We start from the raw sequence: 81,932 nt of genomic DNA, 5'->3' as shown, positions 1-81,932 counted from the left end.
GCATTACTCACTTGCAAGAGGAGGCGATACACCATGTCTTGCCCATTAAACGAGAAGAGCGGATATATCCGAGAGCAATAAAACCAAAGGCAAAGAAATACCCCAATAAAAAGAAAGCCAGTCAGCTTAACTGACTGGCATTAGCCACTAGGGCTGGTTTTTTAAATCTTAAATAGATGACGCTAAGGTCAATCTAAAATTAAGCAGCTACAACGTTAGCAGCTTGTGGGCCTTTTTGACCTTGTTCAACTTCGAAAGATACGTGTTGACCTTCTTTCAGAGTTTTGAAACCTTCAGAAGCGATTGCACGGAAGTGTACGAATACGTCAGCGCCGCCGTTTTCAGGAGTGATGAAACCGAAGCCTTTCTCTTCGTTGAACCATTTAACGATACCAGTAGTTTTGTTAGACATAATCTGTCCCTTATATAAATTGAATTAATCTTCGTTTATGCGCTGAAAATTTGAACTATTTAATGTAACAATGAAGCTAAGGGAAACACAGAGGATAACGCCGGTAACGCAGGAATTCTAAGGATTTACTTTTGACTTGCAGTTTCACTAATAACTCTGAATTGCAGAGCGAATAAATCTTACCTTATTCCACACGGTTGTAAAGAGATATTTTGCTAAAGTTGGTTATTTTTTGCTCACATTGACATTAAAGCCCTCATTGAGGGCTTTAATTGAGTAGAACGACAACCTAAGAAAAATCTTTTTATCACGGAGAGTTAACTTAGATCTTCTTAAAGATGATCGAAGTGTTGATGCCACCAAAGGCGAAGTTGTTACTCATCAGATATTCGACCTCTAACTCTCGACCATTGCCAGTGATGTAATCAAGGTTGCCACACTGCTCGTCAAGAGAGTCTAAGTTCAATGTTGGGCTGAACCAACCAGTGTGCATCATCTCTAGGCTTAACCACGCCTCAATCGCACCACAGGCCCCAAGAGTATGACCAAAATAACTCTTTAGAGAACTGATGGGTACCTTGCCTAGTGCGTTGGCTGTTGCGTTACTCTCTGCGATATCACCACGATCAGTGGCGGTTCCGTGTGCCGAGACATAGTCGATCTGCTCCGCTTTGATGCCTGCATTTTCTAATGCCATCTCCATACAGATTTGCATGGTTTCCATCTGTGGTTGGGTGACATGGGCTGCATCACAGTTGCTGGCAAAGCCAATGATTTCAGCGTAGATTTTAGCACCGCGAGCCTTAGCATGTTCATACTCTTCCAGAATTAAAGTACCAGCACCTTCACCAATCACTAAGCCATCGCGATGAGTGTCATAAGGTCTAGGTGTGCTTTTAGGTGCGTCGTTTTTCAAACTGGTGGCAAAAAGAGTATCAAACACCGCGGATTCAGTCGGGCACAGTTCTTCGCCTCCACCCGCAACCATGACGGTTTGATAACCATGCTTGATTGCTTCATAGGCGTAACCAATGGCTTGACTGCCTGAAGTACACGCACTGCTCGTTGGGATCACTCGTCCTTTCAGGCCGAAGAACAGTCCGACGTTGACCGCGGTTGTATGAGGCATCATTTGTACATAGGTAGTCGCGGTAATTGCCTTGGTCGTTTTGTCATTGAGCATTACGCCAAAGGCACCGATCGCATCGGTACTGCCCGTTGATGAACCGTAGGCAATGCCAGTTTGTCCATTCGTCAGTACTTCTGCACCGATTAGCCCCGCTTGTTGCAGAGCATTTTCAGTCGCAACGGTCGCCAGTTTAGACACACGACCCATTCCGCGAACTTGTTTGCGTTTGTAGTGTTTTGGCAATTCAAAATCGTCTACAGGCGCGGCAAGCTTAGTATTGAGACCTTCGTACTGCTCATAGCTTGGCATGTACTGAGTGGCGTTTTGACAGGCTCTGAGTTTTGGTTCTACGGATTGCCAGTCGTTACCAAAAGCAGTAACACCAGACATGCCCGTTACGACAACGCGACGACTCATACCAGACCTCCGTTAACTGAAATGACTTGGCGAGTAACGTAGCCTGCAATATCAGACATTAGATAACTCACCAGACCGGCAACCTCTTGCGGCTCACCCATTCGACGAAGTGGAATTTGCGGCATAGCGTGCTCTTTTACATGCTCATCAACCATACCGGTATCAATTAGACCCGGAGCGACACAGTTCACGGTGATTTTTCGCTTCGCCAGTCCAAGTGCGAGGGATTTTGTTGCGCCGATAACGCCCGCTTTTGCTGCACTGTAGTTAGTTTGGCCACGATTACCCATCAATCCAGAGACAGAAGCAAGTGTAACAATGCGGCCACCTTGGCGTTTTTGAACCATTGGCATTACGCATGGGTGAAGCACGTTATAAAAACTGTCGAGGTTGGTATGGATAACACCGTCCCACTCTTCTTCTGTCATCGCTGGGAATGCTGTATCGCGCGTAATGCCTGCGTTGTTCACCACGCCATAGTAAGCGCCATGCTCTGCGATATCGCTTTCTAGTTTATAACGGCACTCTTCGCGATTACTGATATCAAACTGGATCAGACGACCATTGCCACCATTTTCGATAATAGTGTCTAAGGTTTGCTGAGCACCTTGTTGGTCACCCATGTAATGAACGGCGATGGTGAATCCATCTTTTGCCAACTGAATTGCGATTGCTTGGCCTATGCCCTTACTTGCGCCTGTAACTAAAACTTGACGGGTCATTGGTGACTCCTGATTTTCATTTCTTGTAATTTTTGTTCTGAAGGTACGTATACATTTAACTGGCAACTCGCGACGGTCTGTTGTGCAAACTCGATACGCGCAGAGAAGACCGCCATACCATTATCTTCCATCATTTTCTCGGCATAGATGTCGAGCTGTTGACCATTTTGGAACGCATCACAATGAGAAATGTATCGACGGCTCCCAAGCAAGAAGCCGATAGGGGGTTCTGCGCCTTGTTGAATGGCGTGGTAGCCTGACCAAGCCGCGACGGATTGAGCCATAAACTCAATTCCTACATATGCAGGAAGAGTGCTGGTGTCAGTATTATAAAATGGATTCTTTGCGCCTATATCCACCTGACAGTGGATGGTGCCTTGTTGAATGTCTAGCGCACGATCGATAAGGATCATCGGCTCATCATGCGGCAGTAATTGTGCGATAGGAGGATAGCTAGTCATGGATGTAACCAAAGATGAGACTGATATTGTTGCCACCAAATGCAAACGAGTTGCTTAAAATGGCTTTACCCTGCAATTTGGTCGTCGTTTCAACCAGTGAAACTTCGATATCCGCGGCTTTGTCACGGCAATGCTGACTGGGTAGCTCTAAGTCGTAATTCAAAATATGCCACGCAATGGCGGCTTCGGTAGCGCTTGCAGCGCCAAGGGTGTGACCGGTTAGAGGTTTGGTTGAGCTGACCACTACCCGATCGCCAAATAAGCGATGAATCGCTTTGCTTTCCATGCTGTCATTAAGTGGGGTTGCCGTTCCGTGGGCATTGATATAGCCGATGTCATCGACCACTAGTCCTGCGTCATCGAGCGCTTTTTGCATCGCTTGCTCTGCACCATTTCCCTCAGGGTGAGGTGCCGAAATGTGGTGGGCATCAGAACTGTCGCCCGCGCCCAACAGAGCGACCTTAGATGGTTGATAACTCAACAACATCAAGGCGGCTGATTCTCCAATATTGATACCGTCTCTTGCTTGGCTAAATGGCTGGCAAAGTGTATTTGAAAGTGCTTCCAGACCATTAAAACCGTTTAGAGTTAAGCGGCAAAGCGTATCTACGCCGCCGACGATGACTACATCGACGAGTCCGCTACGCAGTAATCGTTGCGCTGTGATAAATACGCGACCACTGGATGAACATGCGGTAGAGATTGCGTAACATGGCCCTGTGATTCCGAAGTAGGCAGCAACAAAGTCACTGGTGTTGCCTAGCTCCTGCTTACGATAGTGGTAGTGTTCAGGGAAGGCTCCGCTCTCAAGTCTCTGTCGATATGCGATCTCGCCATCGGCAATACCAGACGTGCTGGTTCCTATGATAACGGCGACTCTTGAGGGGCCAAACTCATTGATCGCTAAGCGAACCTTATGCTCAATTTGCTTTATTGCCGAGAGAGCCAATTGATTGTTGCGTGTATCAAACTCCGCGAGATGAGAAGGGAGCTCTGGAAGTGGGTCATCAATACGACCTACTACGGTGGAAGTACCCGTATTGAGGATATGGTCATCGACCACCATATTTGAGGCTTGTTGGCCGGACAGGCACAAGTGTATCTGGGATACGTCTGATCCCATCGCGGAATGAAAGCCACAATCTTGAATAAAAATCGGTTTAGAAACGTGTGTCAGCATGATGGCTATCTAGTTGGGGCTGTACTAAATTGCAGCGTTTTTATTTTTACAGTGTAGTTGTCGATTAAGTGATTAAAGGTAATTTCACCCACTAGCCTGTCCTTGTTGCTGTAATGGATGTCAATGACCTTTTCACCGGCGCTATCGAATATAGCTCTGGAATTGTTTTCGTCAATCATTCGCCACCTTACCTTATTTAGAGGGGCTTCCCAAGCAGAACTCGGCCAGAGCGTGATCATCAGATTAAATAGCACTTGTTCTGGTTGTGGCAAGACGCCTCCAAGACCGCTCATCACATCTGTTGAAATGCTATCGTTTTGATAGGTAAGAGACAGAATCCGTGTTCCCCAAGAAGAAAAACCTGCCAGAACGAGCTTATCTTGCGAGACTTGCAATTGTACCGGCAATTGTTCGCTACGAGTTTGCGCTCCGTTTTGCCACTGCGCTTCAATTAATTGGCTAGCCGTCAGTGAATAACCTAGCGACGCAGGGATTGGTAGGTTTACTTGGGTCTGCTTGGCGACCACTACGGTTGGAGTTGTACTTTGCGGAGTGGAACTGCAAGCGCTAAGAACGACCCCAAGCACTATTGAGCACAGTGTTTTCGCCAAAGTAGTGCGCTTCATTGTTTCTCCTCATTAATCGCGAGTGGAGACAGCAGCCAAGCGACAAAAATTCCGCTAAGAACTGTAATTCCAAAGCTATGAATGGCGTGTGTCTGGCTCAGTGACAGTAACCCGAAAGAGAGTAACGTTGTCAGAGCGGATAAAGTGATCGCCAGTAATGTACTTGGACTACGCGCTTTTTCAGCAAAAAATAGTGTGTAGTCGATGCCAATCCCAATTATGAGAATAAGTGCGAGTAAATTGAACAAATTTAGGGTTGAACCGAGCATCGCCGCTGTCGCGATTCCCACAAGACAAGCAATAAGGGAAGGGATGAGTATTAGCACTGCGTGTTTGAGACCATAACGTTTGACCAGTAAACCACTAATCACCACGAGGGCGATGACCAATAGTTCAAGGACTTTGACGCGGTACTCGCCAAACAAAGTAGAGATCTCTTCTGCCTTATTGAGGTAGCTTATATCGGGATGAGCGTGTGCAAACTGCTTGACGATTTCGGCATTGTTGAGCTTAGTGAGTACAACGATCGCGGCCACTTGTTGCTCAATCTGCCCTACATATAAGAAGCGCACAGGCTCAGAGACAATCTGCTGTAAATACTCCTGTAGATTTACTGGCTTAAACGCTTCTGCTAGTAAGGGCACAGACGTGAGCTTAAGTGTATCGCTCAATTTGTCGCCCTGTGATGCGTACAGATTCTCGATTAACTGGTAATCACTCTGTTGGCGTGTGATAGAACCAAGATATTGAGTCAGACTTTGATAACCTTCAATCGAGCCCTCTTGTTTCCATTGGTCTAGGGTCGGATGGAGCGACTCAAGGCGCTGCATTAGCAATTCATCATCATTGGCGGTCACGACTAACATCTGTTGAGAAGATTGCAGCCCACTGATTTCGTTGATCTGCTGCTCCTGCAATTTGAGGCTATCTGGCATAGCCTGAAGTTGACGGATATCGTCATCATAGTGCAGCGCGGTCAGAGGAAGTAAGGTGGCAGCCAAACAGATTGCGGGCATGGTGAGTTTAAAGCTCGGTTTTTCCCATTGCCCCAACCAGCGTTGCCATAGCCAGTTGCCCGGTAAAGGTCGAGACTCGGTGGGGTGTTTGGCTAGAATCGGATACCAAGCGACAACGGTAGCATAGGCTGCAATTAAACCAATCGACGAGAACAGGGCAAGTTGCTGTAGACCTGGGAAAGGAGCGATCAGCATACCCAGATATCCAATCAAACTGGTGACCAGTCCCATCGAAATGGCTGCAAGAATATGTTTCAGCCCTTTGCGGCTATCCCAACTGTGTCCAGCAGCAAGGCGTTCCGTTAGGTAATGGAATGCGTAGTCGATGGAGACACCAATCAGACTGGCACCAAACACCAGACTAAACAGATGTACTCGCCCAAACAGCTCTGTGGTAACAGCAAGGGCCGCGACTAAACCGATGCTGATCGATAGCAGCGCTAGCATCAGTGGCGCGCCACTTCTGAATACGCCTATCACCAAAACGATGACACCGAATAGCGAAAAAAGACCAATGGTGCTGATTTCTGATTTCGCACTCTTAGTTCCAAACTCGGCGTAGAAGAGCACACCCGTGTGGAGCGTCTGAGCCTTATACTGCGTGGTCAGTTGCTGCTCTATATCGATAATTTTGGATACGCCCTCTTGGGCATTGAGGCTGTAAGGAGAATCTTTTAGTGTTGCCGTGATCAGCACATACTTCTGATTTTGGTGCCGAGTGGTCAGGTATCCGTTGTCGATGCTAAAGGCGGAACTTTGTTGAGTTAACTGGCCAAGATAGTCACGAAACAACAAAAATGGGTCGCTGGCGAGTTCATTGCCAGTGACGCCAGAAAATGGGTTATAGATCGATTGGACGACGTACTGAACTTGAGCCTCCGGTGTTGCCGTGAGACGTTGGCGTTGCTCCGATGTGAGCTGTTGAAAACGGTGCTGAAAATAGTAACTCGCCCACTGCTGCTGTTGCTCGGCCGACACTTTTCCAGTGACTTCCGTAAATAGTCCAGTATCGGACAGAGCCTGCTCAAGAGCATTTGCCGCGGCAAAAAGCTGGTCGTCTTTTTGAGTACGCAGAACGAAGACCACTTTATCGCTGAAGTTGTTCGAAACGGTTTCAAACGCTTGCTCAGCAATGGGGTTTTGCTGGTTTTCTGGCAGCAACTTTAAGATGTTGGTCTCAATGGGAGATTGAGCTGACCAAATCCACTGTTTAGCCAGCAGGGCAAGAAAAAGCAATACTAGACCAAGCCAAGCTATTGCTATGTTCTTGCCACCCAAGCTTTGGCGAGTTGCATCGTCAGAAACTGAATTGCTCTTGTTCCGCATCACTTAGGCTCTCTGGCTGATGAGTCTGGTTGGTAAAAAGAATTTCGGTCTTGTCACCACGAATTTCCTGCAATATCAGACCATCGATATCCTGCTTTCCTGTCAGAGTGATAGACTCGAACACTGAGTTTAGGGGGGATTGTTTAGGTGTTAGCCTAAGCGTCCATTGCCCTTCGTTGATGGCTAAATTCAGATCAAACTGCTCTTGTAGTGCTTCGGTATCGCCATGGAAAACCGCTAGGAATACATGGCTAAAATAGAACGCCATTGGGTTCTCTTTTGCCGTGATAATCTGAGGCGCTTGTCCAGCAAATGTTTGGCGTAGCTTATCTTGTGTCAGCACCAACTGAACTGGGAATGGTGTAGTTTGCTGCCACAATAACCCTTGTGCTTTGTTTAGCGTGAACTTTCCTTGCGAACTTAACGGTTGCTCAAACATTTCAAGATGACGAAGTTGAGTAAAGTCGCCGCGAACGGTCGCGCTCTTGGCTAACTCTGTTTGCAGCGAGGAAAGATCCGTGACTTGCGCCCAGCTAAAGGGAGAGAGTGCTAATAAAGCGAGCATTAACCACTTTTTCATTGAGCGACTCTCCCGTGTTGGTGCCAATGCTCAATTTTATCGATAAAGATCTTCGGTGAAGCAAAGCACATTTCCTGTTCTTTGATACTGACTGCTACTTGTGTGGTGTGCGCTTTACACATCCTCGCACCTGTTTCAGCATCGGAGATTAGGTAATCAACACGCAGTCGATTCTCCCACTCAGTCAGTTTGGCAGTTACGCGGATCTGGTGATTGAAAGGAATCGCTTTCACGTACTTAACGCGCGTATCTATGATTGGCCACATGTAGCCAGATTCATTCATCGCGAGATAACCGTAGTCGATCTTCTCCATCATGACGCGGCGGGCTTCTTCAAAAAAGCGAAAGTAGTTGCCGTGGTAAATCACACCCATAGGATCTGCGTCTTGAAACGAGGTGACCAGTGTCACCTCAGATTCGAGTGGAAATTGGATTGCTTGCTCCATTAAGCCTCCGGATAGAGTGACCAGTGGCGTTGCTGAATTCGAGAAATAAAGTGGCGAAGGTCGTGTTCAAGTGGACGATCTTCTACGACAAATTCAAATTCATTTAATACCGCATCACGAATCATCTTGAGGTTGTCACTCATATGGTGCTCATCAAGTTCATTATGGCGACGACGAATCTCTACGGCCTGAATACTTGCAAGCAATGACGCCGCAGCGACTTGTTCGGTTAATTGGAGTACACGCAAACAGTCACGAGCTGCAATCGTACCCATACTGACCTTGTCCTGGTTGTGACATTCAGTTGAGCGAGAGAAAACGCTGGCTGGCATGGTGTGCTTCAACGCTTCTGCTGTCCAAGCTGAAATACCTATCTGCACTGCTTTGAAGCCGTGGTTGATCGGTTTACGTTCACCCTCTGCTCCCGTTAGGTTAAAGGGCAAGCCATTGTTGAACTTATAGTCCATTAGTTGTGCCATTTGACGATCGAGCAGATCCGCTAGGTTAGCGATACCCGTCTTGAGGGTATCCATCGCCATAGCAATATGACCGCCATAGAAGTGGCCGCCGTGCAGCACGCGTTCGTTTTCACCGTCAATGATTGGGTTATCGTTAGCGCTGTTCAGTTCATTTTCGATCATTGAACGCAGCCACGGCAGTGAGTCCTGAACAACACCAATCACATGCGGTGCACAACGGAGTGAATAACGATCTTGTAGACGGTCACTGTTGCGTGGAGGACGTTCGGCGTTGAGATCGGCACGCAGCCATGCAGCAACTTGCTGTTGACCAGGGTGAGGTTTCACCGCAAATAGTGCTTCATCAAAGTGAAAGTCATTGCCATGCATGCCGACAGAAACCATCGCGGTGATCTTGGTACATAGTTGAGCAAGATATTCTGCGCGTTTGTATGCCAGACAAGCGAGAGCGGTCATGACCGATGTGCCATTCATCAGGGCGAGGCCCTCTTTAGGTTTAAGATGAATAGGGTCAATGCCTAACTCGGCGTAGACTTCAGCGGTAGGGCGGACTTCGCCTTTATAGATGACCTCTCTTTCACCAATCAGAGCGGCAGCAAGATAAGAGAGTGGCGTTAAATCACCGCTTGCACCTACTGAGCCTTCTTGTGGGATACGAGGAGAAATGTCTTGGTTGATAAGAGTAACGATCTGGTTGAGCAAATCGTGTGTTACTCCTGAAACCCCTTGGGCTAATGAACATAATCGAGTGGCGAGCACGGCTCGCGCCTGTTGGTGCGATAGCACTTCTCCTAGACCACAGCCATGGAAGCGGGTGAGGTGAAGCGGAAGTTCATCGACTAGGTTCGGTGGAATCGCAACCGTGCAAGAGTCACCATAACCTGTGGTTACGCCATAAATGACGCCTTCCTCTTTCAACAAACGTTCAAGAAACTGAACACCTTTGTCTATTTTAGTGGTGAATTGTGGTGAATTATTGAGGCTAGCATTGGCACCTTCGGCAATGGTAACTACATCTTCTATGCTCAGCGCCTGTGCGCCAAACGTAATGGTGTTATCGTTTTGCATCGTCATCTTGCTGATTACTTAATGTCCAAAAGTTGAAAAAATTATACCACTGCAGTGGCGCTTGCAGGGTGTAGTGTTGCAGACGTTGGGCATAGTCTTGCACAACCTGTTGTAATGCTGCTTGTCGCTCTTTGCGTGGCAGCACGATTTGTTCTCTAAACGGCTCAAAGTAGACGTTAAAGTGTGGCTTATCGCTACTGTCATCGCGAAGTCCAAAGAGTAGATAAACGGGGGCTTTCAAAATAGCCGCCAGCATAAACGGCCCTTGCGGGAAAGGCGCTGGTTTACCGAGAAAATCGGCCCACACCGAACGGCTCTCTTTGCTGGTCGATGTGCGATCACCAACGATCACGATCCATTCACCCTGCTCAATTTTTTGCTGTAAGAGAATCGCCGTATCGGGCCCCATAGAGCTGACCTGAATCAGATTGAGCTCAGAGCTAGGATTAACGGCTTTCATCACGCTGTTAAAGCGTTCCGCATGCTCAGTAAACACCAAGGCATTGATCTTGATATGAGAATGTCGACGCCCAAGCGCACGACACAATTCGATATTACCCAGATGAGAGCCGAGAATAACAACCCCTTGTTTGTTATCCACCATACGTTGAAAGTTTTCCTGACCACTAATGGTTAGGTTCTCGACACTGAAGTCACCCTTCCAAGCAGCCAATTTATCAAGAATGGTATGACCAAACGACAGCAGGTGATGATAGCTGTCGAGTTTTTCTGGTAACTCGAAAGAGTGCTGCTGTGCGTACGACTTGAGTTGCGAGAGATAGATTTCTGATGCTTGCTTTGCATCCTTACCAACGAGGTGATAATAGCCGATGACCACTTTCAGGATAAGATTAAAGACTTTGCGACCCAGCAAACTGTAGATCGCCAGCAACAGCTTGATACCGAAGATCGTGCCTTGCTCTTGTCGTTTCGACCAGTGTGGCTGATCATCACTGTTGTTTTTTCTGCGCTTACGGGCGATTAGCTGGGGGGCTCGCGGCAGCATACCGAAAAACAGTCGAGTATGCATCCAACTGATTTTGACGTTATCCCAAAGTGCATCAAAATGGGATATTCCCCCTTCAGGATAGATGACGCGAGTTTCAACAAACTCAATATCAACGCCTTCCCAATACATACGCACAAGGATTTCGATGTCGAAGTCCATCCGTGTGCCAATGTCATATTTGTCTAGCACTGCGATGGTCTTGTTAACGGGATAGGCACGAAAGCCGCACATGCTGTCTTTGATGGTCAGAGATAGTGTTTCGATCCAGACCCAAACATGGGTGGCATAGCGACCATATAGACGAGCCTTTGGAACGCTATCATCATAAATGGGTTGGCCAGAAACCAAACAATCAGGATTGTGTTGTGAGCATGAAATCAGTGCAGGTAAGGCGTCAATGTCATGCTGGCCATCAGCGTCAATCTGAATCGCATGGCTGAAGTTCAGTTGATGCGCGTGGCGGATCCCTGCCATCACAGCACCGCCTTTGCCTTGGTTTTGCGCCAGTGTTACTAAGGTAACATTGTCTTGCTCAGCGAAGTCGATAAGAGCCTGTTTGGTGTTCGCATTGCTACCGTCATCAACAATAATAAAAGGTAAATCAAAAGGTTTCAGTGATGACACCACAGCAGCAATAGTGCTTCCATGGTTATAGCAAGGGATAACAAAACAGGGCTGGTAATTGTCCACCTTAGCCCCCTAATTTCATTTTTCCAGATGAGTGGATAACCAGTTGCTCGTTGTGAATTGAGCTGTATTTAAAGGTCAGCTTTTGTTTTTCATCGTCCCAGATCAGCTCTAAGGTAATCTGGGCATCTGGAAGGATAGGCTCTTGAAACTTAATCACTTCCATGCCTTTAAATGTCAGTGGAGTATTGAGATACTCAATCGCATAAAAGAGTGCCCAGTCAATCTGACTGACTCCCGGTAAAAGCGGGAAATGGCTAAAGTGACCACGAAAATCCAAGATATCCGCATCAACCTTAGCGCTAAGGGTGGCTTGGTTACCTTGAATGACTACATTTGTGATCGTTGGTTTTCTTTTATCCATGGTGCTACTTATTGTTTATGATTGGAACAATTTTTCAATGTCAGCGACTTGGCGCTTGCCCTGACTATTTAGCGGCACTTCATCGACAACACGGTACTTACGTGGAATCGCGATTGGCTCTAGCCAGTTGCGTAACGCTTGACGAAGAGCAATCCAGAATTTGCCTTTTCCGAGTTGTGCTATCTCCTGTTCACCAGCCGGAGTTAAGACGATAACCGCGCACAGTGCGATGCGATTTCCTTCGCTTTGCGGTATAACCGCACTTTCCTCTACCCAGTCGAGCTGTTCAAGACGTTTCTCGACTTCGACCAGAGAAATCCTTTTTTCTTCTACTTTGACAATACGATCGGTACGCCCTTTCAGCTCAAAACAGACTGTATCATGGAAGTGGCATTCGTCGGCAGTTTGGTACCAGTTATCGCCGTCAATGTGGGGGGCTCTTAATCGCAGACAACGCTCACTATTAAGTTGCGCTTCGACACTTGGAAACAGTCTCCATGGTGTGGTTGGCACAGCTTGTTTTCGGTGAGCGATTCCCCCAGTCTCTGTGCTGCCAAACACTTCGATTGGAAGTGAACCGAATAGTTCTTGGCTATGCAGGGCAGCACTGTGCGTCAGCGGTCCTCCAGAAGAGAAGATGGCGCGCAGCGGAGCGCTATCGTGTTCTTCACTCAGGCGCTTTAATAACGCAGGACTGCTGATAAGCACGGTGTCATGATTCGCGTGGTGAACGAGCTGCTCAGGAAACTCAAGGTTGTGCACCGCGAACGGACGCCCTGAACATAATGGCCATAACAGGCGAAATAGCAGGCCATAAATATGTTGGTGAGACACAGTGCTCTCAATTCGAGAACCCGTTAGCTGATTGCCCCATAGTGACTCGAGAATGGCGATCTCGTTATCTAGCTGGCGCAGGGTTTTAACTATCGCCTTTGCTTTGCCACTTGAACCCGAGGTAAATAAGGTCAGGGTCACTGAGTCGACATCAAGAGGTGACGATAAATATGGCGTTGGCTCCGACAACGGTTCTGTTGAACGGCTGAGTAACAACGAAGGAACAGACTCAACAACGGGAACCAAGTCATCGTGGAGCAGTAGATCGAAGTGAGAGCTTAATTCACGTACCGCTTCAGGTTGATAATTGCCAGGTAACACCAAACGTTTGTTGGCGTAGCAGACGGCAAAAAAACCAACCGCAAACAGATAGCTGTTTGCGCAACACAACGCGATTTTCTCAGAGCTGTGTTGGTTCAAAAGAGTTTGAAAGCGCTCAATATCGGCTTGGAACTGCATCCAGCTAAAGGTGTTTTGTTCTGCAAATGCGACAGGATAAAGACTTGGGCGCTGGGCACACAGCAGATCAGTGAGCGAGCAAAAGTCAGCTTGGTCAAGGTACATGATGTCTATCGGTCCTTTCGGATAAACTGGCGAACAATCCACTCAACAGCAAACAAGGAACCCGCGAGTAAGTAACTGATCAGACCGTTATATAAGGTCCAAAGTTCCATGGAGTGAAAGCAGGTGTAAAGTGCGAATAGTCCATTTAAGGTAAAGAAACCGCACCAAACCGCAGTCACTTTACGTGTGTATTGTACGCCACTCGGAGGTAACTCAGGTTCTTGCAGCCGTGCCAATCGTTCGATGATGGTTTGTGGCTGCTTAAAACTGCTGGCGAATACCACTAACATGCACAGGTTGACCACCACAGGATAAAACGTCAGCCAACCATGCTGCTTAAACAACATGCCAATGGCTACCAACGAGATACCGGTTACCGCACTGACTTGAGCAACGTACTTGAGTTCTTTCAATTGGCTGCGTTGGACACTGAGCAGTCGAATTCCCAAGGCGGCGATAAGCAGTATCCCCACCAAGGAAAAGCCATATTTTTCAATGCCGAAGTAGACAGCGAATGGGTAGGCGAGCAGGACAACTGCAGACAGAATCGTCAGCAATTGACGCATTAGGCTTCCTTCAGAAGCTCTGTGACCGCATTGACCACGTCATCAACTGTACGCACGGTACTGAATTCCGCAGGTTTGATTTTCTTGCCAGTTACGTTTTGCAGATGAACCACGAGATCGACAGCATCGATGCTATCAAGGTCGAGATCTTGATACAGATGTGCTTCAGGAACGATATCTGATGCATCGATTTCAAAAAGTTCTTCAAGTGCGTCTTTAACTTGCTCAAATACTTGCTGTTTATTTACGTCAGTCATGAAATTACCTACTCATTACTCACTGATTTGCGAAGAGATATAGTTTGCCAGATTGCTTACAGATGCAAAATGTTCACGAGTATTGGAATCATCTGCGTCAATGACAATGTTGTACTTTTTCTTAATCGCTAGACCGAGTTCGAGGGCATCGATTGAGTCTAAGCCTAGACCATCGCCGAATAGTGGAGCGTCCGTTTCAATCTCTTCGACAGTTAGGTCTTCTAGATTAAGCGCATCAATTATAAGTTGTTTGATTTCGTTATGTAGTTTTTCCACGTGGACCTACTTGTGACTTGGGTTTTCTGGAAAGAGTGTCTCTGATAAATGCTGCTGCAAGCGTCTGGCAGCAAGTGTCGGAGACGTAGTTTGCTCTATAAAGGGCTTAACCTCAACTTTATCCTTAACCTCTACTAGGAAAAAAGGTTTAGTTGGGGGGACTTGATACCACTTTTTCTCTTTTGTGAGAAAGCTCGGAGAAACGGTGATGTGAATGATGCGCAAATCTCGACCTGTGCGGACGGCAATTTGCGCAGCACCACGTTGAAGTTTGGATTCAACGCCAGGTGTTGTTCGCGTGCCTTCAGGAAAAACTAATAAAACATTTCCTTGTTTAAAGCGTTGTTCGCATATTGCCAATAAATCGTCTGGCGTTTCATTTGGAATATAACCCGCCGCTTTGACAATATGCTTCATAAACGGGTTGGCCCATATCGCTGATTTGACGAGGCAATCGCAGCGTTCTAGCTGAGAGGCGATCAAAACGTAATCAATGAGACTTGGATGATTAGCAACAATTAAGCAATTTTTATCATTGTGCAAAATGTCAGCGCCTAGGATTTTATAATCAATGGCGCCGGTCAACTTCATCAGCTTGCAGAAAAAGTTAAATGATCGCTGTATCGTATTCTGAACTTTATATTCTCTGGCCCTTTTATCACGGTACAATATGCGAATAGTAGGAATAACAATAAAGCTGAGCGCTAATCCACCTAAGCCAAAAACTGAAAAACAGAATCCAGTTGCGAACACACGCCAATATTGACCTAACTTAATCATTTTCGTTGCCAATTCCAGATTTGATTGTTGGCACAAATAGCCCATTCATTTCGCTCAGAAACGAACTGACGAATAAACTCTAACCCTTGAGGTAGAGAATGGGGCTGGCCGCTATCGTTACTCTGTTTGGAGATTTGGTACTGCTTTCCAACCGACAACACCAAGCCCAGTCCATAACCTTGATACTGCTGATGTTCATATTGTTGATAGGCTTCTGGAACTGGTTCATCAAAATCGACAACCAGTACTTTATGATCTGGATGATCATTGAGATAAAGCCAAGCCTCAAGCAAGGCACTTTGAAACGTATTTTCAGCGGCTGCAATTGAGGTTAGAGGAATGGTTTTTTTGGTTGCGATGGTGACAAGTCCGGCTGCGGTATTGTGCACAGATTGGGAAAAAGCCATTGGAGAGGCTTCTTCGCCACGTAAGATATCACCCACTAAAGCAATACTGCGGTGCAGTTCTCCGTGGCGGCTGGCAAAAACCAGATAATCAATCTCGTGTTCATTTAACAGTTCAATGCTCGTTTGAACCGCTAGTTTGCTTAAATGACTCATTCTACGGCGCATCATCGGCGGTATGGCTGAGCAAATCAGGGTACCGTCTTGCGGCCATTCCAAGTTATTTGCCCAGCTTTCCCAATTTTGAGACGTGGAAAGTCCGTTAGAATGCGCGAGCCATGCATCGATGTTAAATGAGATATTGATTTCTGAATTTGACATAAAAATTTGAATTGTTGTTTTTACAGCGAAATACTATTGCAGACTTACACTTAATTAAGGAAATAATAATATGTCATCATTTAAGTTACTCGGCTCACTTTTGTTAGCGTTATTACTTGTTGGTTGTGGGTGAGTTCAGCCTGTAATGAATGTTGAGGATACTCCAGTTGGATATAATCTTCAAAGCAAACAAGTTAAGATGGCGATAATGCAAGCTGCGACGAATCGCGGTTGGATTGTCGAAGAAGTGAGTCCAACAGAATTGAACGCAAAAATTCATGTTCGTGACCACTACGCTGAGATAAAAATCCCATTTAGCGACAAATTTTACTCAATAATTTATCTCAACTCAGAAAACCTAAAAGAGAAGGGTGGCAAAATTCATCGTAACTACAACCGTTGGATAAACAATCTAAACGTAGATATTAAACGTCAGTTAGCGTTAACGGCTTCTGGTCAGTAATTAATTAGCAACTAATAGTTAGGTTTTTCGTGGTAAACAAAATTAAAGATCCATTCAACGCACTAGAGGCGAAGACAGAAGCTCAAAAGCTTTCATTTGCACCGATTGTATTTCACACGGCGCGTACTTTGCGTGACTTAGGTATTTTAACTGTACTTGACGATGCAGGCAGTGAAGGCTTAGATGCTGCCGCGATTGCACAAAAAACCGACGTTTCAGAGTATGGCGTAAAAGTGCTACTCGATATGGCCATAAGTGCAAACATTGTTTTATGGCAAAAACCTAACTATTCATTAGCCAATCTAGGCTTTTTTATTCTCCACGATGGCATGACCAACGCCAACATGGATTTCACCGCAGACGTTTGTTATGCGGCGATGATGCACTTAACTGAATCGATAGTGGAAGGTAAGCCCGCAGGACTGAAAGAGTTGGGTGAATGGGAGACGATTTATCAAGGCCTCTCACAATTGCCAGAAAGAGCGAAGCAAAGCTGGTTTAAATTTGATCACTTCTACTCCGATCGTTCTTTCCCTGTTTTACTTCAAGAAGTCTTTAAATCACAGCCAAAGCAGATCGTTGATATCGGTGGTAACACGGGTAAATGGGCGATGCAGTGCTGTGGATATGACAGTGAGGTTCAGGTCACCATTGTCGACCTACCTCAGCAATTGGAAATGGCTATGGCCAATGCAGTGCAGCACGGTTTTGAACAGCGTGTTACGCCTTTCCCAGCCAATATGCTCGACAAACAGCAAACTCTGCCCCCTCAAGCAGATATCTGGTGGATGAGCCAGTTCCTAGACTGTTTCTCTCCGATGGAGATCTTGAGTATCTTGAAACGTGTGAAGCAACAACTTCGTCCTGGCGATGCCGTCTATATTCTAGAGCTGTTTTGGGATGCACAGAAATATGATGCCGCATCGTATAGTCTAAACGCGACCTCGCTATACTTCACCTGTTTAGCCAATGGCAATAGCCGCTTTTATCGTAGCGACGATTTTCTGGAGATTGTCGAAGAGGCGGGCTTAGCGGTGATTGAGAGAACGGATGATATCGGACTCGGTCACACCTTATTAAAGTTGACGTCAAAATAGTCACTTTATCTGAACATGAGCAATATAAAAAATAATGATGAATAAAGAATTTACTCAAGTTGTTGTTGTCGGTGCCGGGCCCTCTGGTTCTACCGTTTCTGCGCTGCTTAATGCGCAAAATATCAAAGTCATTGTGATTGAAAAGGCCGAGTTCCCTCGCTTTTCGATTGGAGAAAGTTTGTTGCCAGCGTGTATGGAAGTGGTTGAGCAGGCTGGAATGCTAGAGGCCGTAAACGCATACGGCTTCCAATATAAAGATGGCGCCGCATTTAGACGCAATGGTGTCTATACCCAATTCAACTTTACTGAAAAGTTTAGCAGTGGACCGGGAACCACATACCAAGTTCAGCGTGGTAACTTTGACAAAGTACTTGCCGACAGTGCTGCACAACAAGGTGTCGAAATTCGTTACAAACATGAACTGACGGCACTCGAGTTCATTGACCAGCGCTCGCTGCTTACGGTCACGGATCATCAAGGTAATCCCTATCAGATAGAAGCCGACTATGTGCTCGATGCCAGTGGCTTTGGACGAGTTCTACCAAGAATGCTCGATCTTGAAGAGCCATCGTGTCTTCCACCACGTAAAGCGATTTTCACTCATATCGTTGACAACATCGACGTTGAAGATATGGAGTATGACCGCAATAAGATTCTGATCTCTGTCCATCCTGATAATCATGATGTTTGGTACTGGCTAATTCCTTTTTCCAATGGCGTGTGCTCATTTGGTATTGTTGGTGAGCCTGAGTTCTTCGACAAGTACCCACAAGACAAGATAGAGGCAATTGAACAACTGGCTAGTGAAGAGCCGGGTTTGGCTCGCTTGTTGGCGAATTCTGAGTATCCTAACCCTGCTGGTGAACTCGGTGGTTATTCAGCCAACGTTAAACATCTTGCGACATCGCACTACGCTTTGCTTGGTAACGCGGGCGAATTTCTTGACCCAGTGTTCTCTTCTGGCGTGACTATTGCCATGAAATCGGCACACTTTGCGGCAGATTGTATTGTTCGTCAGCTCAGTGGACAGGCCGTGGATTGGCAAAAAGAGTATGCGGAGCCTTTGATGGTTGGCGTTAACACCTTCAGAACCTACGTAGAAGGTTGGTATAACGGCACCCTACAAGATGTGATCTTCTATCAGCGCCCAAACCCGCGTATTAAAGAGATGATTAGCTCAATCTTGGCTGGATATGCTTGGGATACTGATAACCCATATGTCAAAAATAGCCAGCAACGATTAGCGACCTTGGCGGAATTGGTTAGAGAAGACAAAAACGTATAGATTTTGATACGGCTCAAGGTTCGGATTGGCTAAATAGGCCATTTCTGCTCATACTTTCAGTGTGAAATAAAGGAGGTTGGGGATGAAAAACGAACTTGATCCGAGCAAAATTCTTATGGCATATGAAACCGTTATGGCGAATGGAACGCCAACTGAGCACGGTAAAATATATGAAGGGGTGGAGGCATTCTCCGACTATGATGGCTATAACGTCTATATGCGGGGGAATGGCGTCGAGTTAAAAGTTGGTTTTCACAACACCTACCACCTCGACTATGACCAAGAACATCTGCGTGACAGCTTTCTTAAGAAAGTGGCGATGCTCGCTAAATAGACAAAGCCCTGAACGTATTGCGCTCAGGGCTTTTAATTTGGTGCTTAATCTTCTTCTACTAAGCTTGCGTCTTCTGAGTAATCATCAGCGCCTGCATCAGGTTTATTGCGACCATTTAGAGTATGGAAACGCTTTCGGCCACGAGCTAACTGAACATATTTAAGCCATACACGCTCAAGTTTTGATTTCGCTTTGCCTGGATGGACTAATACTTTGACAAAATGTTTCTCTTCGGCGTTTTCAGGCGTTAAATCACCAGACTCTAAGCCAAGCATAGTGTCGCCATAAAGCGTTAGAATTTCTTCCTCAGCAAGCGTAAAATCGCCAGACTTAGCGAATCCTCGTGGGAACTTAGTATTGTCGTAAAAACGTTTTTTGCCATGACGAAATTCGGTGTCAGACATTTTGTTAGCCTCTAATTGATCCTAAATGGGTGACCTAGAGCGAAAGTTAGGCGTAAAATTAACAAAAGAAAAACAAAACCTTTTTATCATTACTATTGAATAGTTTTATTAAATTTAGATAACACTTTAGTGACCTGAAGATTATAAGAATTCATCGAACTTGCTAACATTGCAAGATTGTCGGTAGAGGAAAACCAATGGACGTAAAAGTCTTTAGAACGTTTTTAGAACTGGCTCAAGTCAGACATTTTGGCAAAGCGGCAGAGAATCTGTACATCACCCAAGCGGCTGTTAGTGCCCGCATTAAACAACTTGAAAGCTACTTTGACACTCAGCTATTTATTCGAGACCGAAACAACATCAAGTTGACCTCTTCTGGTGAACGACTCATCGGTTATGCCGAAGTCATGGTGAGTACCTTACAACAGGCTAAACTGGAACTTTCGTTGGAAAGTGGCAAAGCCCTGCAATTAACTTTAGGTGGTACTGCCAATGTGTGGGATGCCTATCTTCAGAACTGTCTCAGCCTAGTGACCGATGAATTTGAAGGTTATGGCTTTATGGCTGAGATCTTGGGCCGCGAAGCATTAACTCGTCAATTGCAAGAACGCACCCTCGATATGGCTTTCGCCTTTGATCAAATTAAAGCAGATGAACTTCACTGTAAAAAAGTCGCCGATGTCGTGCTTGTGCTGGTCTCGACTAAGCAAGATGCGTTAGATACGGTATTTGAAGATAAGTATGTCTATGTTGACTGGGGGACGAAGTTTGCCTCTGAGCACGCGGAGCGTCACGCTAGAATCGCAGCGCCTTACTTACGTACATCTACAGCCAGAATTGCTTTGGAATTCATCCTTGAAAAAGGTGGAAGTGCTTACTTACCAATCTCCCTCGTCGAGCCCTTCTTAGCGAGTGGACAGCTGTTCAAAGTTCAGGGAGTTGAGGATTGGTATCGTCCTATCTACCTCAGCTATCGTAAAGCGAGCAGTTCGGTAGATGCGATTAAGCAAGTGGAAGAGTTGGTGAAAACGATTGACCCAGTCACTGCATATAGCTTGCAGCAGATGGCAGATTTTTCCGTCGCTGAATAACTCGCTTTAAATCAAAGCCTCGCTAATGCGAGGCTTTATTGTATCCATGTTAGACAAGATAGCTGCTAACGCTACCTTGCGACTACTGATCTTAAAGGCTCATTAAGCTCTCAATTGACTCCTCAATCGTTAATTCATGATAGCGATGTATCGACTGACCATCGAAGGCATCAATTAAAATTTTGTCGATATTGGTGGGGCCGTGTTGGTCAATAATGCCTAAGATTTGTTCAACATTATCGCATGTCATAGTGAGATCGCTTTTAAGCACAACAGTGCAAGAGTGTAGATGCATAGCCAACTTCCTTATTATTTTTTAAGGTTGCATCTATAACTTTAGATGAGGAAAATGGCTTCGCAATCTCATTGAGTGCCGAAAATGGCTAGTATTTATTGTTATCCGATTTAGAATTTAAATAACAGTTTGAAGCGTATCGGAAAAATGATGGCTCAGGGAATGACATTTTTGACAAAAAAAGATTGCCATAACGCGAGAATGGCAAGAGACAGCCGTTTTGATGGGTGTTTTTACGTGGCAGTGAAAACCACAGGAATCTTTTGTCGACCGATTTGCCCAGCAAATCTACCCAAGGAAGAAAACGTCGAGTACTTTTTTGATAAGGCCCTCGCATTGCAAGCGGGTTATCGACCTTGTTTACGCTGCCGCCCAGATAGTGCGCCAAGTTCTTGGGCATGGAAAGGCGTCGAGGCGACATTTCAGCGTGCGGTTAAGTTAATTGAACAAGGCGCTTTGCAACACGCTTCTCTAGTCGAACTCTCTGAGCGACTCGGGATCTCAGACCGCTATCTACGTAAGTTGTTCAGCCACTATATTGGTATGTCCCCCAAGCAATACGCGCTGTGTTATCAATTGATGTTCGCGAAGCAGTTGCTGCATACCAGCCGTCTCTCCGTGACAGAGGTTGCTTTGGCGAGTGGATTCAATAGTCTTCGTCGTTTTAATGATGCGTTCAAGCAGCAGCTGAAATTGACACCGTCCCAGATAAAGAAGGATTTGGTGGCTTGTGCAGAGACGAATCATATCGATCTCGCTTACCGAGGCCCCTTTGATTGGCAGCACATGCTCGATTTCTATCGTTTGAGAGCGATCAACGGATTGGAACTGGTGGGGGCAGACGACTATCAACGTTGCTTCGAGTTGGAAGGGCAAGCCGGTTGGTTTTCTGTATCAAACCCCAAAACGGGCATTGTAAGATTGCAGTTTAAACTCGATGATATTTCGTGCCTGAGGTCGTTGGTCAATCAGGTTCGGCGAATGTTCGATCTCGACAGTGACTTGTTACTGATCGAGAAACATTTACATGACATCGAGCCAAAGCTAATCAAGCAATCGGGTATTCGTATCCCTGGGGTTTGGAGTCCTTGGGAAGCGGGGGTCAGGGCAATTCTTGGTCAACAGGTCTCTATCAAAGCTGCCATTGGGCAATTGAACTTGCTGGCAACCACTTTGCAGCCAGATGGCGTCACGCATTTCCCCACTCCGAGTGAAGTGAACGGTGCAGATTTATCATTCTTGCGGATGCCTCAAAGCCGCAAGGATACGCTGGCAAGATTTGCTGCCTACATGACCTGTCACCCTGATGCACCACCGGAGTCCTGGCTTGAAATAAAGGGAATCGGACCATGGACGATGAACTATGCGCGTTTACGAGGCGCTTCAGAACCTAACTGTTTTTTGGAGAGTGACCTAGTGGTGAAAAAAGCACTCAAGGCTTTCCCCAACCTCACTACGAATACAGTTTCTCCTTGGGGAAGCTACGCAACCTTTCATTGTTGGAGTCACGCATGACAAACTACTACACCACATTTCAATCACCATTAGGTGTCATGACGCTGCAAGCGAACCAAGAGGGGCTAGTTGGTGCTTGGTTTGAAACTCAAACGACTCAGCCAGACAGTTTGGGGATCTACACGGAAGACAACCCCATTCTTTGCCAAGCGGTTGTCCAATTGACTGAGTATTTCTCTGGCTCTCGCACCAATTTTGATCTTCCTGTTGTAGCCAAAGGCACCGTATTTCAGACTCAAGTTTGGAAGGCGCTAGCCACTATTCCATATGGAGAAACCTGTAGCTATCAGGATCTTGCTAATGCGATAGGTAACCCCAAGGCCGTTAGAGCCGTAGGGTTAGCGAATGGCAAAAATCCTGTTTCTGTGATTGTACCGTGTCACAGGGTGATTGGAAAAAGTGGTAAGCTAACAGGGTACGCAGGAGGCGTAGAACGCAAAGCGCAGCTATTGCAGTTAGAGCAATCGGAGTGATGGAATGGTAACACGGGTAAAAAGCACTGCGTTGTTGGTGTGTGGTTTATTACCAGTCGCCCTAATGGGGTGTTCAGAAGAGAAGACAGAACGCATTCTCAACAAGCAAACGTATTCATTTGAAGGGGTCTTCGAAAACCAGTACAACGGTGATCTGCTGGAATTTAAGGACGCTCAAGTGACTTTTATCAAGGAGAACCATCTGGATGTGACAAAAACGTTTGAAGTGAAAGATAACTACCTGACCATCCAGATGCGCAATAGCTCGAAGGAGAAGCGTGAAGACATCGTAATGCGAATTCACGGCAATAACGAGTTACTGACGTGCAACGTGTGTGCGAAATACCAGTTGGCCAGTACGTGGCAAAAGAGAGATTTCTCTCCTTTGCCCGCTGAAGTGATTAACTAAAGAGAGAACCATTTAGCAATAAATGTGCAGCAATACTAGCCACGTAGCCCATCGCGATGACTGGCAGCCATTTCAAGTGACCAAAGAAGGTGTATTTTCCATGCGCCGCTCCCATCAATGCTACACCTGCTGCTGAGCCTATCGACAATAAGCTTCCTCCCACACCAGCAGTAAGAGTGACCAATAACCAGTTGCCCATACTCATGACTGGCTCCATGGTCAATACCGCAAACATCACTGGGATATTATCCACAATGGCAGAAAGTATTCCGACCATCACGTTCGCTAGCACCGGATCCCATTGGGTATACATGACTTCAGAGATCGTACCTAAATAGCCTAGAAGGTTCAGGCCGCCAACGCACATCACGACGCCATAGAAAAATAACAACGTGTCCCATTCTGCATGAGAGACGCGTCGGAACACGTCAAAAGGCACCACTGAGCCTAAACGTTTTAACGCATGATCATCTCGATTTTCTATTGCTCGCGCTGCTTTTTTATGTAGAGAAGCTTTAAGGGTTTTGCGCAAGAAGAATCCGAAAAATTGCAGATAGGCGAGCCCCATCATCATACCGACCACGGGTGGAAAGTGCAGGACAGCATGAAAAGCAACCGCTGTTGCTATGGTAAGAACAAACAAAAAGACGATGCGCTTAGCTCCTCGTTTTAGCTCGACATGTTGGTGGACGACATCTGGGCGAGTCTTAGGAATGAAGAACGACATAATCAACGCTGGCACAAGGTAGTTGATGACGGAGGGTACAAACAAGGGCATGAACTCTCCAAACGAGACGTGCCCTGCCTGCCAAACCATTAGAGTGGTGATATCACCAAATGGACTGAAGGCACCTCCGGCATTGGCCGCGATAACGATGTTGATACAGGCTAGATTAATGAATTTGGTATTATCGCCTGCAACTTTCATCACGACTGCGCACATTAGCAGTGCGGTGGTCAGGTTATCGGCGATCGGTGAAATAAAGAAGGCGAGAATACCGGTTAGCCAAAAGAGTGATTTAAAGTTAAATCCTTTGCCGACCATCCAAGCCTGAAGTGCATCGAACAGCCGCCTCTCTTCCATTGCGCTGATGTAGGTCATCGCGACTAACAAAAACAGCAATAACTCCGCATACTCAAGCAGGTTATGTTCCAACGCAGCCTTTGCAACTTCAACCTGATCGTATTGGGAATAGACGTAACCAATCATTGCCCAGATTAAGCCTGCGGCAAGTAATACAGGTTTTGATTTCCTTAGCTGCAGGTACTCCTCTAGCATCACCAAGGTATAGGCGATAGCGAAGATGATGAGCGATGCATAACCAATGGTGGATTGGGTTAATGGTAAAACTTGTGTGTTCGAGGAAGCAGCAAATGTTGAAAAAGGTAGCAAAAAGAGGGTGACAAAAAGGGACCACTGCAATTTCATACTTTCACTCCTTGGAAAGCCGATTGTTGTTATCGTAAAACTATTCTAGAGAGGATTTAGCTGTGGTTATGTGAGATAAGTTGGATCCGATTGTATTCATTAAACATTTGTGACCTAAATGTTTGTTTTTTGGGTGGCGATAACAAGTAGAGTCATTGCTTATAGAGGAAAAGATCCCCCCTGACATTAGAGTCGGGGGGATCTTTTTGTCTGTAGTGTAACTTATATGGCGAAATATTAGTTAAAGAGGTTGGTAAAAGAAGTCATCGTCCTTACACTGACTTGTGAGTCGTCATAGTTATATAAACCGAGATTACCTGTGGTTTTATCGTGTCCAAGCTTTTGGTCAAAAAAGACATTGTTCAGGTTGTCACTGTTTTCTAACCACTCCCAGCGCTGGCTTAATTTCATCGCACAGGGCTGCAATCTACCCAGTGACTCTCCGTCGAGACATTTCTTGTTCGTTGTGCTCACGTAGCGACCAAACTGATCATAGATAAATGATTGTTGAGCACTATTAGAAAGACAATTGCGCGTGCTTAGCGTACCGTTGCTACTCGTTTGAATACATCGGTTATTAAAACTCGCAAGTTGTAGATTGACAGGTCGACCTCCCGTAAATACAGGGTGTGTCCAGTCGACGGTGAAGCTGGTGTTAACACCAACTCTTCGGCGTGGAGTGTCTTCAAAACTATGGTAGGAAAAGTGATTGCCAAAGAAGTAATAGTGGTAATAACGCCCGTGATAGAATGGACGCATGTTGACCGAAGACTCAATTGTAAAGCGTGTGGTTCCTGTCTCGTTTGCATTGGCTTTATAGATAACATCCATTTTTGGGACAAAACCTGAGTACGAAATCGGGCTTATACGTTTGAGATCAACAGGATATCTATTCCATACAAACACTGTATCGGTTCGTTTGTTCATCAAAGAGGCTGCGGTCCGAAATTGCTCTCGGTTCCACTTGAAAGTTATGTTTCTTGGCCCATTGGTGTTACGTTCAACACGATAATCGGACGTGTTAAAGGTTAGCCAACGGCTCTGATTATAACTCGCTTTAGCTTCTAGTTTTCTCTTAGCGTTTTCTAAGTTGCCGGATATCCCCAGTTCGAAACCAGATACTTCTCTTACTTCATATTGTGAGTTGATGTTGGATCTGGGGAATGTTTTTAATACCTGCGCTTTGCTATTCGAAGCATTAAATGTGAATCGATAATCTTCAGCGATAGCGTCAGTTACCCATTCTGTGTCGTAAGCATTTGACGTAGCTGACGTCCGATTATATGTCCTATGAGTATCGAGTTTATTGTTCAGGTTAATTCCAGCGCCGGACGATTCGTCATCTAAGCTAATACGAACGATTTTTGCGTCGGGAGTTGCTGAACCTGTTGTACCATATTGCAATGAACGTGCGAGACTAACTCGATAAATTAAAGATATATTAGGATAACTGCAAAGGTACTTTTTAGTGTTGGGTGAACCAAAAAGTCGGGATTTTTGAAATCGACATTCATCGAATGTTATCCGTCGATTGACGTTTAAATAAAATGCTACGTGTGGAAGAGCCGCAGTGTTTTCCGACCGAGCGAATGAAGACGTATCGGTCTCAGTACTCAGTTCCAAATTACTCACGTTAGGATCATCTTCATTATCGACAGGAGAGAACATTAACTTCCCTTTGTATCTACTGACTATGAGAAAGTCACTGTCAAAAGTTAAGCCAATTTGTTGCCTCAACATTGATTTCGCTTGTTGTTTTTGCTCCTCGTCTTCAATCATGCTGAAATCGACAAGATAACGACGATTTTGATTTAAAATATCATCATTAGCTGTCTTCATTGATGGGATATTAGTCTCCTCGGTAAACCAATAATCTGCATTAAAATACCTTACCTGACTGCTATCTTGAAGGCTACTAAGCATCTGGACTGCTCTGCCTTGCGGTTCGTTAATATCCGCTTGCGCAGTGTTAATAAAAGCTAAGCTTGCAAGGATAGCTATAGCATGGAGTGTTTTATTTCTCGGCATCACAAAAACACCTCTATGTAATCATTGTGCTAATTAAATCTGCTTTTTCCTACAATAGTGTTTTCTATCTCTATTAATAAAACAAATGATAGTGCTCAGTGATAAGGAAATTAAACAGAAGGCTATTAAGTCGTTATTAGATAACCACTTAGGCAGTATTGATACATGGCAAGCTAATATTGATAACCTAATTATTAATTATGTTGGCTCAGTATCTAAGTTAAATATTTGTTAAATTTCAGTCGTTTCATTGCTAATCCCTTCTTGGGATGATGAATGTATACAGTTAAATGTGGTGATATTTGAACGAGTGTTGTGAAAAAACCTTCATTTAATTTAAATAAAGACAATTACTAAGTTAGTGAAGCATAAATTAGTTAAGCCTCTATTTTTATGGGTCGGTTCCATTATTATTGTCAGGATATTCCTTGTGTAAGAAATCTTTACCCGCTAATGAAGTAGGACTTGAGTTTATTACGTAGCCATTGGTTGGCTGGATTGAATTTCATTCGATTGTGGGCCATTAAGCGATATTTGACAGGGATACTGGTGAAAGGTGCGTCCATAACTTGTAAATCGAGTCTATCTGCAAACTGGTTGGCAAGGCTTTTAACCACAGCGGCGAGGCAGTCACTGTTGGAAATCATGGTCATCTGCGACACTAGCGAGTCGCATTCCGCAGCAACTCGTCTCTCACCAATTGACTCTTCGGTGAAATAGTCGGCGAGGTAAGCCTGTTCCCTTCTCATCTTTAGTGTAACGTGCTTCTCTTCGTAAAATTGTCGGAGATCGACTGACTTATTAATCCTTGGATGTCCCCGGCGGGCAATGATGCAGATTTGATCGTCAAACAAGAACTCAGAAAAGAATGAAGGGGCAGAGTAGTTGGCAAAATCAATCGCGAGATCGGCTTGTTGTCGATTGAGGTTGTTGATCAGTTTCTCTTCACTCGACAAGGTTGGATGCAGTTCGATTTCAACGTTCCCCAGTTCCTTATCCGCATCGATTTTCGGCAGTAAGGTAAGCATGATGGGCTCTGTTGTGTAGACCACAAAACGACGTGAATGCTCGGTAGAAAATGCTTCAATACCTTGTATCGCGTTATGAATCTGACTCAGCGCAGGTTCAATTTGGCGTGCTAACTCTTGTGCCTGATGGGTAGGCGCAATTCCGCGACCAGCTCGAACAAACAGTTGAACGCCGAGTTGTTTCTGCAAACGTTTCAAGACACCACTAACACCTGGCTGGGTTAATCCCAATACCTCAGCGGCAAGAGTAATCGAACGCTGTTGATAAACGGTAATGAATATTTTCAGCAAATTGAGGTCAATGTTGTCATTGCTCATTCTGGTTCCTTCAATACATAACAAATTGCGATGTTTCAAATAAAGTTACATGCATGTATTTAGATGTGTCAATTGAATAAAGTACATTTTGTACCCAATAACGAGACACTATGAGGCTCCCTATGACTCGACGTTTTTTACCCTCAGCGATTTCATTGGCACTTATCGTTTCACACTCTGCTCTGGCTGACTATGCCAGTTTAGAAACGTACCAAGGCAACCCTGCGACTGAGCATACTAAGAGTGCAAACCAAGAACTTGCTAAACAACTGCCTTGGCAAGATGTATCAGCATTTGAGCGCACCAAGAAAGGTCTTATTGCGGAATTTGGTAGTCATCAGGCTGGCAAGTTAAAAAAGCGCTTTGATTACATGGCGGAGATGAATCTTGAACAACTGCCAGCAACGGTAAACCCGTCTATTTGGCGTCAGGGGATGCTCAACTATGCGGCTGGTGGTCTGTATCAAGTGACGGATGGTGTCTACCAAGTCCGAGGCGCGGATCTGTCCAACATGACTATCTACCGCACTGATAATGGCTATGTTATTCATGATCCTTTGTTATCCAAGCAAGCCGCCGCTGCCTCATGGGAATTTGCCAAAATGCATCTGCCAAAGGTCAATGGTGAACACAAGATTACCGGTATGATCTATTCGCATATGCACGCTGACCATTTCGGCGGCTCTCGAGGCATCATTGAGTCTGGTGATTTCATTGAAGGTGCGCCGATCTATGCACCAAACGACTTTATTAAGGAGCTGGCTGATGAAAATGTTATCGCTGGTACCGCGATGAGTCGCCGTGCTAACTACCAATACGGTACCACTTTAGATAACAACCCTCAGGGTATTGTTGATAATGCTCTTGGCTTGGGTACTTCGCGCGGAGAAGTGACTTTGGTTGCACCAACCCAAGAAATCTCAGAACGTGAGAAAGTCATTACTATTGATGGCCTTGAACTTCACGCGATCAATATGCCCGGTGCGGAAGCACCTGCTGAAATTGTGCTTTACGTTCCCAAATATCGCTCCCTAAACACAGCAGAACTCACTTATGATGGTATGCACAATATCTACACATTCCGAGGGGCTAAAGTTCGTGATGCCTTAGTATGGACTAAATATCTTACTGAGCTAAAACTGCGTTATGTTGATAGCGGACTGGTCGATAATATTCATGCGGCACACTCAGCGCCAGTGTGGAATGAAGCGAATACGGAGAACAATGAGATCTCGGACTACATGACGCTTCAGCGTGACAATTATGGCTTTATCCATAATCAGGCGATGCGTTTGGCAAACCATGGTGTGACGATTCATGACGTAGGGCGTGAAATAGAAAAGATCATTCCAGAGTCCCAGTTACAAACTTGGCACACCAATGGTTACCACGGTTCATACAGTCACAACGCTCGTGCTGTGGTGAATTTGTATCTTGGCTATCACGACATGAACCCAGTGAACACCAATCCGTTGCAAACTAAGGACAAGTCTTGTGTTTATGTAGCCGCCGCAGGCGCTGACACGTTGTACAAAGCAGGTCAGACACACTACAGCAAAGGTGAATACCAGCAAGCGTCACAATTGTTTAATGACTTGGTGCAGTGTCAGCCGGATAACATTAATTACCGTTTTTCGCTTGCAGATAGCTTTGAACAACAAGGCTATCAATCAGAGACAATGGCATGGCGCAACTCGTATCTGCAAGGTGCTGTAGAGTTAAAAACCGGTAAAGTACAACCTTCGATTAAACTGGCCTCAGCAGATGTGATTGCCAATACACCAACCGGTATGTTCCTAGACTTTTTAGCGGTGCGACTGAATGCAGAAAAAGCAGAGCAGGCAGGGTTGGACTTTAGCTTTGGTATCCACCACCCAGACATCAACGAGCGTTATTTTGGCGAAGTATCGAACTCAAATATGGCGAACATCGCCGTTGAGACGATGCCAAACACGGATGTAGAGTTAGTGATCAATAAGACTGACATGACAGAAATGGTGTTGGGGAAAGCATCTCTCGATCAATTGTTGAAGTCTGGCAAAGTGAAAATCAATGGTAATGCGGAGCTGGTTAAGCACTTAACGGATTCGTTAGATGATTTTGATGGCATGTTTGAAATCCTGCCGATGCCAACCAAATAATCAGGATGTATAAATCAAAAAACGCCTCGATATGGCTATCGAGGCGTTTTTTATCGTTAGAGCTATTTGGCGACCTTGCTGAAATTGGCTTTTAAGCCAACTGCTATGATCAAATTAAGCTTCTGAACGTTTGAGATGAACTTCTTCTTCTTCGGCTCCAGCCATTGGGTCGTTGAAGCGAGATTCGTCCAGTGCACCTTCAGACTTAGCAACAATAATAGTCACGGCACTGTCACCAGTGATGTTAACAGCAGTACGAATCATATCGAGTAGACGGTCAACACCCATGATCAGTGCGATACCTTCCAGCGGTAGACCTACTTGGTTTAGTACCATTGCTAGCATAACTAGACCAACGCCTGGAACACCTGCCGTGCCGATAGAGGCTAGGGTTGCTGTGAGGATAACCATCAGGTAATCACCCATCGTCAGGTCAATGTTGAACGCCTGTGCGATAAATGCAGTCGCAACACCTTGCATGATTGCAGTACCGTCCATGTTCACCGTTGCACCTAATGGTACGGTAAACGATGACACACGGTTCTCTACACCCATGCGGTTCTTAGCCGTTTCCATTGTCACTGGAATCGTTGCATTTGAAGACGCCGTCGAGAAAGCGAACATAATTGCGTCTTCCATCTTCTTAAGGAAGGTGATTGGGCTTAGACCAGTAAAGCCTTTTAGCATCAAGCTGTAGGTGACCAAACCATGCAAAAGTAGCGTGCCAGCCAGTACGAGGAAGTACTCTGCCAAGTTAACAATTGCACTCAGACCAAGACCTGTGAACAGTTTCGCCATCAAGAAGAACACGCCGTATGGTGCAAGGTTCATCAGGATCGCGACCAGTTTCATGATTACGTCATTCAGATCCGAGAAAAACGATGCAATACGTTCACCTGGTTTGCCTGCTGCGCTAATCGCTACACCGAAAAGTACGGCAAATACGATGACCTGAAGGGTTTTGCCCCCTGCCATCGCGCTAATAGGGTTGGTTGGGAACATATCAATGATCACCTGACCAAGCGATGGAGCTTCAGAAGACTTGAACGAGCTTGCCGCTGTAAGATCAGCGCCAGCACCCGGTTGGAATAGGTTACCCATGGTTAGGGCTAGAGTGATAGCCACTGCCGTGGTTGCGATATAGAAAGCAAGGGTTTTGCCTCCCATACGACCCAAAGTAGAAAGGTCTTTTAATGAGCTAGTACCGCAAACCAGTGAAACAAACACCAGTGGTACAACAAGCATTTTTAAGCTGGCGACAAAGATCTGTCCACCGACTTCAAATAATCCATTAACAATATATGCATCGACAAATCCGTTGTCGGCAAATAGGCTGCGAATTGCAAATCCTGTCAAGATACCCGCTACCATACCGAGAATAACACGGCTGGTTAACGACATTGGCTTCTTGGTATTCATAGAGAACACTCCTTATAGTTATGCACCCTGAGTTCATTTCAAGGCGAGCAGGAGGTTAGCAGGCGAATGAAAAAATAAGAAAGCAAAATAGTGGAGGGGATGTGTAGATGTGACCGCTGTCACTGCTTTTTTGTGGCATTTAACGGCGTGTTAACTAAATTTCGCAAAGTTATTATCTATAAAATCGCAAAATTAACACTGAAAATCCTAGCTGTTAAAATAGAAGCCTTTCTCATTACGTGAGAATCCAAGTGTATATAGTCATAGGGTTGGTCGAAAAGTGCATATATAGTCAAAAGTTATTCAGTTAAAGTCGCAATTTTCGATACGTCGCTTCTCGTATTGATTAGGGACATTCTGTGCCTCTATTGCTTATGTCGGTGTATGGTGTTTGGCTGTGCATTGCATTATGTTAGATCGCATTACTACTACTCACGATCTAGGTTCTATGAATACTGCTTTGCTGGGAATGTTTATTCCGACTTTTTTCTTTGTCTCCATTACTCCGGGGATGTGCATGACGCTTGCTCTAACATTAGGCATGAGTATCGGTTACCGACGAGCCTTGTGGATGATGGCGGGTGAACTGGTGGGCGTTGGATTAGTGGCGATAGCGGCGGTGGTCGGTATTGCTGCGGTTATGCTCAACTATCCTTGGTTGTTCGTTGCACTGAAATTTATTGGTGGTGGGTATCTACTTTATCTTGGCATCCAGATGTGGCGTTCAAGAGGCAAACTCGCGATCAATCTGGAACAGCAGGCTGCGGTACCACAAAGTGATTGGGACTTGGTGATTCAAGGATTTGTCACTGCTATTGCGAATCCCAAAGGTTGGGCTTTTATGATCTCTCTTCTACCACCATTTATCGATCAAAAAGCCGATCTCATGCCACAACTTGTGGTACTCGTCTCGATTATCTTAGTGTTTGAATTTATCTGCATGACGCTATATGCCACGGGTGGAAAAGGATTGAAACGCTTACTGGGTCACTCTCAAAATGTCCGTTTAATGAACAGAATTGCCGGAACATTGATGATGGGAGTTGGCGTGTGGTTGTTTGTCAGTTAACGATGCGTCTTTTACCACTTAGGTGAATGCGAGTGAACCTATTACCAGCCCCTGAGTAGCTCTCTCTCAGGGGCTTTTTACATTGAGCGTATTGGCGTGTTTGTGGGTCAACTCGCGCGAAACGCAATGGGGTTGTTTGCCTGTCGGGCTTTCTAGTCAAAAAGATTTGCAGGGAGTAAGGTTAGTTTCGATACTGGAACTGCTGTACGCTTTAAATAACGCTATTATGCTTCAACAAATTGCGGTCTAATGATTGCGTTAATTTAGAGAAGATTAAGGAATCGAGTTTGATGAAGATTTGGGTAGATGCAGATGCGTGTCCGGTCGTGGTTCGTGATGTTTTATTTCGAGCCTCTCAGAGGACTGGTGTCGAGGTGACTTTAGTTGCTAACCAATTTATCCGCACCCCAGCGTCGCCGAAAGTGACTATGTTGCAAGTACAACCTGGTTTTGATGTCGCAGACAACGAAATTGTTAAGCGCTGCCAAGTCGGTGACTTAGTGATCACCAGCGATATTCCTCTCGCAGACGAGATTATTACCAAAGGTGGTCATGCATTGAGTTCTCGCGGTGAAATGTTTACCAAAGAGAACATAAAGTCACGCCTTAATATTCGCGACTTCATGGAAACCATGCGTAGCAGTGGTATTCAGACGGGAGGCCCTGCGCCGCTTAGTCAGGCTGATCGCCAGCAGTTCGCTAACCATTTGGACAAGTGGTTAGTGCAATGGCAACGTTCGCAAAAGTAAGGCGCTGAGATGGCACTGGTTAATCAACTCTCTCTGTTTATTGATGTCGTGCAGCAGGGCTCGTTTGCTAAGGCTGCGGCGTTGAATGATATGGATAACTCATCACTATCCAAACAAATCAAGAAACTAGAGACAGAACTGGGTGTGCAGTTGCTCAATCGTTCGACACGCTCTTTCTCACTGACTCCTGCGGGTGAAGAGATCTTAGAGCAAGCACGGAATTTGGTTGGCACGTTGCATCACGTACAGTCGATAGCGGATTCTTACCATGCACAACCAAAGGGACGCATTCGCGTAACGGCTCCTCTCCATATTGGACAGAACCATCTTCAACCTGTGATTACCCAGTTTCTTAAAAATTATCCTGATGTTGAGATTGAGCTGCTGCTTGATGATAAGCGTTCCGACATTATTTCTGACCACTTTGATGTCGCATTTCGTTTAGGAAGATTGGATGACTCGAGCCTGATTGCGAGGAAAATTGCTGATATCAGAGCGGTTATCTTAGCATCAGATACGTTTATTGAACGTTATGGGGAGCCGAAAACTCCGGATGAATTGGTTAAGCTACCCTCTGTTGTTTACAGTAATCGTTCATTGATCGTTGATACGATGAGACTCAGTGAACAGCCGGGTGGGGAAACATTTCTCAACTACAAGATGAAGGGAAACTGTAAGGTAAATGACGTGGCAACTCTCATAGCGGCGGTACAGGATGGATTAGGGTATGCGACCATATCGTCTTCCAACCTCAATCGGTCGATTGTCGAGATGAAGCTACGCCCTCTCCTCACACAGTATACGCTGTGCAATGGAGATCTCGCTTTGTATGCCCTCTATCCTCACCGTAAACAAACGGCATTGGTCAAAGCATTTATCTCGGCAGTTGAAGCCCATATAGGAAAACCGCCAATATGGGAGCAGTATATTCCTAACTTTGCTCACTTTTATCAAAAGCAATGAGGTTAGTAGGGGGCGGCATTGAGCCAGACCATTTTTCCTGCTACTCAGTGCGGGAGATCGCATAAATCAATTCCATTAACTGCTATGGTTAAAAAATAACCAGTTGTTTTATTCTCGAAAAAGGAGGTGTTATCTATGCTCGGTGAAGATCACTCACTACTTAAGGAATTTCCACAACATAAGCAAACAATACAAGCATTAGCAAAAGAGAGTCTGGAGTTCGCAGAATTGATGAGAGAATACAATGCTCTCGACAAAGATATTCGAAAGCTGGAGATGCGTGACTCGCCCATTAGTGATGAAGAGATGCATCTCATGAAGCACAACCGAGCTGAGATGAAAGATCGCCTTCATCAATACCTAATAAATCAGTGACATAATGAATGCTTATAACAAAGGCCCTTATCGGGCCTTTGTGGTTATTGAGTTCTGTTATGTTTCAATGGAGTCGCCTTGACGAATTATTCATTGTGCATGCAATTCATCTATGTTTCGTATATTAAGTGAATATTATGGTTATCGTGAAAATATCGGTTGAGTCGCTCGTTTTAGCCATGCCTGTTCATCATCGGAGAGATCAACCGACAACTGCCGCCAACACTGCTGGTGGTAGTGGTTTAGCCATTCGATTTCGCTGGCATCCAACATGGACTTGTTAATGGCGTTAGTTGCAATTGGCGCAAGCGTAATGGTTTCAAAACCGTAGAAAGTGCCGAACTCGTTACTTTCTACTTCAACCACCTTCATGATGTTTTCAATCCTCACACCATGGATTCCTTCACGATAGATTCCTGGTTCATTGGTGATCACCATGCCGGGTTTAAGTGCGACTTCCGCAGGATTTTGTGAGAAGTTTTGTGGACCTTCATGGACATTAAGGCACATGCCGACACCATGCCCAGTGCCACATTTATAGTCGATACTATGCTGCCACAGCACACCGCGAGCCATAATATCGAGGTTGGAACCTGTTGAACCTCGCATAAAGCGAGTTTGGCTTAGTCGAATCACCGCTTTTAGCACCAAGGTGTAATCAAATTTCTCACGTTCGTTTGGCGTACCGAAGTGAAAGGTACGCGTAATATCTGTGGTTCCACCTAGGTACTGACCACCAGAATCCACCAATAAGAAGTGACGTTCATCAACGTTATAGCAACTTGTCTCATCGGCGGCATAGTGCATTTTCGCCCCATGCTCTGCAAATCCAGCGATGGTTCTGAAACTCTCACCTAAATAGCCATCAATTTGTTTGCGGTAGCCCATTAGTGCCTGCTCCGCGTTGAGTTCCGTCACTAAGCCGCTAGGTACTTGCTCATCAAGCCACTTCATAAACTTGACGACTGCAACTCCGTCTCGGCGCAATGTCTCTTCCATATTCGCCAGTTCAGTGGTGTTTTTCTGTGATTTCATGTCGGTGACAGGACAGGCGCGATTGATCAGATCAAGCTCTGGCTTGAGCTGGCTAATCAGTAAACTGTCGGTGTTTTTGGCTGTATAGATCAACTGAGTCCGGTTTGAGAGTAGATTTAATGCGGTACTAAGATGTTGATACTCATGAATATGAACCTGATGTTCGTTTAGTGTACTCACTACCTCTGGCGTCAGTTTGTCGTTATCGATAAACAGACGGCAGTTCTGCTTATCAATCAACAGATACCCTTCTGAAATAGGGCAATATACGGTATCTGCGCCACGAATGTTAAGTGTCCACATGACATCATCAAGGGTAGAAATGAGCAATGCGTCGGCGTTTTCCTTGGTCAGATATTGGCGAAGCTGAGCTATTTTCTCGCTTGCGGTTAACCCTGCGACACTGACCGGATGATTAAACAGACATGCCTTTGGTCGAGTGGGTCTATCTTCCCAGATGGGTGAGAGTAGATCGTTTTCGAGCACCAACTGGATTGATTTGTCGGCGAACGCTTTCTTCAATTCGTCATAGAATTGTTTACTGATACTGCGGCCATCTACGCCAACAATGGCATTCTGTGGCAGGGTTTGCGCTAACCATTGGGGAATGGTTGGTGTTTCTGGCAGACGTGCTTTAAACAGTTCCAGTCCAGAGCCTTGCAGTTGCTCGGTACCTTGTATGTAGTAACGTCCATCAGTCCAAAGACCACCGCCATCTCGGGTAACGACCACATCACCAGCTGAACCAGTAAAACCGGAGATCCACTGCCTTGCCAACCAATAGTCAGCGGAGTATTCACTGGCATGTGGATCATTATTGGTCACAATATAGGCATCGTAATGATGCTCGACCATGCCTTGACGAAGGGCGGAGAGTCGCTGAGGAACAGTGTGTAAAGTCATAATTCAACTTCCTAACAGAGTATGGGTACAGAAAATATGGTGTTCAGGCTGACCGCTTCGTGTTGGCATTTGTTGCCCACAAAGGTCGGTTGCACTTGGACAACGGGTACGGAAAACGCAGCCACTCGGTGGATTGATAGGTGACGGTAGATCGCCTGGCAACAATTGGATATCACGATGACGCGCCAGTGTAGGGTTAGCGATTGGTACAGCGGATAAGAGCGCTTTAGTGTAAGGGTGCTGGGCATCGTCGAAGACTTTGTCATAACGTCCGACTTCCATCGGCTTGCCGAGATACATCACCATAACGCGGTCGCTGATGTGGCGTACTACGCTGAGGTCATGGGCAATCATGACGAGAGTGAGCCCCATCTCTTGTTTAAGATCATCAAGCAGGTTGATTACCTGAGCTTGAATTGAGACGTCAAGTGCACTGACGGGTTCATCACACACCACCAGATCAGGTTTTAGGATCAGAGCACGTGCGATGCCGACGCGTTGACATTGTCCGCCCGAAAACTCATGTGGATAGCGGTTACGCTGGCTGGCAAGCAGACCCACTTTGTCCATCATTGCAATCACACGACTTTCAACCTCTTTGCGACTCAATTGTGGTTCGTGAGTCAATAGCGGTTCGGCAATACACTCGGATATTGTCAGGCGAGGATTGAGACAGGCGGAGGGATCTTGAAATACCATCTGGAATTCACGGCGTCGTTTAGAGAGCTGGTGTTTGCCAAAATGGCGCATGTTTTCGCCTTTCCAATAAAGCTCGCCGCTTGTCGGCTCGATCAATCGTAACAGAGCACGTGCCAGTGTCGACTTTCCACACCCTGATTCGCCAACGATACCTAAGGTTTCTCCGCGGTAAACATCGAGATCGATGCCATCGACGGCTTTTACCACTTTACGCTTACTTGGCAAGATGTGTTTGTTGATCGCGAAGTGTACTTTCAGCTCTCGCGCTGAGAGCAGTATGTCAGGTTTGTTCATCATTCCTCCTAAGCTGAACGCGCGATCGATGTGATGCTGCTGGGTGCGTGAACATGGCATGCCAGACCTTGACTGCGGGTCAGTGAACGAAATGCTGGCACAGAGGCACTGCATTCTGGTCGGTAATCTGCACACCGCTCTTTAAATGGACATCCTTTTGCATTGAGCAGTGCGCTGGGTGGATTGCCAGGAATGGTCGGCAAGCGAGCCATATCCTCAGTGATGGATGGAATCGCTTTGAGCAAGCCTTGAGTGTATGGGTGGCTAGGTGAATGGAATAGAGAGCCCGTATCTGCCTGTTCCATTTTTCTTCCCCCGTACATGACCAATACGCGGTCGCACATCTCGGCGACGACCCCCATATCATGAGTAATAAGCAAAATAGCCGTATTAAATTCGACCTGTAGTTCACGCAGTATAGTGAGAATTTGCGCTTGAACCGTGACGTCTAGCGCGGTTGTCGGTTCGTCAGCAATCAGTAGTTCGGGTTTACACAGCAGTGCCATGGCAATCATCACTCGCTGGCGCATGCCTCCGGACATCTCATGGGGAAACTGAGACATACGAGTCGCGGCAGAAGGAATACGCACTGCATCTAGCATGGCAATGGCTTCTTGGTCTGCGTCTTTGCGCGACATTCCTTTATGAATCATCAGCACTTCAGCAAGCTGTTTACCAACTTTCATGAACGGATTGAGCGACGTCATTGGGTCTTGAAAGATCATACCAATCTTTTCAGCGCGAATATGATTAAGCTGCTTTTTCGACATGGTCAGTAAGTTTTCGCCATGGAAGTTGGCTTCTCCGCTGACCACACCGTTGTCGGCAGTGAGCCCCATCAAAGCAAAGACGGACTGGCTCTTGCCTGACCCCGATTCACCAACGATGCCAAGGGTTTCCCCTCTATTGACGGAATAGGAGAGATCACTGACCGCTTGCACCAAGCCATCAGGCGTGCTGAAGCGAACATTCATATTTTTGATCGATAGAATAGTCATTACCGCTCCTTAGCGATCTTTGGGGTCGAGGGCATCACGAAGCCCGTCACCAATAAAGTTAAAGCAGAACAGAGTTGCGACGAGGAATATTGAGGGAAATACCAATTGCCACAGTGCGACATCAATGGTCTTAGCCCCTTCGGCAATCAGAATGCCCCAACTGGTATCAGGTGGCTGAACGCCGAGCCCCAAGAAGCTCAGGAACGACTCAAACATGATAAAGCCCGGTACCATCAAGGATGAATAGACCATCACAATGCCGAGTACGTTTGGTAGGATATGGCGACGGACTATCGTCAATCTCGATACGCCGATGGAGTGTGCCGCTTCGATAAACTCGCGTTTTTTGATGCTGAAGGTGACGCCTCTGACGACTCGGGCGATACCGAGCCAAGAAACCATACCGATGACAATAAAAATCAGATAGATATTGTTGCCAAACAGAGTAACAAACAGAATAACCAGGAACATAAATGGCACCGAATCGAGCACCTCGATAATGCGCATCATGGTGCTATCGACCATGCCGCCAAGGTAGCCAGATATCGCGCCCCACGCCGTACCAATCACAACGGCGACTAATGCACCCATAAATCCAACCATGATTGAGAGTCTGCCGCCTTGCATCGTGCGAGCGAAAATATCCTGACCAAGATCATCTGTGCCAAAGTAGTGACCAGATTCGATCGATGGCTTACCGAGTTCGTAGGGATCGGCCACCACATTCCAGTCAATTTCATCGTGACCAAAAGCGGCCAACTTGGGGCCAAAGGCGATGCACAAGACGATAAAAAAGAGCACATAGATGGAGGTCATCGCCGCGCGGTTCTTTCGAAATCGTGTCCAAGCATCTTGCCAAAGGCTACGGCCTTCGACGGCTTCAACGTGAGAGCTCATTTGGTCTGCCAGCTCCTTGGCATCAATGCGTTTGGTTAACATTCGTTACCTCCTAGACACGAATGCGGGGGTCGATAATGGTGTATAGAACATCGACCACCAAGTTAAAGAAGATGGTGAGCGATGCGACAATCAGTGTAATCCCCATCACTAATCCATAGTCTCGGTTGAGTGCACCAGAGACGAAATGCTGACCCATTCCCCCAGTACTGAAGAAGATGTCGATAATCACTGATCCAGTCACTACCGCGACAAAGCTAGGACCAAGCATAGCGATGATCGGGATCAGAGAAGGGCGCATCGCGTGATGAATCAGGATATAACGGGTTGATAATCCTTTGGCTTTAGCGGTGCGGATATAGGGTTGATTTAGTGTTTCAATCATTGCGCCACGCATTACCCTCGCAATACTGGCAACGGAGCCAATCGCTAAGCTCAACACGGGCAATACAAGGAATGAGAGTTGCCCCCCTTCCCATCCACCAGCCGGGAGCCAGCCAAGATGAACGGAAAATAGCGTCACCAATATAGGCGCGAGGACAAAAGCAGGAATGACCACCCCCGTCATTGAAAGTGACATCAAAAGATAGTCGAGCTTGCCGTTTCTGTTTAGCGCGGCAATGGTGCCGAGCAGCATACCGAGTGGAACGGAAATGGAAAAAGAGATCATGCCGAGTACGGCCGAAACCGGCCATGATTGAGCCACAAGTTCGGTGACCGTGAAGTCTTGGTAAACGAAACTAGGGCCTAAATCACCCTGAATAAAATTGCCGATATAAATGAAAAACTGAATGATAAATGGTTCATTGAGGTGGAACTTAGCCTCGATATTGGCGCGAACGATTTCTGGCATTGGTCGTTCCATATCGAATGGGCCACCGGGCGCAATATGCATCAACCAAAACGAGACCAGTGCGATGAACAACAGGGTTGGCACTGCGATAAGCAAGCGACGAAGAATATACAACAACATGACACATCCTTTCGTTAGAAAAAAGCCCGCCACCTACGAGGACATCGCTAGGTGCGGGCAAACCGTCCCGATTAGTGGGCTCTTACGTAAACATTCTTGCGATAGTATGAAGATTCAGGGTTAGTACGTTCGTAGCCGCCGACATACTCTTTGATGAGGTATTGGTCATTACCATTGCGGTACATTGGGATAATGGCCATATCCTCGATAAGCAATTTCTCAGCAGCAATGTACTCTTGAGAAGGATCGCTGAGGCTCTTAGATTCCGCCATTAAACGGTCATACTCAGGGTTATTGTATTTTGAATCATTATATTCACCGCTAGAGACAAAGATATCTAACCAAGTTGACGCTTCGTTGTAGTCTGCCGTCCAGCCACCGCGACTGACATTGCCAGGATCTTTCAGTGCATAGAAGACTTTTGGCTCGAGTTGCTTGATTTCGACTTGAGCGCCGAGTTTGCTTTTCCACATCCCAACCATCGCGGTTGCCATCTTTACGTCATTGGAGAAGGTAGGGATGGTAAAGGTCAGTTTGAGAGGATTGCTGCTGTCGTAACCTGCTTCTTTAAGCAAGGCCTTCGCTTTTGCATCACGTTGCGATTGATTCCACGTTGCGTATTCTGGAGTGTGGGTTTTGAAACCATCGGTCTGCGGTGGAACCAGAGTAAACATCGGAATGCCACCGTTTTTTACTATCGCTTTAGTGATGATGTTGCGATCAATAGCGTAAGATAGCGCCTGACGGACACGAAGATCTTTGGTTGGCCCACTCTCAGTATTTAGGTAGTAGAAGGTGGAACCCAATGATGCGCTGGTGTCTGCCACTTGCTCAGGGAACTGTTTAAGCAGCTTGTTCTTTTGTGCCGCGGGAATTGATAGAGCTTGATCGATTTCCCCTGCCAGATAGCGATTTAGTGCGACGTTGGCATCGCCAATCGGTAGCCAGGTGATCTGTTTTAAAACGACATTGTCTGCGTCCCAGTACTTATCGTTTTTCACCATCACCATTTTCTCGTTTACCTTCCAGTTAGACACAGTGAAGGCTCCGTTGGTGACGATGTTTTGTGGTTGTGTCCAAGCGCTGCCATATTTCTCGACTGTGGCTTGGTGCACAGGTGCAAGTACAGGATGGCTGAGCAGCTTGATGAAGAACGGTACAGGTTTTTCGAGCGTGACTTCGAAGGTGTAATCATCTACAGCACGTACGCCAAGAGTGTCAGAAGAGGCTTCACCCTTCATAATTTTGTTCGAGTTTTTGATACCAGGGATGGCGGCAAACCAAGCGTATGGAGAGGCAGTTTCTGGATCGATAAGACGCTTCCAGCTGTAAACAAAATCGTGCGCGGTGAGTGGATCGCCATTCGACCACTGAGACTGACGTAGGTTGAAGGTGTAAACCGTGTTGTTTTCATTGACCTGCCAGCTCATTGCAATTCCTGGAATCGTTTTGCCCTGTTTATCTTGGATTGTTAGACCTTCAAACAGATCGCGACCTAGGTTGAATGCTGGCTCAGCAGCTTGCTTGGCTGGGTCAATGGAGGTGACTTCAGCTCCGTTGTTCAAAACGATCTCTTGCTTGTCTGCCAGTTGAGTGCCTGCAGGGTAGGGCTTGGCTATAGAGTGACCGGCAAATAATGCCGCAGCGATGGTACTCAGTGCGATTAGTTTTTTTGCTTTCATAGCGTCCTCATTATGTCCTTATCGGAGTGACCAGTTGGTGTCAGAGAGTTAGCCCGCAAACGGCATGGGGACAACCCCGCATTACCAAAGGGATATGAGGAATGTATATTGTATAAAATTATCCAACAAACATTAATTAACATGCTTGTAACAAGGTGGCAGATTCAGAGACTGATGGTCTTAAAATTTGAGACTGTACAAAATCTAACCACTAAGTTTGGTGGGAATTGGTGATAGATCACAGCATCAAATTGTAGGCTGTGATGCTGGCTAGCGGCGGAAACGGGCTGAAACCTCCTTCAGCAGCTCTCCACTGATTTCGGGTAAGCCATCAGAAAAGAAAATCTGCTCCCCTGGAGTATTTCGCATCAGTACGTTGGTTAACTCACCCGTGCCTGTGGCGCAGTTTGCGGCGTGCATTTCACCTATCTTTTGATCGACGTCCTGTTCAAGCTGTAAACGCTGTTCCACGGTTAAACGAACACGAGCCTGACACACCTGAGATAGGGTCTTATGTGCCATAGACACCCGTTCAAAACGTCGTTTAAACAGAGTGTCGAGAGCCGTTCCTTCTTCCATGATAAAGCGGCGACCTGATCGATAAAAAATCTTCTCACCAAGGTTTTCGATATAACCGAGAACTTCAGCAATGCTGAGATAGAACCGCACACTCGAATCGGACAACTGATAGTCCTCGGCTATCTCCTGCGGTGTCTTATTGCATGAGGTGATCAGGTAGATAAAATCTAGCAGATAGGGATATTCGACAAAGAGCGCGTTCTGTTCGTCAGATAAAAACTGCTCATTGTCACGTTGAATCTGAATCGCTATTGCAGACAGTTCTTGCAGGTCCGTATTGAGATGGGTGGTATAGAGCAATATTTTATCAAGGCCGAGAGACGGGTTATGCAGGTGTCGCTTTATGGTCGATAGCGGGATGCCGGTTTTGTCCGACAACGCGCTATAGCATAAACCTTCATCTTTTATTTTTTGCCGAATAGCGGCAAGCAGAAACTCTGGCCCTAGATGCATTGCGTTTGTTTACCTTATTGAGAGCTATTACGTTCTAAAAGCAGATCTCGGATAGCCGCTCCTGCTTCAAGAATGTGCTTTTTCAGCATGTATTTAGCGCCATCAATATCTCGGTTTTGGCACATCTCAACCAACGCTTTGTGTTCGTTATCAGCTTTGGCTGTCCCCTCTGTAAACAATAGCTGCATGCGAATATAGCGGTCGCACTTAGTGTTGAGGTTGTAAATGACATCCATGGTTTCTGGCATATTTGCCGGCGCATAGAGTGCCTTGTGCAACTCATAGTTGTAGTTGCTCCATTCTTCAACCTGATCGCCACGGGTAACCATCTCATCAAAGCGTTCGCGAATCTCATTCGCGCGAGCGAGATCTTCATCGGTCATGTTTTGAATAGCGCGTTCTAAAATATGGCACTCGACTACCGCACGAAGCTCAAAAAGTTCATCAATTTTATCTGGTGATAGCTCTGTAACGGTTGCCCCTTTGTGCGCTTCAAAGCTGACTAACCCCTGAGCTTCTAGCTGCATTAGTGCTTCGCGTACAGGAATTCGACTGACATTAAATTCTTTAGCCAGCGCATCTTGGCGCAATGGCTGACCAGTTTTCAATTCGCCTTTAAGGATTTTAGTGCGGATAGCTTCTTCCACTAACTGGGTTCGCGTTTTAAAAACAGGTTTTTGCGACATCCGAGTCTCCAATCTTTCACTTTCAATATTTTATTCAATATACCATTTGCGTGAGGCAAAGCGACTTTCGACGCGCATAACGGCGCTTTTTTGGGGGATGGGTCAACAGTTGGCGGATCCTGCTGTGAGCTTTGTTAACAGAATAAGCAAGTCATTGGGGGATATACTCTTAATTGATAAGGCGATTGCAGTCGTCAAAGCGTCAGGTGTGCCTTTTCAAGTGACTGCAATGGAAACCACCATGAAAGGTGAGCTCAATAGGTTGCTAGACCGCCAAGGCAAAACTCGTTCGTCATCAATCGGCGGCTTAGACGGTCAATCTAGTCGCTAATCAAGGTAATCGGGCGTACTAAGATAGGTACCGCACACCTTACATTTGTAGTCGCCCGTAGCTTCGCCTTCCATCAGTGACTGGGCGATAGCAGCAAAGAAACCAGAGATAAAGCCCCTAACCTCGGTATCGGGTTCAGCCTTTGAAAAATTATGATACCGATGGACAGTGACTTCCTTGCAGTTGCAACAGAAGGCCTTTGTCTCTTTTGCACCGTATCCGTAAACCAAACTATTTCTCCTTCAAACCTTCTTAAAGCCCCTAATTCTAGTAGGTGGTCTGTTTTAGCATAAGCCGATACACTGTTACAAACTAATCCAACAAGGAAAGTCGAAATGATTGAAAAAGGTCAGGCACTGCCATCAGCAACGCTAAGTGAGCTAAATGAACAAGGTATGGTTACGCACAACACTGATGAACTGTTTGCCAATAAACGTGTTGTTTTGTTTGCGGTACCAGGAGCATTTACGCCAACTTGCTCAGAATCTCATCTACCTGGTTATGTTGTTTTGTCGGATGAGATAAAGGCGGCGGGAGTCGATGTTATCGCTTGTGTTTCGGTAAACGATGCATTTGTAATGAATGCGTGGGGCGAGGCGCAAAATGCTTCAGAGATCATGATGTTAGGTGATGGTGATGCGAGCTTTACTAAAGCGCTTGGTCTAGAAATGGATACTGCGGGATTCGGTGGTGTGCGTTCGAAGCGTTATTCTATGTTGATTGACAACGGTATCGTCACTGCACTTAATGTTGAACAGCCTAAGCAGTTTGAAGTGAGCACGGCAGAGGTTATGCTAGCTGCATTGAAATAAAAGTTAAAAGGGTTCAAGGTCAAGGACTCTGAACCCTTCTTTGATAGAGTAAAAACGGGCTTTATTTTTCTGTTTCGGAATTGACGTTTTTAAGGAGTGGACCAGCGCATTCAACAAAAGCACTGATATCAAAGTTCTCAGGTGTATCTGTCCCACCGGTGACGCCAAAGCTTCCAGTAACAACGGGTTCTGACTTGGTTTTATCCACGTTAAATGTGATATCGACAGTGTACTCATACCCATTCGGAAGCAGCTTAGTACACTCCTCCAATGTTGCTGCGGAAACACCTAAACTTGTACTCAACAAGCCAATCAACAATAAGCTCTTTTTCATTTTAACCTTCAAAATATCTAACAATACTGAGCGCGAAAATTTGAGTCATAACCCCCTTAAAAGTTCAACAAACTAATCCAGAGTCGCTATCATCACTATGATGAGTGCGGCTTGATAGGCTTTGATTACGTTCAATATGCTGCTTAATCTGGTTGCTAATTAAGAATAAGCAACCACTCAGCACAATCAGCTCGCCCACATGAGCAAAAAACGAGATTGAGCTACTCACTAAGCCACGATCAATAAATGGTAAAACGATTTCAGCCACAACGGCCAACAAAATTGTAGTGTAGCCGAGCAGTTTTTGCCAACCTCTGAGCATTTCGGACAACTGATGAAAAGCCAGCAAGTAGAAGACAGAAAAAATCGGTAACATGAACCAGGTGATGACTTCTAATAAATTGATTAGCAAGAGATCTTCACCGCCTGTTACTCCAATAAGGATTGGCAGAACAAAATTAAGCAACGAGTATGTTATCGGGTAAAGCACGATACCCAACCCTAATAGTTTGGACGCTTTCACAACTCTATTTTCCACTTGTACACCTTAATCAAGTTTTAGATTTTAACGATAGTGACTGAACTAAAATCAAACACGCCAATTATCGGTCTTATTGGCAGATTTGCTTGTAGAGTGGAATAGTATCACAGCGGATTAAGAAACTAGTGGCATTTTAAAGACATCTGTTGCTAATCAGTTCTTAAAATTTAATGTATTTGGCGGGTCGGGTTAGGACAAAATAGACGAAAACCAACCTGTAATGAGGTTGGTTTTGTCGGTGGCTTTTTAGGCAGACTGGCCATCAGTACTGCGACGAACATTGAGTGGGTTGGCGGTTTTCAATGCCTCTGGCAGCAACGCTTCAGGGACAGACTGGTAAGCCACTGGTCTCAACCAGCGTTTGATAGCTTCCGCACCGACAGAGGTACTTGCTGGCATAGTAGAGGCTGGGTAAGGGCCGCCATGCACCATGGCATAACTGACTTCAACACCAGTTGGCCAGCCATTAAATACGATACGACCTGCAATCTCTTCAAGTTCGCAGATTAGGCGTCCGGCACTCTGATAGTCTTCCTTTTCTGCGTGAATCGTGGCCGTCAGGCTACCGTCCAGAGATTGACTTAACGCCAGCATGTCTTGTTCGTCATCACACACCACGACGATAGACTGTGGGCCAAAGATCTCTTCTTGCCATTGTGGGTTATTACGCCAGTCGAGGCTGGTGGTCTCAAACAGGATCGCGGGAACGCCCTGTTCTGGGGAAGATTGAGTATGGGTTAGGCCTTTTTGCAAAGCACGTTTTTCGCTTTGATCAAGATAGTTCTGCTTGATGCCACCAGTGAGCATAGTTTGGCCTTGCTGATTGGCAATACCTTGGCGTACTAGCTGCATGAACTGTTCAGTCGCTTCGCCTTTTGTCACAAACACCACGGCTGGTTTGGTACAGAACTGACCGCAGCCCATATTCATTGAGAGCAAGTACTCTTCCGCGAGTGACTGGCTGTGCATTGCCATACGGTTTGAAAGGATAAATACAGGATTCGATGCGCCAAGTTCGCCATAAAAGGGGATAGGCTCAGGACGGCTTTGAGCGAGGTCGAATAGGGCACGACCACCATGGATTGATCCGGTAAAACCGACAGCTTTAATCGCGGGATGAACCACGACCGACTGACCCAGTTCATGAGTGGTGCCTTGCAGCAGGGTAAAAATAGCTTGTGGCATCGAAAGGGAGTCCAGAGCCTTAGCAATACAACTTGCCACGATTTCACTGGTGCCTGGATGGGCAGGGTGGCCTTTAACAATCACTGGGCAACCAGCGGCAAGCGCAGAGGCGGTATCACCCCCGGCGGTTGAAAATGCCAGTGGAAAGTTTGATGCGCCAAATACAGCAACAGGGCCTATAGCGATGTTTTGGCGACGAATATCCGCTTTTGGCACAGGCTCACGATTTGGGTTCGCACTATCGAAGATCGCCTCTTGCCATAGACCACCTTCCACTACGTCAGCGAACAAACGTAGTTGTGCGGTTGTTCGGCTTAGCTCTCCGTTAAGCCTTGCGAGCGGAAGGGCTGACTCAAGATTCGCACGTTCGACAATCGTGTCACGCTGCGCTTCTAAGCAGTCTGCGATCGTTTGCAGCAACTGACTGCGCTGGGCTGGAGTGGTTTGGCGATAGCTTTTAGCGATCTCTTGGGCTGCTTTCGCTGCACAATCAACATCCAGATGGGTGTGTTGTGGAAAAACACCGGCGAGAGGCTGCTCTGTCGCTGGGTTAAGTGCAGAAAAAGTGGCAAGTATACTCATAACGTAATCCTATTTTTGTCGATGAAACATTCCATCGTTTATTTGAGTTCAAATCCGTAGGCATATGGGTCTTGGTCATCCACCCAAATCGTGTTGTGACCCGTTACCTGAGCCCAGCCTTCAATACTTGGTAGAATCGCAACTCGACCGTTGACTTCAGTGACACCTTCAATGCGGCCGGTAAACAGGCTACCGATGATACTTTCATGTATGAAATCCTCGCCCTGCTTCAATTTACCTCGCGCGTGCCACTGAGCCATACGTGCGCTGGTACCAGTTCCGCAAGGAGAGCGATCAAGGGCGTTTTCGCCATAGAAAACCGCATTTTTAGCCGTTGATTCGGGGTGAGTCGGGGTGCCAGTCCAGAGAACATGGGACACACCGCAGACCGTTGGATCGTCTGGGTGGATACATTCCACTGCTTGTGAAACTGCCTTACGCACTTTAGGACTTAGCATCAAGATTTCGTCAGAGGTGTAGTGCTCAAGTCCACGATAGTTTTCCTGCGGATCGACGATCACGTAGTAGTTTCCGCCGTAACAAACATCGACAGTGATCTCGCCCATTCCTTCTACTTCCACGGTGACGTCTTGGTGGGCTAAGTAAGCTGGAACATTAAAGATCTTCACTGAAGTGACTTTCTCACCATCACGTTGATAGTGAACTTCGATTTGACCCGCAGGCACATCTAAGATCAGGCGTCCTTCAACTCGAGGTGTAATTAAACGGTGCTCAAGCGCTGAGGTTACGGTTCCAATCGTGCCGTGGCCACACATTGGCAGGCAGCCACTGGTTTCAATGAATAGGATTGAAGCGTCGGCATTCTCGCTACAAGGAGGAAGAACGACAGAACCCGACATCATAGCGTGCCCCCGTGGCTCAAACATCAGCGCCTGACGGATCCAGTCATAGTTCTTGAGGAAAAACTGACGTTTCTCACTCATCGTTTTGCCCTCAAGTGGCGGAACTCCCCCAGCCACTAAGCGTACTGGGTTGCCACAGGTATGGGCATCGATACAAAAGAAGGTTCCCTGTCTCATTTCTCGCTCCTTGAATAAGAAATTAGTTGAAGTGGTGGGATTGGATGTTATCGTGATGTTAAGTATATTTTATACAATTTTGTTTTTGAAACGTGATAAGGAGCAAAATAAATGGTGAGCAATAAATCATCGCAAGGAGAAAAAATCGCCGTAGTGGGCGGTGGGATTATTGGTTTGTGTATTGCACTCAAACTGCAACTTGAGGGGGCAGCTGTTACCATTTTTGATAAGCGAGGGATTGGCGAAGGATGTTCAAAAGGTAACGCTGGACACTTTGCCACTGAGCAAGTTTTCCCGTTGGCGACACCCACGCTTTTGCCTCAAATTCCCAAGATGTTGCTCTCCTCAACGAGTCCGGTCTCGATCCGCTTTCAGGATATTCATAAAACCTCTCCTTGGATGATTCGATTCCTACTAAAAGCGAGAAAACAGCCGACTGAACACGCAACGCGAGCCCTGACTAGTCTCAATCAAGTGGCTATGGAAAGCTGGTTTAAGCTACTAGAGCAGGTAGGTCTAAAGCATTTGGTTGTGATGAATGGTTCGTTGCTCACGTTTGAAAGTGAAGCCCTGTTTAACAGCTACACTTCAACCGTTAAATTGCTCGAAAAACAAGGGGTGAAGTGTGACATATGGGATAAAAAAATGATTCAGACCAAAGTGCCTAATTTGTCCGAATCCGTCAATTATGGGGTTTTCTTTCCCGATACAGGACATAGCTTAAACCCTTATAAAATGTGCCTTGAGCTGGGTTGTGTGTTTTCTCGATCTGGTGGGTATTGGGTGAAAGAACAAGTTGAGGATGCGTTTTTTGATGGTGAGTTAGGGGTGGTGTTAACTGAAAGTGAAAGCCACTCTTTCGATAAGGTCGTGATTGCAACGGGCGCGGAATCAACCCCATTAGTTAAGAAAATAACGGGTATCAAAGTGCCTCTCCAAGCTGAGCGAGGCTATCATCTTATGGTGCCAAAACTGAAAAATTTTTTGCCATTCCCCGTCAGTTCTGCGGACAGAAAATTCATCATGACTCCCATGGATGAGGGCTTGCGTTTAGCGGGTACCGTTGAGTATGCCAGCCTAGATGCACCACCAAATATGAAGCGTGCAAGTATGTTAAAGGACCTTGCCAAGGGGTTACTCAAATCAGAAGGTGAGCTGGATGATTGTGGTGAAAAATGGGTGGGGAATCGTCCTTCACTACCGGATTCATTGCCTGTTATCGATAGCCTCGTGAGGGGAAAAATATTGCTGGCATTTGGGCATCAGCATTTAGGGTTAACTCAGGCCGCCATCACTGCTGAACTGATCTGCGAGTTAAATAACGCGAGTCAAACATCGCTCGATATTTCACCATTTGCGCTGAGTCGCTTTTGCTAAAAATTTTTAAAATTAAATATTGTATAAAATATACATGCGTATTATGTTAATAAAAAGTTAATCAAAGAGTTTCGGTTTTGATGCCTAACAGCAGTATTGAGGCGTCCACAGATTTCGGGGCATGACCCCGATGTGACAACAATAAGGAGCAAAAAATCATGTCAAGAAAGACAATGACACCACTAGCACTTTTGGTTTCTGGAATGCTGTTAGGAACAATCAATACTGCCAATGCTGGCGATAAACTAACGGTCGTCTCATGGGGAGGAGCGTTTACTAAGAGTCAAGTTGAGGCATACCATAAACCTTACACGGCAAAAACAGGTGTCGAGCTAGTGTCTGAAGACTTTAGTGGTGGCCTAGCTGAAATTAAGGCTCAGGTTGAAGCCAATAATGTTCGTTGGGACTTGGTTTCTCTCGATAAACCAGACATCGTACGCGGCTGTGCTGAAGGTCTGTTAGAGACGGTCGATCCGAGCATACTACCGGCAGGCGAGGATGGTACGCCAGCCTCAGAAGACTTTATTCCAGGTGCCATTCATGAGTGTGCTGTTAACACCATTGTTGTGTCTACAGTGCTGGCAATCAATGAAGATGCGTTCAAAGGTAAGTCTGCACCTTCAAAGCTGACGGATCTGTTTGATCTTGAGAACTACCCTGGTCGTCGTGCGCTACAAAAAATGCCACAGGGCAACCTAGAATGGGCTCTGATCGCTGATGGTGTTAAACCCGAAGATGTCTACAAGACGTTAGAAACCGCGGAAGGCCGAGCTCGCGCGTTTGCCAAACTAGATAGCATCAAACCTCAAGTGGTGTGGTGGACAACGGGGGCGCAACCTCCGCAAATGCTAGCGGACAAAGAAGTGACCATGGCTTCGGCGTTCAACGGTCGTATCCACAGTGCGACTGAGGAAGAAGGACAACCGTTCAAAATCATTTGGGATCACCAGTTGGGTTATATGAATGGTTGGGCGATTCCAAAAGGCAGTCCAAATCTTGAGCAGGCACTTGATTTCATTAAATTTTCGTCAGGTACCCAACCACTGGCAGAGCAGGCAAAGTATGTTGCTTATGGCCCAACGCGTAAATCGTCATCCGCGCAGATCAGCCCAAAAATTTTAGCAAGTCTGCCGACAGCGCCAAATAACTTTCAAACCGCCTTTTTGATTGATGATGAATGGTGGTCAGATTATGCCGATGAGCTAAACGAAGAGTTCAACACTTGGCTTCTAAACTAATCAACCACTAGATACGGTTAGGTGTTGTTCTGATTCTCCACAGGCAGCACCTAACCTTAAAAAAGGAACAAGCAATGATCAATCTAGATGCGCAGCAAATTGTCGACTGCCTGACGATGCCCGAGTTGATAGAGTCGATGCGTGATACGTATCAACAACAATCGATGATACCGCAACGTCGAGTGATGCCGCTTGAGGAGAATGGCTACGACGCATTTGCACTGCTCCCTGCATGGAGCGAAGATCTCATTACCGTCAAGGCGTTTACTTATTTTCCGCAAAACCCTAAGCATGGAAAAGACAGCTTAGCATCGAAAATTTTGGCCTTTCGTCGTGATGACGGTGAGCCATTGGCATTGATGGACGGCAAGGTTTTGACATTTTGGCGCACAGCCGCCGCGTCTGCACTGGCCGCAGACTATCTAGCACGTAAGAACGCGACGCGTCTTTTGATCTGCGGTACGGGTAATTTGGCTCCATATATGGCCTATGCTTACGCAGCCGTTCGCCCGCTGCAAAAAGTCATGATTTGGGGTCGCAACAAGGACAAGGTGCGCCAAACGGTTGATACGATCTTGACCAGCCGAGAATATCAGTCATTGCCGATGGAGCGTCAGTTTACGGTAGAGATTATTGACGATGTTGATGCGGCGTTGAGCGAGATCGACATTATTACTTGCGTTACTGGATCGGCGTTGCCGCTCTTTGATGGCAATAAGATTCAGCCGGGAACACACATCGATTTGATTGGTAATCATGATATCGACAAACGTGAATGTGACAGTATCAGTGTCGAGCGTTCTAGCGTGTTTGTTGATAGCCGTATCAACGTATTATCTGAAGCAGGGGATCTCCTTATTCCAATCAAGCAAGGCTTGTTCTCCGTCGATCAGATCCAAGCTGAGTTGAACGAATTGTGTCGTCATCAGCACTGTGGACGACGCAGTGAGCAGGAGATAACCCTGTATAAGTCGGTGGGTAGCGCATTGGCTGACCTCGCTGCGGTTAAGTTTGTGTTGACCCAAAAACAAGCCATGTAAATTTCTGGGGGAGCCCTTACTCATTTCGGTTTCGGCCGCTTACTTAAATTGCATACAATATACAAATGGAAGGTAAAAGATGAACGTAGATTGGAAAGGTGTTTACCCAGCAGTCAGTACTCAGTTTCGTGATGATCAAAGCATCGATCTTGATGCGACACAGACCGTTATTGATAACCAAATTAATGACGGTGTAAACGGCATTATCTGTTTAGGTACTGTGGGTGAGAACTGTGCACTTTATCCTGAAGAGAAGCGTCAGGTGCTTGCCGCGGCGCAAGAGGTCGTTGCGGGCCGTGTGCCGCTGATTGCAGGAACTGCCGAGTCAATTACGACTGCGGCTGTCGATTACATGCAGGATGCGAAAAAGATCGGTATCGATGGCTGTATGGTTATGCCAGCCATGGTTTACCGCACATCTGAAAGCGAAACCGTGGAATACTACCGCACACTGGCGCAAGCAACGCCAGACATGCCAATCATGATTTACAACAACCCAGTGGCTTACGGTGTTGATGTTACCCTCGACATGATGGCGCAACTGGCCGAGTACCAAAACATTGTTGCAGTCAAAGAGTCGACCACGGATACACGTCGTATCACGGAACTCTACAACCGTTTCGATGATCGTTTCACCGTGTTCAGTGGCGTCGACGATATTGCACTTGAGTCTTTGATGCTGGGTGCGACGGGCTGGATCTCTGGTTTGACTAATGCTTTCCCTGCTGAGTCGGTCGCTATTTACAAGCTTGCGAGTCAAGGCCGCTACGCGGAAGCTCTCGAGATTTACCGCTGGTTCTTACCACTATTGAGATTAGACACGATTCCAACCTTGGTTCAGTGCATCAAACTGGCTGAGCAAGTGTGTGGCCGCGGTAGCGAGCAGGTTCGCGCCCCACGTCAAAAGCTTCAAGGTCAAGAACGTGCGCAAGTAATTGCTTTAGTTGAGCATGCCATTGCGACTCGTCCAGATCTCTCTAAATACAAGCTGTAAAAACCGCTATTGGGCAAGGATGCTCCTTGCCCCAAATCTCTCTATGTAAACGGCTTATTTTGGCGTTAAGCCCTTTACCTATATGGATTGCAATCGAATTTATTGTGCATAAGGAATGACAATGGCAGTAAAGAAGGAATACGTTAGCTTTCAGCATGTCCAGAAAACCTATGATGGGGAAAATCTGGTCGTAAAGGACTTTAATCTCGCCATCGAGCCCGGTGAGTTCGTCACCATGCTAGGACCTTCGGGATCGGGTAAGACAACTTGCTTGATGATGTTAGCGGGCTTTGAGACCGCGACGCGCGGTGAAATCTATATTGATGGTACTCCGGTTAATAACCTCGCCCCCCACAAGCGTGAGATCGGCATGGTATTTCAAAACTATGCGCTGTTTCCTCATATGACTATTGCGGAGAACCTCGCTTTTCCACTTAAGGTACGCAAGTTAAACAGTGTTGAGATCGATCATAAGGTTCAAGCCGCATTGGCGATGGTTGAGTTGGAACATGTTGCGACTCGATACCCTAAACAGTTGTCTGGGGGGCAGCAACAGCGTGTTGCATTGGCTAGGGCTCTGGTCTTCGAACCAAAACTGGTTTTGATGGATGAACCTTTAGGCGCTCTAGACAAGCAACTGCGAGAGCAGATGCAGATCGAGATAAAACGCCTACACGAAAAGTTGGGAATTACGATTTTATATGTCACCCATGACCAAGACGAAGCATTGACTATGTCAGATCGTATCGCAGTGTTTAATAATGGTGCGGTGCAGCAACTTGCCTCGCCAACCGAGTTGTACGAGTCACCAAGCAATGCCTTTGTTGCTCAGTTCATTGGTGAAAACAACCAAATTAAAGGCATGGTTTCTGGTTTCGAAGGACAACGTTGCCAAGTCCGAGTGGGTCAACAGCATATCTTGGCAAAAGCCGTTAAAGTGACGCACGCTGGAGAAGCGACACTGCTGTCAATTCGACCTGAGAAAATCATCATTGATCCACAATCACAGGAGTGTGACAACATTGTCACTGGTCAACTGCGTGAAGTGATCTACCATGGCGATCATCACCGTCTGGTAGTTGAGGTCGCCGATGTTGGCGATTTAGTGGTTAAGGTTCCGAATGATAGCCGCGGAGCAAGAGCCTTTACGCCCGGGCAAGAGTATCATGTTGGTTGGCGTAGCGTTGACTGCCACGCGCTTGATTGTGCTTCGTCATCGGCTGAACATGAGGTGGCAGCATGAGTCGTGAACTAACGGGGCTAAGTTCAGTGCTGTCGCTGCAACGAAAAATTGTCCGTTCAGACAAGGGACTCAAGGCGCAACTTAAGCGGGCTGAACGTCAGAAACAGACTCGCTCCATTTTGCTAATCCTTCCTTTAGTCTGTTTTATTTTGGTGACATTTGCTTTCCCAATCGTCGAAATGCTGTACCGCAGTGTAGACAACCACGCCTTGCCCAATGGCTTTCCCCAAACGGCGCAAGCGATCAAGCAATGGGATTATCAGGGGGTACCGAGCTTAGAGGTTCAGCAAACCTTTATGGCGGAACTGAAAGACAGATATCACGACAAGACGTTGCCTAAATTGGCAAACCGAATGAACATCGAAGTATCAGGTATGCGCAGTTTGATGATGAAATCAGGACGTCAGGTTGCGAAGCTAAACGCTATGCCTGCTTCTATTCAAGATATTGTTAGATTAGACCAACGTTGGAGTGAACAACAATACTGGGCAGCACTGAAAAACCTTAGTTCGCCATATACGTTAAGCTACTACTTGGCCGCTCTTGATCTACGCTATGGTGAAAGCGGAGAGATCACGGCCCAACCAGAAACGAGACAGGTCTATGTTGACTTGTTTGTCAAAACCTTTGGTATGTCGCTGGTGATTACCTTGATCTGTTTGGTTATGGCATATCCTGTTGCTTATCTGCTGGCGAATCTGGCAGATAAACAGGCAAACCTACTGTTGATCGTAGTGTTGCTACCTTTTTGGACCTCATTGTTGGTTCGGACGACGTCTTGGATTGTGTTACTGCAAAACCAAGGGGTGATAAATGATCTGCTGCTTTGGTCTGGCTTGACCACGGAACGTTTGGCGATGATGCACAATACCTTTGGTACCATTGTCGCTATGGTGCACATTTTATTGCCGTTCATGATTCTGCCACTTTACAGCGTGATGAAGGGGATCAGTCCCACTTATTTTCGTGCCGCCAGATCCTTGGGTGCAACGCCTATGGTCGCTTTTATAAAGGTGTATATGCCGTTGACTATGCCAGGTGTTGGCGCTGGTGCTTTATTAACCTTTATTCTCTCTATTGGCTTTTACATCACTCCTGCGTTGGTTGGTGGGCGTAGCGGTCAGATGATTTCAAATATGATTGCCTACCATATGCAAACCTCGCTGAACTGGGGTATGGCGGCGGCTCTTGGTGGTCTATTGTTAGCGGTGGTCACCGCTCTGTTTTATCTGTTTAACCGTGTTGTTGGAATCAACAATATCAAGGTTGGAGGTTAATCATGGCATTACCCACTTATTGCACCGCTCGTGAGCGAGCAGGTTATTTTGGTTATCTGGTTTTTTGTACTTTGGTATTTTTGTTTTTGATCGCGCCAATTTTGATCATCGTGCCACTGTCGTTTAACGCGACCCCGTACTTCACCTTTACAGAAGGTATGCTAGGTCTCGATCCTGAAGCCTATTCGATACGCTGGTATGTGGATATGTTTACCAATAGTCAATGGCTGAATGCACTGAAAAATAGCACCATTATTGCCGTATGCGCGACAATTGTCGCGACGGTGCTAGGTACTTTAGCCGCGATGGGTTTAGCCGCCAATAACGTCCCGTTTCGCAACGTGATTATGGCGTTTCTTATCTCTCCAATGATAGTGCCCGTGATCATTTCCGCCGCAGCGATGTATTTCTTCTATACCCGCCTAGATCTGTCTCAGACCTTCACTGGTATCGTACTTGCACATGCCGCTTTGGGGACGCCGTTTGTCGTAATTACCGTGACGGCAACATTAAGTGGTTTTGACCAGAGTTTAGTCAAAGCGGCCTACAGTTTAGGTGCGAATCCAGTCTATACCTTCCGCCATGTGACTTTCCCATTGATTCGCCCCGGGATGATCTCCGGTGGTCTATTTGCTTTTGGTACGTCATTTGATGAAGTCGTGGTGGCGCTTTTCATCACTGGTGTGGAGCAGCGTACCGTGCCAAGACAGATGTGGTCAGGGATTCGTGAGCAGATCAGCCCGACAATACTTGCCGTCGCAAGTATGTTGATACTGATGTCGGTTTTGTTGCTGGTGACTTTGGAAATGTTACGTCGCCGAAATGCCAAGATTAGAGGCATCAGTGAATAATTCTTCTCGTGTGAGTTTTTTGGAATAACGCAATAACAACTGTCCAGGTAGAACATGTAGGCTATACCCCCTGTTTATGCGATTGCCAATGCGCTTCTGTCCGAAGCGCTTTTTTACTTGTGGCGAGAAGAGAGGGGATAGAATTAGTTAAAACGCGCTCTGAACTGCGATGGAGTCATCTGTTTTACCATGCGAAATTGGCGATTGAAGTTCGATAGGTTTTGAAATCCTGTCTTCTCTGCGACTAAGGCAATTGGGGTGGAAGAGCTGGCGAGGAGTTCACATGCTTTACCAACGCGATACTGTTTTAGGTGGTCAGAAAAACTCACTCCATAGTGCTTCTCAAACAAACGATAGGCTGAACTTTCACTAATATGCAGTTCCTTACAGAGGTCGGAAATACGTACTGCGTGTTGATAGTTGCGTTCAATAAACTGTGTCGCCATAGCGACTCGTTTGTGTGCGTCGTTATCGCCAGATAACTCTTTGAGTCGATAAGGGGTTACAGACAGTTTTTCGGACTGTTTGTCATCAGTGAGATGGATCAATACCTCCATCACTTTAAGCGCTTGTAGGTGCCTTTCATTGCTTTCAATTCCACTTAATAGTGCAGACACTTTTTCGGCAGTTTGCGCACTGAATTTTAGACCAAAGGCGGCATTTTCCAGCAAGCGCTTGATATTGCGAGCCTCAGGGATCGCCGCTTGAAGTTTCTCTATCCAATGATGTTTAAGCCAGACGATAATCGAGCTGTGTGGCTTCTCGTCACTGCCTGCCAGCTGTCCGGTAATCATATGGGGTAGCCCAGGCCCATAGAGTAGGAGAGTGTTGTGATTCACTTGCCCGATGGCATCGCCAGCAAAGTAGTTACCGTTAAACACATGCTGAGGGTCGAGATAAAGAACCAGTTCATATTCGGCGTGGTAATGCCATGAGCAGGCGAATTGCTCATTTTTAACCCGACAGTGATACTCCCTTACCAGCCAGTCATAATTGGGCGAGTTAAGGACATTTTCTATAAACGGCTTCATCTGACATCCTCCAATAACGGCAGTTAGAGTAATCGATGTGTTGTTTTTCTGTCAAAGATATAACTATTGTTGAAGGATTTGTATTAGATGTGGCTCGAATACCATCATTGAATCTCGATAACTTTGTATAGACTAACGCCATTCAATATGAGTGGTTGGCTATAGGAGCGTTTGGGTATGTATCGAGACAAAACGGCAATATTGTTTATTTTTACAGCGTTCGTTTCAGGCTTGTGCGGTGCGTTCTTTTATCCGCTATCAAGCTTGTTTATCGTTGAGCAGTTAGGCGCATCCCCAATGATGCTGAGCATGTACATGGTGCTTGCGGTAGTAAGCTCTGTGATTGTCTCACAGTTGATTGCGACTCAGTCGGATAAAAACTGGCAGCGTAAAACGATTCTTATCGTCGCGTTATCTTGTTATCTGATCACTGTGCTGAGCTTTGTTTTTGTTCGTGATTATTGGCTGGCAGTCACTATAGCAACGGTGTTTGGTAGTGTTAGCGGTGCCTCATTTGGTCAGCTGTTTGCGATGGGAAGAGAGTATGCGGACAAGAATGTCGAAGATAGTACGACGTTTCTGTCAACGATGCGTGCTGGTATCGCCATCGCTTGGGTATTTGGCCCTCCTGCTGCCTTTATGCTCAAAGCGAGCTTCGGTTTCAGCGCGGCGTTTATGGTCTCAGCATCGATCGTTTCCATTGCCATTCTGGTGATCACAACCTCATTGCCATCTTGTGAAGTTACTGCGCCTTCTGGTGAATCATCGCAAGATAAACCATCCAGCCGAGGTGTTAACCAACTGGTTGCGCTCTATTGTGTTGCGATGGTATTCGCCTTTGCGGCGAACAACCTCTATATCACGAGTATGCCGCTATATCTTTCTCAGGAGCTGAAAGTCGATGGAAACTGGCTTGGTTTTCTATTTGGTGCGGCGGCATTGTGTGAGATCCCAGTGATGCTATGGGCGGGACGTTTGGCGCAAAAGGTCGGTACGATTAAGTTGATGATGCTGGGTGTGGCGACGGGAATTGTGTTCTATATGGTGATGTTAACAAGCCAAACCTTTGTCACTATGCTGGCGGCGCAAATTTTAAATGGCTTCTTTATCGGCGTATGTGCGACGCTCGGAATGGTTGTATTGCAGGATATGATGCGTGATCGTTTGGGAACTGCTTCGACCTTGTTCTCAAGCACGTTGAGTATCAGTATGCTGCTGGCCAGTCTCTCTGTCGGCGTTGTGGGAGAGTTGTATAACTACTATTCGACCTTATATGTCTCATTTGCAGGTGTGATTGTAGCTGTGATTCTGTTGTGGTTGTTTACCTACAAAGTCCGTCAGCAACAAACCGTCTTACCAACAACGGTTCCATCGATTTCTAGTCACTAACCACGGTCAGTTTTGGCCAGCGATTCAACCAACCTTTTCTTGATACTCGCTGGTCAAATACGGTTTTACATCGCTTGGGATTGTGAGTGAGTTTGAGCTCAAACAGCGACTGATAACCAAATGCCGCGGCACATTGATAGCGTTGCTCTTTATCTAACCTGATACCTATCGCTGTCTCTTTTTCAGGCCAGTAACTCATCGCATCAAGGCTGCTGGTATATGCCTGATCGCCATTTCGGATGTGCATTAAGGCCTGATTTCTCACTTGCCAATTGAGTTCGGGCATCATGTTGGTTAGCTGCTGTTGGTATCGCTGACTCTGATGGCTTTGTGTTTCTAAGGGATCGAAATAGATCAGGTCGACGTCATTGAGTGGTGTTGCTTCACTCAGTCCATGTAAAGCATCCCACACTAGGTTGCGAACAAAACCAGCAGCCAGATACCAGTCTGGAAGATCTAACGTTTCGGCACACCGTAACGCTTCAACCCTGATAGGATCTTGCGTAATTAACTCAACAATTCTCTTCATAAGTGTAAGGCACAATGGGTGATTGAACTTAGGACTCGAGAGTATCACTTTTTGGTGCATTGAGCGGTAGCGTTAGTGTAAAACAACTGCCTTTTCCCGGTTCACTGCTCACTTGAATATTGCCGTTAAGTAGTCCGGTCACAAGGTTGTAGACGATATTTAGCCCCAGACCTGACCCACCTTGACCCAAACGGGTAGTAAAGAAAGGGTCAAAGATTTTGCTTTGATGCTCAATCGCTATGCCATGGCCATTGTCGGTAACTGTGATAATGGCATTGTGACCTTCAGAATGGCAGCGAATGGTTATCATCCTATGCTCTTGATCTGAGAATGCATGAACCAAAGCGTTTGAGAGTAGGTTCATCAGAACCTGTGTCAGAGGACCGGGATAGCTGTCCATTTTAATTGATTCTTCACATTCGGTTTCGAGCTGTATTTGTTGACGTGAAAGGCTTGGCAGCATAGTAACTTTTAGTTCATGAGCGATCTCTTGCAAATCAAACACGCGTCTTTGATAACTCGATTGGTCAACTGCCACTTGCTTGAAACTGGAAATCAGTTCAGAAGCTCTGCGCAAGTTGCGCTCGATACTTTCGGATGACTCGGTACTTTTGCTGATATAGCTATCGAGTGCTGAACGTCTTAATCCCTGCTGAATGGATTCGACAAATTGTTGATTAAAATCTTTTAGGCTGCTGGCGACGATCATTGCATTGCCAATAGGAGTATTGAGTTCATGGGCGACACCAGCGACCAGAGAACCAAGCCCTGAGAGTTTTTCTGAACGGACTAACTCTTCTTGAGTCGCCTTCAAGGTTTCCAGCGTATGCTCCAGTTCTATGGTTCGTTCATTCACTCGACGTTCGAGATCTTGTGTTTGTTGCTCGATGGTTTCTAAGTAGCGGCGTCGATCCTGTTCCCTGTTTGCGGCGCGTTTAAACCAATTTTGCCAGCGAGAAGGTACATCTGGAATAACAGGGGTCTCTTGACTGGGCAAATCTTCAACGAATTGCGCTAAGCGCAGTGCTGGCTGACTAAAGTTCCAATGCTGGTAGAGTACGACGAACAACAAGAGCGCAGTAAAGGTTGAGGCGAGCATTAAGTTGGGTAACAGACTATCGAAGACATATTGGTTTATTTCGCTGTTGGTCAGTTCTAAAACGAGTCGCCAAGGAGTGTCGGGTAGTATGAAAGAGACCCAATAACCATCGGAGACGTTTTGCAACTCGCCATGGATCACTCGATGGGCTTCGCCAATGGACATCAACGTCAGAATTCCGTGTTGAGACTGACTCTCTGTTTTGTCTGTCAAGGCTCCATCACTGTCGCCAATTACTAAGCCTTTGTCATCGACAATCACTAAACGACCGAGGTCGAGCGTTCGTTTAGTGAGAATTTTATCTAGGACGGAAAGAGTGATATCCGTACCGACAGCACCAATAAAGTCCTCTTTGTGATAAACAGGAGCCAGCAGTGAAACCATCATGCCTTTTCCCCCCGCATCCATATAGGGCGTTGTCCAAACTTTCTGCTTCGTCGGGTTTGATCTAGGGTTAATGAGTTTAAGTGGAAAGGTTCCTCCGGCCTGAAAGATGATATCCAGGGTGTCGTCCATATTGTCGGTTTCTGTCGCTGCCATAAGATCACGGTAGCTTAACCAAGGATAGAGGTAAGTCAGTACTTCATTGGCATCGTAATAATAGCTCCACTGAAAATCACTGTATTGCTGATGGGTTGAAACGACTTCGCTGGTCATTGTGAGCAATGCACTGACGTCGAAGGTGTAATCTCTAGGATTTGAGCGAACAAAAAGTTGCCCCAATTTAAGTCTCACGTCTGGGGGCAAGTTTTCCCACGGCGCGTTTTGAGGCGAGTCTTGAGTTATCTGCTTGAGGTACTCAAGAGCGCCATCTCGGGGGATAAGCTCGGGATACAAATAGGCGGTTTCCAGTGTTCCACGCATGCGGTCGATATGGTTAAGAGAAACAGAGAGTGTCTTGTTGAGAGACAGCATTGACTCCATTCCTTTTTGCGTCTGTTGTGTGAGGAGCTGTGATTTGAGCTGGTTACTAAGATAAAACGTGTTGCCTAGAGTGAGCAGTACAATCAGAATCAGGCCACCGTAAATCATAGCGCGATAACGACGAATCAAGGCTGCGGATCGAGTGTGAACTCTGGCAATAGCATCGTCAGTTGATTGACCAGAGTTGGATGCTGGTGGGATGTCCGGATTATTCATCGCTGGCTCACTTATTGTTTGTCGTCCGGTTGAGAGACGAAGGTTATCAACTGTTCCATTTCCATCGCTTTGGCAAACAACCATCCTTGCCCTTCTTCACAGTGAAATGCTTTCAGTTTGTCGTGTTGAAAAGAGGTCTCAATCCCTTCCGCTGTGATCTGCAAACCTAACGTTTGACCGAGGTTGACGATCATCTTCGCGATGCTGCAATCTTCTTCCATCGCATCGACAAATGAACGATCTATTTTCAGACGTGTTGCGGGTAATTTATGCAGAATACTGAGTGAAGAGAAACCTGTGCCAAAATCGTCTATTGCGATCTTACAACCCAACTCACGCACTTGATTAAGCACGTCGCACAATGCAGATAGGTTTTTAGCAGCAATGGTTTCCGTGATTTCTAACTCAATTTGCTGCGGTGCAATGGCATGCTGTTTGAGACTGGATTCGAGTAGATGGACGAACTCTGGCTCATCAAGTTGGGTTGGAGATATGTTGATCGCCAAGGTTATCTGAGTGCCGACACTATTGAGCAGTTGGTTAAACTGTTGACAGGCTCGTTCGATAACAAACGCGCCAATATTCACCATCATCCCAGACTGTTCTGCGAGGGGAATAAACTGATCCGGTGGAACAAGATCACCATGTTTATTGCGCCAGCGAAGCAAGGCCTCGATGCCAGTTAACTCGAGTGTGTTGAGGTTGTACTTTGGCTGATACATCAGAAAAAGGGCATTCTCTTCCAGTGCCTGTTTAAGTTCGATAAGAAGTTGCATCCTGTCGCGAGCATTTTGCCCCATGTTCTGTGAAAAGGTCATGGCAGCACCGCGATGATGCATTTTGGCCTGTTTCAGCGCGACTTGGGTATCTTTGTAACGTTCGGAGAGTTCTTCGCCTTGGCAGAGTTCAACCAGCCCGATGCTTGCCATGACCTTGAAAGGTTGGTCATCAACCGTGAAGTTACATTGGAAAACGTTGCTGATGGTCAAGTCGGTGACATCTTTTTGCGAACCAATGATGGCGAATACATCGCTGCCAACTCTTGATAGAAAACAGTTTGGAAAAGCGTGGCTAAGTCGTTCGGAAACTGCGATGAGTAGATCATCTCCTAGTTTGTGACCGAAACTGTCGTTGAAAACGGAAAAGTCATCAATGTCAATCAGAGCCATGACTTGTGAATGCTCCGATTGAGAGGAGGAAAGTTGATACTGCAATAGGCTGTTTAGGTTGGGTATGTTGAGTAGAGGATCGGTGAATGCTTGCTGCTCAAGACGGTTATAAAGCAAGACATTGTCAAAACCAACCGATAGATTCGCGCACAACACTTCGAGAAGATGCTGATCCACACTTTCTAAAGGGCGATTCACATCCACATAAGCGGCCAATTTTCTGCCATGTTCTGTGGAAAAATAGAGAGTTAGCCCATCTTCAAGTTGATTTTCACGTTTTTCAAGGCAAGTTAGGATTCGGTCGCGGATGTTGTGTGAGTCCAGTTGCTCTATTGGAGACTGAACATACGGTTGGTAGCGGCCAGCTGCTGCGATGATCTGCGCGGAAGATGAAGCGCAATCCGATAGACTTTCCTGAACGCAAATTAAGCCATCGGGTTCTATCTGAATGATGGCACTGATCTGTTTTACTGCCCCCTCTGCAAACATACGCATGCCATGATAGTGGGCGAGTTCAGTGCTCGCTTTGACCACCTTCTCTAAGCCTTGGCGCATGGTATGTTGATTACAAATCTGTTGATAGGCTCTGATGGCGCTGGTCAGAATGGTAAAAAGGCGGATTCGAGTCAGTTCAGGCTTGGTGCGATAGTCGTTGATGTCATAACGCTGAATGGTCTCCATTTCAGGAGCATAGCCTGGCTGACCTGTACGAAGAATGATCCTTAACGCGCTTAAATGCAGTTTTTCTCTAATGGTTTCGACCAACTCAAGCCCTGCGCGGTCGGTTTCCATGACGACATCAAGCAGTATCACACCGATATCCGTTTCATGACTCAGTACCTGTTCTGCTTCCGCAGCGGAATAGGCGTGAAGGAACTCGATTGGGCGGTTTTCGATGATGATGTCTTTTAGGGATAACGTCGTCGCATGATGGAGATCAGGATCATCGTCAACGATCAGTACTCGCCAAGTTAGTTTCGGAGACGTTGTGTCAAGCGTATCTGGCTCATCTTCAATAATGACCAGCAAATCATCGTTTGAGTTTTGTTCCTCGTCCATTCGACCCTCTATCCTTTGAGATATCACTAAGATAAAAGTTTAGTCCTAGAAGTATAGAGATGCGAAATATGACTGATTTTAGAAAAGATAGCGGCTGAGGGTTTTGGCGATAAGACTTTTGTAAGCCAAGCCCAAACGATGGGCTTGGCAATCAGATTTTATGCAAGCTTTAGGTCGAACTGTTGGCGGTACATCACCATATCTTCGATGGTCAGAACAGGCATACCATGCAGTTTACCAAAGGCAACGATCTCGGCTGTTTTGGCCATTGTTCCATCAGGATTGGTGACTTCGCAAAGCACACCAGCAGGCTGGAGCCCTGCCATTTGCATCAAGTCAATAGTACCTTCTGTGTGTCCACGACGGACCAAAACGCCACCTTTGCGTGCACGCAGAGGGAACACATGGCCTGGACGTGCCAAATCCGATGGTTTTGCCAGAGGGTTTGCAGCCGTTTTAATCGTCGTTACGCGATCTTGAGCAGAAACGCCAGTGGTGACACCGACTTTTGCTTCGATTGAAACCGTGAAGGCGGTTTGGTTGGCACTGTTGTTATTGCTGACCATTGGGGTTAGCTCTAAACGATCCGCTTGCTCTTCTGGCAGGCAAAGACAGACAATCCCGCTACACTCGCGAATCATCAATGCCATTTGTGCAGTGGTAAGAGATTCGACGGAATAGATAATATCGCCTTCATTTTCACGGTCTTCATCGTCAAGCAGCAGTACACCTCGGCCTTGTTTGAGGGCAATGAGTGCTTGTTCAACGCGTGTGATTGGGTCGCCGAATTCGGCTAGTAGTGATGACTGATTCATGGTTAACTCCTAAATATCACCAGAATCAGGGCATGCATGAGTACTGCGACATTAAAAGTCACAGCCAAAACGAAATGCACCACAGCAGCAAGGGCTAGCGTGGTGTGTTTTCATTCTCTCTCATCCGGACTATAACCGTCGGCTCTGGGTTTTCACCAGATCTGCTGACCTCGACGTATCGAGCGCTCGCGGGCTCACCCCAATGTCAAAATTGGCTAGGGGAATACCGCCGGTGGGGAATTTCGCCCCGCCCTGAGAATAAATTAAACGTTTGCTAATATAGCGAGGGGATTGTATCGGTTCTGATAGGAAAATCAATACAGTAGCTCAAGGGGCAAGAATAAAGCCAACTCAAGTGAGTTGGCTTTATTCTCTTTATCAACCTTTAAACAGCGGCCTCAAAAGGCAGGGGTTCCACTTTCACTGCCGCGACTTTGAATTCTGGTATCTTGGCATGGGGGTCGGTTGCTGTGGTCGTAAGTCTATTGACTGGCGACTCAACAAAATGGAAAGGAATAAAGATAACGCCTTTTTGGATACGTTTTGTCACGAATGCATCTATCTCAATCTCTCCTCGACGGGTCGAGACTTTAAGTCGCTGACCGTTAGAAATACCTAATGCTTCTGCATCCTGAACACTGATCATGGCACGTGGCCCCGCGAGATTATCTAACCCTTTGGTTTTACGCGTCATGGTACCGGTATGGAACTGTTCTAGAACACGTCCCGTGGTAAGCACCAATGGAAACTCCTCGTCAGGCAATTCTGCCGCATAGCGGAATGGTACGCCTACCATCTGACCTTTGCCGCGAGTGAACTGTGTCTGATGCATAATGCGAGTACCATTCGGATTGTTTTTGTTGCTCGGCCATTGAACGCCTTCAGGGGTAATCGCATCCCAGCGCAGTCCGGCATATTGAGGGGTAACACGTGCAATCTCGGCGGTAATGTCAGAGACGTGTTGATAGTGCCAGTCACTTCCCATCGCGTTAGCAATTTGTTGGATGATCCACCAATCCTCTTTGGCTTCTCCTGGTGCTTTGACGGCAGCATTGATACGCTGTACGCGACGTTCAGTGTTGGTAAAGTGGCCTGATTTTTCCGCAAATGAGCATGAAGGTAGAACCACATCCGCGTAGTGAGCGGTTTCTGTTAAGAAGATGTCTTGAACAACCAAGAAATCCAGTGCCTCCAAACCTTCGATAACATGCGCTTGATTTGGGTCACTAAGGACAGGGTTTTCCCCCATGATATAGAGACCTCGAACCGTACGCTGGCATGCACCATCAATGATTTCAGTGAGAGTTAACCCCGGTTCAGAAGGTAGATGAGTTGCATTCCATTCGATCGAGAATTTCTGACGAATCATTGGGTTGTAGACTTTCTGATACCCTGGGTAGTTGTTGGGCAGCGCGCCCATGTCACAGGCTCCTTGTACGTTAGACTGACCACGGAGTGGGTTAATACCGCCGCCTTCAATACCGATGTTGCCGCACAGTAGCTGCAAGTTGGCGATAGAGCGAACGTTGTCATGGCCTGTGGTGTGTTGTGTAATCCCCATCGAGTAGTAAACAGCGGTTCGTTTGGCTGTTCCTATCATTCTCGCCATAGCAAAAATGTCTTCACCGCTGACGCCTGTCACTAGCTCAACTTTATCCAGAGCATAAGCAGGTGACATCACTTCTTGAAGCAAGGTATCAAAGCCATCAACACGTTCTTCTATATACTCTTGGTCGTACCAACCATTTTTGATGATTTGCTGCATGATGCCGTTAAGCAGCATGACATCTGTCCCTGGGCGATGCGCGAGATAGAGCTGAGCATGATCGGCCATATCGATACGTTTGGGATCGGCAACGATCAGACGAGCGCCGTGGTGGCGGATAGCTTGCTTGATATGGGAAGCGATAATCGGATGAGCAGAGGTGGTGTCTGAACCGATAATAAAAATAACATCTGAGTGTTTGATACTTGGAATGTCGTTGGTCATCGCGCCACTACCGAGCGAGGCTTCTAGTCCGGTGACACTCGACGCATGGCAGAGACGAGCACAGTGATCAACGTTGTTTGTCCCTAGTTCGCGACGAATAAATTTCTGGAAGGCATAATTGTCTTCGTTGGTGGTTTTGGCTGATGAGAATCCTGCCAGTGCATTGCCACCAAAATCTTGCTTGAGAGCGGTAAATTTACTGGCAATCAGAGTAATAGCTTCATCCCAGCTTGCGGGTTGTAACCATCCGTCTTTACGGATAAGCGGCGTCGTTAAGCGAGCTTGATCACCGATGAAATCGAAACCAAAACGTCCTTTGACACAGAGCATGCCTTGGTTCACTGGAGAATTGGCACCGGTTATGCGGCGAATTCGGTTGGCTTTCTCGTCAACATGCATGGTTAACTTGCACCCCACCCCACAGTAGGTACAAATGGTGTCGACATGTTTGAGCGACTCTTCGCGACCCTGTGAGCGATCTCGACTGTCAACCATAGCGCCCGTCGGACAGGCCTGAATACAAGCACCACATTGAACGCAGTTCGAGTCCCCCATCAAGATTCGACCATGGCGGCTGGAACCGAAGTGCGGTCTGTCATCTGGTCTCAGTGCGGGACGACCATTTTGGTCGTGAACAAAGTTGAGAATGCCATGCACCGCTTGTTCACTGCATGCCTGAATACATTGACCACAACTGATACATCGGTTGGCATCAAACTCGATAAACTCTGAACTACGATCAACTGTAAACTTATGTCGTGTGTCTTTGTGACGGAGATTGAGCCAGTCTTGGTGTGTTTTTACTTCAACTGGCAACGAAAAGTTCTGTTGCGCACCATATTCGGTTGAGTAATCCCGCAAATCACAGCTGGTATTGGCTTGGCAGCCGCACTCTAGGCAACGAGCCGCCTCTTTCATTGCTTCATCATTGTCAAAACCGAGTTCGACCTCATCAAAGCTTTGCTCACGTTGAGCGGGTGTCAGCTCGGGCATAATGCTGCGCGCGACTTTCTGCAAGTTTTCAAAGTGGAGAGGATCGACCTGAGCGAGCTTTTCTTCTTTGCGTGAGTTAAAGGCAGGTTTTGGCATGTCAGCCATATCACCATTGAGAAATAGGTCGATGGCTTTGGCTGCTATTCGACCGTCACCAACCGCTTCAACCGCGGTTGCAGGCCCACGCCGAAAATCACCTATGCTAAAGATATTGCCCGTGCCAGTGTGCATGGTTTGGTCGTCAGACTGAGAAGTATTCCAGCGCGTTAGTGGGATTGAAAGTGAATCGTCGTCGAGGAAACTTAAGTCCGGTTTTTGCGATACAGCGGCGATTACGGTGTCAAATTCTTGGGTGAAAAACTCTCCTGTCGCCTCTGGTCTCCGGCGGCCAGACGAATCGGGCGCGCCTAATGCCATACGTTCCAACTGGACTTTTTCTACTCGTCCATCTGAGCCTGCAATATTTTGAGCTGGATTCGTTAAGAACAGAAATTGTACGCCTTCGTGTTCAGCCTCTTCGATTTCATACTCTTCAGCGGGCATCTCTTCACGAGTTCGGCGGTAGATAATCGTGGTCTCAGCCCCCGTTCTGCGAGCGGTTCGCGCACAGTCAATCGCGGTGTTACCCCCACCGATGACCGCGACCTTATTCCCGGTAGTGTAGTGTTGTTCTGTGACATAATCTTTCAGGTAGTCGACGCCGAGATAACAGCCTGCTAAGTCACTGCCCGGATAGTTCATCTCAACCGCCAATGACGCACCAACAGCCAAACAGACTGCATCATACTCGTCGCTTAGCTGAGATAAGGTAAAATCGACGCCGAGTTTTTTACGGGTTTGAATCTGCATGCCGTTGCGGCACATGAGTTCGATCTCTTTATCTAAGATTGCTTTTGGCAATCGGTATTCTGGGATCCCGTAGCGCAACCATCCGCCCGCCTTTGGCATCGACTCAAACACCGTCACATCATAGCCTTCATTGGAGAGATAGTAGCCAGCAGTCAAACCGCCAGGGCCACTGCCCACCACAGCAATAGAGAGTCCTTTGGCTAGTTTTTTCTCTGGTACATAGGATTCTTGCGCAGCAAGGTCTGCATCTGCGGCATGTCGTTTTAGTTGGCGGATTGCAATCGAGTCGTCGACCAAAGAGCGGCGACATTCACTCTCACAGAAAGCAGGGCACACACGGCCAATAGAGAGTGGCATTGGCAGGGTGCGTTTGATGACCTCAATCGCTTTTTGATGGTCGTTCTGGGCAATGAAGTAGAGATAAGATTGAATATCGACACCAGCAGGACAAGCGGTTTTGCATGGCGCTTCGCAGTCAGCATAGTGGTCTTGCATTATGGTGTTAAGCGCTTTACGCCGGTGAGCACTGAGCTGCTCTGATTGGGTTTTTACGTTGAGACCGCGATAAACTTTGAGTTCGCACGACCGTTGAGTGCCGCCACTTTCCACTTCGACGACACACAGGTCGCAAGGCACCTTGGCCTTGGATTTGTTTAATCCACACAATGAAGGTATGTCGACGCCACACACTTTTGCTGCTTCCAGAAGAGTAGAACCCTCTTCCACAATCCGGAACTTTCCGTCAATTACGATTTCTATCATAAGACCCTCACAGCGTAATTTTTAAAGCCTTGCATTTTATAAGGATAACACCTAGCAAGGAAACAACGTGTGACAAAAACGCGTTGTGTGGCGTTTTTTTTGAACAAAAGTCATCATTGTGCTTCCGTGCTAATTGATCAATATGCGCTGTCGCTCTCCTCAGTTAGTTGATTCTTATCAATAGATGTTTGATACACCCCTTTAGGGTTATATATAACCCTACGAACTGTGTTGAAAATGCAGCTATTATCTTCAGGATTGCTGTGGTTACGAAGAGAGTTGAGCCTAGCTAAACCGCTGGTGTGAGGAAGTGAATCATGAGTGGGTTTAAATCAAAAACATCAGAGAGCCGACGTCGGTTTTTGCGTGATGCTGTTCGGACAGCAGCCGGTGTTGGGGCTGCGGCAAGTGTATTGGGGTTGCAGTCAATGCAAAGTCAGGCAAGAGATGGTACAGGTGTTCCGATTCGTCCGCCAGGTGCTTTGCCAAAGGGTGAGTTTGAAAAAGCGTGTGTTCGCTGTGGATTGTGTGTTCAGGCTTGCCCTTATGACACATTGAAACTGGCCACTCTGTTATCTCCTGTAGAGTCAGGAACACCCTATTTTACCGCTCGTAGCATTCCATGTGAGATGTGTGAAGACATTCCTTGTGTGCCGGTTTGTCCGACGGGTGCCCTCGATCCTAATTTGACCAACATCGATGATGCAAGAATGGGTACCGCGGTACTCATTGACCACGAAAGTTGCCTCAACTGGCAAGGTTTACGTTGCGATGTCTGCTATCGAGTTTGCCCGCTTGTTGATGAGGCGATAACGCTTGAACACGTGCGCAATGAACGAACCGGTTATCATGCCAAGTTGATTCCAACCGTTCATTCAGACAAATGTACAGGCTGCGGAAAATGCGAAGAAGCTTGCGTCACTGAGATTGCTGCAATCAAGATCATTCCCACTGAACTGGCAAAAGGCAAGATGGGAGCTCACTACCAATTGGGATGGGAAGAGATCAACAAAACACTTGAAAACAGTGCGCCCGAGGTGCCAAACGAAGCCCTCGAAACCTTGGGGGGTAAGTTGTAATGGCTAAGAACCTAGCAAAGAACGCCGGTAAAGAAGCTGTACGAAAACTTGGCTGGTGGCAAGCTCACCGCTTTTTAATTCTGCGTCGATGTTGCCAACTGCTTATTGTGGCTCTGTTTATGGCGGGGTCTACTCTAGGAGTGCTCAAAGGAAACCTGTCATCCAGCATTTTATTTGACGTGGTGCCAATGAGTGATCCACTCATCATGATGCAGACGATAGCTGCCGGTCATTTACCTGAGGCAACCGCCTTAATCGGCGTTTTGGTTGTGGTCGCTTTTTATGCGGCTTTGAGTCCACGTGCATTTTGTGGCTGGGTCTGCCCTTTGAACATAGTGACCGACTTCGCCGCTTTTTTGCGCCGTAAGCTGAATCTTAAATCCAGCTTTCGCTGGTCATCGACCATTCGTTACTGGTTGATCCCAGTATTACTTATTGGCAGTGCACTTTCGGGCAGCGTACTTTGGGCCTGGATTGACCCTGTCGCCGCTTTGCATCGTGGTCTGGTGTTCGGTTTTGGTGCGGGTTGGGTCTTGATTGGCTTGGTTTTCGTACTCGATCTTCTGTTAGTTGAACATGGTTGGTGTGGTCATCTTTGCCCGCTTGGTGCAACTTATGGCTCGATTGGCCGAAAAAGCTTATTGCGTGTCGTGGCGGTCAAGCGGGAACAGTGTACCAAGTGCATGGATTGTTATTACGTTTGCCCTGAACCAGATGTATTACGTCAGCCATTAAAAGAAGGGGATCGCCGAGTGATGGATCAAAACTGTATCAGTTGTGGCCGTTGCATCGATGTTTGCGCGGAGAAGGTCTTTGAGTTTAAAAATCGCATTTCTATCAAGCAACTCGATTGAAAGTAACGGCGACCCAGTTAACGGTGCTCGCCCAATGCACAGCGGCCTAGCCTTAGTCTGCTGTGCAACTGTGCACGCTTGTGGTTGCTCAGTGAGCAAAAAGTGTTCTATAATCGCGCCATCATTTCTTTAGGAGATTACGCCAATATGAATAACTAACACCTGTTATCCACTGTTTACATTATTTTCGGATTTCACAGGGTTAGTCGGCGTAGCTCGTCACTGCTTATTCTCAAGCATACTTCTCTAAACACAATTGAATATAAGGTTCCTTAGCATTATCGGGATCGATCTATCCAAACTTTGCTACGCCTAATCCTGTTGCTCAGGAGGCAAAGTATGCCAGTAATACAAGCAAATAAAATCAGTTACCAGTTTGACAACGGTGATCGTCTTTTTAGTGACATTTCATGTTCATTGTCCGATAAAAGGGTTGGTCTGGTCGGTCGAAATGGGGTGGGTAAGTCACTCCTAGCGGGTATGTTGACCAAAAAACATCGGCCAACATCAGGGAGTGTTGTGATTAATGCGACACACGATACTTATAGTCAACAGCCGTCGCAATGGCTTATGAACTCAACAACCGTAGCAGACTATTTAGGGGTCACAGATAAAATCACAGCCTTACAACATATTGAAAAGGGCGATTGTGATGACAAGTGGTTTGAAATGCTCGCTGATGACTGGACGATTAAGCAGAGACTAAGTCAGCAACTGGCGGAGTTGGGGTTGCCACGCGAGGTGAATTTTCCTTGTAGTAAGCTCAGTGGTGGACAGTTGGCACGACTCCAATTGTGGCGACTGTTTAATAGCGAGGTTGATCTTTTGGTGCTGGATGAGCCGTCGAACCATCTTGATGGAGAAGCCAAGGCTTGGCTGATTGAGAAAATGGCACAATTTTCGGGGCATATTTTGCTCATTAGTCATGACAGACAATTATTGCGCCAGATGGATCAAATTTGGGAACTGAGCCAGTTGGGGTTGGTTCAGTATGGTGGCAATTATGATGTCTATTCTGAGCAGAAACAACGAGAGCGTAACGCGCTTGAACGTCAGATTGAAGCGGTACGAGGAGAGCAGAAAAAGCTCGAAGTTCAGGCTCAGAGAAACCATGAAAAAGCCCAGCAAAGAGAGGCGCAAGGCAATAAATTACGTAAGTCGGGCAGTCAGTCAAAACTGATATTGGACGGTATGAAAGACAGCGCGACGGCATCACTGTCCAATCGGTTAAAAAATGACAACAACCGGAGGACGATGCTGGCACAGAAACATCATGCTCTGAGCGGTCGTTATGAGCAAATAACGCCGCAAAAGATCTATCTTGAACAAGGCGAAGCTAGCCGAGCAAAGCGACTCAATATTGTCAGTGGCATACTGCCTTTCGGCAGCCGAGAGACGATCAATCTGATCCTTGAAGGGAATAGTCGACTGCATCTTTGTGGTGGCAATGGCAGTGGCAAATCGACCTTGCTGAAGGTCCTGCGGGGCGATATTTGTCTAGAGTCGGGGGAGTTAAAGATCAATCATCCGGTCTGTTATTTGGATCAGCATTTTGGTTTGATCAACGAATCACACTCGATATTGGACAACCTAATGGAGTATTGCTCTGGGATAATTGAAAGTGATGCACGAACCTTACTGGCAGGTATTGGTTTCCGTCGTGACACTGTCTATCGACAGGCCAGTTTGCTCAGTGGTGGTGAAAAGATGAAATTGGCCATGTTGATCGCCAGTCACCAGCCTCTATCGCCAATATTGTTACTTGATGAACCAGATAACCATCTCGATTTAGACTCAAAACAGTTGCTGGCTGAGGCGTTACGAAGCTATCAGGGCGCTTTCATTCTGGTTAGTCACGATGATGATTTTGTTAATGAGAGCGGTGTTACGCAGCGATATACGCTCGTAGGAGAGGGGGGCTAAAGGATAAACCTGACCGTTGTGGCGACAAAGGCGTGATCGCTGGCCTGCTTATCAAGCTCGAAGTGTGGGTTGGTTAGATGCTTGTCTAGGACCAAATAGTCCGTTACGTCTGCAAGAGAGTAGGGACTGTGAGGTTGAAACTCCTGTGACAAAAGAATGTAGTCGAGTACATTGCCGTTGGCAAAGTGGTAGTGCGTGGCTTTTCGTTCTGCATTGGGACGGGTTAAGTTGAACAGTTGCCAGCTATCTTCAAGTGTCAGAGCGCTGTCTGGTTGCTCAACTTGCTCTGTGAGCAGCCCAGTAATATCACTGGATATGGCTTGATTAAAGTCACCTAACAACACCGTTGGTCGAGGGCTGTGCTGATACTCGCGTTGCATAAACAGGCGAAGCATCAGCGCTTCCCAACCTCGCTGCTGACTGGAAAGCCAGCGACCGACTAAGGGCAGATCTCGTTCAGGAGAGCGGCTTTCCGTCGCACGCTGCGATTTTAGATGGCAGACGTAGACTGCGATGTCTCCAATCTCCGGCACGTGGATATTGGTTTGAACCGGCTGACGGCTAAAACTCGGAATCTGGGTCTGATAATCCAATGCAATTTCGCTGATAGGACTGACTGGATTAACCTGAGTGATGGGGTATTTTGACGCAATAGCGACAACGGGTTTGGAATAGATATAGTCTTGTTCAACTGTAGGGGTTTCCACCGTCGCAAAATAGGAGTAGCCGAGCTGTTCCATCATCTGCTCTGATTACCAAAGATCTAAACAGTTTTATGTCGATGTACTCAAATTGGCCGTGATTGCGGAAAACTATCGCGCAGAACGAAACTCTTATAAGCTTGATCTTGCTTTGCCAGACGGTAGTCAAATTGAGTTATTTTCATTTCCAAATCCACCGTCAAGGCCTTCGAGACCAGAAGCTCAGGGACTCAGACATTTGGCGTTTCGGGTCGAATCGGTAGAGGGTTACGTCGATTACCTAGCGGCACAGGGTGTTGAATGTGAACCGATCCGGATAGATGAATTTACTGGTAAATCATTTACCTTCTTCAACGATCCGGATGGCTTACCACTGGAGCTTTACCAAGACTCGCTTAGTCAAGCAGCTCACGTTGTATAACCGTTAATACACCAGCCTCACGGTTAGATGGTGCTGCAAAGCGGGCAATTTGCTTGATTCTAGGATGCGCGTTGTCCATTGCGTAAGAATGGTAGCTGGCTTCTAGCATCTCTAGGTCATTGAGGTAATCACCAAAACTCATGGTTTGCTGGTGAGTAAAGCCTAGGGTTTGCTGTAAGTGTTCAATCGCAGCCCCTTTCGATGCTTGTGCATTCATCACATCCAGCCAGATTTTTGCACTGACAACGACTTGGTGGCTGTTGCCGAATGCTTGGTCGAAGGTTGGAAATACCAACTCTTCCGTTCCGTCGAAATGACAAATTGCCACTTTGATAAAGTCGTCATCAACAAGCAGCAGATCGGGAACATACTGGCAGCGGTGATAGTATTTTGCGAACTCTTCTAGTGCGCGGGGATCGTTGGTTTCAATATAGGCCGATTGCTTCCCACACAGCACGATGTGCGCTCCTGAAATAGCTCGAGCTTGCTTAATGATGGCGGCTATAGATGGTTTGTCTATCTCACAGCTGTAAAGCTCCTGACCTTGATGCATGACCAAAGTGCCGTTTTCAGCGATGAACATCATACGATCTTTGATTGGAGCGAAGGTTTCTATCAGGCTGTAATACTGACGGCCTGATGCTGCGGCAAAGATGATCTCTTTATCTTCAAGCTGTTGGTATATATCGTAAAATTTTGGGTTTAGTTGGCTATTTTCATCAAGGAGTGTGCCATCCATATCGGCGGCAACAAATCTAATGTTTGGCTTTTGCATAATTAAGGTTTGTAGTTTGTGCTCTTAGGCAAGACAGAACCGTTAACTTACATCAGTTTGTCTACTAGACAAGTGATTTTAGTCAATCGGCAGAGATTCTTTTGTGTTGTGATCCGGCGTTTTCGGATTAGTCTGCGGACCAAACATTTTTTATATCTGGCCAGCCCCAGTTTGTTAGCGCCACATCTTTCAAAACCCCCTGAAAACGTAATGTTTGGCGATGGTGGAAGAGCGGTGATAGCCAGTATTGGTTGATGAGGGCTGATGCGATAGGTTCGAGTGCGTTTAGGTACTCATCTAACGCCGTTTGACAACGAAGTTCGTTCAGGCTTTCGACTAACCAACGTTTTGATTGTTCTCCAATGCAACGCTGAATAATGGGGTTATGGTACAAGCTGTTAAAGGCTGACGCATGTCGGTTGTCGTCAAGGTTAATGTTGGTCACTATGATGGATTCAGAAAGTTGACCTGACGTAGAAAGTGCCGTTAGTTGGCGGTAACTATAGGTGTTAATAGTGACCTCAATACCTTTCAGTTTGAGTAAGTGTTGAATGGCCAAGGCACAATTTTTCAATGAGCTGTAATCATAGATAGCGATGGTGAGCTTATCTGGTAAAGCCACTTCAGCCGTCGCTGGGCGTGTAATTTTGTGCCACATAGGCAGTAAGTTATGTGCGATTTCGCAGCCGAATAAACGCTCGCTTTGCTTGAGATAGTCGTGCACTTTATCTGGCGTTAGATAGCTAGAAAGGAAGCGACGCTGGCTATCGTTAAGCACTGTATCAGCACATTGGTTGAAGAGAATAAACATGCATCCGTCTTCTGTACGGCTCTGTTTTACATCCCTTTCTACGGTTTGGCTCACTGCATGGGATACGTAGTAGTTACAATGCTGATCAGATTGCGCTCCGGGCTGATTGGTTTGTATCTGTTTATTGGACAGTTCGCTCTCATCCAGATGCCATATCGTGACATTATCTGTAAGTGCACGGCATGCGTAGTAGCGCTCGAATGCTTGTAAACTTAGACGAGCATCAGAGTGTTCGATCACTTCAAAAGGGCCGGAACCGATAATCATTTTATTGGTAGCGTTATTGACCTGTTCGCTCGGTTGGATAGAGTATTTTACACCGGAAACTAAACCACCGAATCCCTGATCTGGAGTAGTCAGCTTAAATACGATTTTGTTGTTCCCAGCACAGGACACACTCTCTAAATGGCTCAACTCGCTACGGTAGTCTTCAAGTTGTCTGAGTTTATTAAACAGCTCAACGACGGTTTTTCCATCAATCGGCGTTCCGTTGTGGAAAGTGAGGCTAGGTCTGAGATAAAAAGACCATTCCAGTGTCTGCTCGTTGTATTGCCAGTGATGAGCCAGTTGCGGTTCTAGTACCCCGTCAGCGGTACTCGCGACTAAACAACAGTATATTTGTCGCAATAAGTAACGTTCACTTGAGCGTTGTAACTGATGAGGAACCAATCGTTCAAATGGACGTTTGTAGGTGAGCTGGATATGTAACTGCCCTTGACGAAACGATGCTCCAGAGGTGCTTTGCAGCAGTCGACCGAAGGCAGTTTGATCGTCATCTAGTATTGCCAGAGCCTTCTCATATTTTCCTGCCAATATTCTTTTTATCGCCAACTGATTTTTGAGTTCGTCTACTGAGAGATTAAGAATCAATGTCGAACGTTGATTTCGACCAACTTTAGGTGCCCAAGTTAACCAAGTTAGCTGCTGCATATTATTCAGGAGATTTCGTGCATGCCTAGGACTGGTGTATAGAGCCTCTGCTATCGCAGGCAAAGCGGTTTTGATTTCGACGCCGACGCCAAGGGGCGTCAGGCGCTGGTAGTAGCGAAGTAGGTTCAGATCGGACACAAGTGGCTCTCAAACAAGATAACAAGCAATTTGTATGGTTATTTTGTTCCCTATTTAGTCTGTAATCCACAGATATTTGATTTTATTTGCTGTTCTTGAGTATTAATAGGAAAAAATAAACTAAATATAAGCTCTTTTTGTTTTCCCTATTAAGCAGCAAACTTAATGGGTCAACCGAGAGGGATATCTATGAACCATGAATCAGAGGCTGGACCTCTATTGGCGTTTTATCAGCAGCGATTGAACCGTTGCTCAAGGACGATAGAGAGACTTGCGCTGTTATCGCTACTCGCATGAGTGGTAGTTAGTTAAGTTTAAGCAGCATTACGATGAACATGCTCCTGACCCCCACGAAGAGTTCCGTGATGCTGCTTGTTTTCTCACCAATGACTCAATGTTGATAAGGCAAAAAAGTGCTGCAGTACGGGACATTATGGTCAAAACTGACTAATATTAAGCCAGAAATCATGATAATACCTGTTGGCTACTAATATGGAAAAAGTCGTAGACCTTAATCGTTGGCATAAGGAACATGTCAAAACGGAGCAGGAACTGCAGCACCTGTTTGCGGAAGTTCAAGCGCATTACTCTACCAACCCTTATCCAGAACTTGAGCAAAGGCTGGACATTCTAAAGAGTATCAAGTCAGAGTTACTCAACAACAAGCGAGCTCTGGTTGATGCCTTACATCAAGATTATGGCTATCGCAGTGATTTTGATTCGTTAATTTGTGACCTGTTACCTGCAGTTGGACACATTAACTATACGATTCGGTATCTTAAAAAATGGCTTAAACCAAGTAAACGTCATTCAGGCTTGCTGCTAATGCCTTCAAAAGTGCGTGTCGAATACCAGCCTCTTGGTGTTGTTGGTGTAATAGTGCCGTGGAATTTTCCTATCGTGCTAAGTATTGCACCAATTATCACTGCTTTGGCGGCAGGTAACCGAGTGTTAGTTAAGCTAAGTGAACACACGCCGCATACCAATCAAGTGTTAAGTGAGATTTTTGCTCAGTTTGGTGAATACGTTCGACCAGTAGAAGGTGGCGCTGATATTGCTCAGTACTTTTCGTCTCTGCCGTTTGATCACCTTATTTTTACTGGCTCAACCAAGGTCGGTAAATTGGTTGCAGCTTCAGCCGCTCGTAATTTGACACCGGTGACATTAGAACTGGGAGGAAAATCTCCCGCAATAATTGCCGATGATGCAGATATGAGTAAAGCGGTCGATGCTGTCATTTTAGGTAAATCGATTAACGCTGGGCAAATCTGTGTCGCTCCAGACTATGTAATGGTGCCTCAAGGGAAAGAACTCTCGTTTATCGAGTGCTATCTGGAGAGATATTCTCAGCTCTATGTCCGCAAAGGTCGATTGGATTCGGCAACACAAATCATCAATGAGACGCAATGGTTACGTTTACAAAGCTATGTTCAAGATGCAAAAAATTTAGGGGCATCCGTACACTCGATTGATGGTGTTGAGTTAGAGAAGCATCAGATGTTGCCTCAATTGGTCACCGGTGTGACACCAGAGATGCTGGTGATGCAGGAGGAAATTTTTGGTCCCATACTGCCTGTGATCGGTTATCGCCATTTAAGCGAAGTCTTTGCCTTTATCAATGCAAGACCTCGCCCCCTCGCTCTCTATCTGATGTCTAACGATAAGGTGCTTCAACAGCAAGTTATCGAGCAGACACATAGCGGTGGAGTGGCAATTAACGATACGCTACTTCATGTTGCGGCTGATGATGCCCCCTTTGGTGGCATTGGTGAGTCAGGTATTGGCCAATATCATGGGGAGGAAGGCTTCAGGACTTTCTCCAAGGCGAAAACCGTACTCTCTACGCCAACATGGTTACCCCGTAATCTGATTATATTGAAGTATCGAGGACTGGCTGTAAAAGTGTTGTCACGGCTTTTTCTCCGCTAAACAACCCCAGAAGCAAAACGGGCAATTCGATAGACTTGTGTGATGAAACCTTTGACCCAAATGAGCATTGGACCGCAAGTGCCGATCTAGGTGCGAAAGGTGAGTTTCCCGAGAGCTAATCAACACTAATAAAAAATCCGAGCTATGCTCGGATTTTTTGTGTTAGTCACAGCATGAAAAATGCGTTAGAAACCTTTAATGTTTTCAGCTTCTAGTTCAGTGAAGTATTTCACTGTTTTCACTTTTAGTTCTTGAGTTGCTGGCTCGTCACAAACAATCACCGATTTAGGGTGTAGCTGTAGAGCAGATACTGTCCATAGGTGGTTAACACAACCTTCAACTGCTGCTTCAAGTGCTAGTGCTTTGTTGTGGCCAGTAACAAGAATCATGATCTCTTCTGAATCTAGCAGTGTACCTACGCCGATAGTAAGTGCGTACTTAGGTACTTGGTTGATATCGCCATCAAAGAAGCGCGAGTTTGCAATACGGGTATCTTCAGTTAGCGTTTTTATACGTGTGCGTGAAGAGAGAGAAGATGCAGGTTCGTTAAAGGCAATGTGACCATCGTTACCCACGCCACCCATGAATAGGTTGATACGGCCGTAAGACTTGATCTTGTCTTCGTAGCGCTTGCACTCTGCTTCGTTATCCGCAGCGTTGCCATCAAGCAGGTTGATGTTTTCGTCTTGGATATCGATGTGGTTAAAGAAGTTGTTGTACATGAAAGAGCGGTAAGACTCTGGGTGATCGGCAGGGATACCAATGTACTCATCCATATTAAATGTAACAACGTGCTTAAAGCTTACTTCACCAGCGTTGTAAAGTTCGATAAGTGCTTTATATGTCGCAAGAGGAGTGCCACCAGTTGGTAGGCCTAATACGAATGGACGCTCAGCTGTTGGTTTGAAATCGTTGATGCGTTTCACGATGTGTGCTGCTGCCCACTTACCGACTTGTGCTGCTTTGTTTAACGGGATAAGTCTCATTTTGTGCCCCTAATATTGGAATTTATGATGCCCTGAAACATTAATTCGCATTATAAAATAAGTTTCTACCTTCTGCTATTGTTTTTGGTCAATTTTTCTCGAATTGGTCAGTTTAGGTGTAGAGATCTTAGCTTGTATTCGTTTGCTTAGTATAAAAAAACACCAAAAAGGAGGTTCAACGAATGAAAATTTCAAGGCTAAAACTAAGGTAGTAGCAACTGGGTTAATAGCGACACGTATCACGTTGTGATGCAAATGAAATGCTTTACGCCAAGGTACTTTATGCGAGTATTTAGTTATTCAGGTATGATGGTAAAGTTCAAATAATTGAGCTCACTGCCGATACAGTGTTTATTATAAATATAAAGACAACAAAGAAGACTAAATGAATATTATTGGGATCGCGATTGGTGCGACCGGGCTTTTGTTACTAGGCATGTTTATGTGGATGCTCGCTTTGTCCATCCGCAAGAAACGCTTAGAACAAGAACGTAGAGAACGCGAAGTTGCTCATCGTAAAGCGATGGATAAGCATCGAAAGCAGGAACACGAAGAGCGGATAATGAGGGCTGAGGGAGGACATATCCCTACGATTCTTTATTTGGCGAAAGAGGCTGAACGGACTCGGACGAAAGAAGCGATCTACTGGTACACCAAAGCCGCGAAACTGGACAGCGTAACAGGCATGTACGGCGTTGTGCGCATTAGCAATAAAATGAAGCAAGACGTGATTCTTCGTGAGCAGTCTAAATTTTGGCAAATTTGTATCGCCGCGAGTGAAGGTAGCTTAGAGCATAAATATGAAATGGCTCAGTCGCTGTTTTATGGGCGAGGTACCGAAGAGAATCGACCAAAAGCGGTAGACATATTGGAATCCGCTGCACAGCAAAACCATATTGGTTCCATGTTGTTTCTCGGTGATTGGTGCCTTGCTGACAGTAACCCACAAAAGAGTCGATCTCGTTCAACGGGCTACTATCGTCGAGCGGCTGAATTGAAAAGCAATGAAGGCCGTATGAAGTTGGGAATGAACTACATACGAGGTTACGGTGTTGCAAGTAACTTCAATTTAGGCGTTTATTGGTTGGAACGCGCGGCAGAAAAAGGTCACTTGGAAGCCATGTATAAGGCTGGCGAGACATGGATGGATCAACGTCCCAATGGAAATGCGATTGCTTATATTTGGTTGTTCCTTGCTAGCCAGCTTGGTCATGATCCAGCGCGAGCGTTGCGTGATCAGGTGGCGCTGAACATAGGTGTCGATACTGTTGTTGGTCTACAGAGTCTTGCTAAACCTATGATTAAGAAGATTCGAGAGAATAAAGTAAACAAACACTCTATTATCAAAGCGCTAAACAAACTGTATAAACGAGCGATTCCGATTAATGAACAGGGCTCGGCTCCGATTCTATCTACGTTAGAATCCAATGACACGGTGGCGAAACCTGAGTCACTTAACGTAGAGGAAACGCCGCAGGCTGATGAGCAAGATAATCGAATCGACTACTCGCAGTCCCCAATGGATAAACAATAAAAAATGGCCTCATCAAGAGGCCATTTTTATTTTCAGCCCTAAACCACCTACTTCAGTAGGTGGTTATCATTCAGTGAGGCTTTGCCTGTAGTTCTACCCATGTTAAATGCTCCCTTGATTTTTAGCGAAGTCAAAGAGGACAAATAACATGAGTAGATACAATCAAGCTTCCC

74 protein-coding genes, 2 pseudogenes and 1 riboswitch are annotated in these 81,932 nt (G+C 46.3%); of the genes and pseudogenes, 29 read left to right on the top strand and 47 right to left on the bottom strand.

What is annotated here, in order from left to right; all coding sequences use genetic code 11:
• Positions 1-199: 199 nt before the first annotated feature.
• The 18 genes from cspE to QTN95_RS08990 all read right to left on the bottom strand — a co-directional run bounded on the left by cspE (position 200) and on the right by QTN95_RS08990 (position 15,924).
• Positions 200-412 (bottom strand): transcription antiterminator/RNA stability regulator CspE, encoded by a 213-nt coding sequence (gene cspE, locus QTN95_RS09075; RefSeq protein WP_138971153.1) that lies wholly within the window; start codon positions 410-412, stop codon positions 200-202.
• Between the two features lie 322 nt (positions 413-734).
• The gene (locus tag QTN95_RS09070; protein ID WP_331417248.1) at positions 735-1,958 is read right to left on the bottom strand and encodes a beta-ketoacyl-ACP synthase; all 1,224 of its coding nucleotides are present in this window, start codon (positions 1,956-1,958) and stop codon (positions 735-737) included.
• Entirely contained in the window at positions 1,955-2,680 is a 726-nt protein-coding gene (locus tag QTN95_RS09065; protein ID WP_331417247.1) for a 3-ketoacyl-ACP reductase FabG2, read from the bottom strand. Before QTN95_RS09065 ends, QTN95_RS09070 begins: the two co-directional genes overlap by 4 nt.
• Positions 2,677-3,141: a hotdog family protein gene (locus QTN95_RS09060; RefSeq protein ID WP_331417246.1), complete on the bottom strand. Its 465-nt coding sequence runs from the start codon at positions 3,139-3,141 to the stop codon at positions 2,677-2,679. The genes QTN95_RS09065 and QTN95_RS09060 overlap by 4 nt, the downstream gene beginning before the upstream one ends.
• Entirely contained in the window at positions 3,134-4,321 is a 1,188-nt protein-coding gene (locus tag QTN95_RS09055) for a beta-ketoacyl-[acyl-carrier-protein] synthase family protein (RefSeq protein ID WP_331417245.1), read from the bottom strand. Before QTN95_RS09055 ends, QTN95_RS09060 begins: the two co-directional genes overlap by 8 nt.
• A 5-nt stretch (positions 4,322-4,326) precedes the next feature.
• Positions 4,327-4,947, bottom strand: a complete 621-nt coding sequence (locus tag QTN95_RS09050) for a DUF3261 domain-containing protein (RefSeq protein WP_331417244.1) — start codon at positions 4,945-4,947, stop codon at positions 4,327-4,329.
• The gene (locus QTN95_RS09045) at positions 4,944-7,289 is read right to left on the bottom strand and encodes an MMPL family transporter (protein ID WP_331417243.1); all 2,346 of its coding nucleotides are present in this window, start codon (positions 7,287-7,289) and stop codon (positions 4,944-4,946) included. The genes QTN95_RS09050 and QTN95_RS09045 overlap by 4 nt, the downstream gene beginning before the upstream one ends.
• Positions 7,261-7,869 carry a LolA family protein gene (locus QTN95_RS09040; RefSeq protein WP_331417242.1) on the bottom strand — a complete coding sequence of 203 codons (609 nt, stop codon included), beginning with the start codon at positions 7,867-7,869 and terminating at the stop codon, positions 7,261-7,263. Before QTN95_RS09040 ends, QTN95_RS09045 begins: the two co-directional genes overlap by 29 nt.
• Entirely contained in the window at positions 7,866-8,315 is a 450-nt protein-coding gene (locus QTN95_RS09035) for an acyl-CoA thioesterase (RefSeq protein WP_331417241.1), read from the bottom strand. Before QTN95_RS09035 ends, QTN95_RS09040 begins: the two co-directional genes overlap by 4 nt.
• On the bottom strand, positions 8,315-9,868 hold the full coding sequence (locus tag QTN95_RS09030; RefSeq protein WP_331417240.1) for an HAL/PAL/TAL family ammonia-lyase: 1,554 nt from the start codon (positions 9,866-9,868) through the stop codon (positions 8,315-8,317). The genes QTN95_RS09035 and QTN95_RS09030 overlap by 1 nt, the downstream gene beginning before the upstream one ends.
• A complete protein-coding gene (locus QTN95_RS09025) occupies positions 9,849-11,561 on the bottom strand; it encodes a glycosyltransferase family 2 protein (RefSeq protein WP_331417239.1) in 1,713 nt (570 codons plus the stop codon). The genes QTN95_RS09030 and QTN95_RS09025 overlap by 20 nt, the downstream gene beginning before the upstream one ends.
• A gap of 1 nt (position 11,562) precedes the next feature.
• Entirely contained in the window at positions 11,563-11,922 is a 360-nt protein-coding gene (locus QTN95_RS09020) for an ApeI family dehydratase (RefSeq protein WP_331417238.1), read from the bottom strand.
• A 15-nt stretch (positions 11,923-11,937) separates the two neighbouring features.
• Entirely contained in the window at positions 11,938-13,320 is a 1,383-nt protein-coding gene (locus QTN95_RS09015; RefSeq protein WP_331417237.1) for an AMP-binding protein, read from the bottom strand.
• 5 nt (positions 13,321-13,325) lie between these two features.
• A complete protein-coding gene (locus tag QTN95_RS09010) occupies positions 13,326-13,886 on the bottom strand; it encodes a hypothetical protein (protein ID WP_331417236.1) in 561 nt (186 codons plus the stop codon).
• A complete protein-coding gene (locus tag QTN95_RS09005; protein ID WP_269375223.1) occupies positions 13,886-14,143 on the bottom strand; it encodes an acyl carrier protein in 258 nt (85 codons plus the stop codon). The genes QTN95_RS09010 and QTN95_RS09005 overlap by 1 nt, the downstream gene beginning before the upstream one ends.
• A gap of 15 nt (positions 14,144-14,158) precedes the next feature.
• Positions 14,159-14,419, bottom strand: coding sequence for a phosphopantetheine-binding protein (locus QTN95_RS09000; protein WP_006879085.1), 261 nt, complete (start codon positions 14,417-14,419; stop codon positions 14,159-14,161).
• Positions 14,420-14,425: 6 nt separating this feature from the next.
• On the bottom strand, positions 14,426-15,199 hold the full coding sequence (locus QTN95_RS08995; RefSeq protein ID WP_331417235.1) for a lysophospholipid acyltransferase family protein: 774 nt from the start codon (positions 15,197-15,199) through the stop codon (positions 14,426-14,428).
• On the bottom strand, positions 15,196-15,924 hold the full coding sequence (locus tag QTN95_RS08990; protein WP_331417234.1) for a beta-ketoacyl synthase chain length factor: 729 nt from the start codon (positions 15,922-15,924) through the stop codon (positions 15,196-15,198). Before QTN95_RS08990 ends, QTN95_RS08995 begins: the two co-directional genes overlap by 4 nt.
• A 70-nt stretch (positions 15,925-15,994) precedes the next feature.
• On the opposite strand from QTN95_RS08990, the pseudogene QTN95_RS08985 reads away from it, so the two are divergent.
• The 4 genes and pseudogenes from QTN95_RS08985 (at position 15,995) to QTN95_RS08970 (ending at position 19,103) form a co-directional block, all read left to right on the top strand.
• Positions 15,995-16,387, top strand: a pseudogene (locus tag QTN95_RS08985) (hypothetical protein).
• A gap of 29 nt (positions 16,388-16,416) precedes the next feature.
• Positions 16,417-17,484: a class I SAM-dependent methyltransferase gene (locus QTN95_RS08980; RefSeq protein ID WP_331417233.1), complete on the top strand. Its 1,068-nt coding sequence runs from the start codon at positions 16,417-16,419 to the stop codon at positions 17,482-17,484.
• 37 nt (positions 17,485-17,521) lie between these two features.
• Positions 17,522-18,769, top strand: coding sequence for an NAD(P)/FAD-dependent oxidoreductase (locus QTN95_RS08975; protein ID WP_331417251.1), 1,248 nt, complete (start codon positions 17,522-17,524; stop codon positions 18,767-18,769).
• Between the two features lie 82 nt (positions 18,770-18,851).
• Positions 18,852-19,103 carry a DUF3081 domain-containing protein gene (locus QTN95_RS08970; RefSeq protein ID WP_138971154.1) on the top strand — a complete coding sequence of 84 codons (252 nt, stop codon included), beginning with the start codon at positions 18,852-18,854 and terminating at the stop codon, positions 19,101-19,103.
• A 44-nt stretch (positions 19,104-19,147) separates the two neighbouring features.
• On the opposite strand, the gene QTN95_RS08965 is transcribed toward QTN95_RS08970, so the two are convergent.
• Positions 19,148-19,507, bottom strand: coding sequence for a DUF413 domain-containing protein (locus tag QTN95_RS08965; protein WP_269375218.1), 360 nt, complete (start codon positions 19,505-19,507; stop codon positions 19,148-19,150).
• 197 nt (positions 19,508-19,704) lie between these two features.
• Between QTN95_RS08965 and QTN95_RS08960 the strand changes: the two genes are divergently transcribed.
• On the top strand, positions 19,705-20,598 hold the full coding sequence (locus QTN95_RS08960) for a LysR family transcriptional regulator (protein ID WP_138971156.1): 894 nt from the start codon (positions 19,705-19,707) through the stop codon (positions 20,596-20,598).
• Between the two features lie 91 nt (positions 20,599-20,689).
• On the opposite strand, the gene QTN95_RS08955 is transcribed toward QTN95_RS08960, so the two are convergent.
• Positions 20,690-20,893, bottom strand: coding sequence for a hypothetical protein (locus QTN95_RS08955; protein WP_331417232.1), 204 nt, complete (start codon positions 20,891-20,893; stop codon positions 20,690-20,692).
• A 147-nt stretch (positions 20,894-21,040) separates the two neighbouring features.
• Here QTN95_RS08955 and QTN95_RS08950 point away from each other — a divergent pair, with 147 nt between their 5' ends.
• Genes QTN95_RS08950 through QTN95_RS08940 form a run of 3 tightly spaced genes read left to right on the top strand, consistent with a single transcriptional unit; the run spans position 21,041 to position 23,290 of the window.
• Positions 21,041-22,408 (top strand): DNA-3-methyladenine glycosylase 2 family protein, encoded by a 1,368-nt coding sequence (locus QTN95_RS08950; protein WP_443088865.1) that lies wholly within the window; start codon positions 21,041-21,043, stop codon positions 22,406-22,408.
• Entirely contained in the window at positions 22,405-22,881 is a 477-nt protein-coding gene (locus QTN95_RS08945; protein WP_331417230.1) for a methylated-DNA--[protein]-cysteine S-methyltransferase, read from the top strand. The genes QTN95_RS08950 and QTN95_RS08945 overlap by 4 nt, the downstream gene beginning before the upstream one ends.
• Before the next feature lie 4 nt (positions 22,882-22,885).
• A complete protein-coding gene (locus QTN95_RS08940) occupies positions 22,886-23,290 on the top strand; it encodes a hypothetical protein (protein WP_331417229.1) in 405 nt (134 codons plus the stop codon).
• Here QTN95_RS08940 and nhaD read toward each other — a convergent pair.
• From nhaD to QTN95_RS08925, 3 genes are all read right to left on the bottom strand, one after another.
• Complete coding sequence (gene nhaD, locus QTN95_RS08935) at positions 23,283-24,719, bottom strand: sodium:proton antiporter NhaD (protein ID WP_331417228.1); 1,437 nt, start codon at positions 24,717-24,719, stop codon at positions 23,283-23,285. The two genes, QTN95_RS08940 and nhaD, sit on opposite strands and share 8 nt — an antisense overlap.
• 237 nt (positions 24,720-24,956) lie before the next feature.
• Positions 24,957-26,747 (bottom strand): leukocidin family pore-forming toxin, encoded by a 1,791-nt coding sequence (locus QTN95_RS08930; RefSeq protein ID WP_331417227.1) that lies wholly within the window; start codon positions 26,745-26,747, stop codon positions 24,957-24,959.
• A gap of 443 nt (positions 26,748-27,190) precedes the next feature.
• Entirely contained in the window at positions 27,191-28,093 is a 903-nt protein-coding gene (locus tag QTN95_RS08925; RefSeq protein WP_331417226.1) for a LysR family transcriptional regulator, read from the bottom strand.
• A gap of 122 nt (positions 28,094-28,215) precedes the next feature.
• Here QTN95_RS08925 and QTN95_RS08920 point away from each other — a divergent pair, with 122 nt between their 5' ends.
• Complete coding sequence (locus QTN95_RS08920; RefSeq protein WP_331417225.1) at positions 28,216-30,234, top strand: alkyl/aryl-sulfatase; 2,019 nt, start codon at positions 28,216-28,218, stop codon at positions 30,232-30,234.
• A gap of 114 nt (positions 30,235-30,348) precedes the next feature.
• On the opposite strand, the gene QTN95_RS08915 is transcribed toward QTN95_RS08920, so the two are convergent.
• A complete protein-coding gene (locus tag QTN95_RS08915) occupies positions 30,349-31,653 on the bottom strand; it encodes a dicarboxylate/amino acid:cation symporter (RefSeq protein WP_331417224.1) in 1,305 nt (434 codons plus the stop codon).
• Positions 31,654-32,101: 448 nt separating this feature from the next.
• Here QTN95_RS08915 and QTN95_RS08910 point away from each other — a divergent pair, with 448 nt between their 5' ends.
• The 4 genes from QTN95_RS08910 (at position 32,102) to QTN95_RS08895 (ending at position 34,809) form a co-directional block, all read left to right on the top strand.
• Positions 32,102-32,722: a LysE family translocator gene (locus QTN95_RS08910; RefSeq protein WP_138970842.1), complete on the top strand. Its 621-nt coding sequence runs from the start codon at positions 32,102-32,104 to the stop codon at positions 32,720-32,722.
• A 290-nt stretch (positions 32,723-33,012) separates the two neighbouring features.
• Positions 33,013-33,471 (top strand): YaiI/YqxD family protein, encoded by a 459-nt coding sequence (locus QTN95_RS08905; protein ID WP_331417223.1) that lies wholly within the window; start codon positions 33,013-33,015, stop codon positions 33,469-33,471.
• Between the two features lie 9 nt (positions 33,472-33,480).
• Complete coding sequence (locus QTN95_RS08900; RefSeq protein ID WP_331417222.1) at positions 33,481-34,434, top strand: LysR family transcriptional regulator; 954 nt, start codon at positions 33,481-33,483, stop codon at positions 34,432-34,434.
• Positions 34,435-34,569: 135 nt separating this feature from the next.
• The gene (locus QTN95_RS08895) at positions 34,570-34,809 is read left to right on the top strand and encodes a YdcH family protein (protein WP_138970845.1); all 240 of its coding nucleotides are present in this window, start codon (positions 34,570-34,572) and stop codon (positions 34,807-34,809) included.
• Positions 34,810-34,950: 141 nt separating this feature from the next.
• Here QTN95_RS08895 and QTN95_RS08890 read toward each other — a convergent pair whose 3' ends face one another.
• From QTN95_RS08890 to QTN95_RS08855, 8 genes are all read right to left on the bottom strand, one after another.
• Positions 34,951-36,747: an aminopeptidase P family protein gene (locus QTN95_RS08890; RefSeq protein WP_331417221.1), complete on the bottom strand. Its 1,797-nt coding sequence runs from the start codon at positions 36,745-36,747 to the stop codon at positions 34,951-34,953.
• Between the two features lie 3 nt (positions 36,748-36,750).
• Positions 36,751-37,740, bottom strand: a complete 990-nt coding sequence (locus tag QTN95_RS08885; protein ID WP_331417250.1) for an ABC transporter ATP-binding protein — start codon at positions 37,738-37,740, stop codon at positions 36,751-36,753.
• An 8-nt stretch (positions 37,741-37,748) separates the two neighbouring features.
• Complete coding sequence (locus QTN95_RS08880; protein ID WP_331417220.1) at positions 37,749-38,738, bottom strand: ABC transporter ATP-binding protein; 990 nt, start codon at positions 38,736-38,738, stop codon at positions 37,749-37,751.
• Positions 38,739-38,747: 9 nt separating this feature from the next.
• Positions 38,748-39,677, bottom strand: a complete 930-nt coding sequence (locus QTN95_RS08875) for an ABC transporter permease subunit (protein WP_331417219.1) — start codon at positions 39,675-39,677, stop codon at positions 38,748-38,750.
• A gap of 10 nt (positions 39,678-39,687) precedes the next feature.
• A complete protein-coding gene (oppB, locus tag QTN95_RS08870) occupies positions 39,688-40,608 on the bottom strand; it encodes an oligopeptide ABC transporter permease OppB (RefSeq protein WP_331417218.1) in 921 nt (306 codons plus the stop codon).
• 71 nt (positions 40,609-40,679) lie between these two features.
• Positions 40,680-42,290 (bottom strand): peptide ABC transporter substrate-binding protein, encoded by a 1,611-nt coding sequence (locus QTN95_RS08865; protein WP_331417217.1) that lies wholly within the window; start codon positions 42,288-42,290, stop codon positions 40,680-40,682.
• A 270-nt stretch (positions 42,291-42,560) separates the two neighbouring features.
• Positions 42,561-43,322 carry a transcriptional regulator gene (locus QTN95_RS08860; protein WP_331417216.1) on the bottom strand — a complete coding sequence of 254 codons (762 nt, stop codon included), beginning with the start codon at positions 43,320-43,322 and terminating at the stop codon, positions 42,561-42,563.
• 14 nt (positions 43,323-43,336) lie between these two features.
• Positions 43,337-44,008, bottom strand: coding sequence for a GntR family transcriptional regulator (locus QTN95_RS08855; RefSeq protein ID WP_331417215.1), 672 nt, complete (start codon positions 44,006-44,008; stop codon positions 43,337-43,339).
• 124 nt (positions 44,009-44,132) lie between these two features.
• On the opposite strand from QTN95_RS08855, the pseudogene QTN95_RS08850 reads away from it, so the two are divergent.
• A pseudogene (locus QTN95_RS08850) lies at positions 44,133-44,279 on the top strand (thiamine-binding protein); the annotation flags it as partial.
• A gap of 56 nt (positions 44,280-44,335) precedes the next feature.
• Here the strand turns inward: QTN95_RS08850 and QTN95_RS08845 are convergent.
• Positions 44,336-44,569 (bottom strand): hypothetical protein, encoded by a 234-nt coding sequence (locus tag QTN95_RS08845; RefSeq protein WP_331417214.1) that lies wholly within the window; start codon positions 44,567-44,569, stop codon positions 44,336-44,338.
• Positions 44,570-44,674: 105 nt separating this feature from the next.
• Between QTN95_RS08845 and QTN95_RS08840 the strand changes: the two genes are divergently transcribed.
• Complete coding sequence (locus tag QTN95_RS08840) at positions 44,675-45,151, top strand: peroxiredoxin (RefSeq protein WP_331417213.1); 477 nt, start codon at positions 44,675-44,677, stop codon at positions 45,149-45,151.
• Between the two features lie 61 nt (positions 45,152-45,212).
• On the opposite strand, the gene QTN95_RS08835 is transcribed toward QTN95_RS08840, so the two are convergent.
• The 4 genes from QTN95_RS08835 to QTN95_RS08820 form a co-directional block, all read right to left on the bottom strand.
• Positions 45,213-45,485, bottom strand: a complete 273-nt coding sequence (locus QTN95_RS08835; protein WP_331417212.1) for a hypothetical protein — start codon at positions 45,483-45,485, stop codon at positions 45,213-45,215.
• Positions 45,486-45,549: 64 nt separating this feature from the next.
• Positions 45,550-46,023: a hypothetical protein gene (locus QTN95_RS08830; protein ID WP_331417211.1), complete on the bottom strand. Its 474-nt coding sequence runs from the start codon at positions 46,021-46,023 to the stop codon at positions 45,550-45,552.
• Positions 46,024-46,272: 249 nt separating this feature from the next.
• Positions 46,273-47,793, bottom strand: a complete 1,521-nt coding sequence (locus QTN95_RS08825) for an aldehyde dehydrogenase (NADP(+)) (RefSeq protein WP_331417210.1) — start codon at positions 47,791-47,793, stop codon at positions 46,273-46,275.
• A gap of 38 nt (positions 47,794-47,831) precedes the next feature.
• Positions 47,832-48,833 (bottom strand): 4-hydroxyproline epimerase, encoded by a 1,002-nt coding sequence (locus tag QTN95_RS08820; RefSeq protein WP_331417209.1) that lies wholly within the window; start codon positions 48,831-48,833, stop codon positions 47,832-47,834.
• Between the two features lie 111 nt (positions 48,834-48,944).
• Here QTN95_RS08820 and QTN95_RS08815 point away from each other — a divergent pair, with 111 nt between their 5' ends.
• From QTN95_RS08815 to QTN95_RS08785, 7 genes are all read left to right on the top strand, one after another.
• A complete protein-coding gene (locus QTN95_RS08815) occupies positions 48,945-50,210 on the top strand; it encodes an NAD(P)/FAD-dependent oxidoreductase (RefSeq protein ID WP_331417208.1) in 1,266 nt (421 codons plus the stop codon).
• 158 nt (positions 50,211-50,368) lie between these two features.
• Positions 50,369-51,448 carry a polyamine ABC transporter substrate-binding protein gene (locus tag QTN95_RS08810; protein ID WP_331417207.1) on the top strand — a complete coding sequence of 360 codons (1,080 nt, stop codon included), beginning with the start codon at positions 50,369-50,371 and terminating at the stop codon, positions 51,446-51,448.
• A 74-nt stretch (positions 51,449-51,522) separates the two neighbouring features.
• A complete protein-coding gene (locus tag QTN95_RS08805; RefSeq protein WP_331417206.1) occupies positions 51,523-52,488 on the top strand; it encodes an ornithine cyclodeaminase family protein in 966 nt (321 codons plus the stop codon).
• A gap of 79 nt (positions 52,489-52,567) precedes the next feature.
• Positions 52,568-53,482 carry a dihydrodipicolinate synthase family protein gene (locus QTN95_RS08800; protein WP_269375185.1) on the top strand — a complete coding sequence of 305 codons (915 nt, stop codon included), beginning with the start codon at positions 52,568-52,570 and terminating at the stop codon, positions 53,480-53,482.
• Positions 53,483-53,603: 121 nt separating this feature from the next.
• Complete coding sequence (locus QTN95_RS08795; RefSeq protein ID WP_331417205.1) at positions 53,604-54,725, top strand: ABC transporter ATP-binding protein; 1,122 nt, start codon at positions 53,604-53,606, stop codon at positions 54,723-54,725.
• Positions 54,722-56,002 carry an ABC transporter permease gene (locus QTN95_RS08790; RefSeq protein ID WP_331417204.1) on the top strand — a complete coding sequence of 427 codons (1,281 nt, stop codon included), beginning with the start codon at positions 54,722-54,724 and terminating at the stop codon, positions 56,000-56,002. Before QTN95_RS08795 ends, QTN95_RS08790 begins: the two co-directional genes overlap by 4 nt.
• Before the next feature lie 2 nt (positions 56,003-56,004).
• The gene (locus QTN95_RS08785; protein ID WP_331417203.1) at positions 56,005-56,853 is read left to right on the top strand and encodes an ABC transporter permease; all 849 of its coding nucleotides are present in this window, start codon (positions 56,005-56,007) and stop codon (positions 56,851-56,853) included.
• A 143-nt stretch (positions 56,854-56,996) separates the two neighbouring features.
• Here the strand turns inward: QTN95_RS08785 and QTN95_RS08780 are convergent, their stop codons facing one another.
• Entirely contained in the window at positions 56,997-57,884 is an 888-nt protein-coding gene (locus QTN95_RS08780) for an AraC family transcriptional regulator (RefSeq protein WP_331417202.1), read from the bottom strand.
• A gap of 177 nt (positions 57,885-58,061) precedes the next feature.
• Between QTN95_RS08780 and QTN95_RS08775 the strand changes: the two genes are divergently transcribed.
• Positions 58,062-59,273: a sugar efflux transporter gene (locus tag QTN95_RS08775; protein WP_331417201.1), complete on the top strand. Its 1,212-nt coding sequence runs from the start codon at positions 58,062-58,064 to the stop codon at positions 59,271-59,273.
• On the opposite strand, the gene QTN95_RS08770 is transcribed toward QTN95_RS08775, so the two are convergent.
• The 5 genes from QTN95_RS08770 to fdhF all read right to left on the bottom strand — a co-directional run bounded on the left by QTN95_RS08770 (position 59,263) and on the right by fdhF (position 69,678).
• Positions 59,263-59,802: a nucleotidyltransferase family protein gene (locus QTN95_RS08770; protein ID WP_331417200.1), complete on the bottom strand. Its 540-nt coding sequence runs from the start codon at positions 59,800-59,802 to the stop codon at positions 59,263-59,265. The two genes, QTN95_RS08775 and QTN95_RS08770, sit on opposite strands and share 11 nt — an antisense overlap.
• 28 nt (positions 59,803-59,830) lie before the next feature.
• Positions 59,831-62,041: an ATP-binding protein gene (locus QTN95_RS08765; protein ID WP_331417199.1), complete on the bottom strand. Its 2,211-nt coding sequence runs from the start codon at positions 62,039-62,041 to the stop codon at positions 59,831-59,833.
• A gap of 11 nt (positions 62,042-62,052) precedes the next feature.
• A complete protein-coding gene (locus QTN95_RS08760; RefSeq protein ID WP_331417198.1) occupies positions 62,053-64,269 on the bottom strand; it encodes a GGDEF/EAL domain-containing response regulator in 2,217 nt (738 codons plus the stop codon).
• Between the two features lie 158 nt (positions 64,270-64,427).
• Positions 64,428-65,084: a 3,4-dihydroxy-2-butanone-4-phosphate synthase gene (ribB, locus tag QTN95_RS08755; RefSeq protein WP_331417197.1), complete on the bottom strand. Its 657-nt coding sequence runs from the start codon at positions 65,082-65,084 to the stop codon at positions 64,428-64,430.
• Positions 65,085-65,192: 108 nt separating this feature from the next.
• A riboswitch (FMN riboswitch) is annotated at positions 65,193-65,348 on the bottom strand.
• 121 nt (positions 65,349-65,469) lie between these two features.
• Positions 65,470-69,678 carry a formate dehydrogenase subunit alpha gene (fdhF, locus tag QTN95_RS08750; protein ID WP_331417196.1) on the bottom strand — a complete coding sequence of 1,403 codons (4,209 nt, stop codon included), beginning with the start codon at positions 69,676-69,678 and terminating at the stop codon, positions 65,470-65,472.
• A gap of 317 nt (positions 69,679-69,995) precedes the next feature.
• Here fdhF and napG point away from each other — a divergent pair, with 317 nt between their 5' ends.
• The 3 genes from napG (at position 69,996) to QTN95_RS08735 (ending at position 73,534) form a co-directional block, all read left to right on the top strand.
• Positions 69,996-70,757 (top strand): ferredoxin-type protein NapG, encoded by a 762-nt coding sequence (gene napG, locus QTN95_RS08745; RefSeq protein ID WP_331417195.1) that lies wholly within the window; start codon positions 69,996-69,998, stop codon positions 70,755-70,757.
• Positions 70,757-71,611: a quinol dehydrogenase ferredoxin subunit NapH gene (gene napH, locus QTN95_RS08740; RefSeq protein ID WP_331417194.1), complete on the top strand. Its 855-nt coding sequence runs from the start codon at positions 70,757-70,759 to the stop codon at positions 71,609-71,611. The genes napG and napH overlap by 1 nt, the downstream gene beginning before the upstream one ends.
• 339 nt (positions 71,612-71,950) lie before the next feature.
• Positions 71,951-73,534 carry an ATP-binding cassette domain-containing protein gene (locus QTN95_RS08735; RefSeq protein WP_138970853.1) on the top strand — a complete coding sequence of 528 codons (1,584 nt, stop codon included), beginning with the start codon at positions 71,951-71,953 and terminating at the stop codon, positions 73,532-73,534.
• On the opposite strand, the gene QTN95_RS08730 is transcribed toward QTN95_RS08735, so the two are convergent.
• Positions 73,531-74,277 carry an endonuclease/exonuclease/phosphatase family protein gene (locus tag QTN95_RS08730; protein WP_331417193.1) on the bottom strand — a complete coding sequence of 249 codons (747 nt, stop codon included), beginning with the start codon at positions 74,275-74,277 and terminating at the stop codon, positions 73,531-73,533. The genes QTN95_RS08735 and QTN95_RS08730 overlap by 4 nt on opposite strands.
• Here QTN95_RS08730 and gloA2 point away from each other — a divergent pair.
• The gene (gene gloA2 / locus QTN95_RS08725; RefSeq protein ID WP_331417249.1) at positions 74,273-74,656 is read left to right on the top strand and encodes an SMU1112c/YaeR family gloxylase I-like metalloprotein; all 384 of its coding nucleotides are present in this window, start codon (positions 74,273-74,275) and stop codon (positions 74,654-74,656) included. The two genes, QTN95_RS08730 and gloA2, sit on opposite strands and share 5 nt — an antisense overlap.
• Here gloA2 and QTN95_RS08720 read toward each other — a convergent pair.
• Positions 74,631-75,431, bottom strand: coding sequence for a Cof-type HAD-IIB family hydrolase (locus tag QTN95_RS08720; RefSeq protein ID WP_331417192.1), 801 nt, complete (start codon positions 75,429-75,431; stop codon positions 74,631-74,633). The genes gloA2 and QTN95_RS08720 overlap by 26 nt on opposite strands.
• Positions 75,432-75,558: 127 nt before the next feature.
• Positions 75,559-77,310: an SgrR family transcriptional regulator gene (locus QTN95_RS08715; RefSeq protein ID WP_331417191.1), complete on the bottom strand. Its 1,752-nt coding sequence runs from the start codon at positions 77,308-77,310 to the stop codon at positions 75,559-75,561.
• A 492-nt stretch (positions 77,311-77,802) separates the two neighbouring features.
• Here QTN95_RS08715 and QTN95_RS08710 point away from each other — a divergent pair, with 492 nt between their 5' ends.
• Positions 77,803-79,239 (top strand): coniferyl aldehyde dehydrogenase, encoded by a 1,437-nt coding sequence (locus QTN95_RS08710; protein WP_331417190.1) that lies wholly within the window; start codon positions 77,803-77,805, stop codon positions 79,237-79,239.
• A gap of 185 nt (positions 79,240-79,424) precedes the next feature.
• On the opposite strand, the gene nagB is transcribed toward QTN95_RS08710, so the two are convergent.
• Entirely contained in the window at positions 79,425-80,225 is an 801-nt protein-coding gene (gene nagB / locus QTN95_RS08705; RefSeq protein WP_269375152.1) for a glucosamine-6-phosphate deaminase, read from the bottom strand.
• Positions 80,226-80,610: 385 nt separating this feature from the next.
• On the opposite strand from nagB, the gene QTN95_RS08700 reads away from it, so the two are divergent.
• Positions 80,611-81,759: a tetratricopeptide repeat protein gene (locus QTN95_RS08700; protein WP_331417189.1), complete on the top strand. Its 1,149-nt coding sequence runs from the start codon at positions 80,611-80,613 to the stop codon at positions 81,757-81,759.
• Positions 81,760-81,932 lie beyond the last annotated feature (173 nt).

Source organism: Vibrio sp. M260112 (assembly GCF_036533775.1).
Lineage (GTDB): Bacteria > Pseudomonadota > Gammaproteobacteria > Enterobacterales > Vibrionaceae > Vibrio.
Note: the sequence above shows the minus strand (reverse complement) of the source record. Positions and strands in the feature narration are given on the sequence as shown.

Bases quoted from the DNA above. Each gene is read 5' to 3' on its own strand.
- QTN95_RS08710 (WP_331417190.1), top strand. From the start codon at position 77,803: ATGGAAAAAGTCGTAGACCTTAATCGTTGGCATAAGGAACATGTCAAA.
- QTN95_RS09070 (WP_331417248.1), bottom strand. From the start codon at position 1,958: ATGAGTCGTCGCGTTGTCGTAACGGGCATGTCTGGTGTTACTGCTTTT.
- QTN95_RS09065 (WP_331417247.1), bottom strand. From the start codon at position 2,680: ATGACCCGTCAAGTTTTAGTTACAGGCGCAAGTAAGGGCATAGGCCAA.
- QTN95_RS08815 (WP_331417208.1), top strand. From the start codon at position 48,945: ATGGTGAGCAATAAATCATCGCAAGGAGAAAAAATCGCCGTAGTGGGC.
- QTN95_RS09050 (WP_331417244.1), bottom strand. From the start codon at position 4,947: ATGAAGCGCACTACTTTGGCGAAAACACTGTGCTCAATAGTGCTTGGG.
- QTN95_RS08975 (WP_331417251.1), top strand. From the start codon at position 17,522: ATGAATAAAGAATTTACTCAAGTTGTTGTTGTCGGTGCCGGGCCCTCT.
- QTN95_RS08820 (WP_331417209.1), bottom strand. From the start codon at position 48,833: ATGAGACAGGGAACCTTCTTTTGTATCGATGCCCATACCTGTGGCAAC.
- QTN95_RS08920 (WP_331417225.1), top strand. From the start codon at position 28,216: ATGACTCGACGTTTTTTACCCTCAGCGATTTCATTGGCACTTATCGTT.
- QTN95_RS08760 (WP_331417198.1), bottom strand. From the start codon at position 64,269: ATGGACGAGGAACAAAACTCAAACGATGATTTGCTGGTCATTATTGAA.
- QTN95_RS08835 (WP_331417212.1), bottom strand. From the start codon at position 45,485: ATGAAAAAGAGCTTATTGTTGATTGGCTTGTTGAGTACAAGTTTAGGT.
- QTN95_RS08880 (WP_331417220.1), bottom strand. From the start codon at position 38,738: ATGACTATTCTATCGATCAAAAATATGAATGTTCGCTTCAGCACGCCT.
- QTN95_RS08785 (WP_331417203.1), top strand. From the start codon at position 56,005: ATGGCATTACCCACTTATTGCACCGCTCGTGAGCGAGCAGGTTATTTT.
- QTN95_RS08700 (WP_331417189.1), top strand. From the start codon at position 80,611: ATGAATATTATTGGGATCGCGATTGGTGCGACCGGGCTTTTGTTACTA.
- QTN95_RS08915 (WP_331417224.1), bottom strand. From the start codon at position 31,653: ATGAATACCAAGAAGCCAATGTCGTTAACCAGCCGTGTTATTCTCGGT.
- QTN95_RS08720 (WP_331417192.1), bottom strand. From the start codon at position 75,431: ATGCAAAAGCCAAACATTAGATTTGTTGCCGCCGATATGGATGGCACA.
- QTN95_RS09030 (WP_331417240.1), bottom strand. From the start codon at position 9,868: ATGACGATGCAAAACGATAACACCATTACGTTTGGCGCACAGGCGCTG.
- napG (WP_331417195.1), top strand. From the start codon at position 69,996: ATGAGTGGGTTTAAATCAAAAACATCAGAGAGCCGACGTCGGTTTTTG.
- QTN95_RS09060 (WP_331417246.1), bottom strand. From the start codon at position 3,141: ATGACTAGCTATCCTCCTATCGCACAATTACTGCCGCATGATGAGCCG.
- QTN95_RS08805 (WP_331417206.1), top strand. From the start codon at position 51,523: ATGATCAATCTAGATGCGCAGCAAATTGTCGACTGCCTGACGATGCCC.
- QTN95_RS08790 (WP_331417204.1), top strand. From the start codon at position 54,722: ATGAGTCGTGAACTAACGGGGCTAAGTTCAGTGCTGTCGCTGCAACGA.
- QTN95_RS08945 (WP_331417230.1), top strand. From the start codon at position 22,405: ATGACAAACTACTACACCACATTTCAATCACCATTAGGTGTCATGACG.
- QTN95_RS08795 (WP_331417205.1), top strand. From the start codon at position 53,604: ATGGCAGTAAAGAAGGAATACGTTAGCTTTCAGCATGTCCAGAAAACC.
- QTN95_RS08955 (WP_331417232.1), bottom strand. From the start codon at position 20,893: ATGCATCTACACTCTTGCACTGTTGTGCTTAAAAGCGATCTCACTATG.
- ribB (WP_331417197.1), bottom strand. From the start codon at position 65,084: ATGAATCAGTCATCACTACTAGCCGAATTCGGCGACCCAATCACACGC.
- QTN95_RS08735 (WP_138970853.1), top strand. From the start codon at position 71,951: ATGCCAGTAATACAAGCAAATAAAATCAGTTACCAGTTTGACAACGGT.
- QTN95_RS08900 (WP_331417222.1), top strand. From the start codon at position 33,481: ATGGCACTGGTTAATCAACTCTCTCTGTTTATTGATGTCGTGCAGCAG.
- QTN95_RS08925 (WP_331417226.1), bottom strand. From the start codon at position 28,093: ATGAGCAATGACAACATTGACCTCAATTTGCTGAAAATATTCATTACC.
- fdhF (WP_331417196.1), bottom strand. From the start codon at position 69,678: ATGATAGAAATCGTAATTGACGGAAAGTTCCGGATTGTGGAAGAGGGT.
- QTN95_RS09055 (WP_331417245.1), bottom strand. From the start codon at position 4,321: ATGCTGACACACGTTTCTAAACCGATTTTTATTCAAGATTGTGGCTTT.
- QTN95_RS08825 (WP_331417210.1), bottom strand. From the start codon at position 47,793: ATGAGTATACTTGCCACTTTTTCTGCACTTAACCCAGCGACAGAGCAG.
- QTN95_RS08810 (WP_331417207.1), top strand. From the start codon at position 50,369: ATGTCAAGAAAGACAATGACACCACTAGCACTTTTGGTTTCTGGAATG.
- QTN95_RS09015 (WP_331417237.1), bottom strand. From the start codon at position 13,320: ATGTACCTTGACCAAGCTGACTTTTGCTCGCTCACTGATCTGCTGTGT.
- QTN95_RS08990 (WP_331417234.1), bottom strand. From the start codon at position 15,924: ATGTCAAATTCAGAAATCAATATCTCATTTAACATCGATGCATGGCTC.
- nagB (WP_269375152.1), bottom strand. From the start codon at position 80,225: ATGAGACTTATCCCGTTAAACAAAGCAGCACAAGTCGGTAAGTGGGCA.
- QTN95_RS08770 (WP_331417200.1), bottom strand. From the start codon at position 59,802: ATGAAGAGAATTGTTGAGTTAATTACGCAAGATCCTATCAGGGTTGAA.
- QTN95_RS08885 (WP_331417250.1), bottom strand. From the start codon at position 37,740: ATGAACAAACCTGACATACTGCTCTCAGCGCGAGAGCTGAAAGTACAC.
- QTN95_RS08970 (WP_138971154.1), top strand. From the start codon at position 18,852: ATGAAAAACGAACTTGATCCGAGCAAAATTCTTATGGCATATGAAACC.
- QTN95_RS08875 (WP_331417219.1), bottom strand. From the start codon at position 39,677: ATGTTAACCAAACGCATTGATGCCAAGGAGCTGGCAGACCAAATGAGC.
- QTN95_RS08865 (WP_331417217.1), bottom strand. From the start codon at position 42,290: ATGAAAGCAAAAAAACTAATCGCACTGAGTACCATCGCTGCGGCATTA.
- QTN95_RS08960 (WP_138971156.1), top strand. From the start codon at position 19,705: ATGGACGTAAAAGTCTTTAGAACGTTTTTAGAACTGGCTCAAGTCAGA.
- QTN95_RS09005 (WP_269375223.1), bottom strand. From the start codon at position 14,143: ATGACTGACGTAAATAAACAGCAAGTATTTGAGCAAGTTAAAGACGCA.
- QTN95_RS08910 (WP_138970842.1), top strand. From the start codon at position 32,102: ATGAATACTGCTTTGCTGGGAATGTTTATTCCGACTTTTTTCTTTGTC.
- QTN95_RS08950 (WP_443088865.1), top strand. From the start codon at position 21,041: ATGATGGCTCAGGGAATGACATTTTTGACAAAAAAAGATTGCCATAAC.
- QTN95_RS08890 (WP_331417221.1), bottom strand. From the start codon at position 36,747: ATGACTTTACACACTGTTCCTCAGCGACTCTCCGCCCTTCGTCAAGGC.
- QTN95_RS08730 (WP_331417193.1), bottom strand. From the start codon at position 74,277: ATGATGGAACAGCTCGGCTACTCCTATTTTGCGACGGTGGAAACCCCT.
- napH (WP_331417194.1), top strand. From the start codon at position 70,757: ATGGCTAAGAACCTAGCAAAGAACGCCGGTAAAGAAGCTGTACGAAAA.
- QTN95_RS09045 (WP_331417243.1), bottom strand. From the start codon at position 7,289: ATGCGGAACAAGAGCAATTCAGTTTCTGACGATGCAACTCGCCAAAGC.
- QTN95_RS08895 (WP_138970845.1), top strand. From the start codon at position 34,570: ATGCTCGGTGAAGATCACTCACTACTTAAGGAATTTCCACAACATAAG.
- QTN95_RS08995 (WP_331417235.1), bottom strand. From the start codon at position 15,199: ATGATTAAGTTAGGTCAATATTGGCGTGTGTTCGCAACTGGATTCTGT.
- QTN95_RS08855 (WP_331417215.1), bottom strand. From the start codon at position 44,008: ATGTCGCAAAAACCTGTTTTTAAAACGCGAACCCAGTTAGTGGAAGAA.
- QTN95_RS09035 (WP_331417241.1), bottom strand. From the start codon at position 8,315: ATGGAGCAAGCAATCCAATTTCCACTCGAATCTGAGGTGACACTGGTC.
- QTN95_RS08930 (WP_331417227.1), bottom strand. From the start codon at position 26,747: ATGCCGAGAAATAAAACACTCCATGCTATAGCTATCCTTGCAAGCTTA.
- QTN95_RS08780 (WP_331417202.1), bottom strand. From the start codon at position 57,884: ATGAAGCCGTTTATAGAAAATGTCCTTAACTCGCCCAATTATGACTGG.
- QTN95_RS09040 (WP_331417242.1), bottom strand. From the start codon at position 7,869: ATGAAAAAGTGGTTAATGCTCGCTTTATTAGCACTCTCTCCCTTTAGC.
- QTN95_RS08800 (WP_269375185.1), top strand. From the start codon at position 52,568: ATGAACGTAGATTGGAAAGGTGTTTACCCAGCAGTCAGTACTCAGTTT.
- QTN95_RS08840 (WP_331417213.1), top strand. From the start codon at position 44,675: ATGATTGAAAAAGGTCAGGCACTGCCATCAGCAACGCTAAGTGAGCTA.
- QTN95_RS08765 (WP_331417199.1), bottom strand. From the start codon at position 62,041: ATGAATAATCCGGACATCCCACCAGCATCCAACTCTGGTCAATCAACT.
- QTN95_RS08940 (WP_331417229.1), top strand. From the start codon at position 22,886: ATGGTAACACGGGTAAAAAGCACTGCGTTGTTGGTGTGTGGTTTATTA.
- oppB (WP_331417218.1), bottom strand. From the start codon at position 40,608: ATGTTGTTGTATATTCTTCGTCGCTTGCTTATCGCAGTGCCAACCCTG.
- QTN95_RS08860 (WP_331417216.1), bottom strand. From the start codon at position 43,322: ATGCATCTAGGGCCAGAGTTTCTGCTTGCCGCTATTCGGCAAAAAATA.
- nhaD (WP_331417228.1), bottom strand. From the start codon at position 24,719: ATGAAATTGCAGTGGTCCCTTTTTGTCACCCTCTTTTTGCTACCTTTT.
- QTN95_RS08905 (WP_331417223.1), top strand. From the start codon at position 33,013: ATGAAGATTTGGGTAGATGCAGATGCGTGTCCGGTCGTGGTTCGTGAT.
- QTN95_RS08965 (WP_269375218.1), bottom strand. From the start codon at position 19,507: ATGTCTGACACCGAATTTCGTCATGGCAAAAAACGTTTTTACGACAAT.
- QTN95_RS08775 (WP_331417201.1), top strand. From the start codon at position 58,062: ATGTATCGAGACAAAACGGCAATATTGTTTATTTTTACAGCGTTCGTT.
- QTN95_RS09020 (WP_331417238.1), bottom strand. From the start codon at position 11,922: ATGGATAAAAGAAAACCAACGATCACAAATGTAGTCATTCAAGGTAAC.
- cspE (WP_138971153.1), bottom strand. From the start codon at position 412: ATGTCTAACAAAACTACTGGTATCGTTAAATGGTTCAACGAAGAGAAA.
- QTN95_RS09010 (WP_331417236.1), bottom strand. From the start codon at position 13,886: ATGCGTCAATTGCTGACGATTCTGTCTGCAGTTGTCCTGCTCGCCTAC.